This window comes from Microvirga sp. BF8 (genome assembly GCF_059888585.1).
Map to the genome: position 1 here is coordinate 3427501 of NZ_CM187619.1, position 114923 is coordinate 3542423.

Here is a 114923-nt window from a genome sequence, read left to right on the forward strand (position 1 = left end):
ATTCCTTGGGCGCAACCTCTGGGGTGGCTCCGCTTGGCGCTTGGGCTTCGAAGAAGATGGAGGGAACGAGAAAATGAGAGGCTAACCGGCTCGTCTCGCCAGAGAAATATGGGGATCATGCTTAACGTTGCAAGAGCCCGAATGGCGGAGGCCGCGTCCTGCTCGGCCCCGATCGTGACCTAGGGAATTTGGAGGGCGACAGCCCCTTTGAGACTCCGCCTGTCTGAATTGTTTAGTGAATTTCGGTCTCGGCGACAATGGCCTTGGATCAGAACGACATCAACCCGATATGGGCCGTGCTCAAGCGACAGGACTCCGGGATTGTGGGAAAGCCGCGCATGGGAGCGTCCCTATCTGGATCACGATTCTACGGCTGCCGACAAGCTGACGACATGGCCAAACGTTGTGCTACTGAAGGCACTACCATCACCCCGGCTTGGCGCTGGTGATCATCCACCGGATGTCGGACCAGAGGCGGTCGTCTGCTTCTTTGGCATTATTGGTGCGGAACCTGTCGTGCTCGATGACAGGGGACGGTGGTCCACCGGCCGTACGGTTCACGTTTTCGAACAACGCACGCAGTCGAGCCTTCCGCTGTCGGTATGTCTCGTCCTGATAACCCATTGTCTCGACGACAACGGTAGAATGGAGAACGTCAGGCCCTTCCGCGGTCAGGACGAAGTCAGGCAGACATAACTCTCTGGCCTCGCCGTCACCGAGCGGTCCAAGATCAAAGAGCGGCTTCGAGATGTCGACGGTGATGCCGAATTTCTCGGCCAGCCAATTCCGACAGCGAAGGATCTGTTTCAAGGATGCGCGTTCGAGGTCGCTGTCCACCAGGGTGAGGCGGTTCCATGCGACACAGGGATGGGCATATGCTCGAACGATTGTGGCATCTTGCGAAGCAGGCGTCTCCCGCGCGACCACGCCGATCACCAAGTAGGGCGGCCGTCGCGCGATCTCCCCCTCACCAAAAGTCGAAAGGGTGCCGGTCACGTCTATCGGAGGGATGTCCTGCCGCGTCGGCAAAAGCCTTCCACCCTCGATTCCGCTGAAGGTTGAGATAAAGATTCCGTGCGGCCTGCCCCACCCCAATCGTGCTGCTCTCCGGCGACCTTTGTCTTCAGTTCTGCGAATTCATGGAGCGACAAGGCAAGCCATTCATCGAGCGGAGTTCCAGGAGCGATATCCACGTGCGCGGCGGCGGCCCTGATCGCATCGAGTTGGGGATCGAGCTGCCAGCGCGGTCCGTCGCCCATCCCGATCCGATCCAAGCCCGCGAGGGACAGCAACTCACACAGCACCCGAGCCAATCCCGGACGGCTCCTGTTTGTGGTCACGTGACGCGTCTGTCTTGGTTCCTGGCGACGCCTCGCCTCGAAGGGCGGTACGAGCCTGAACGTCAGCTTCCCATCCGCCGATCGGGGAGACCGTCCATAGGACCGAACCATGGAGTGCTGGGATTCCGCATCCCGCTCGAATACGCAGGTTTCCGCATGCTCGGTGCCGTACCCGCGATCCTCCCTCCGAATTCCTCCTTTTGCCAAAGGGAACAGAAGAGGCGGCCGTCCACCGACCTTCGTGCAGTCGCAGGCGATCCAATAATCCTGCAATCTCAACGTGCGGGTGAGATTCTCGCCATCAGGCCGAGCTTCAGGCCGTGCAAACCGCCCGAATGCCTTCCTAAGCGTGTCGACATCCGCCTCAGCGAGGCGTTTCCCGTGCCCGAAGCTCCCCTTCTTGACCTTGAGCATCTGTCCTGTTTCCTGGTGTCTTGCATTTGCGGGATATTCCCTATGGCTGATAGGGGGACAGCACCTTGCCTTGCAATGACAATCCGCAATTCAATCCCGATGGGCAGTTCGGACCTGTCATCCAATGGAGAAGCGGTTGGAGGCTGCTTCTGTCCTTTTTAGGACGCATTCCCGAGGAGGTGGCCGCCTCGTGCGGTCTCGTCTCCCCTGATGGCGACGGATACTGGAGCAGTGGTGACGCAAGGACCACATGGGAATGCAAGGAGATAATCGGCCTGCTGATCTCCTCCGCGGTCGAGGACGGCTTTTGCCCGCCGGATGCCAGAGCGGCGGCCGATGCAATCCCCGACGGCTACATCGAGTCGGAGATCTCATGCGTGGCACTGGAGGACGTCCCCTAAATCAACCGCCCCACGACCATGCGCCGAAACACCTGTAATGACCTGGCCCCGCAGGCGCATGGTGGCCAGCCCCGGGAGCACCTGCTGGGGATTGCCAATGGCATCCAACCCAAGTCGACGATGGGATCGGGTTCCCCTTTCCTCAGGGTGAATTCCGAAGCCTGTCCTCGGTGCCGACCAGCGTGAAGATGTCCGCAAGCGCGTCCAGCGCCGCCACGAGCCACGTATCCCTTGCGGCGTGGTCCAGTTCGTCCGCTGCCTCCGGTGGGCACGTCGACTGAGGCCGGACGGATGAAGCCGTCCTCCTACTACGACCGCGTGGTCGACGTGATGGAGGAGTTGGTGAAGTTCACCCTCCTGACGCGCGACCGCTCGGACTACCTCACCGACCGCTACAGCGAACGCAGGGAGGCGGCGGAGAAGGAAGCCAAGCGGCTGGCCGCCATGGCCATGAGCCACGAGGTCAAGGCAGCCGAGTAGCCGACGATCCTGGACGGCACGGTTCCATCGAACGGTATTGGGTTGCATACAAAGGGAACGGATCAGGGCATTTGGCGTTACCCGGCCGACAGCGGTCAACGCGAACGGCCATGCTTGTTGCCGGGCTGAGTGACTTGCCATATAGTGGGGCCATGATCATGAGCAGCATGTCCATCCATCTCGAGCATGGCTTTACGCCTGACGGACGCTATCACGTCATCACGTCGCCTGACATCGAAGGGTTGCTCGTGATCGGCGACACGCTTGAAGAGGCCGAGCAGGAGGCCCTGATCCTGATCCGGGAAATCCGCCGGATCCAAGGCCACGCGGCCGAGGCGATCAAGACGGTCGAGTTGGAAGAAGTCGCAGCCTAAGTACTGACCTTGATATACTGCGTTGATTTCAAGGAGGTGGAGAGCTTCCTCCTGACGAAGGGGTACGTGCGGCAATATTTGGAGGGCGACAGCCCCCTTGAGACCCCGCCCATTTGAATCCTCTGGTGAATTTCGCTCCGGCGACACCGGCTTTGGACCGGAACGACATTGCCTTGCGATTGACTGGACTTAAGCGACAGGATTCCAGGATTGTGGGGCAGCCGCGGATGGGAGCGTCTCTACCTGGATCACGATTCTACGGCTGCCGACAAGCTGGCGGCATGGCTAAACGTTGTGCCACTGAAGGCACTACCGTTACCCTGGCTTCGCGCTGGTGATTGTCCACCGGATGTCGGACCAAAGGCGGTCGTCTGCATCTTTGGCATGATTGGTGCGGAACCTGTCGTGCTCGATGACAGGGGTCGGTGGTCCGTCAATCGTACGGTTCACGTTCTCGAACAATGCACGCATTCGTGCCTTTCGGTGTCGATATGCTTCGTCCTGATATCCCATCGTCTCGATGATGACGGTGGAGTGACGGACGTCAGTCCCATGTGCGGTCAGGACAAAGTCAGGAAGGCAGATTTCTCTTGCCTCGTCGGCCGTACCCGGTCCTACGTCGAAGAGAGGCTTTTGGACGCTGACTTGAACGCCAAGCTTCCTTGACAGCCATCTCCCGCAACTAAGAATCTGAGCCAGGGTTTCGCGTTCAAGACTGCTGTCGACCAGTGTCAGGTGGTCCCAGTCGACACAGGGATGAGCATAGGCCCTGACGATTGCCGCATCGGGGGACGCCTGGGCTTCCTTTGCCACCAACCCGATTACAAGGTAATATGGGCGACGGGCATTACGTGCCTCTCCGAAGATCGCGAGTGTGCCGGTTACGTCGATTGCGGGGATGTCCCGTCGTGTCGGGAGAAGCGTTCCCTGCCCGATCTCCTTGAATGTCGAAATGAAGATTCCGTGTGGCCTGCACCCGATCCAATCCTGACCCTCAGCGGCGACTCGTGTCTTCAGGTCTGCAAGTTCCTGTAGCGATAGGGCCAGCCATCGGTTGAGTGGCACGCCAGGCGCGATATCGATATGGCCCGCGGCAGACCTGATCGCTTCAAGTTGCGGGCCGAGCTCCCGCCGCGGGTTTTCATTCAAGCCGATATAATCCAAGCCGGCGTCGGCCAGGAGCTCGCACAGCATCCTTGCAAGTCCCGGACGGCTCCTGTTGGTGGTCACGTAACGAGTTTGCCGGGGTTCCTGGCGGCGTCTAGCCTCGAAGGGCGGAGCAAGCCCAAACGCCAGTCTCCCCTCCGGCGACCGGGGAATCCGTCCATAGGACTGAACCAAGGTACGTTGGGATTCCGCATCCCGCATGAACTCACATGTTTCCGCATGCTCGGTCCCGTGCCCACGATCCTCTCTTTGAATTCCACCTCTTGCCAGGGGAAAAAGGAGAGGCCGTCGTTCGCCAACCTTCGTGCAGCCACACCCGATCCAATGCCCCTCCATGCTCAATCTGCGGGTGAGATCCTCCCCATACGGGCGGAATTCCGGTCGCGCAAATCGCCCGAACGCCTTCTTGAGTGTCTCGACATCAGCTTCCGGGAGGCTCGTCCCATGTCCGTAGCTGCCCTTCCTAAGCTTATACATCTGCCCTGAATCCTGGTGTCTTGCGTTCCCGGCGGTTCCCCTACGGCTGGACAGGGAGACACCACTTTGCCTGACAATGACAATCCGCAATTCATTCCGGATGATCAGTTTGGCCCTGCCGTACACTGGAAAAGCGGCTGGATGCTGATGCTGTCGTTTTCAGGCCGCCTGCATCAGGAAGGGGCTGCCCTGTGTGGCTTGGTTTCGCCTGATGGCGACGGCTACTGGAGCCGCGGGAGTCTCAGGACAACCAATGAATGCAAGGAGGCGATCGGTATACTGATCTCGTCCGCAGTGGAAGAAGGCTTCCAGCCGCCCGATGCAACGGCAGCGACGGATGTCATTCCGCCCGGTTTCATCGAGAAGGAAATCTGGGGCATCACCGAGGAGAATTCCTCCGGGTTGCATTGCTGAGAAATCCCGCGTTGAACTCCTTGGCGTTGCCGTCCGCAGCCACGACATCCTGAAGGAGGTCGAGGAAGCCCACGGCGCTGGGAGCTTCCTCAATATCGATCACCCTTGGATCAGGAAGCAGATCAAATGGACTTTCATTCCGACAGCCCAGTCCTGTCGCAGGACCGTCTCGCTGCCGCAGCCCGGTGCCGCTCCGTCAGTGTGGAGCCGGAGGGCTAAGCGCTTTGGGAGCGCAGACCGGCGTTGCTGACCCGGGTCGGTTGGAGCATTCGGACCCGCTCCTTCAGGACATATCCCGCAGCCTCGCCTCGGTTCCGACCAGCGTGAAGACGTCCGCAAGCGCACTCAGCGCCGCCACGAGCCAGCGATCCCTGGCGGCATGGTCCTGCTCGCCTACAGCCTCCGGCGGGCACGTCGAGCGGAGCACGCAGTGCCCCTCGCCGTCCCTCACCATGACGAGACCGGGTAGGCGTTCCGCCAGCACGGGTTCGACGAGACCGGCGATGCGGTAGCGGCGCTGGCTCAGCTTGGCGGAGCAGTCGACCGTCAGGTCGATGGTCTCCCCGAGCCTCAGCAGGGCGGTGACGCGCTTGGTGATCGCGGTGTACCAAAAGCCGCCGTCCGCAGTCGCGATCCGGGGGGTGCGCCAGCGCCGAACCCGCGGGAGTCCTGCCAGCCAGCGCTCCGCCTCCGGCATCGTCCCGAGATCGTCAGCGCGGCCGTCGTCCGGGAACAGGGCATTCACCTCAGCCCGCGACGCCAAGCCCACGGCATCCCGCCCGACCTTCAGGACTTTCACGCCGGCGTCGGTGAGGTGGCGCGCAACCGACCTCGGATGGCACCTAAAGCTGTGGGCCAGGCGATCGGTCGCGACATACCTGGCGCATACCTCGTCCAAGGACTGGGGACAGACTCCGCCGCGCCACAGTTCCTGGCCGACAGTGAGTAAGTGTCCTTCCCTGACCAGCATCCGCACGGTCGCGAGCGACACCCCGAGCCTTCTCGATGCCTCTGAGACGGAAACGCCGGGATCCTGCGGCCTCACCCCGGCCTCGGCCGCATCGAACCTCAGGGCACGGAAGCCACGGCCCCTCCCTCCCCTTCCGGCCGGAATGACCTCCCCCGACATCACGAGGCACGCCAGGACCCCGCTCCTGCATCGCATCGTGGTCGCCTTGCGCTCGAACCCGATCGACGGGACGGTCGGCTTGGCAAATCCGGCGAGGCGCGAGAGCAGCGCGGCGACATCCGGCCTGTGGTAGGCCTTCGAGCGGGAAACCCGGTCGCGTTTCGGCACGCACCGCAGGAGCGATGCCTGCTCCAGCTTTGCAAGGTCAGTGACCCGCAGGCCGAGGGCAAAAGCGGTCTCGCGGGAATCCATCGCGGTGTCGATGGCCGCCCTCGCGGGCTCGACCTCCTCGAGCGTGAAGTACAGGCGCGAGGCCCCTCCCCTCGGGCCCGGCGCCACGTCGTCGAGGCCCGGGATCCGACGCACCGCCCTGGTGCCGATGCCGAGACGCGCCGCGAACTCGGTGAGCGTCAGCTTGCCATCGGGAACCTGGGTGGGTGGCTTGCTCCTGCCGCGCGCCGAGCGGCGGCCATGCCCGTCCACGATGTCGACCATCGTCCCGAGGATGATGGCGGCAAGTGGATCGGGCCGGACCCGGAGCAGGTCGGCGAACCATCCGAAGAGACCTCCGACCGACCGCTCCGCACGTGGCGGAAGGGCTGCCGCCTGCCGATCGGCATGTTCGCCGAGGGACTGATGGAGATCGGACCGCGCGGATGCCAGGGCAGCGTATCCCTTGGCCTGACGGGCCACCAGCACCTCGCGCAGGACCTTCGGCTTGTGTTGCGGCTCGCCCAGCAGCATCGCGCCGAGCGTCCGCACGGTCCACATGACGTCGTCCAGGCGGTGGGGGTCGAGCAGGGGTGCCGGACGGGGCGGGGCACCGGAGAGCCGGCGGACGAGGTGGAGTTCCAGGCCCTCCAGCGGTTGCTCCAGCCGCGGGGACTCGATGGGCAGGTAGCGGCCGTCGTGATCGAAGGCGAGATCGGTCGGGGCCCAGGTGACCCTGCCTGTCGCCGGATCCCCGAGGATCGGGACACCGTGGTACGGGCACGTCATGTAGAACTTGAAGTCCCAGAACACCCGGTGATGAACGCTCTCGTGCAGGCAGGCCGGGCAGTAGCGGCGGTGCCTGATCGACCACGTAAACCTCGTCACCTCCTCGCCGCGCACCTCCGTCCGGTTCCCGATCCTGCGCGCCGTGTTGGCCTCTAGGTCGTCCAGGCGTTCGACCTCCGAATTGGCGGCAATCCGCAGGCACGTCATCGGGGAAAGGTAGCGATCGTTCAGGCCGAACTGGATGCAGAAGGGCGGGACGCTCGGCTGGCCGTTCGCCCGCAGGGCGCGGCGCAGCCAGCCATGCGCCGTCTCGAACTCGAGCGGCTCCGGCGCATAGCGGAAGGCGACCGTCGTCGAGAACTCCTCGCCGTCCGGCCAGAACCCGCCGCGGAGGGGACCGAGGTCGTTCATTTCGGCACCTCACGCCGGCCCACCATGTGATCCTCGAGGCGGTCGACGAAATGCGTGAAGGTGTCGCCGGGCCGCCGGAAATGGACCCCCATGGCGCGGAGGTGCTCATGCCGGATGCACTCGGCGTTCTCACCGAGGGCACGCTCGGCTGCGTCCCGCACGTGCAACCCGGTGAAGGCGGGCGAACCGTTCGACAGGTCGTAGAAGTGGGCGGCCCAGACGGCGAGCCCAGACTTCCGCTTGAATGGCAGCAGCTCATCCAGGTCGTCGAGGTACATGGTGTAGTCGTCGCGGCCGCCGCGATGCCAGTCCATGCCGACGACGACGTGGTTCGCAAGGCGCCCGATGTAGGGATGGCCTGTCTCGATCAGCCTGTGCGTCGCGGCAGACCCGACCAGCAGAATGTTGCAGATTCCTGCGTCGCGGACTGACCGAAGGTTCGTCATCAGGTCGGCTGCATACTTCACGTTCCGGTTGATGACCCAGCCGATGTCATCGATGACCCAAAGCTCGACGCCGAAACGGTCAGCCATCTCCATCGCGAGCCGGGTAAGAAGCCGGATGTTCGGCCTGTCGCTTTGGACGACACCGGTCAATTGCTCGATCGACGCGATCATGACGTGCTTGGCCGACCAGTTCGACGTGCACTCGACGTGAACGACGGGGGTCGTCTTCCGGTCGGACCTGCGGCCGTTCACGTCGGCGGCGTACCGCTCGACGATCCTAGTCTTTCCGGAGCGGAAGTCCCCGACCAGCATCTTCATCTGGCCTTTTCCTACGATCCCCTCGCCGACCGGGTAATGCAGCCTCTCGACGAAGCGGTAGCCTTCCCGGAACGCCGGGTGATCGACGTGCATCGTCTCGACCATCCCGAGCCGTTCGGCCATCGGGATCCGGTCGACGGTCCTCCGGGTCTCTTCCGTGAACCTGGTCGTGTGGAAGGTGCGCGGTGCGCGAAGCCCGATCATTCCGACCACCCCCTTGCCCTCTTCATCGCGGCGATGCGCTCGAGTTCCGCATCGACGTCCTCCTGCGTCGGGACGGACGGCCCGGGGGCGGGAGGCTCTCCCGGCACCCCGCGGTCGATCTCGACCATGCGCCCGTCCTCCCGCCTGTACTGGCGGACCTTGCCCGCCCGCTCCGGATCCGGCGGCCTGTGGATCGGCGACGCATTGGGCGGCAGTGCTTCCGTCTCGGGTACGGACGGCAGGTTGACCATGTCGAGGACATCGGCGCTCGCCGTCGGGCTGTGGGTGCCGCGCGTGATGGTGCTCGCGATGCGCTTTTGCTGCTCGCTCATCTTGATGCGGGTGATGATGCCCTCGATGTCGTGGAGCTTGCGGAGGTCGTCGATCTCCGACGAGAGCTGCGCAGCCGCGCTGTAGTGCTCGGCCAACAGCGCCTTCGCCCTGGCCTCGTCCGCCTCGACCTTGGCCTGACGCTTCAGGAGTTCATGGACATCCTTGGTCAACCCTGTGGCATAACCCGCGTCGGCCGGACAGACCGGCACCTTCAAGGGCTCCTCGAGGAAGTCCGCATGCACCCAGATGGCGCTGAGGTCGTTCGCGTTCCTCAGGCAATCGTATTGCGCGCCCTTGGTGTGCCGCTCGTGGAGCGTGATTTGGGTCAGGTCGGGCGACCAGTAGGTGATGTAGTCGAAGGTCACCCCCTGCCGTTGGATCGTGAGTTGTTTGCGGTCCCCGGTCAGCCTGTCGAAGATCAGCGGGTTCATCATCGGGCGGCGGGGAATCTTGCCGATCTCGCGGTCCCAGATGGCACTGGGCACGCCGACCGAGTTGCGGGTCAGGCCGATGCCCTTCTTGGGCAGGACATTCAGGTTCGTGCAGATGAAGTGCACGATCAGGTAACGGAGTTCCGAGAGCTTCAGCATCGGCGGTTTCCGTGTCTCCTCGTGGAGCTTCCGTTCTTTCACGTTCCCCATGACGGTGCCCGGCACCATGTGTCCGACCTCTTCGTTGACGTAGCGGTTTGCCGCCTCGAGCCCGCCCTTGAGCTGGGGCGATGCCGGGGCGAGTTCGACGATGTCGAAGCCAAGGTGCTTGGCGGCCAGTTCCATGCTGTGTCCGACGAAGTGCGCGGCGCGGTCGACGACGAGGAAGAGGAACTTCCCGTGGAAGCGCCAGTCGAGGCCGGGATAGGCCTCCATGTCCTTCGGCTGCCAGGCATGTCGCAGGGCCTCGACGAAGCTCTCGAACGAGGGGGCGCCAACCGCGAGGGCGAAGCCGAGGATCACGCCCGTCTTCCGGTCACGGATCATGATCAGCCAAGGGCGGCCCAGCGGGATCAGCTTGACGTCGTCGCAGACCTCGCAGTCCATCTGAAGGTCGTCGACCTCCACGGTGTGCAGCGGACATTCCGGAAGCAGACGCCGGATGATCGAGCCGTGGCGCCGGGTTGCGATCTCGGCGTCATATCGGACGTAATCCTTAACGTAATCCGGGATGGCCTTCATCCTCCGCTGCACCGTCCGGAGGTCCGGCAACTGGTCCGGATCGAGTCCATAGAGCCTCCTGCACACCCTCATCAGGAAGCCGAGCGCATGGGTGGCCCGTCCCTTGGGCAGCTTGAGGGCCTTGAACAGGCAGCGCTGCATCAGCTTCTCGACCGCATCGCCGAAGATGCTCGGTTGGGCGAGAGCCGTCGATTTCCGCATGGCTGTCTCGACCGGGTCGTACCACGCGTTCTGGAGGTTCTTGTCGATCTCGCGTAGCACGGTCGACCAGCAAGGGATCTCAACCCCCGTCGGCGCACCCTCGATCGTCGTCATGATGCGCTCGATGGCCGTCCTCGATCGCTTGAACCGGGGATCGAAGTAGCACTTGCGGGCGTACCAAGCCTTCGTCTCCTCCCAGGTCCAGCCCTCCCCGAGTTCCAGCGTCAGGCCCGATAACCTGCCGCGGCCCGCAGCGGTCATCGGGTCGCACGAGAGCGGCCGGATGCCGTTGTTGGCTTCGAGGATCTCCAGCGACGCGTCGGTCTCGTAGAACTTCCGGCCGTTCGTCGCCATCTCGGCGAAGACGATGATCCTGGGGTGGGCGGCATCGCCGGGAAGGATCGACTCGACGGTGCAGATGATCTTCTCCGTCGGGATCCAGGGCTTGCCGCGGACATAGACGTCACCGACCGCGATATCGACTTCCTGTACGGGGCGTGAGGATCCGAACAGGGCGAGCCAGGCAGGATTGTGGACGTTCATGCTTACCCCTCCCCTGCCGGGGGCAGCCACGTGGCGTCCGACAGCCCGTCTCGGTGGTCGAGGCGGATCTCACCGCTCACGGCCATGGCGGAGATGGTCGGGAGAACCCGATCGTACTGACTCTCCCATACGGTGCCCTCGAACCCGGTGGGGAGACGGACCGAGCGGCGGATTTGGCCGATGGTCGTCGGCAGCCCCAGTTGCATGAGGGCGCCGCGGACCGCGATGAGCGCCTCCCGGTCCCGTGTCTCCTTCGAGTGCGCGTACAGCACGACGAGGTTGGAGTAGAGCGGCTCGACCCTGAGCGTCACCTCGTCGACGGCGCCGTAGAGGATCCCGTGATCCTCGAGATAGACCTCCTTCAGCAGTTCGGCGCGCCTCTTCCAGGTGGGTGACGCGAGGACGGAGCGCCTGACGAAATCGAGGACCTGGACGGTGCCGTCCTTACGGAGCACGGCGAAGTCGGGCACGTGTCGGAAGGTGATCACCGATCCGTCCGCCTCGAAGGCATGGAAGGTGATCTCGTGCGGGCGGTCCGCGACAAGGGCGGTGCCCGGGTTCGTCAGCACGTGGATCATCCCGGCCTCCTGGGTGGGATCGTGCGCGAACACGAAGCCCCTTGCGGCGAGCCCCGTCGTCATCTTCGTCCGCGAGGGACCGCGCCGCTTTGGCTTAGGTTCGTCCACAGGCACGTGGCGGTGGCGATCGAGCCCGAAGTTCGCAGGCTCGATGCGGGACGGTCTGGAGGTCGGTCTCCTCATGGCATGGCTCTTTCGTTCCCGCCGACGGTGTCGTGCAGGTTGGTGGAATCCGATGTCGCTTGCGGGCGCCGCTCCGGCTGTGGGTGCGCCGGGTCGGCCTGCCCAGGGCGACGGCTACGGTCGTGAACGCAACGTCGGGCGAGGCACCCGACGCAGGCTCCCGGACGCGTCCGGGCAGGCGGCACGAGTCCTTGGCGAGGCGGGCCGGGAACCGTCCATTCCGACGCGGGACGCGCGGATCGGGATGGCGGGGCTTGTCAGGCGCATGGCAAAATCCTCCCTGGTCCGCGGGCAGGCGCTCGCGGATTCAATCCCTCTGGAAAGGGTCGCTGGTCAGACTCCGAAGGTTTCAGTCCATTCGATCCGGGCTTGCGCGAATCGACCCAACCAGGATGCACGTTTTGGTTCCCGCGTCCGGGACTTTCTCGCAGTCGGCAGGATTCGCGCGAAGTCGCCGTGCGCGGCCAGCCATTCCTTGCGAGTCCTATGGACCAAGTATGGCGACCGGACCGGCGCCGGGCTCGGCGAGGACGGCGGACATGTCCGCCGGGGAGGCTCGCGCATGCAGTCCCAAATGATCGGAAAGCCTCCCCAGGGCGTTCCTGCGCGCGCCCAGCATCGCGCGTGCGCGTCCCAGGCATTCGCTCAAGGTCCGCTCCACCCCAGCCCTGAGCGCGGGATCCGCACGGAGCCGCGTCACTAGCCCGGAGTCATCCCTCGGCGACAGGTACACGAGCCCATCGCCCAGCCCCAACGACACTTCCATGGCGGTCGCGATCACCGTTGCCTGCTGGAGGTCGCTCCCATCGGACCCGCCGCCTCCGTCGCCCCAGGCGCCGAGCACGATCTCCTCTGCGGCGAGCCCCGCCAGAAGCACGGTGATCTCGGCAAGGTAGCCTGCACGCGTGCGCATCGCGCCGGAGCGACAGTAGGCCGTGTGGCCGGCGGTCGACCTCGGCGAGACCTCGCGGTACACACAGACCTCCGTGAGGGTCTGTCCGGTCTCGTCCGCCAGCAGGCAGCCGACGACCGCGTGGCCCGCCTCGTGGATGCAGACGCGCCGGAAATCGGCCTCGGAGAGACGTCGCCTCCGCGGCAGGGCGGCGGTGAGGTCGTGCATCCCGAGATCCCGCCGCTCGCGCCGCGCCATGCGCCGGGCGTCGCGCACCACCTGCTCGATCACCGCACCCGTCGCGCCCTCGAGCCGCTCCGCCGCCTCCGTCAGGTCGGTGCCGGGAAGCGCGCCGCCGAGATGGTGCCGCAGGATGCCCTTGCGTGCCTCCAGGTCGGGCAAGGGAATGACGACGTGCCTGTCGAGGCGGCCGGGACGCCTGATCGCGGCATCGATCTTCTCCGGCAGGTTGGTGGCGCCGACGACGACCACGCCCTCGCGCCCCTCCGCGCCGTCGAGGCACTCGAGGAAGCCGTTGATCACCTCGCGGCTGTATTGCTCGTTGTGCCCGCCGAGCCGCTCCCGGTCGCCGAACGAGTCGAGCTCGTCGACGAACAGGATGCAGGGCGCGTCGGCCTTCGCCTCCTCGAAGGCGCGGCGCATCGCCTTGAGCAGGTCGTCGAGATGGCCCTTGGCCTGCCAGCGCGCGAGCGAGTGCAGGTGGACCGGAACCATGCACGTGGCGGCCAGCGCCCGCGCGAAGATGGTCTTGCCCGTCCCGGGCGGACCGCTGACGAGGATGCTCTTGTCCATGTCGCGCCACTGGACCCGGCCGGACCTATAGTCCGCCATGTCCAGTGCCAGCGACCGTCCCCACTCCGCTGCCTCGCCGAGCCCATGCAGGTCGTCGAGCGTGGGAGCATCTCGGGCGTCATGCACGGAGCGAGACGTGGCCCCGCCCGTCCGGGCCGCCGTCAGCAGGCGGACCGCCTGTCGCAGGCTGCGATCACGCCTGACGATGGCGCCGATCATGGCGAGCGGGACACCGCCTGCCGCCTCCATGAGGTCGGCAGGCGGCGGATGTCCGAGGACGGCCTCGAGCGAGCCCTTGAGTGCACGTGGGTGAACCGGGGCGGGCGTGAGAATTGCGTCGGCGGCGGCGCGGAAGAGCTGCGGGAAGTCGGCCTGGGCCGGGGCGATGGCGAGAAGCCGCGAGCGTGAGGCCAGCCTCTCCCTCAGGTAGGCGACATCCGCCTTCGACCGCTTCCTCCTGCCGCCCTCGAACGTGATCACTTCGTACTCCGGGTCGAGCATGGCGAGACGGGGATCGAAGCCGTCCCGGGCCGTCCTGCGCAGGAGGACTTTCGCGGCCGCGACGAACACCTCGCGATCGTCGTCGTCGGTAACCGCGATGCCGACGATGCCGGGCTGTCCGCGCAGCACATGATGCAGGCCGGCATTTCGCAGGGTGCGGACGAGGAGGCTGCATGCCAGCGTCTTGCCGACGTCGACCGGACGGGGTGCTGTCTCCTTGCGCCTGTCGGGGAGGTTCCGCGCACGGGTCATCGGTCCTCTCCTTTACGTGCGCGGACTGCCGGCTGGGACCACGAACGAGCGGTCCTTCCGGCCGAGGGCGTAGAAGCGGGTGATCGTGCGCGCGTAGCCGAGGGTCGGAGCGAGCACCCACAGGCCCGTGGTGACACCCTGCCTGCCGTCGGCAATGGTCGGGTGGTTGAACATGATCCCCGTCAGGCATGGATCGGGGCGCGTGATTCCCTGCCAGTCGTGAATCGTCGGGCACGAGGCCAGGCGGGCCTTGTCGGGATGACGTCCCCGCCGGATGTCGTCGAGGTCTTGCACGAGGCCGCGCAGCCGATGGATCTCGGCCTCCAGCTCGGGCGCCGGGCCATCGTTCCTGATGATAAATGTCATAAGCATGCTCCGTCGCGTGCGGCACCGAGGAGCGGCGGCCGGCGACTTGCGGTGTTGGTGGATGCGATCGGTTCAGTCGTGGCAGCGGGAGACGCGGGTCTCCGGGCCGATGCGGTGGTCGTCGAGATCCATCTCGACGAAGCGGCGCAGGGCCATGGCGGCAATTGTCCCTATCGGATCACGTCCGTCGCGTATGACCTGCATGCACACGGCGAGCGGCATCGGACCTTGTTCCTCAAGCAACGTCAGGAGACGCACGCGATCCCCGAGCGAGACATGGTGGTTGGCGTAGCGTAGGAGATCGCGGGCATTGTCGAGCCGGAAGCCTTCCGGAAAGTCACTTTCGGCGAGGACTTCGTATCGATGGCCTGATGCGAGGGCCACTTCCGCGAGCAAGGGCGGCAGAGGCGCTTCGCGATTCAGCGGAAGCACGTCGATCAGAGTTGTGCCCGACATTCGGGTGACCGCGAAATCCGGCACGTGCGGACCTTGCGCGTGATGCAGAACCATCGGCAGGCACGACCACGTGATCACGGTTTGATCGACGTCGAGCAGGCATGCGAAATCACGTGCCGCGCGATGCCGGAACATCGGCCGACCCTCGCATCGGGCCGTGCCGCGGGGGCTGAAGGAGAGTGCCGATGCCTCCTCGCGGATGCCGGCCAGGACATTGAGGCCATCGTCGACGCGGATGGCGAAAGGTTGGGAGACTGGCATGGGTACGCTTGTCCCATTGCGGACGGCGGATGCCGTCGCGTGAACCGATAGGGCGGGCTCAGGAAATCAGCGTATCGAGGCTATTCGGATGCCGCACGGCCGCACGGTGCGCGGAGGGCGCAGTCCGGTATCGGCGACGAATGCGGGAGTCTGGGACATAGACATGAACAAATAGGAAACCTGCTCGGCTTGTCAATAGGAAAATTTCGGTTGTTCATGTGGCTGACGATTCCGGGATGACGTGGCTTCACACGCCGTGCAACCCGCGCAACAATCGAATCCGGTCAACAATTTTCTCAATCTCCCAGCGCACGGTCTATGTCCAAAACCATTACCAGCAACCAGATCACCGGGGAGATGGGCGAGACAGCCGTGAAACTCCGGTTTCTCGACATGGGCTTCCAGTTCGACACGCGATCCCGGCTCGAGGCCGGCATCGACGGTATCGCCGAGGTTATGGATTCAGGGCGGCCCTTGGCGCGCATGATCGCTGTGCAGGTCAAGGCGACGGATTCGGGGACGTACCCCTCCGAGGATGAGGTCGGCTTCAGCTACTCGCTCAGAAGCAAGGACCTGGAGTACTGGCGGCCATCGAACCTGCCCGTTATCATCGTCCTCTACCGACGATCCGACGCGTCCCTGTACTGGCAGGCCGTGCCGAGTGGGTTCAATGACGGCGAGCGTCGCCTTCGCTTCGTCAAGGAACGTGACGTCCTCGACCGCAATGCCGTTGACCGCCTTGCCGCTCTCACGGTCCCGAAGAACGGCTTCGGCCATTACGTCCCTCCTCTCGGGGAAGGCGAGGACGCGCTGGTCAACATCCTTCCCGTCATCCTGCCGCCGGAGATGTACGTCGCGTCAACCCCGCACTCCAGTCGACAGGCAGGTGCGATCCTGCTCGATGGCGATGAGCCCGCGCGCTTCGATTGGACGATCCGCGGCGGCACGTTCTGGTCGTTCCACGATCCCAGGACCTCGCCCTGCCGCGAGATCGTCGACGTCGATCAGGTCGAGGCGATCGAGACCGCCTATCTCGCATTCCATGAGGACATTGACGAGCAGAACAACTTCGCCTTCCTCCTGAAAAACGCGCTGCGCCACCAGTTCCGGAAGGACCTCGGCTGGCAGAAGAAGCATGGACTGCTCTACTTCATGGCGCACGAGGCCAACCAGCCGCGGCGCTTCGCTTACGAATCCTCGAAGAAGAAGACCGAGGCCGAGGTCGTCAACGTCTCGCGCGACAAGAAGGACCCGGCGCGGGTCGGGTTCGTCCGCCACCATGCCTTCGTGCCGCGCTTCGAGCTACTTCAGGACCAGTGGTTCCTGGTCGTCAGTCCCTCGTACCACTTCACCACCAACGGCTTCATTCCCCATTCCTTCCCGGACGCACTGCTATCCGGCAAGAAGCGGCTCGACAATAGCGCCTCGCTGCGCGGTCAGGTGATCATGTGGCACCGCTTCCTGACCTGGGCGGAGCCGGCCGACGATCTCTTCGCGCAAGTTAGCGCGATGGAACCGCATCTCAGGTTCGGAGAGCCCCCGCAGGTTGCCCTCGACAGGCGCGTTCCCGAGGACGTCTGGGGGTCGCAGAAGAGAAAGGTGGATGAGGCAGACGCAGACCAGGAAAGGCTGGATCTCTGATGAAGTTCGAGAGCAGGATCTTCGACGAGCCGCAACTGGAGTTCGGCGACAAGTTCCATCATCCGGATCCGCGCCTCGGACTCGTCGAGGCCGGCCCGCTCCAACCCTTCGTCGGAGAAGTGATCAGGATTGGGGTCGTCGGCAGCGCCAAGACAATCGAGGGGACGCAACGGTTCCTCGAGTCATCCGCAGGCGGGTTTGCCGGGATGTCGGATCGCCTCCCCAACCTGCACCCTGCCTTCCCGGGACTCGGCAACCAGAATCCGTTCCGCTGCAAGTTCGAGATCCCCGAGGGTGCGACCGCAGTGCTGTCCCAGGGCAGGATCGACCGGATCACGCGCGAGCCGAACCATGAGAAGTCCCTCGATCTGGCGGTCGAGGAGATCGTCGCGCAGTTGCAGGCACTCGAGGAGGGCAGCAACAGGCCGAACGTCGCAATCGTCGCCCTTCCGGTCGCGCTGATCGAGCGCGTGTGGAATGCGAAGGTCGACTCCCGCGGCACCACGGAGAAGGAAGACAGCGGCGGCTCCGATGCCCCTGATTTTAGGGGCATGCTCAAGGCCAGGTGCATGGGTCTCAGTTTCCCGATCCAGATCATCTGGGAGGACGTGATCGACGACAAGGTCGTGATCCCGCGAAAGGTCAAGGAAAGTAGTTCGCGCAAGATCCAGGACGCGGCAGGAAGGAGCTGGAACCTGTTCTCCACTCTCTACTACAAGGGCAGCGGACGGGTTCCGTGGCGCAAGATGCAGCAGGAGGGTGAATTCACGGCCTGCTACGTCGGTGTCAGCTTCTACCGCGAGGCCGGAGGGCAGCAGCTCTTCACCAGCTCGGCTCAGATGTTCGACGAGCGCGGACGAGGATTCATCCTGAAGGGCAACCGGGCCCATACCGAATCCCGCGGCAGGCATCCCTACATGACCCGCGAGGATGCGCGGGACCTGATCGCCAATGTGCTGGCGGCGTATAAGAACCATCACAAGAACCTCCCGGCCCGCGTTATCGTCCTCAAGACGTCGCGGTTCCGGGAGGAGGAGGCGGACGGCATCCTGGAGGCCCTCGACGAGGCCGGGACGGAACTGCGCGACCTGGTCTGGGTGCAGGAGTCCTACTCCATGAAGATCCTGCGGGACGGCAACTACCCGGTCATGCGCGGCACGTTCATCGAGCTCGGCAGGAACGGGCTGCTCTACACGAACGGCAGCATGCCCTACTACGGCACCTATCCGGGGCTTTACGATCCCAGGCCGCTGCTGCTGTGTCCGCATCCAAGTTCCGACAACCCGGTTTCGAAGATTGCCGAGGAGGTCTTCGCGCTGACCAAGATCAACTGGAACTCGACCCAGATGAACCAGCGGCTCCCGATTCCGATCCGGGCTGCGAGAAAGGTGGGAGAAGTCCTGAAGTACGTTCGCGAGGGCCAAGTCGTAAGTTCGGATTACCGGAAGTACATCTGAGAGAGAGCGCCGATCCGCCGACACGGGCAGGTTATCAAAGGCCACGGAGCGTGGATTGCCTCTAGGTCAAGTGCAACGACAGAAGACATTATGAATGTCCGCTCATCAGGCCATTCCAGAACATTAGCGCACTTCCGCCTCGTGCCATAAGCGGCCCTTCCGTTATGCATGACGCAGCCCTATTGCTGGATGGTAGGCTCCTGACCGTCTTCATGGTCGTTCGAGCGAGAAGGAATCGGGAGCGGTGACTGCGGTCGTACCCATTCATGACCTCTTGGTGCTGAATGGGCTGAAGGCATACATGTTGGCTTGTCGTGCGTGTGATCTCGGTCTCACCGTCAAAACCGCGTCATGTTCGCCGCCGGCGGGTTCGGATGCCTCGCGAGACTCCCCTTGTATTCCCCTCGGCTTTCAGCACCGGCCCGATCACCCACTCGTACATCGCACCGATATTGTACTCCTCTCGCGGATCTGCCTCGATGTTGAAGACCTTGGGGTATCCGTTCATCGGCGCCGCGCTTCCGCCGGTCCCTGCCAGGATGTTCGTGCCGCCCCAACCGCTGCGGCCTGGCGTGACGTCGGCAAAATATGCCCGGAACTGCTTCCACCGCACGGCCAGGAGATCGGGGCCGACGAAGGTCAGCAGATGCTCGCGTCCTCCCGTCGCGCTCGTGCCAAGCAGCAACTGGGTCTGGTCGATGCCGTCGACCGGGCGGTCGTCCGGCACCTTACCGCCTGCCAGGCGTGCGAACGTCGGGAAGAAATCCATGATGGAAACCATTGCCTGGGACGTGCGCGGAGTAATACGCCCGGGCCACCGGATGATCGCGGCCGTGCGGATCGAGCCTTCGCTCACGTCGCCGAGCTCGCCACGGTACGGTCCCGGCGAGCCCATGTCGGGCATGTCCCCGCCGAACTCGCGCACGACCGCGCCCTGGGGGCCGTTGTCCGACGCAAACACGACGATCGTATCGTTCTCGAGGCCCAACTCCCCGAGCGCGTCGAGCATCGTGCCCACGATCGCATCGCCCTCCATCAGGGAGTCGCCGAACTGGCCGATGCGTGATTGGGCCTCGAAGCGCTTTGACGGGAGGTTCGGGAAGTGCGTCCGGGAGATCGGCAGGTAGAGGAAGAACGGCCTGCCGGCCGCTTTCTGCCGCCGCATGAACTCGGTCCCCCGGTCCGCCAGTTCCCAGTCGATCTCCCGCCGCACCTCGGCGGTGTAGGGCTTGACCGCCCGCAACGGCTCGCCCGTCCTGGCCTCGACGATCTGCGGCCCCTCGTCCGGCGGGATGTCGATCGACCTGGTCCGGTGGCCCTGGGAAACCTTCAGGAAGGCGTCCCAGGTCGCCGCCGGCGGAATGCCGTAGAACTCGTCGAAACCCTGGTTCTGCGGCTGGCTGTGGGGCTCGCTCCCCAGATGCCATTTGCCGAAGATCGCCGTGGCATAGCCAGCGTCGCGCAGCATCTCGGCCATGGTGACTTCCTGAGCCGGGAGCGAGATGGCCGTGCCCTCGACCGCGACCAGCGAGAGCCCGGAACGGATGGAGTAGCGCCCGGTCATGAAAGCGGTGCGCGACGGGGTGCAGCCCGGCTCGACCAGGAACTGCGTGAGCCGCAAGCCCTCAGCGGCGAGCCGATCGATGCGCGGGGTCGGAGCGCCGCGCAACTCTCCACCGCCGTAAATCCCGATGTCGCCGTATCCGACATTGTCAGCGAGAAGGAAGAGGATGTTCGGCTTCGGTTGCTGTGCCTGGGCCGTGGCGACGATCAGCGGCTGGGACATGAGAGACAGACCGATCGCGAGCGCGCCCATGACGCGGCACGACGATTGCGACGATTGCTGCATGTTCACGCCTCCACCAGTCCGTTCCGGATCGCGTAGCGGATCAGCGCCGCGGTCGTGTCGAGATTGAGCTTGCGCAGGGCCAGGGCCCGATGGGTCTCGACGGTCTTGGTGCTGATGCTGAGGATGTCCGCGATCTGCTTGTTGGTCTTGCCCTCGGCGATGAGCTGGATGACGGCCTTCTCGCGAGCCGTCAGGGCCGACGCGTCCGCAGTCCCTTTCGACAGGTAGGTTTCGAGCAGGGCCTCGGAGACCTTGCCCGTGAAGAACGGCTTGTGGGCCGCCAGGGCCTCCACCGCCGAGACCAGAAGCGCCTGGGCATCCGACTTGAGCAGGAAGCCGCGGGCACCGGCCTCGAGGACGTCGTGGATCAGGCTGTTGGTGTCGTGCATGGTGTAGATCAGGACTTCGATGCCGGGCACGCGCCCCCGGATCTGACGGGTGGCCTCGACCCCGTTCACCAGCGGCAGGGCATAGTCGAGGACCACGACATCGGGCCGAGTGGCCAGGGCCTGGTCGATGGCCTGCTTGCCGTCCCTGGCCTCGCCGACCACCTCCCAGCCTTCGTGGCCCTCCAGGATGGTCCGGACACCGGAGCGGACCACGTCGTGATCGTCGGCGATCAGGATGCGCGTCATCGCGGGACTTCCTTCGTCGACCCGATGGCCGGCCCTTGACCGGTGTGCCCGGGTCCCGAGGCAGGATACACCTCCGCGCCGCCCGCCCCACCTGCGCGAAACCCTGAATCTGCGGGAGGCAGACCCTGAAAGTTCAGGAGGAGACCTCGTCGTCCGCCTTGGCCCGGCCTGCCCGCCATGGCATCCGCAGGCGTCCGGCCCGTGGCGGCGCCAGGCCAGTCCCGGGGATCGGAACCATCGCGACGACGCAGGTGCCGCTGCGGCCGGTCCGGATCCTCAGGCTGCCGCCGAACTGCTCGAGGCGGGCCCGCATCCCCGCGACGCCGACGCCGAGCCGGACCGTCCCATCCGGCCGGGCCGGATCTACCATGCCATGCCCGTTGTCACGGATGCGGACGACCAGCCGTCCGGACATGATCCGGGCGACGACCGACACGTGCGAGGCATCGGCATGGCGGTGAACGTTGGTGAGGGCCTCCTGCACCACGCGCAGGATCGCTCGCTGGAGCTCCGGCGGCAGGTCGTCGACCTCCTCCGGAATCCGGATCCGGGCGACGAGTCCCGTCCGCCCCGCGAAGCCTTCGGCAAAGTCCCGCAGCGTGGCCTGGAGACCATCCTGCGCCAGGTTCGGCGGGTGCAACAGGTAGGTGAAGATGCGCAATTCACGCAGCGCCTCGGTCAGCAGGCCCGCGACCTCGGCCAGGGACTTGCGGCCCGCCTGGCTCCCCCGGACCTCCGCCTCGAGACCCGACAGCCCCAGGTTCGCCGCCACGAGGTGCTGCGCCGTCGAGTCGTGCAGCTCGCGGGCAATGCGTTGCCGCTCCTCTTCCTGGAGGGCGAGCAGTTGCCCGGACAACTCGCTGACCTGCCTCTTCGCGCCGGTGACCTGATCGGACAAGACCCGGAGCGGCTGTTCGACCTGGCGGGCCGTGAACCAGGCGGCAAACCCCGCGGCGAGCAGGAGGAGAGCCGCCGGTCCGGCCATGCGCCACAGCGCGGCGGTGACGGGTGCATCGAGATCGGCCAGCGGCACCGCCACCACGCTCGTCCAGTTCGTCGCACCCGAACGGCGGAAGGCGGCAAGGACCGGGACCCCACGGTCATCGACGGCCTCGACCGTCCCCGTGATCGTGCTGTCCGATCCGGCGTCGGCGAGCCGGACGGCCAAGGCCGCCGGGGCGGGCAGGTCGGACCCCTTGCGACCGTCCCGGTCGGCGACGATCGGCAGGAGCTTGCGGTCGTAGAGTCCCTTCGCCCAGCTATTCGGCACCACCTGGTCATCTAGGATCGCGCTGAGCCGCGCCTCCGCCAGGATGATGGTGATGTGGCCCCTCATCCCGCCGTCCGGACCGTCGAGCCGGAGGCTGAGGGCCACGATGATGCTGCCCTTCAGGGGAGCCAGCATCCGGCCGGACACGGACCACCTCCGATCGCGGATCCGGGCCAGTTGCTCCTGGTGGTTCGGGAAGTCCACGTGCCGCGGCAGCGGCGACCCGTACGGGCGCAAGGTGTTGGCCACCTGGCGCTCGAGGTCGTTGAGCACCAGCCAGGAGCCTTCCGGAACGGGCGTTTCCTTGAGCTGGCCGTAGAAGGCCTTGATGTCGCCCGAGAGGAGCGCCGGGGATCTGGACAGTCCCTTCAGCAGGTAATTGACCGCGGCGACCTCCTGGTCGAAGCCGAAGGACAGGGCCTTGGCCGCCTCCAGGGCGCGATTCTCGATCGCGTGCCGCTCCTCGGCAGCGCGCGAGAGCAACAGGGCCGCGGCGACGACGCAGGCCGCAACGGTGATGGCCATGAAGGTCAGGGCGATCCGGTGCCGCAGACGGGCCGGCAGGCCCGAGAGCGAGCGCGCTACCAGCGGGACGGTGCCATTGCCCATGACGACGGTTTCCGGCTGCAAAGGGAACGCAACGGGATCAGGGTCGCGACAGGCCCTCGGTCCGATAACCTATGTTAAACCCTGAGGCCCTTCGCTGTCGACCGGGGTCGATCCGGAGCCTGGGCGACTCCAGCGATGCGAACCGAGGGCCTGAATCAGGGTCTGCCTCCATCGATTTCAGGATATTCCCCAATGGACCCTCGGCAGCGAACGGGACGACACTGCCGCAATAAGGGACGGGAGCAACGGTCCCTGCGGTTGTTCGATGCGGACAAGCAGGTGGCTCGTGTGATCAGCCAAGCTCCGACAACCCGTCCGCGATGCGTACCTTCCGGAAAGCCTTGGGCCTTCCCGCCGGCTCGACACGCTGGCCGCGCACACCCTTTCGAGGACCGATGCCATGACCGATGCGGACCTGGTCGAGCGGACGGACGAGACCATCACCATTCTGCCGGACGACAGCGGCATGATCCGGATCCCCGGCGGCACGTTCCGGATGGGGTCGGACCGGCACTATCCCGAGGAGGCGCCGGTCCACCGTGTTACCGTCGACGGCTTCTGGATCGACAGGATGCCGGTCACCAACCGCCAGTTCCGCGACTTCGTCCGCGCGACCGGCTACGTCACGGTCGCGGAAATCGCACCAGACCCGAAGGACTATCCCGACGCCCTGCCGCACATGCTGTTCGCGGGCTCGCTCGTCTTCAGCCCGCCTGACCATCCGGTCGATCTCCATCACTTCAGCCAATGGTGGGCGTTCAAGCCCAGGGTGAACTGGCGGCGGCCCTATGGGCCGGGCTCGTCGATCAAGGGGCTGGACGAGCATCCGGTCGTGCACGTCGCCTATGCCGATGCGGCGGCCTACGCCCGCTGGGCCGGCAAGGATCTGCCGACTGAGGCCGAATGGGAATTCGCGGCGCGCGGCGGGATCAATGGCGCCGAGTTCGCCTGGGGCGATGAATTCACACCGGGCGGATGCCAGATGGCCAACACCTGGCAGGGTGCCTTCCCGTTCCAGAACACGCGCGAGGATGGCTACGAGCGGACGTCGCCTGTCACGGCCTTCCCGCCCAACGGCTATGGCCTCTACGACATGATCGGCAATGTCTGGGAATGGACGAGCGACTTCTACGCGCCGAGGCATCCGGCCGACGCTCCCAAGGCCTGCTGCATTCCCGAGAACCCGCGTGGCGGCCAGGAGGACGAGAGCTACGCTCCCTGCGAGCCCGGGATCCAAATTCCGCGCCGGGTGCTGAAGGGCGGCTCGCACCTGTGCGCGCCCAACTACTGTCGCCGCTACCGTCCCGCAGCGCGTCACCCGCAGCCGGTCGACACCTCGACGAGCCATGTCGGTTTCCGCTGCATCATCCGAGAGAGGAAGATCCCATGAACAGTGATCGTGCATCCTCACAGGCCCCCGGTGGACGCTTCCGCGTCCCGCGCATGCGAGCCAAGGCTGCCCTGATCGGGGCCACGGCCCTGATCTCGGCAGCAATGGCGGCTCCGGCCGTCGCGCAGGCACCGACGCAGAAGCCCAACATCCTGTTCATCATGGGCGATGACATCGGCTGGATGCAGCCCAGCATCTACCACCAGGGCCTCATGGTCGGTGAAACGCCGAACATCGACCGCATTGGCCGTGAGGGTGCGAAGTTCATGACCTACTACGCCGAGCAGAGCTGCACGGCAGGTCGCAACGCCTTCTTCACCGGCATGCATCCGCTTCGGACCGGCATGATCCCGCCGCAACTGCCCGGCAGCCCGTCCTATCTGCGGCCCGGCACTCCGGCTATCGCCAAGTTCCTGTACGACCTCGGCTACAACACCGGTGAGTTCGGCAAGAACCACCTCGGCGACCACACCGACTCGTTGCCGACTGCGCATGGGTTCCAGGAGTTCTGGGGCTACCTCTATCACCTCGACGCCATGCAGGGCGTGAGCTTCCCCGACATCAACAAGACGCCGACCGAGCAGACGGTCGCACCGGTCTGCCGCAGCACGCCGATCCCCGGTCTTCCCCTTGATCCGGCGGCGGTCGATCCCGCGACCACCCCGTGCCTGACGCCGCCGCGGCCAGTGATGTGGTGCAGGTCGTCCGACGGCACCGCGGCGAACCAATCCTGCAAGGATGAGGGGCCGCTGACGCTCGAGCGCTCGAAGGGCGTGGATGAGGAGATCTCCGCCAAGGTCATCGACTTCCTCGACCGCAACGATCCCGAGAAGACCAAGAAGCCGTTCTTCGTCTGGTACAACCCCGCGCGCATGCACGTCACGACCGTTCTGCCGGACAAGTACATGGCGATGGTGGGCGAGCCCGGCGGCAAGGACTGGGGCGTCAATGAAGCCGGCATGAAGCAGATGGACGACAACATCGGCTACGTGCTGAAGAAGCTCGAGGAGATGGGTGAACTCGACAACACGATCGTCGTGTTCACCACCGACAACGGTGCCGAGACGATCACCTTCCCCGACGGTGGCACGACACCCTTCAAGGGCGGCAAGCTGTCAACCTGGGAGGGCGGCATGCGCGCCCCGCTGGTCGTGAGGTGGCCAGGGCACATCCAGCCCGGAACGGTCAAGAACGACATCTTCGCATCCCTCGACTGGTTGCCCACGCTCGTCGACATCGCTGGCGGCGCCAAGGGCAACGAACTCAAGGCCCGGATCGAGAGAGGCGAGTATCCCGGTATCGTCAGGACGACGCTCGATGGCGTCAATCAGCGCGCCTACCTGGAAGGCCAATCGGACAAGTCCGCCCGCGACACCTTCTTCTATTACTCGGGCAAGGACCCGTCCGCGGTGCGCTACAAGAACTGGAAGATTTACTTCGCGATGGTGTCCGATGCGCCGACCGGGTTCCTTGCCGGTGTCCTTCCCTACCACTGGAGCCAGGTGGTCAACATCAAGCGCGATCCCTTCGAGACGTCGATCGGGCAGCAGGCGAAGTCGCTCTTCGGCATGGCCGGCGCCCTCGCAGGACCAGCCACGGCCTACGTCTACGACTGGAACCTCCTGCCGATCGGCCAAGCGCTCTGGCTGAGGGAACTCGAAACCTACCGGAAGTTCCCGCCGATGCAGGATCCCGCGAGCTACAACCTCGAGCAGGTGATGGAGCAGCTCAAGAAGCCGCCAGCGACCCCGGGACAGTGACCCGAGCTGAAGCGAGAACACGCAATAGACCGCCCGAGATCGGCGGGCATCACTCAGACCAGATGCCCGCCGATCGCAAGCCAACAAGAAAACCCTGTGTAGGGGCTTACCTCAATTACATGCAGAGGAATGGAGAGGAGGTCGTCATGAAGAAGTCATTGTCGCTCGTCGTGCTCCCGTTGGCGCTTCTATCGGCCAGCCCAGCTCTGGCCCAGAGCATGTGCGTCATCGCGGGCAATCGGGCCATCATGGGAGCCAATATGGAGGGCGCCTTCGACGTCCAGGCCGGACAGGGGTGCATGTCCGACATCAGCCCGCAAGGCACCCTCGCCAGTTCCGAGATCAGCCAACGGCCGCAGCATGGCACCCTGAGTATGGTCGACAAGGACACATGGACCTACACGCCCGCTCAGGGCTACCGCGGCCCCGATGCCTTCGCGATCACGGCGAAAGGGCAGAGCATTGACGAGAAGCCCGGCACGTCCGTGCTCAGCTACAAGGTGACCGTGAAGTAGCAGCGAACGGTGCGTGAGCCACTCACGCGGCTCCGATGGGAGGTGCCGGGGACACAGGGGCTCGGCGTTCACCGTGTTGTCACATCCTCGCATCGACGACGGTTTGGTGCGGGGAAGCCGACGAAAGCCGACTAGACGAGAGGGAGTTCTCGCCATGTTCAGCAAGCCATTCGCCTGTCTTATCCTGATGATCGGAGGCCTCTGCGCGACAGGAGGTGCGGTGCTCGCGCAGGATGCGCCGGCCAACCCGCAAGTGCCGATCAGGAAGGCCATCGGTCGGGTCACACCCACCGGCCCGGTCCCCTCGCTCGCCGTACTCAACGCGGCCGGGGCGAAGCTCGAGGGCAATAAGCTGACCTTGACCGGCGTGTCGCCGAACTCGATCGTGTTCGCCGACCGGCCCGTGCGGGCAGCGGGGCACGTGGCCACGCAGCAGTTCATCATGCAATGGGACGAGGGCAAGGACAGCTTTGCCAAGGATCCCCCCAACGCCACCGTGTCCGTCCTGGGCGGCGACGGCTCGAAGGTGAGCGACGCCGTCGTCACCCTGAAGGCGCCGAAGCTCGAGGGCGCCAACCTTACCTTCGACGTGGCGGTTCTGGAAGGCAATCTCGCCGGAGCGAGCGGGCCGGCGGCCCTGTTCATCGACGATTTTGGCCGCTACTGGCACGCCCCTGCCTATCATGGCGCCTGGTATGGGCGGTCGGGGGTCTCCAATTACAGTGCGGCCTATGCGGCCGAGAATTCGGCCGTCATCCCGAATGTGTGCGGCTACTACCCGTACTCGCCCTGCGGCAACGAGTAACGGTCCTTGCGCCGGCGCAGGATCTGGTAAGCCATCGAAAGTGCGAGGACTTGAAACATGAAAACCCATTCGAAGCTCGGGTTCGGACTGTCCACCCTGATCGCCTCCGCGATGGCATTCAGTGCGCCAGCGGCGGCGCAGCCGCAGAAACCCAACATCGTCGTGATCATGGCCGATGACATCGGCTTCTGGAACATCAGCGCCTACAACCGCGGCATGATGGGCTACCGCACGCCCAACATCGACCGCATCGCCAACGAGGGCGCGATCTTCACCGATTATTACGGCCAGCAATCCTGCACCGCCGGCCGTGCCGCGTTCATCACCGGGCAGAGCCCGTTGCGGACAGGGCTCCTGAAGGTGGGGCTGCCCGGAGCGAAGGAAGGGCTGTCGGAGAAGGATCCGACGATTGCCGACCTGCTCAAACCGCTCGGCTATGCGACGGGCCAGTTCGGCAAGAACCATCTCGGCGACCGCAACGAGTTCCTGCCGACGGTGCACGGCTTCGACGAGTTCTTCGGCAACCTCTACCATCTCAATGCCGAGGATGAGCCCGAGCATCCGGACTATCCGAAGAACCCTGCCTTCCGGGCGCAGTTCGGCCCACGCGGTGTTTTGAAATGCGTCGCCACGGCCACCGACACGCCTGGCGACGATCCTCGGTTCGGCCCCTGGGGCAAGCAGAAATGCGACGACACCGGTCCGCTCACCAAGAAGCGCATGGAAACCATCGACGAGGAGTTCCTCAACGCCTCGCTCGACTTCGTCGACCGCGCCAATCGCGATCAAAAGCCGTTCTTCCTGTGGTTCAATCCAAGCCGCATGCACATCTGGACCCGGCTCAAGCCCGAGTCGCAGGGCAAGACCGGACTCGGGATCTATCCGGACGGCATGGTGGAACATGACGGACAGGTCGGCCAGCTTCTGAAGAAGCTCGACGATCTCGGCATCGCCGACAACACGGTCGTGATCTACACCACCGACAACGGCGCCGAGACCTTCTCGTGGCCGGATGGCGGCACGACCCCATTCCGTGGCGAGAAGAACACCAACTGGGAAGGCGGCTACCGCGTTCCGGCGATGATCCGATGGCCGGGCCAGGTTCCGGCGCGGACCGAGATCAACGACACCGTCTCCGCCGAGGACTGGGCGACGACGCTGGTGGCAGCGGCCGGCGAGCCGGACATCAGCAACAAGCTCCTGCAAGGTTATGAAGCCGCGGGCAAGACCTTCAAGGTTCACCTGGACGGCTACGACCAACGCGACCTGCTGAGCCGCAAGGGACCGAACAAGCGACGCGAGTTCTTCTACTGGACCGACGACGGCAACCTTGCGGGCCTGCGCTACGACCAGTGGAAGGCGGTCTTCCTGGAGCAGAAGGCGCATGGCTTCGACGTGTGGGCGCAGCCGATGATCGAACTGCGTCTGCCGATGCTGTTCAACCTGCGCTCCGACCCGTTCGAGCGGGCCCAGCATGAGGCTGGCGACTACGTGCGGTGGTTCGTCGAACATGCCTTCGTGCTCGTCCCGGCGCAGGCGCTCGTCGCGCAGCACCTGGCGAGCTTCCAGCAGTTCCCGCCACGCCAGAGGCCCGGCTCCTTCTCGGTCGAGCAGGCGATGGAGAAGCTCAGGAATCCGCCGTCGAGCAACTAGATCCGATGAACGGCCCTTTTGGGCCTGGAGGAGGAAACGGTGATGAGAAGCGTACTGACGTTCCTTGCTCTCGCCTTGTCTGCAACGGCAGCCATCGCCCAGGTCGGACCGCCGACGTCACAGCGAACCTGTGGGGCGAACCGCCAGCTTGTGCTGCGGGACGGCGCCGTCGTCCTCGACACCGGCCCGCAGACCTACGCCCGCTTCGTCAAGAACGGCTCGGAATGCCTCGTCGACCAGTTTCCCGAGCCGGCCTGGGTGCCGAGCTCGAACAATCCGCAATGCTTCATCGGTTACCGCTGCAAGGACGGCTCCGACGACTTCTGACATCGCGGATGCATCGGATCATTGAACGGGAGGCAGACATGCGCTTTCGCCTATCGCAACTTGGTGTCATGGCCCTGGTCGTGGCATGGGTTTCCACGGCAGCGGCCCAGACCGACCCGCTGCCCTCATGGAATGACGGCCCGTCGAAGCAGGCGATCGTCGCCTTCGTCACCGACGTGACCCGCTCCGGTTCCCCGGACTTCGTTCCGGAGCCGGAGCGGATCGCAACGTTCGACAATGACGGCACGCTGTGGATCGAGCAGCCGATCTATGTCCAGTTCGCGTTCGCCCTTGACCGGGTCAAGGCGCTGGCGCCGCAGCATCCCGAATGGAAGGACACGCAGCCCTTCAAGGCGGTGCTCGAAGGAGACATGGCGGCCGTGGCCACCGCCGGCGAGAAAGGAGCGGTCGAGATCATCGCCGCGACGCATGCGGGCATGACGCCGGAGCAGTTCATCGGGTTGGTGAAGACCTGGCTCGCGACCGCGAAGCACCCCCGCTTCGACCGCCGCTACGACGAACTCGTGTACCAGCCCATGCTGGAGGTCCTGGCCTACCTGCGGGCCAACGGCTTCAAGACCTTCATCGTCTCGGGCGGCGGCATCGAGTTCATGCGGGCCTTTGCCGACAAGACCTACGGCATTCCGCCCGATCAAGTCGTGGGCTCGAGCATCGTCACCAAGTTCGAGATGCGCGACGGCAAGCCGACGCTGTTCCGCCTGCCCCAGGTGAACTTCGTCGACGACGGCCCCGGCAAGCCGGTCGGGATCAACCAGCACATCGGCCTCCGGCCGATCGCCGCCTTCGGAAACTCGGACGGCGACCTCCAGATGCTGCAATGGACCACCGAGGCGGGCGGACGCCGCCTGGGTGTCGTGGTGCATCACACCGATGCGGAGCGCGAGTACGCCTACGACCGCCAGTCCAAGGTCGGCCACCTCGACAAGGCGCTCGAGGCCGCGACGTCGGATCGCTGGACCGTGGTCGACATGAAGCGGGACTGGAAGACCATCTTCCCGGCCGGGCAGTAGCGGCAGCGATGGGCTGGGCCGGTGCCGGGAGGATCATTCCCGTTCGAATAGGATCCCGCCCACAGGGCGCAGGCAACCAATGAGGTCATTTCATGGCGTGGCATGGACTTCTCGTCGGGGCATCCGCCGTCGCATTCCTCGTCTGCGGCGGTCACGTGGCTTGGGCACAGGCGACGCCGCCGGAAACCCTCGCAGCGCAACTGCGGTTGCAGGGTCATCGCTGCGATGAACCCGTGACGGCGCAGCGGGACGCCCAGCTTTCGAAACCGGACGAGACCGTGTGGAACCTGAGGTGCGGCAACGCCTCCTACCGGATACGTCTCACGCCGGACATGGCCGCCCGGGTCGAGAAGCTCGATTGATGCGGGATCGACGGCGCCGGCTTACGGCCATGGCCTGGCTGGTCAAGCGGGCGGTGCCTCCGGTCAAGCAAGACCAGTTCGTTCGTATAGCGTGCCCAAGCGTACCTGGCGTCCCTGCCCGAAGCCTGGATGCCGCAAGAGCCCCGTCGGATCGGCTTCGCGTTCGGTGTGGGTTCCAATCAGGGAAATGAACCATGCCCGCGAAACGCCTTGCCTCCAACCTTATCCTCGTCGGCGCTCTGTTGCTCGTGCCAGGCATCGCGCTGGCCCAGGACGTGACGGCCAACCCGCAAGTGCCGATCAGGAAGGCCATCGGCCGGACCACACCGACAGGGCCAGTTCCGTCGCTTGCGGTTCTCAACGCGGCGGGCGCGAAGCTGGAAGGCGGCAAGCTGACCTTGACCGGCGTGTCGCCGAACTCGATCGTGTTCGCCGACCGGCCCGTGCGGGCTGCGGGTCACGTGGTCACCGAGCAGTTCATCATGCAATGGGACGAGGGCAAGGACAACTTTGCCAAGGATCCTCCCAACGCCACCGTGTCCGTCCTGGGCGGCGACGGCTCGAAGGTCAGCGACGCCGTGGTGACGCTGAAGGCGCCGAAGCTCGAGGGCTCCAACCTTACCTTCGACGTTGTGGTGCTGGAAGGCAACCTGGCCGGAGCGAGCGGTCCCGCGGCACTGTTCATCGACCACTTTGGCGGCTTCGGCGGCGGCTTTGGTGGATTCCATGGCGGGTTCGCTGGTGGTCTCGGCGGGTTCCGCGGTGGGGACTTTGATCGCTTCGGTGGTGCGGATCGTCTGGGCGGCGACCGCTTCGGCTATGCACGGGTCGGCGATGTCAACGTCGTGCGCGGCAACTACTGGCATGCCCCCGTCTATCGTGGCGCTTGGTATGGGGCGGGGGCCGGCCTTGCCGCCGGAGCCGCGTTGGGAGCGGCTACGGCGTCCCCCTATTATTACGGATACGGCCAGTGCGGCTATTACCCTTACCCTCCGTGCTACTGATTTGGCCGAGCCCTCGATGGGCGGCGCGGTGCCGCGGACCGATCGCCGCCATGATGTCGACTTGAGGCGAGACCGGAAGGTCATCGGTCCAGTCGCGCCCTGATGGAGGACGCAACGAACTCCGCCCGGGAGGGACGTAATGACGATTGCCCGCCCCACCGTGTTCTGGATCGCGATTACCATCATCGCGCTCGTGATGCTGGTGCTGTTGCATGAGATCCTGCTGCCGTTCGCGATCGGGATGGCGCTTGCCTACCTGCTCGTCCCGGTCGTCGACAGGCTGGAGCGGGTCGGGATCAATCGCGGATTGACTGCCCTGACCCTCATCCTGCTGCTGGCCGTCGTCTTCGTCGGCCTAGTGCTGGTGATGCTCCCCGCCTTCATTGGCGAGTTGCGGTTCTTCATCGATGAGTTCCCTCGCTATGTCACGCGGGTCCAGTCTCTTGCCGCGGACACGAGCCGGCCCTGGCTGCACAAGGTCATGGGCCAGGAACTCCGGATCGAGGAATCGGTCACCCACACGGTGGCTGCGATGGGCAGTGCCTGGCTCGATGACCTCCTCCGCTCGGCCTGGTCGGGCGGGAAGGCCTTGCTCTCCCTCCTCTCGCTTATGGTCGTGGTTCCAATCGTCAGCATCTACCTGCTGGTGGACTGGGACCGGATGATCGCGACGATCGACGGCTGGTTGCCTGCGGGGCAGCGCGAGGACGTCCGGGCCGTTGGGCGGGAGATCCATGACACGGTGGCCGGGTTCGTGCGCGGGCAGATCGTGATCTGCCTGATCCTGGCAGAGTTCTACGCAGGGGCCCTGCGGCTGATCGGGCTCAACCATGCCATCCTGATTGGCCTCACGGCCGGCCTGATCAGCTTTGTCCCCTATCTGGGGCTCGGCGTCGGCTTCGTCGTTGCGGCATGCGTCGCGATCGCCCAGTTCTGGCCTGACTGGACGCCCCTGGCTGTCGTGGCCGGTATCTTCCTGCTCGGCGAAACGATCGCCGATTATGTCCTGTCGCCGCGGATCATCGGCAGCCGCGTCAAGCTCAACCCGGTTTGGTTGATGTTTGCGCTGTTCGCCTTCGGCTATTTGTTTGGCTTCGTGGGCTTGCTCATTGCCATTCCTCTGGCCGCATCGCTCGGTGTCGTCCTGCGGTTCGCGATGAGGAAGGCGCTGGCCGGCCCGGATCTAGGCGCCGCGGCGCCGTTCGCACCTGACGTCGTCCCTCCAAAGGCAGTGACGCCTGGAAGCAGGGAGGTCGGGCGGTCGCCTGAGTAGATTTCTGCCTCGATGCAACGCGAAGCGGTGGCTGCCCGGCCGGGCGCACCGCCCAAAGCATGAGAGGATACTGTCAACACCTAGGCTTCCATGCGGTGCAGCCAGGGACGGGTGCCATGTTGCTTGATGCATGCGCACAGGGTGGTCCGCAGTGGGTCAAGAGAAGGAGATCGGCACAAAGTAAAGAGCGTCCCGCTTACACTGGTAAGCTGACGAAAACCTTAGAACGAATGCTCGGCCGGCTGTTGCTATCGGCAGAGAAGCCCAAGGTTCATTGCGGGGCTTCGCTTCAGGAGCACTGCAATGCAAGACATGACCGCTGACCATCCCTGCCGAACCACCACTCCATGGAACTGGGGTAAGCTGATCGGCCCCAAACCGCCTCTCAAGGCCAAAGAGATCTGGTCCATTCGGGTCAGGCTCCAAGTGGCGCATCGCATCCGGGATTTGGCCCTGTTCAACTTGGCTCTCGACAGCAAGCTGCGCGCCTGTGACCTGGTCGCGCTCCAAGTCGACGATGTGGCCCTCAATGGACGGGTGCGGTCCCGAGCCACTGTCATGCAGAAGAAGACTGGCCGGCCCGTTCAGTTCGAGATCACCGAGCAGACCCGCGAGGCTGTGGCGCGGTGGCTAGAAAACAAGGATCTACACAAGGGCGAGCCGCTGTTCCCAAGCCGGATCAATCGAAAAAGACCCATGACGACGCGCCAGTACGCTCGCCTGCTGGCATCCTGGCTTCGCGCGATCGGCCTTGATCCCCTTGCCTATGGCACACACTCACTTCGGCGTACCAAAGCATCGATGATCTACCGAAGGACCGGCAATCTCCGGGCTGTCCAACTCCTCCTGGGGCACACCAAGATCGAGAGCACCGTTCGGTATCTCGGCATCGATGTAGACGATGCTCTCTTAATTGCAGAGCAGGTTGAGATCTAAACGCCAGAGGCGGCCCGGCAACGAGCCGCCTTAGAGCCCATCATGCCTCACAGCACAACGTCCGGACTTGAGGCTTAAGCAGCCACTAGACAAACGACCGGCCCGTGCCATCACCAGACCTTCGCCAGGGCCGTGACGAGATCGGTGCAGCAACTCAGCCGAAAATGGCTTACGCGAGCTGGTACATGCCGTTGGGCTTGTCTCGGTAGAGCACGGCGGCACAGGCCTGTGGCAGCCCCATTGCTCATAGGCAATCCGGGACGCTAAAGACCAAATTCGGTGCAGGTCAGCTTGAGAGCAGTTTCGCGAGGGCTGCCCGCACCAGCTTGTCCAGTTCCTCAATCCGCTGCGTCTGATCGTGAAGCAAGCCTTCGAGATGCTCGCCGCGAATGCGGTCAAGCTTGTCGTGCAGGGCCATGATCTCAACCTCGGCCTTCAGGTTGACCTCATAATCCAGGCTCGCGGCCAACCTGTCCCTGGTGGCCTGGCGGTTCTGAGACATCAGGATCACAGGGGCTTGAAGCGCGGCGACCATCGACAGGATCAAGTTCAGGAAAATGTAAGGGTACGGATCAAAGCCCCCGCCGAAGCTGGCTAAGGCAAGGCTGTTCACGACAACCCAGGCGATAAGCATCCCCGTGAAGATCGTGATGAAGGTCCAGGAACCGCCAAACCGAGCGACCCGATCCGCCAAGCGCTCACCCAGTGTCTGCTGTTCTGCGAGAACACTGTTCACATCTCGAGCGATGTGCGAATGCTTGGCAATGTGGAGAATTACCCGCTGCTCGCGTTCGGACAATTTCGTCACGCCGCTGTCCAGCAACTGCCGAGCGAGTTGAGTCACCTCGTCCATACGCGCCCTCCGCTGTCATTCTGATCAGAGATTGCAGTCTACCCTAGACATGGGGACTGGAGGAGGCTTGCCGTTCGCGCCCGTGGCGTATCCAAGGTGATCAAGAAAACCTTCTATTGCACCCTGCGACCCGTGCCACTCTTCCAAAGATCGGACGGCGGCTGCCTACTTGCCAGGCGCATCAATCGGACCCCGCCGGGCACATAATCCACGCGAGCTCCAAGAATATCAGAGAAGCATCGTGATCCCATTTTCAAATTCCAATCTCTTGAATTACGCCCAAGTATTGCCTTTCTCTTCGAGATCATCGAATAACTCCCAGTTTGAGGCAATCATATACTTAGGTCAGATAAGCGTGTATACTTCACCAAAGTTAGGAGTGCATCATGATTCAGAGAATCAGATCCTACATTTCTTACGAAAACGAAACGATCCTCGTTGCGGCTCTGGCCTTCCTGTTCTGCGGAGCCGTGATCTTGGGATTCATGTGATGCTTTCCCAGGCGCTGATTTCGCTCCTTCTGATCGCTGGCATTCTCGCCGTCTTCACGCTGGCGCTCCGCTCCCATGGGTGAGAGAACCCTGATCGCGAACGCGGGTCCGTGCAATTTCGCTGGTGTCGCCGGTCGGTTAGGAACGAGACCCTGCACTGGCCGATTGTCCTGTAGACGAGAGGCTCTGCCGACGCGACACGGGTCTTGACAGGCCTAGGAAGGGCAGTGCCCGACAATGAACAAGCGCTCATCAGTCATGCACCGCCGCCTCGCCGCGATCTTCTACGCTGACGTGGCAGGTTACGTGCGCCTGATGAATGCCGATGAGGCCGGAACTCTGGCTCTGCTCAACTCTCGCCGCGAGGTCATGGATCGGCACATCACCCAGTACGGCGGCCGCACGGCCAACACGGCAGGCGACAGTATTCTCGCTGAGTTCCCGAGCGTCGTTGATGCGGTCCAATGTGCGATTGGCATTCAGGAGAGGATCGCTGCGGCTAATGAGGAAACCCCTGAGAAACGCCGGCTGACCTTCCGGATCGGCATTCACGTTAGAGAGGTCATGATCCGCAACGGCGACATGTTTGGTGATGGGGTGAACATTGCAGCCCGCATGGAGAAGCTGGCACAGCCGGGATTGGTCTGCCTCTCAGGAACGGCGTATGACTACGTGTCCAAGGTGCTGCCGCTGGCCTTCGACGACCTTGGGACACAACTGGTGAAAAACCTGGATGCGCCCATCCGGGCGTATTTGGCCCATCCCACGGATCATCCGCTATCTCGGGCGCTGCCACCGGTTCACCGCCGCAGTGAGTTCAACCTGGGGCGACGCTTCCACACCATTCTGAACCACGCGCTGGTGGGTGTGACCAAGCCCGAGGGCCTGACACTGGTCGAGCCTGCGGTGCTGGCCTCCCTCCACGATGCGCCTAACATCGACGAGCGGCGACTGGCCGAGCGGATCGGTATCGACCTCGCCAGTGCCCAGCGGATGGTCCGGCACCTGGAGCTTCTCGGGTTCGTCGCCCGAACATCGGGGAAACACGGACGCGACACGCGTCTCCTCAGCCTCTCGCCAGAAGGACACGAACTCTATGCACGGTTATACCCGGCGATCCTTGCTGCGCGGGATCGGGTGATGGCTGCCCTGTCGGAGCGGGAGCGGGAGACCCTGCAAGACCTCTTGGCGCGCGTGATCAATGCCAATGAACTCACGAGCCATCGCCGCTCGGGCTGATCCTTGCGAGACCACGCGGCTGAACAGAGGGGCATCCCTCAGAGCGCTATGACGGATTGCTCCAGTGTGCTGTGATAGCCCGAGCTCTCGGGGAGATATCCCATGGCCTTTGTCATGTTTCAGTATGACCGCCCGACCGACTCGCATCGCTGGAACGATTATAACCAGCGGGTCCGGGACTGGATTGCCGAGCTTCTGCAAATCCCGGGTGCGGTGTCCTTCATGGCCTATCGCACTGCTGACGGAGCCAGCCCCGACACGATCACCCTGCTCGAGTTCCAAACTGTGGAGGATGCTCGCAAGGCGCACGCATCCGAGCAGATGCAGAGAGTTCTCGAAGGTCTCCGGTCAGTCGGCGTGGCGGCCAAGATTCTGCTGGTGGAGCGCTCGCCATTCACGCCCGAGCCATTTCACACGTGAGACCAGAGCCGCGTGGGAGGCTAGTGAGCCGACGAAGAGTCAACCAACGGCGCAATATGCGCCGTCAGCCGGAGCACCGAGAATTGGAATCCGACCCAAAATCCGCCGACACCGACCAGGGAAGAGCCGAAGCGGAAATCAATACTGTTCAGCATCGCGGCGGCCCATTCGTGGCAGCGGTCGAGGCCACCCGCATGCCGATGGTGGTGACTGATCCCGGCATTGACGGGAATCCCATTGTCTATGTGAACCAATCCTTCATCGACCTTTTCGGCTATACCCGTGAGGAGGTTCTGGGCCGGAACTATTTCTTTCTGACTGGTCCTGACACCGGCCCTGAGGCCGAGAGGCTCATCCGGGCTGCCATGCAAGCCGACGAACCTCTCACCCTTGAGGTGGCGCTTCGCGCCAAAGATGGCCGCGAGGTCTGGGCGGCACAGTTCGTCAGCCCCGTCCATGATGAGCAAGGCCGCGTTATCCAGCACTTCGCGTCGTTTTGGGACATCACCCGCCGCGTCAAAGCCGAGCGTCGCACCCAGCGCCTGAACGCGGTTCTGGAGACAAGGGTCAAGGAGCGGACCCAAACGCTCCAGAATGAAGTCGACCGCAGGCGGACTCTGGAAGCGATTTTGACAGAAAGCATCCGCGAGAAGGATCAGCTTCTGAGCCAAAGGAGCGTGTTGCTGCATGAGGTCAACCATCGGGCCAAGAACAGCATCGCCATGGCAATCTCAATGCTGCGCCTTCAGATCGGGCGACAGGACAATCTCGCGGTCTCAGAGGCGTTGGAGAATGCCATCCAGCGCCTGGATCATCTCGCCCGTATTCACGAGCTTCTCTACCGGCAGGACAGCAACGACGTGCAGGCAGTTGATATGGCAGGCTACCTGACGGAGCTATGCCGGAACTTCGGCCATCTCCGGAGCCCGCGGGATCAGCGCATAGACCTCACGAGCGACGCCGATGAGATCACGTTGGATGTTGATCGCGCCATCAACGTGGCGTTGATCGCGGGGGAGGCAATCACCAACGCGCTCAAGCACGCCTTCCCCGACAAGCGGCGCGGCACCATTCGGGTTGGGCTGCACCGCCAGGGAGAGGATGTACTCCTCTTCATTGAGGACAACGGCGTGGGTCTTCCTGCCACACGGCGCACAGGGTCATTGGGCATGCGCCTGATCGAAGGTATGGCTCGTAGTCTTAACGGCACCCTGGCGATTGAGGGGAATCGGAGGACGCGGATTCAAGTGCGGTTTCCGCTCACGTCTGAGCGCAGCGATCCTGCTGGCTAGGTCAGCGGCCACACGAACAGGATGAGCGGCACCCCGATTAGGATGACAATGGCGGAGAGCGGCAACCCCAGTTTCCAGTAGTCGCCGAAGCGATAGCCGCCCGGCCCCATCACGAGTGTGTTGCACTGGTGTCCTATGGGCGTGAGGAAGTCGCAGGCTGCACCGACCGCAATCGCCATGAGAAAGGCGTCAGGTTTATAGCCAAGTTGTCCGGCAAAAGTCACCGCGATGGGAGCCATCACCAGCACCGTGGCCGCATTGTTCAGGAACGGCGTCACGGCCATGGCCGCCATCATGATCAGCGCGAGCGCTCCATAGGATGGCAAGGTGCTGGCAAGCAGCGAGAGCCATCCGGCCACGAGATCGGCACCACCGGTCGTACGGATCCCGTCGCTGACCGGGATCAGCGCCCCGAGCATCACCAGAATGGGCCAATCGATCGCTTCGTAAGCCTCCCGGAGCGAGAGTGCCCCGAGCAGGACCGTCAGGGCGGCGGCGGTGAAGAAGGCGGTGGCGACGGGCAGCACGCCAAAGGCCGTGAGCCCCATGGCGCTCGCCAGGACCACCACCGGGACGAGACCCTGCCGGACATTGCCCAGGCGGATTTCGCGCTCGGCCAGCGGCAGACAGCCGAGTTCCTTCAGCTTGTCCGGAAGCCGGGTGAGATCGCCCTTCAGCACGAGAACGTCGCCGGTCTGCAAGGTGATGTCGCGCAGGCGCTCGGTGAATCGCTCGCCGCTGCGACTGACGGCCAGGAGATTGATATTGAAGCGCTCGTGCAACGCCATGCGTTTAGCCGTCTGACCGATCAGCGCCGAGCTCGGCCCAACGACGGCCTCGATTCCTCCGATCTCTTCGCCTGCCCCCTTGCCTCGCGTGGGCCGGTCGTCCCCTTCGAGCTCCAGGTGAGCGCGGGCGACCGCCCGCTCAAGCGCTTCCGGATCGCCCTCAAGGAGAACAATATCGCCCTTGCGAAGGACAGCATCCGGCAGGGGTGCCATGTGCTCGGTTTTGTTCCGAACGATCCCAGTGACCAGGACCTCGTTGTCACATGCGTTTGCCAAGTCGCTGACCGTCTTCCCGATCATCGGCGAATTCGCCGCAACGCGCGCTTCCGTCATGTAGTCGGTGAGGTTGATTGCCTCGTCCATGGTCCCCGCGGCTTTGCGACCGCCGGGCAGAAGCCGGTAGCCGAAGGCGAGGAACGCCACGCCGGCCGCCGCAAGGCCGAGACCGACGGGGGCGAAATCGAACATGCCGAAAGGCTGCCCCGTCAGGTCCTCACGCACGCGAGAGACGATGATGTTGGGTGACGTGCCGACAAGGGTGATCAGACCGCCGAGCAGAGACCCGAAGGCCATTGGCATGAGAAAGCACGAGGGGGAGGCATTGGAGCGACGCGCCATTTGGAATGCCACCGGGATCATCATCGCGAGCGCGCCGATGTTTTTGACAAAGGCGGACAGGATCGTGACCGCTGCCACAAGAACGACAATCTGGCTCTGCACCGAGGTGATGTAAGGCGAGACCCGATGGAGGGCCGCCTCCATCACGCCAGAGCGTGCGACGGCGGCGCTGACGACGAGCGCACTCGCGACAATGATGACAATATCGTCACCAAAGCCGGAGAAAGCCGCCTTATGGGGGACAACGCCGGTGAACACCGCAGCCAGGAGCGCCAGAACAGCGACAAGGTCGTAGCGCAGCCGCCCCCAAACGAACAGAGCCATCATTCCGGCCAGTATGGCGAAGGCGAAGGTCTGGTCCTGCGTCATCGTTCTGCCTTAGACCGCGCTGCGGAGAAGGAGCCCGCGCGAGTTCCTGATCCGTCCTGCTGTCATGTTTACACCGTGCAGGGTCTCGAATCTCATCTGACCGATGCCGACGCCACAATCCCTTCGTGATCGCCTATCACCGCTCATGGAGCTTTGTCCTACAACATCTGTCGACTTTGAATCCGCCCGAGGAACTCAGATTCCTCAAAGAAAGAATGTACAAGCATGGTCAATCTCAGCAGAAGAGTGCTCCCTTTCAACCCGGGGGTTCCTGCCGCTGCCCTGTTCTCCTTCACCGATAGTTTCAGCGGCGACGCCATCGGTGCCCCTGTTGGCGCTCTCAGGGCAGTCCTGCTGCCTCTGCTGGTTGGCACCGTGTTCGCGGCGGGCCGCGGGGCCAAGAGGCGTCGTGTTGGAGCAGCGAGGTGCTTCCGAACCTGATATTCTGCCGAAACCGGATCAGGAAGCGATGGCTCCGATGAATGAACAGGCAGAGGATTGGCGTTCCAGCGTCGGCGAGAAGGCGGCCCGCTGCGAGCCGTCGGACGATCGGGCCCGCGCCCGTGAGCTTGGCCGGGGACGCGATGCCAACACCCCCGGGGAGATCCCGGCGCGGGGCTGGAAGGACATCCTCTGGCGCATGGTGCGGTCGGTCCCGGAGAACCGGATCCTGTCCACGTCAGGTGGGGTCGCATTCTTTGCACTGCTGGCGGTGTTCCCGGCCGTCGCCACAATCGTGTCGCTCTACGGGCTCTTTGCCGATACCAGCGCAATCAGGGGTCACCTGTCGCTTCTCGCCGGCATTCTGCCCGGCGGCGTGCTGGAACTCATTGGCGAGCAGATCGGCCTGATCATCGCCCAGGACAGCGACACGCTCAGCCTTGCCTTCGTGGTGGGTTTTCTGGTGGCGCTCTGGAGCGCGAACTCGGGCGTTGCGGCCCTTTTCGATGCGCTCAATGTAGTTTATGGCGAGAAGGAGAAGCGCAGCTTGCTGCGCTTCTACGCCACGACGTTCCTGCTCACGCTCGGTATGGTTGGCGTTGTTATCCTGGCCATCGGCGCGGTGGTCGTGGCGCCTGTCGTTTTCACCTTCATGGGCTTCGCGACCCCGGCCGGCCGGCTCTTGAGCATTCTGCGTTGGCCTGCCCTGTTCGTTGTCGTCTTTGCCTGGCTGGCCGTCATCTACCGCTACGGCCCAAGCCGCCAAGATGCCAAATGGCGTTGGGTGACCTGGGGCAGCGCTATGGCGGCCGTGCTCTGGCTAGCGGCGTCGATGCTGTTCTCCTGGTACGTCGCCAACTTCGACAGCTACAACAAAACCTATGGCTCGCTTGGCGCTGGCGTAGGCTTCATGATCTGGATCTGGCTGTCGGTGGTAATTGTCCTGCTCGGCGCCGCCCTCAACGCCGAGATGGAACACCAGACTGCCAAAGACAGCACGGAAGGCCCATCCAAGCCGCTCGGATCTCGCGGAGCCAACATGGCGGATCACGTCGGCCAATCACATGTCTGACCCGATCGCCGTAACATCGCGTCCGGAGACACCGCTCATCCTCAGGACCGGCAAACACAGCCGGAGGCGGGAGGATCCCACTTGCGCTATCAGGATCATGATGCCCCGGTCTCGCGCCTCACTCGGTTCAGATGGCGGAAGCAACCTGACTGCGGCTGACGGCGGCAGAGCCATCTGCGTCTCGAACCACGTCAGAATTCATCGGGAGAGCCGAGGCGAGGTGCAGTCTCTCCCGTGAGAAGACCACCAGCGACGTTGAGTTCACGATGCTGGCCCAGAAGGTCTGAATTCCTTGTCGGATCTCCTGCGAGTTCACGAGGCCTTCTTGGCAGGCTTATCGGGCTTTTCGGTCCCGCCACCCTGCTTTCGTGACCGATCGCCAGACGAAGGAGCGCCTCCCTCGTTGTCCCATTGTGAGATGCCATTGTTGGGCTTGCGCTTAGGAGGGCTTGGGGGAGTTTTCGTGGTCATTGGAATATCGCCTTCTAAAGGAATGTCCTTTGCCGAACTCTCTTCGTCTGGTGGTCGATTAGCGAGGCTCCGATGGTGCTCGGGTCACCTGGAAACCTTGTTCAGAAAGCGCGGTTAAGATTGCTCTTGCGAGATCCACCCTCTCCTCGGTCGATATGACAGCTCCGGGCTGATTGGGAGCCTTCTGCGCGTGCTGGAGGGCAAATTGGATGGCGTTGACGATGATAGAGAGCACCATGTCTTGGTCCTTCATATCAACCTCCAAGGCTGCCCTGAGAGTAACACCAGCGATCTCCCCCCTGTTCCGGAAAACCGCATCTCCAGACCAGGAACGCTGAAGTTGAAGCCAAGGTCAGGGAAAGGTCCGCCGTTCAGACAATGGGAGCGCCTGATGTCGACAGCGAACGCTGTGCTCTCAGACCTCAGTCGGGCAGTTTGATGCTGTCGTCTCCGTAGCCTCGCCTTCCGTTGAGCTGCGGTCGTGGTTGCACGGCGGGAGCTGGGGCAGGCGCCAACGCACCCCAAAACTTGCGGATGATGGATTTCGTCAAACTGAGGATGTCCTGTATCATGTCTCGCTCACTTTCCTTCGTGAAGCCACGGCTCGGCTACGTCATGCCTCCACGGCAGCTTGGGCAGGCTCCTGCCCGAACCAGACGGAAACCGGAGAGGAGCCTTAACGGCCACGAGCGCGGGCGCCCAGGTCCTCGCGGAGTTCGTGCTCACGCACGATCCGGTCGTAGGACTGATCTGCGCTTCTGATCGCGTATTGCGGTTCGTCGCGCGGATCATCGAGCCTGACGATCTCATAGCCGCCTTTCCAGACCTCGGGCCGGCCGTCCTCCGCGTAAGAGACGGCCTGTCCCACAGCAAAACGGTGCAGACCCCGGGCGGGCGTTGATGGGCTCTCCTCCGGGTGCTCGGCCAGCATGAGAGGCGCTGGGCGCGGTTCTTTACCGGCAGCCTTAGCCGGAACAGGTCTGGGTGAATAGGTCACCGGCTGCGCAATCTCTATCGGCACTGTCCAATCGAGCAGCGTGCGGCCACCATCGTCCATCACACGCAGAGCATCGGTCCGCACTGGCCAGCGTCTCATCCCGGCGGGGCTCCGGGCGAATGCCAAAGCGGCGGCACCATCGGCAGCAGTAATAGGCAGAGTTCCGATGACCTCGGGAACACCGCGTCGAAACCGTTTGAACTGGATCAGGAATCTCATGGCGACCTCCTCGATGCAGAGTTGCCTCAATGAACGCCCTCGGCCAAGCTCAACCGAAGCTGCAATGCCCGTGTGGCGGCGAGTGTCTGCGGTATACGGACATGCACGTAGATCCTTAGTAATTAGTAAGATATGGAACTCTGTCGCCTGAATAAACAGGGCCACAAGGCGAAATAAAAACCAAATAAGCTACTTGTTTGTGTTATGCTGATTTGTGAGAATGCGTAGACTTCTGATTAATTCGCCCCAAGAAAACCCTATGCAGACCCCAGAGTGGCTGAGGCCTGGACTCCACGGCGCCGCCTGTGCGCTGCCGCTCTTGCACCGTCGGGTTCTCCTGGGGCGGTTGGGTGACTAACGGAACCGTCCGCACGATAGCCTCTGATCAGTGAAAAACCGCTGTGGTCACGGCTTTGTCCCTGATCTGCGTCGATCAGTCAAAGCGCGATCCCCAGCTTGCCGAGCGCATTGCTGCAATCAAGGCGCCTTGTCCTGGAGCAGAGGCGATATGGTCTTGAAGAACGGGGGCCGACGATGCCAGGCACCACGGAAGGCGCGAGCCAGGTTGCCAAAGATTGCACCGAGAAGATCGCGGCTTAGGAGCAACTCATGCGTACGACACGAAAAACCATTAGTTTCGATCACCCGTTCTCACTGATGGCTGTTGATGGCTTACAGCCCGCCGGCGCATACACGATCGACATTGACGAGGAACTGATCGAGGGACTGTCGTTCCTGGCCTACCGGCGAGTTGCGACCACCATTTACCTGCCACTTCGTCAAGGGAACCACGCCTCGGTGCAGGCGGTCAGGGTCGATCCTCGGGAGTTGACAGCAGCTCACGAAGAGCCGCCCACTGGAGGCGGAGATCAGCCGGCTCTGTGGTGAACGGCCTCGCCGATTGAACCCTCATCAGCAGCCGCGAGCACCAATGCATCCGCTGGTGAGTAGCTGAGGTCATGCAAATATCAATAGCTGAGGACTCGCAGCACGGCTTGGCTTGTTTACTTCCAGGAAGAAAACGAATGAAGGAAACGCAAATGGAGCCGAGCACCAATTTCACCGAGGACCAAGTAAGACAGCGCGCCTTCGAGCTTTGGAAGAAACGCGGTTGCCCAGAAGGTTACGCGGCGGAGTTTTGGCGTCAAGCCGAGCGTGAGCTGAAGGGTGAAGGAAGCGCTAGCGACATCAGTAAAAGCGTCAGCGCCAATGCTGCTTCCGCGAAGAGCGGCTCCGGATCGGACGGCCCAGGCTAGAGATCGATTTCAGAGCCATGCAGACTGGCGATGACAGGCGGTTCTGGCGGGAAAGACCGCTGCCGCAAAGTCGGCTGACGATGCCTCGATCAAAGTGAAGCCTTCCAACTTCAGCACGTTCACGCCGACTGATCGCACGCACGGATCGATCCTATTCCGATCGACGGCACATTCGATCGAGCCGGAGCATTGCTCGGCGGGCGGGTGCGCGCTGAACGTCGTCGGGCTCGCACCTTGGGAATAGCTTTTCTAGCAAGGGTCGACGAAACCGGGTATGGTCCACTGTGGACACAGGGACATGCTCACGCTCCGGAAGGGAGAACGGCCATGGTTCCCGTCTCAACGCCACCGCAGCGCCCCCCGTTGGCACCCGTCCAGGATGATCAGCCGCCGGAGCCGCATGCCGTGCCGATGGAGACCTCCGACGAGGCAGAGATGCCGCTGCCATCCAATCCGCAGACGTTCTATCTCGGTGGACTTTTCGCGTTGGCCTTCCTGGCGGCGCTCTACGTGGCAAGCGCGATCATCCTCCCTGTCGTGCTCGCCTTCGTGTTGAAGCTGCTTTTGCAGCCCGCTGTGCGTCTCCTGGAGCGTATGCATTTCCCCCGGGCCGTTGGAGCGCTCGTAGCCATCCTGCTGGTGACCGGAACGATCGTGGGTGCTGTAACGGCCTTGTCAATCCCCGCCGCGACTTGGGCGGAACGGTTGCCGCAGGGCATACCGCGCCTCGAAGCCCACCTGGTGGTTCTCAAGGGGCCGATCCAAGCGTTGCAACAAGTTATCGAGCAGACCGAGCAGGCCGCCAACGCTTCCGGATCAAAGGGGGCCACCATTGCGGTTCGCCGCGATCTTGGCCTGACAAATGCATTGTTCGCCGGAACGCGGTCCATCCTCGATGGCCTGTTTACGACCATTCTGGTGCTCTACTTTCTATTGGTATCGGGCGATCTCTTCCTTCGACGCATCGTCGAAATCCTGCCGAAGTTCAGCGACAAGCGGCAAGCTGTCGACATCTCCCAGCAGATCGAGGAAGACATATCCGCCTATCTCGTGACGATCACGGCCATGAATGCGGCGGTGGGAGTCGCAACCGCGACCGTGATGTATCTTTGCGGGCTGGGAGATCCTCTCTTGTGGGGGGCCACAGCCTTCCTGCTCAACTATATTCCGATCTTGGGGCCGCTGTTTGGGATCGGCATCTTTCTTCTCGCCGGAATGCTGAGCTTCGACAGCTTATGGTGGGCCCTGCTGCCGCCGGCCCTCTATCTCGGCATTCACCTCGTCGAGGGCGAAACTCTGACACCCATGCTGCTGGCGCGGCGCTTCACGTTAAACCCCGTGCTGGTGATCTTGTCGCTGGTGTTCTGGTTCTGGATGTGGGGCGTGCCCGGCGCGATCTTGGCCGTTCCGATGCTGGCGATCCTGAAGATCGTCTGTGATCGGGTGCGCCCGCTGAAGGTCCTGGGACACTTCCTCGAGGGATCCGAGACTTCGGCACGTTAGAATGACCATCATGGTGCTGGCGTCATCCGACAGGTTGACCGAATGAGACATTTGCCGCGGCGGGCTCTCTTGTCATCCGGGCTTTGGGCCCGTCTCTAAGCAGGGAGCCGCAGCCGTACTTGGGTGTTGGTGGAACGAGCGCAGCATCTCGCGACTGGCATCGGGCTCACAAGCCGCTGCGTGCCATACCCCTCAACGGCTTACAGCGGCACTTTTGGGTCGGCCGGTTGTGGAAACCACATACGCTGAGGCGATCCCCACTCATCCGCGTAAACGGGGCCCAGCCATGCCGAAGGCTCTCGATGCTGATTATCGCACGAACTGGCTCCCGGCCGGCCTGGAAGCAGAGCACTTTTCGGCCCTTAAGCCTTATCTCGACCTCGTCGAACTGGAGCAGGGTGAGGTGCTCTTTGAACCCGGCGGTCCTATCCGCTAGGCCCACTTTCCGCACACGGTCGTCGTGTCGCTGGTGAGCGTCATGCAGGGAGGCAATGGCTGGGTGTCGACCCGCGCCTACAGCGAATGCTTTCCCGATCTGTCTGTCCTGTATGCGACGGGCTATGCGGTGCAAATGCAGCCTGTCACTGGAGGGATCATCATTGCGAGGCCTTACAGGATGGCTCAGGTGATCGGCGCCCCGGAAACATAGGCAGCCTGAGGAGTAAGCCCTTATGGAACAGGGAGGGAGCCCCCCCGGCGTTGACAGTTATTGTCCGCAAGCGCTGAAGCGTCCATGCCCCGTTTCTTCTTTCACTTCCATGACCAGAACGGCTTCAAACAGGACGAGGAAGGGCAGGACCTGCCCGATGTGCATGCAGCCCACGCGGAAGCTCTGAAAACGGCAATCGAGGCCGCGATTACAACGATGACGAGCGTCAGGTTCAGTGGATCATTGATCCAGGGGAGGCGAGATTTATCGAACATCTTGTCCTCCTTTGCCGCAGTGTCTGGGAATGCTTGACCGTTCATTCTCGGGTGCCCGCTTCGAAGAGGAGGAGGCACTCGGCGATGAGCAGAACCGAGACGACCGCTGGCCTAACATTGTTCTGCCCCTTGACTGAACCATGTCGAATATTTTGAGTAAATAATCCTTATGTCGACTTCATTTATTATTTCTCAGCATGATATATTGTCTAAATCGTAGATATAAGAATTATATTTACTTGGTATTTATTTTCTAGATCACCTGCAATTGCAGCGCGCACCCACCATATTAATTTGAGATAAACTTTGTGCCTACTTCGCGGTGGCCAAGGTTCTTATATGAGAGGGGGAAGTTCCCCATGTGCCCGAACAGCCGCTTCATGTTCGATCTTCAGCACTATCGAACGCACGACGGCCCCGGACTGACGCTTCACGCCCTGTCGATGATGCAAGCCATGTGGGGTCGATTGACGGCGCTAGAGGTGTCGGGGATCCGGACCCCATCGGAACTCATCGAGAAAGTCGAAGAGAGCTACAGTCTCTCCCGCGAGCAGGCGACCAGAGAGGTCGAGTTCTGGGCCCTGGATAAGCAGCTTTGAGCTGGTCGCTGTATGACGAGACCAGCCCCAATTCATGGAGGCTATGATGTTTGGCTTTAGAGGCGGCGAAAGCAACGAAACAGTAACTCGCAAGACAGGCTACCGCGATGATGCGAAACGCCAGTGGAGTTGCCTGACGACCTTGGACCTGTCGCAGATCAAGAACGAGGAGCAACTCGTTGCGATGGTAAAAGTGCGCTACGGCCTGCCCTATGAGACGGCCAAGGCTGACGTCGCGCGCTGGATGGCAGGCAAGCAGTTCTGATCAGTTTCTCGAACCTGGAGCGGGGCCTAGCCTCACTCCAGGCTCACAGGTGTGGAGATCCGTTGATGTCGACCGAATTTTATGTCGTCAAGCACCATGGGGCTTGGCGCATTCGCGTGAATGGCAAGCACCATGGCGAATACGACTCCCGCTTTGCCGCCATCAACGCCGCAGCGGCGGAAGCCCACGCTGTTGGTGCGGGAGCAAAAGTCTTCAGCACGGGGATTGTGAGTCAGTATAGCCGTGAATGGTCGGCAAGAGAGAGCTAGGCCAGGGGCTTGCTGCCCCAGCACCATTGAGCCCGAAAGGAGCATCGCATGAGCGAGAGAATAAGCCGTCTTTGCGATGAGCTTCGCATCAAGCTCCACGGCCTGGACCGCCGGCTTGAATCCTTAAAGTCAAACGGCGCCGCAAGCTTCAATCACTCACAGGATGCTCTTGAGAGCCAACTCGACCGTGTCGAGCAACGCATCTACGACCATCGCGCTACCGTTGAGGCGGCCAATGCCAAGGCAAAGACGTGGGTTGCGGAAAAGAAGTCCGGATTGCATGCTCTTCACATTTTACAGAATGAACGTGACAAGGCTTATCTGCTCAATGCTCAGGCTGATGAGGCAGAGACCTACGCAGAAGCTGCCTTCGAGTTGGCGGCGGCTGCGGCGGATGAAGCCATATTGGCGGTCTTGCAAGCCCTTCTCGCGCGCAATAAAGCTGATCAGGCTGCTTTCCCAGAGATGGATGCACCCCGCTGAAAATCACTCCTCTGTAATAGATCAGGCAATTTGGTGAGCATTCCTTATCATTTTTGTCGTGTCATCTGCGGCCTGTCACGGTCGACCTCCTTGGGAGGGTCGGCGAGGTGGGGAAGGCAGACACATGAGACCTTCTCGGTGATCCTTGATCCCGCTCAGATCCCTGGAACGACAGTGACCGCCACACTGGTATCTATTTAGTCCTTGTCGAGCTCATCTGGGATGCAACCATGTCCTGCCATTGTTCGAAGCCTTCGACGGCGGTCGGCAACCAGGTCTTGATCATCGTCTCTGGGTCCATCGCTTTCAGGTTCACCGACAGGCGCTCCTGCATCTCTCTCATCAAGTGCTCCTGCATGGGCTGCACATCCGGCAAACCGAAGAAGGCGCGTGCTTCTTCTGGTGTGCAATCGATGTTCACCGTGACCTTCATTTGAAGTCTCCTGTCGGAGGTCAGCCCTTTGGCCGACGTGGATCTCCATGACAACGGCGATCAACAGGGCTGGTTCGGAGTGGCCGCCCATGATCCGGTTCATGCCCTTGTCCGCGCCCTTGAGGCCGCGAACCCCAAGCGACTGACAAGGCCGTTTCGTGGCACCAGTAGGCGTCATGCAGGGTGAACGCCTCGTTTTCAAGCCAGGGAGCACTGGTCCGTTCTCCTCAGGAGAAAGCAGCGCGCCACCGCGGAAACCGGATTCTCTATGGGAAGCAAGGTGGCTGTCACGGAACGTGATCTGATGATTTGGTGAAGTCCCTGACATCGGCATTCCTGTTCCGGTTACGGGCACACGGGTCGTGGTCGAGGGCAACGACCCGTGTGCAAGGTAAGGCGTTGCTTTCGTGATCTTACTTGCGGCTGGAGGCGATTGCCGGCCGTGTCTTGCCGGAACGATGGTTCTCGTCGGAGTGCGTGACCTCGATCTCGTCCCGCCGAACGGTGTCCCGCACAGTCTCGATCCGTCGAGTACGCTCTCGGCGCACGACGACCTCTTCCCGCACCTTCACGCTCTTCCCAACCACAGGCCTCTCGGACGTCTCGATCATCTCGATCGTGAGCTCGGTCAGGCTCTCTCCGGTCACGGCATCGGTGACCGGTCTGCGCCTTTCCACGATGACTTTCTCATCATAAAGCGATACCTGCTGCTGAACCGGCGTTTCTACGACAATGCGGCGCACTGTAGTCGTGCCGCTGGTCACCGTGTGCTTGCCCACGACGAGGGTCTCTTCGGCCAGCGGGATGACCTCCTCCGCCTGCGTCGACAGTTGCCCAGCGGTGGGTCGCGCCACGGCACGGCCCAGCGGAGCCGTCCAGAGGTTGAACATCGAATCCCAGAGGACCGAGCCGGTGCTCATGGGCGCGGTCGCGACCCGCTGCGCGGCCTCTGCCGTCGTCCGGATCATCTGCGCGGCACTCTCAGCGGCGGCCTCGCCTGTCCGTGCGACGGCGTCTGCGGTCTGCCGGACGGTCGCGCGGGCCTCCTGCTCGCGCTCGGCCTCATCCTCCTGGTCAGCAAGACGCCTTGCTTCCTGCTCACGCTCGAGCCTTGCCTCGATCCGGCGCTGTTCAGCCTCCGCCAACCGGGCTTCCTCGATCTCGGTCTTCTCGGCCTCAATGCGATCGACGATAGCCTGGGCTTCCTCGTCGCTCAGTGCCTCCAGGGTGGCCGGCAGCAGCTCGTTCTTCCCGTCACGTACACTCTGCTGATGGATCTTGCGCAACTCGGCAACCTTAGTAGCGAACTCCTCGCTGTCTTTGGGGGTGGCCTCAATCTCATCGAGCAGAATTCGGGTTTGCTTGTTGTCGGCGAGCGCTTCGGACACAAGGCCCTTGGTGGCCTTGTGTTTCCTGAGCACCGGGAACAGGTGCTCTTCTTCGAGCCTGGCGAGCAGCTCCAATTCCGCCTTGAGTTCCGCGAACAGCCTCTCGCGCGTCTTAACCGCGCCGTCCGAGGTATCCATGAGCTTGGCGAAAAGTTCGTTGGCCTTGGCCGGGCTGGTCTGAAGCAGTTGTCTGATGGTCGTCATGTCGTCCTCATGAAAGATTGGAGCCAGACGCAATACTGAGTGGAATCTGTTGCCCGATCCGCTTGTTACGAACGGTGCCGGAAGAGCGAAGCAATGGCTCCCCGAAGCGAGCGGAGTTTGGGATTGGTTAGCCTTTGGAGAGCGACGACGCAGATACTAGGAAGACAATCTCGCAACAGCGAAGGAATTTGCTGCATCGCAACATGGCAACGCCTTTAGGACCCCACAGTTCCTGAGCAACGGGCAGTTTCCTTTGGCGTGCCGGACAGCGCTAAGCCGGGCAACGGAGCGAAACGGCTGTATAGGCGTTGTCGCACTGGGCCGGGCCGCTGCAACCGAGCTGACGGCGGCCCGGGAACTCACAACAATGTCAGACCTGAAGCCCACGCTCGCTGAGCGGGACCTCCTTCCCCCCGTCGCGCCGTCCGCAGGCCTCGGCGTCGTCGGCATGATCGCTCTCGTCATCGCGGCTCTGTATGTCGGGCGCGAGGTCTTCGTTCCGGTCGCGCTCGCCATACTCTTGAGCTTTGTGCTGGCTCCGCTCATCAGGCTGTTGCAGAAGGCTGACGTGCCACGGGCGCTGGCGGTTGTCGGCGTCGTCCTGGTTGCCTTTGCGGGTATCACGGCGCTTGCCACCGTCATGGCGACGCAGGTCACCCAGCTCGCCGGGGACCTGCCGCGCTACCAGGCCACCATGCGCGAGAAGGTGCAGTCCCTGCGCGGCTCCGCTGCCGGCAGCAGCGCCCTCGAGCGGGCCGCGGATGTGTTGCAGGACCTGGGCAAGGAACTCGACAGGCCGCAGGCCGGGACATCCTTGCCGGCCAATCCGCTGACGCCCAGCACCGTGCCTGCCACCGAGACGAAGCCCATCCCGGTGGAAGTGCGCCAGCCCGATCCGGGCGCCCTGCAAACCCTCGGCGCCTTCATCACCCCGCTCATCCACCCCGCCGCGACCACCGGGATCGTGATCATCTTCGTGATCTTCATCCTGCTGCAACGGGAGGACCTGAGGAACCGTCTGATCCGCCTGGCCGGTTCGCACGACCTCCAGAAGACCACCGCCGCCCTCGACGATGCCGCCAGTCGTCTGAGCAAGCTGTTCCTGACGCAACTGGCCCTGAATGCCGCCTTTGGCGTGGTGATCGGCAGCGGCCTGTACGTCATTGGCGTGCCGAGCCCCGTGCTGTGGGGCATCCTCGCGGCGATCCTGCGCTTTGTCCCCTACATCGGCGCGTTCATCTCCGCCGCCTTCCCACTGGCCCTGGCGGCGGCCGTTGATCCTGGCTGGTCGATGCTGCTGATGACCGCAGCCCTGTTCATCGTTATGGAGCCGCTCGCCGGCCACGTGGTCGAGCCCCTCGTCTACGGCCATAGCACGGGTCTGTCTCCCGTGGCGGTCGTTGTCGCGGCGACGTTCTGGACCTGGCTCTGGGGACCGATCGGGCTGGTGCTGGCAACGCCGCTGACGGTGTGCTTGGTCGTGCTCGGCCGGCACGTGGAGCGGCTCGAGTTCCTCGACGTCATGCTCGGCGACCGCCCGGCCCTCTCGCCGCCGGAGATCTTCTACCAACGCATGCTGGCCGGTGATCCGGCGGAGGCAGCCGACGTCGCGGAGGAGTTCCTGAAGGAGCGCTCGCTCTCCGTGTACTACGACGAAGTGGCGTTGGCGGGCCTGCGGCTCGCCCGCGCCGACGCACAGCGTGGCGTTCTCGACGAGCCCCGCTTGGAGCGGATGAGGGCAACGGTCGAGGAATTGGTGGACGATCTCTCCGACCATCCCGACCAGAAGCCGAAATCCGGCCGCACCGACGATCCGGAGGCGGTCGCCGCCGTTGAGGCCAGCGAGGACGAGGGCGGCAGGACCGACCTTCCGACTCTGGCGCCGGAGGAGCTCAATCCGCGCTTCCGGGGTGAGACACCGATCCTGTGCATTGCCGGCCAGAGCGCGGTCGACGAGGCGACCGCCCTGATCCTGGCGCAGCTCCTGACGAAGCATGGGCTTCACGCTCGGGTGGAAAGCGCAGCCTCGCTGTCGATCCAGGCCGTTGCGAGGATCGACGATGCCGGTATCGCCATGGTGTGCCTGTCCTATCTCGATGCTGGTAGCCCGGCACACATGCGCTACGCGGTGCGTCGCCTTCGCCGCAAGATGCCGCAGGCGCAAATCCTGCTGGGGTGCTGGGTCGAGGGAATGGACGCCGCGGCTGCTGTGGCCCTGCGGGAGGCGGTCCGGGCGGATCTCGTTGCTACAAGCCTGCGGGAGGCGATGGCCTTGTGCCTGGAGGTGGCCAGGACAGAGGCGACCCAGGGCTTGAACGGATCTATCGCGGTCAGCGCCGCTTGACTCGGTCCCAGCCGGATAACATGTCGAATGGGAGCAACTGCACGGCCACGCGTCTGGCTTCAGATGGCCCTTGTCATGAGCGATCCTTGAATTCTGCACCAGCGAGCTCCGCTCCCGCGTCCTTCTTCCACGGTTGAAAACACCCCAGCCTGGTGCAGCCAATGGACGATGACCCAGTGCCCCCCTAACGGACGCTCCCATCCCGCCGAGTTCCCTTCCCTCACCGACGCCATCCAGACCCATCTCGGGCGCGAGCTGCGCTCTCTACGGCGATCCCGACGCAGGAAAGATGCCCCGGAGCTTGGCCCAGCTTCTCACTCGCGTGGCTCAGGTCATCCGGGCCCACACGGAGGCGGTGGATCACGCCTTCGTAGCCAATCTCATCGGCAGCCTGAAGTCGCTGCGGGCCCACGCGATCTCCCTCACCCATGATATGCATCAAGCTGAGGATCTCGTGCAAAAGACTGTTCTGAAGGCGATCAACAAGCAAGAGGAGTTCGAGGCTGGCACGAATCTCCAGGCTTGGCGCTTCACCACCCTGCGCAACCTGTTCTTCTCCGGCCGCCGTACGAAGCAGCGCGAGGTGGAGGACACGGATGGAACTCATGCGGCAACGATGATCACCATCCCAGACCAGGAGGCTCACGGTCCAGGATCTGCATAAGGCGCTTGCCAAGCTGCCCCGCGAGCAGCGCGAGGCCCTGCTGCTCATCGTTGGGGAGGGCCAAGGAAAGGGTCGAATCCCTTGGGACCAAGGTCGGGACGATCAAGAGCCGGTCAACCGGGCGAGGACCCGCCTGGCCGAACTGATGGGGCTCGTCCGCGACGATAGCATTGCTTGGTCGCACGGCGCACCGGCGTAGGCTTACCAGATGGCGGATGCGGAAACACAAGCCCGATCCTTGGGACGTGCGAACCTGACATGTCCCCGCTGTCGGCGGCACAGGATGCCGATGTCCTCGATATGTCCTTCAGCGCAGGCTCGGAATATCCGCTCGGGGTCAACCTGGGAAATTTGCTGTCCGTCAGGTATGTCTGGTGTTCCCTGCCAGAGCTGACTTTCGGTTCGATCCCAAAACCTACCATCGCAGACGTTCAGTCCGTCTTGGGTCACTTGCCGGATCTTCAGTGGACTTTCGAAGGTGGTGAAGCCAGGTGATGACCATGTCAGACACAGGAAGATCATTGATGACATTCGAGTCCGGCGGACCCAAGCCGACATTGACCCAGGTCCAGATCATCCAATCGCTTGCCGAGGCCCTGGCCTGGTTCGAGAAGGAACTGACGTGGGGTGTGGCTCCGGCCGAACTGAACCATCTCACGGGCCGGATCGGGGAACTCTATGCCGCGATGATCACCCGTGGACAGATGGCCCTCGAGACCAACCAGCGGGGATATGATGTCGTGTCGGCATCGAACGAGCGGATTTCGGTCAAGACGATCACGAGCTCAAACCAGGTATCCTTCAATGCAGCGACATTCGACCTCGTCGATCGGGTGATGATCCTTCGGGTCAATGTCGACGACGAGAACGGCATATCGGTCGAAGAATTGCTTGACGAGTCCGCCGAGACGGCAAAGGACAGAATGCGCCCAGGCGATGGAAAATACGTCTACCCTGTTGCGCAAGGCAGGCGGCGGGAGAAACGTCCCGCCGAGGAACTTCGGGTGACGGCCCGGGCAAGGTATTCGGACATCGAGATCGTCCGCTACGAGAATGGCGTCATCCGCATCCTGCAAGACGGCGTCGTCCAACCAGTGGTCGTCAAGGACGTTCTTCGCCCCATTGCCGCCGAGGTCGGCGTCGACTTGTCGAACTCCCGGGGGGAAACGAAGACCACCCACGTCCTCGGCGCCGATGTGATTCGTGCCCTCAACCTGCGCAGCAGTCGTTCCGGTACCTAGGGTCGCTCACTGCGTCACTAGCCTGCCCCTACCAGCGGGAGGTCCGTCGCCTGGGTCGAAATTGTCTTCCATCGCTTACTCCTGCTCTGCGGCAGGCTGTTCGAGGCCCTGCGGTTGGCCCGCTAGTGCCATGGTGGATGTTCACCCTCGAAGGCAACGTTTGCGCGCGATGCCGACTAACGACCCCACGGACCGGTGTTGCGATTGAATTCCGATCCCGCATTTATGTGCCGGCCCCTTGATGCTTGTCAGATGACGCTGCAAGCGCTATCTCTTCATCTGGAACCGATAGCCAGGGCTGCAAGCGACCCAAAAGGCGGTGAACTCGATTTCGAATCGACACCTGAACGGCAACCATCTCAGCCGGCGCAGGGTGATCATAAAGCGCTTGCGACCACCCCCAAGACGCCAGGATTGAATGGATATGCCATGTCTCTCCATAAGGATTGCGCAGATCACCTGCGCTCACACTACCGCTCCCTGACCGGGAACAAACTGAAGTCCACCCACGCGCATGAGCTCGTGGCCGCCTTTTTCGGGTACGGAACGCTTGCCGCGCTTCAAACGGAAACGAAATTTCCGCTGACGGATCTTCGAGAAGCCGCGTTCCTGATCCCGGATCTGGCCCGGATGGATCAACGGGTTCAAGAGATCAAGAACTTGCCCGCTGATCTGCCTACTGTGGACCAGCTCGCGTCCGAGATCTGTGACTGCCTTGTCTCGCAAGGTCACTTCACTGGCAGGATCTGGAGGTCCCGGGATCTGCGAGACGATGTCAATGGCTACGTCCAGGACGATCCGCTGATAATCGAGGATGCCCTGTCGGGGGAGATCGCTACGACAAACGCCTATTTCGATGAGCTCTACATCGATGAATACGGCTTCGAAGCGAACGACGAGGGTCTCATGGTCACTCTGTCTGGCTCCCTAAACGGGGAGCAGGACGAAGACCGTGCGTTCCACGGCAACAAGATCCTGTTCACGACGGTGATGACGTTCGAGCTGGTGGCCGGGCGCATCGCCTACAGGGAACCGGAACTCGACACCGGTGGCGCGGTCGACGACTCCGACTATTACGATCCTGAGCCGGAGCCGGCCTCCTGAATGGGTAGGCTGGACACCTCAGGCTTGATGCCCCACTGCTTAGCTGCGGCCAAGAGCACGCGGCTGCTGGGATCGCTGGGGCCACGTCTCTGTCTCTCGACGGGACGCTGGCCCCTTTGACCGAGCATTAGGTAGCCCAGAGCTCTTTGGTGCCAAGCCAGTTTTCCCAAGCGCGATCCCGTGGCAGCGGCCACAATGCTTCACATTTGGCCCAATATCTAGCGGATCGGGTTGGCCAAGAGGCCAATTGTGCGGTGATGCCCAAGGCCCTAAAAGGGCAAACCCCAGGAAGGCGAATGGCCTGGCCTGGGGTTCTAAAGCTCACCACGAGCGCATAACCGATTTAGGTCGGACAGAGGCGGCAGGGGCCTGCTGGGTGTTAAGTTGGAGTGACGATGGCCGAGAGTCAAGTCCCTTTTGCCTATGATGAGGCAACGTTTCGACAGCTATCCGGCACTCTCACGACCCAACGCCTCGGGACATACCTCAAACGGGCATCGTTCGATCATGCATGGGCCATGGACTTCTACCTGTGGAACGCCCGACTCTCCAAGGCACTCCAGTTCCCCATCCATGTGGCCGAGGTTACCTTGCGAAACGCCGTCAGCGAACACCTGAGACTGGTGGCTGGCGTAGAGGATTGGGCATTCGACAGGCCGTTCCTCGGAGCCCTCGCGCGGGGGAATCCTGAGGCTCTGGCTTCAATCGACAAGGCCAAGGAAAGGCTGCTGCGCGAGCCTGCTCGGGCAAACGGTGGCACGTTGACGACGGATGACATCATCGCGAAGCTGTCCTTCGAGTTCTGGGTTGCGATGCTCGACGGTCGTTACGAGGTCGAATGGCAACGGTCCGTCCGAACGGTGTTTCGAAACCTCGCACCACATGAAAGCCGGAAGACCCTACGGGCGATCGCCATCGAGGTCAGCCACCTCAGGAACCGCATTGCCCACCATGAGCCGATCCTAAATTGGAGCAATCTCGAGGACCGGCATTCGGAGATGATCGGCCTGATCCGGCGGCGTTGCTTGGTCACTGCCAAATGGGTTCGGGATCATTCGACGTTCCCTCGCGTATGGCAGGAGCCGCCGAAATCCCAGCGCCGACCCGGAGGACAGCTTATCCTCGGTATGGCTCACAAGCCTGTGCCCGTGCTGAGCCCCTCAAGCACCGTCGCCGAGGCCATCCAGGCCATGGGTGGGGGCAGGCGGGGCTTTGGAATCATCCGCCTTTCCGGGGCAACTGCCCTCCTCACTGCCGGTGATCTCGTCAGATGGATTCGGGCTTCGATCGAGGCGGGACTGGTCGATGTCGAGACCCCTACCCTCGGCTCCCTGGATCAAGAGGTATTCAGCACTAAGCTCGCGTTTGTGGGTCGGGATGCGACGACCGGAGAGACACTTGCGCTGTTCCATCCCAAGGACACACCCGGGAGGATGAAACCTGGGGCCGTCGTCGTCACGACAACCGGCGACGAGGCCGGCGATCCGCTGGGAATCGTGTTCAGGCCTGATGTCCGTCAGGGGGCATGAGTCCCGGACCTCACTCCCAGATTTCGCGAAGACCGCTTCCGCCGCCGCTCGCGCTTCGAGGTTCCGATCCGTTCATGGCCGTGCGTGGCATCACGGACGCCACAATCGCTATTGGCGAAACCTTCAGTACGGTGATTCGCGCCCCGAACTTGCCCACGAATGAGTCTCAAAACCTGTCGTTTTGTCTCAAGGGGGCTGTCGTCTTGCAGAATTGGAGCGGGCGATGGGAATCGAACCCACGACATTCAGCTTGGGAAGCTGACGTTCTACCTCTGAACTACACCCGCGTTGGCCGCACCACGAACCGTTTCGGCTCCTCGCGACGGGGCGAACTTAGCAAAGAGGCGCGGCTTCTGTCCATCGACTTCTCGCTGGGCAGAGGCATATCCCACCGGTCCGTTCCTCGCGGAGCAGGCCGCCGGCGGGAGTTCCTGAATAAGCCTTGATCTTGATCCTCTGATCGCCCTCGGCGTCATGGTCGCCACTGCGACGACCGATGCGGCTTACGTGTTCTTCAATGCGGCAGTCGTGGCCCGGCACCGCATCCGGGCGGCGAACTGGAGCGGGATCTGGTATCTGCTCTCCGCCTTCGCCGTCATCAGTTACATGGAGCACGTGGTCTATGTGGTCTTCGCCGCTTTGGGATCCTGGTTCGGCGCCTTCCTCTCCGTGACATGGCTGGCACGGCCGCCCCGCCCTGGTCGTTGAGACAGCCGCTGCGTCTCAGCGAAAGTGCTTGGAGAGCTTGAGGCCCTGGGCCTGGTAGTTGGATCCTGCACCCGAGCCGTAAAGAATCTTCGGCCGCTCGGCCATGCGCTCGTAAACGAGGCGGCCGACGATCTGTCCGTCCTCCAGAATGAAGGGGACGTCGCGGGAGCGAACCTCGAGCACGGCCCGCGCTCCCTCTCCGCCCGCACCTGCATGCCCGAAGCCGGGATCGAAGAAACCTGCGTAATGGACCCGGAACTCGCCGACGAGGGGATCGAAGGGCACCATCTCGGCCGCATAGTCGGGCGGCACGTGCACGGCCTCCTTCGAGGCGAGAATATAAAACTGGCCCGGATCGAGGATCAGGGTGCGGCTGGCCTCCGCATACAACGGCTCCCAGAAGTCCGCGATCCGGCACGAGCCGGGCTTGTCCACGTCAACGAGCCCGGTATGGCGCTTGGCCCGATACCCGATGAGCCTGTCCGGCCCGAAACCGGCAAGATCGACGCTGACCGCGACGCCATCCTGGATCGAGGGCTCGGTTGAAGTCACGATCCTTTCCCGCGCATGGAGCGCATGAAGCTCGGCATCGCTGAGGCGCACCTCGCCTTTGCGGAGACGCAACTGCGACAGCCGCGTCCCCGTCCGTACCAGGACAGGGAAGGTCCGGGGCGAGATCTCCGCATAAAGCGGGCCTTGGTAACCGGCGCCGATCGTATCGAATTCCTGGCTCCGGTCGGTGATCACCCGCGTGAAAACGTCGATGCGACCCGTCGAGCTCTTCGGGTTGGCCGCAGCCGAAACGTCCGGCGGGAGAGCGAGCGCCTCCTGCAGTTCCGCGATATAGACGCTGCCGGTCTCCAGAATGGCTCCCGGGCCGAGGTCGATCTCGTGGAAGCTCAACTGTGTCAGGCGGTCGCGAACCGTGTGGTTCTTGCCCGGGAGGAAGCTCGCTCGCACCCGGTAGGCACGGCGCCCGAGCCTCAGGTCGAGGCTCGCCGGCTGCACCTGATCCGGGGCAAACGGAGCGTCGGTCCGGATGCCCCCTTCGCTCGCGAGGCGCCTGATGGCATCGGCCGACTGTATCCCGTCACGCAACGCAACCATATCTTTCCGACGGGCCCCGGCCCACTCCCCTGCTGAAACGCGGCTCTATCTCTAAGGGATGCGGTGGAATTCTCAAGGCACCTCCTCGTCCTCGAAGACGCGCCACGCCAGGACCACCCGCGCCAAGGCACTCATGAAAGTGAGGCCGGCAAAGGCATATGCGAGAAGAGGAAACCATGTCGGCTTCAGAATCATGAACAGAAAGAACAGAATGGTTTCCGTTCCTTCCATCAGCCCGGTCGTGAAATAGATGGACTTGATCCCGCGGAGCTTGTCCTCGAGGCCCCGCTTGGCCGCAATCGCGGCAAAGGCCAGGAAGCTTGCCCCATTCACATAGAACGAGAGCAGCAGGACGGCTGCCGGAATGGCAAAGATATCGGGCTCGCGCAGGGCGAAGGCGAGCGGAATGGCTCCATAAACGGCGAAATCGAACACGATATCGATGAATCCGCCGCGATCGGTCTGTCTGGTCGCCCGGGCCACCGCGCCGTCGAGGCCGTCGAAGAGACGGTTGAGGGCGAAGAGAACGAAAGCGGCTCCATCCGCCCTTAACCCGATCGCCAGCGCGGCCGCGAGGCCGAGCACGAGCGAAAGGCCAGTCAACGCATCCGCCGAAATATTCCTGGCGGCCAGCCTGGCACCCGCCCGGTCCAAGGGCGGACCAACGATCCGGCGCATCCATCCGTCGAGCATGACCGTTCCCTCCCGCTCCCGTCGATTGACGAGGGCCGTGGGCGGACTTACCACGTCCCAAGCGCCGCCTTCCACTCGGCACCGGCGCGTATTTCGAGGGAGATCGATGTACAAGGCTGTAACACGCGGCATCAGCGTCACCGTGACGCCCCGCTACATGCCCGAGGAATCGTCGCCGTCCGACAACCGCTATTTCTTCGCCTACACGGTGGAGATCATCAATACGGGCCTCGAGCGCGTACAACTCCGCGCCCGGTACTGGAAGATCATCGACGGCCACGGCCAAACGCAGGAAGTTCGCGGCGCCGGCGTCGTCGGCGAGCAGCCTGTCCTCGGGCCAGGCGAAAGCTACAGCTACACGAGCGGCTGCCCCCTGACGACGCCGAGCGGCACCATGCAGGGTTCCTATGTCATGGAAACCAGCAGCGGCGAAACGTTTAATGCGGAAATCCCAGCCTTCTCCCTCGACAGTCCTCACACGAAACGCGTCGTTCATTAAGGATCACTATGCTCCCCCAAGGCCAGCGGCTGACGCCGCTCGAAATGCTCGCGAAACTTGTCTCGTTCGACACAGAGAGTTCAAAATCGAACCTGCCGCTGATCGCCTTCGTCGAGAGCTACCTGAAAAGTTGGGATGTCCCCTACATCCGGGTGCCGAATGCGAGCGGCGACAAGGCGGCGATCTATGCAACTGTCGGGCCGCAGGACCGGGGCGGCGTCGTCCTCTCTGGCCATACGGACGTTGTGCCCGTCACGGGCCAGGCCTGGACATCGGATCCGTTTGTTCTGCGTGTCGAGAACGGCCGCGCCTATGGCCGCGGCGCAGTCGACATGAAGGCTTTCGATGCCCTTGCTCTTGCACTCATCCCGGATTTCCAGGCCGCCGACCTGAAAACCCCGATCAACATCATGCTGTCCTACGACGAGGAGACGACGTGCCTCGGAGTCGTCGACACGATCCGTCGCATGGGCCATGAACTGCCGCTGCCAAAGGCCGCCCTCATCGGCGAGCCGACGCTCATGGAGGTGGTCGACGCCCACAAAAGCGTCGTGACGTTCATCACCAAGGTCCACGGTTTCGAGGCCCATTCCTCGAAGCCCTATCTAGGCGCGAGTGCCGTCATGGCCGCGGCCGAGTTGATCAGCGAACTCAACCGGATCGCCGACGAGATGATGGAGCGTGGCGATCCGGGCGGGCGTTTCGACCCCCCTTACACGACGGTGCATGTCGGAGTGGTGACCGGAGGCACCGCCCGTAACATCCTGGCCAAGGAATGCAGCTTCCAATGGGAATTCCGCGGCCTGCCGAGCCTCGATCCGCAGGAAATTCCGCAGCGCCTCGACCGCTTCGCCAAGGATGTCGTTCTGAAGCGCATGAACCGCTTCGGCGAATTCGGGCGCATCGACACCCAGCTCGAGGTGGCCGTTCCCGGCCTGGCACCCGATCCCGGCTCCGCCGCGGAGACTCTCGCGTTGCGTCTGGTGGGCAGGAACCGGACGCAGACTGTTCCCTTTGGCACCGAAGCGGGACATTTCCAGGCCGCGGGGATTCCGACCGTCGTCTGCGGGCCCGGGTCGATCGATCAGGCCCATCAGCCCGACGAATACATCACCCTCGAGCAGTTGGAGGCTGGCGAGGCGTTCATGCGTCGCCTTGCGACCATCTGCGCCGAGAGCTGAACGGGCGCGATCGGCTTGCAATTCCGCGCGGCTGCAAGCCGATCCCGCTGTCCGGCGAGCCCTAGCTCTCCGCCTTGGCGATCTCGGCCTCCACATCGGCAGGATCGAGATCGTAGAAGCGCGAGCAGAACTCGCAGGTAATGCCGATGCGGCCGTTATCGCCGACCATGTCGCGGCGATCCTCTGGCGAGAAGCGCCGCATCATCGACATGATCCGGCCTTCGGAGCAGCGACATTCCTCATGCAGGCCCTGCCCCTCGAAGACGCGCACGCCGCGCTCGTGGAAAAGGCGGTAGAGCAGCCGCTCGCTCGAGACGGCGGGGTCGACGAGTTCATGATCCTCGACCGTCTCCACGAGAGCCTTCGCCTCCACCCAGGCGTCATCCTCGCCTGGATCGACCAAGTCGTTCGCGGGATGTCCCTCCGGGATATCGCCAGGGGAAAGATCGACCTGACGCATCCTCTCGGGCGAACTGGGGAGGAACTGGATCATCACTCCGCCGGCCCGGTAGGTATGCCGCCCGTTTTCGAACTGCTCCGCAACGGCCAGTCGGACACGGGTCGGGATCTGCTCCGACTGTCGGAAATACTGGTGCGCCGCCTCCTCGAACCCCTGCCCTTCCAGAGCCACGACGCCCTGATAGCGGTTGCGGTCGGAGCCCCTGTCGATCGTCATGGCGAGAAGGCCGGAGCCGAGGAGGTCGCCGGTCCGCGCCCCGGAGGGGCCCAGGGCATCGAGCTTCTCCTGGTCGAAGCGCGCTGTCGCGCGCAGGCGGTCGGGCGCGTCGAAATCCACCACGATCATCTCGATCGGGCCATCCGTCTTGGTCTGGAGCTGGAAGCGCCCCTCGAACTTCAGGGCGGACCCGAGCATCACCGTCAAGGCCGCCGCCTCGCCAAGGACGCGCGCGACCACGTCCGGATATCCATGACGCGTGATGATCGTATCGATGGAATGCCCGAGGCGCACCACACGCCCGCGCACGTCGAGAGGTTCGACCGCGAACGGCAAAACGACGTCGTCGGCGCCTTCGAAGGGGGCCGCCGTCATTCGCCGGCTGCTCCCAGGCACCAGGCCAGAATGCCCTTCTGCGCATGGAGTCGGTTTTCAGCCTCGTCGAAAACCACGGATTGCTGTCCGTCCATGACCTCGTCGGTTACCTCCTCCCCGCGATGGGCGGGCAGGCAGTGCATGAAGATGGCGTCCCGGCTGGCCACGCTCATGAGCTTCCGGTTGACCTGATAAGGCTTCAGGAGGTTCTGGCGCCGGAACTCATCTTCGTCGCCCATGGACACCCAGCAATCCGTGACAATCGCATCCGCTCCTTCGGCGGCTTCGAAAGCATCGGTTGTCACCACGATCTCCGCTCCTTCCTTCCTGGCCCATGTCAAAAGCTCAGGACGGGGCGCAAGTTCCGGTGGAGAGGCGATGCGCAGCTTGAAATCGAGACGTGCCGCCGCATGCACCCAGGAAGCGAGCACGTTGTTGGAATCCCCCGACCAGGTGATCGTCCGGCCTTCGATCGGGCCGCGATGCTCCTCGAAGGTCATGACATCCGCCATGATCTGGCAGGGGTGGGTCATCTTCGTGAGGCCGTTGATGACCGGGATCGAAGCGTTCTGCGCCAGTTCCGTCACCATGGCGTGGTCAAGGGTGCGGATCATGATGGCGTCCACGTAGCGTGACAGGACGCGGGCCGTGTCGGCTATGGTCTCGCCGCGGCCGAGCTGCATCTCCTTCCCGGTCAGCATCAGGGTTTCGCCGCCAAGCTCGCGCATGCCCACGTCGAAGGAGACTCGGGTACGGGTGGAGGGCTTGTCGAACACCATGGCCAGGACCTTGCCCTCGAGGGGCCGTTCCTCGGCCCGCTCTCCCCGGCGGCGCTTGGCCTTGATGGCTGAGCCGATGGCAAGGACGTGACGGATCTCGGCGCCGGACATGTCGCTGAGATCGAGAAAGTGACGGGTCTTCATACGGTGGCTCCCTGCCGTGCAACGGTCTTCAGCTCGGCTTCGATGGCCGCGCAGGCGGAGTCGAGGCGGTTCATGGCTTCGGCGATGTCCCCTTCCGTGATGATCAGGGGTGGCAGCAGGCGGGTGACGTTGTCACCGGCGCCGATCAGGATGATCTTTTGCCCGCGGGCCGCGGCGATGAACTCCGTGTTGGGCACATGGGTCCGCAGGCCCATCATCAGGCCCTGCCCACGCACTTCGGCGATCACGCCGGGATGACGGTCCATCAACTCGGCAAGGCGCTGCTTCATGAGCAGACCCATCCGTTCGACACGCTCCAGGAAACCGGGCTCGAGAATAACGTCGAGCACGGCATTCCCAACGGCCATGGCCAGAGGATTGCCGCCGAAGGTGGTTCCATGGGTCCCGAGCGTCATGCCCTGGGCGGCCTCGGCGGTGGCGAGGCAGGCTCCCATCGGAAAGCCGCCACCGATGCCCTTGGCAACCGCCATGATATCAGGCGTCACCCCGGTCCATTCATAGGCGAAAAGCTTGCCCGTGCGCCCGACGCCAGTCTGAATCTCGTCGAAGATCAGCAGCAGGCCGTGCTCATCGGCCAGGTCCCTGAGGGCGCGCAGGAAGGCATTGGGGACCAGACGGATACCGCCCTCTCCCTGGATAGGCTCGATCAGCAGGGCGGCCGTTTCAGGACCGATCGTGGCCTTCAGGGCATCGAGGTCGCCGAAGGGTACCTGATCGAACCCTTCCACCTTTGGCCCGAAGCCTTCGAGATACTTGGCCTGCCCGCCAGCGGCGATGGTGGCGAGGGTGCGGCCGTGGAAAGCGCCCTCGAAGGTGATGATGCGGAACCGCTCCGGATGACCCTTGGCGGAATGATATTTCCTGGCCATCTTGATGGCCGCCTCATTGGCCTCGGCCCCGGAATTGGAAAAGAAAACCACGTCGGCGAAGGTGTTCTCGACCAGCCGGCGGGCAAGGCGCTCGCCCTCGGGGATCTGGAAAAGGTTTGATGTGTGCCAAAGCTTGGCTGCCTGGTCGGTGAGGGCCTTGACCAGATGAGGATGGGCATGGCCCAGGGCATTCACCGCGATGCCGGCGCCGAAATCGAGATATCGCTCGCCGTCTCGGCCGAAAAGCCAGGGTCCTTCCCCTCTTTCGAAGGATATATCGGCGCGTGCATAGGTCGGCAACAATGGCGACGTCACGGGATCGTTCTCCGCTCGGAAGGCCCAGAGACCGCACCATATGGTCGCACCTGGGCCGGAAAAAGAAAGCGCCGCCCCAGCAGGGACGGCACCGTCAGGATTCTAATGAGACCGGAGACCCTGTCAATTCAAGAGAAATGAACTCATTCATCACGCGGCCCCGCCAGCTGAAAATGAGTTCCCTGGGGAAAACGACAGGGTCTGTCCGGGGACTCTTGCGCCAGAGTCCACCGATCTAGTAACTTCGAAGCCGTCGATTACGCATTCGAGCGACGGCTTTCACCTTCAGGAGAGACCCTCACAACGCGGCCGGACCTTCTATTCTGTCCGCGAAGCATGAGGGATTCGACCCTGACGAGAGCCGCCCCGATGGAGGCCATATAAAAATGATAGATGCGGGCGCAACCTGGACCGATGAGAGGGTCGAGCTCCTGAAGAAGCTCTGGGCCGATGGCTTGAGCGCGAGCCAGATCGCGACCGAGCTTGGCAACGTGACCCGCAACGCGGTGATCGGGAAGGTGCATCGCCTCGGCCTCTCCGGTCGGGCCAAGGACAAGGCAACCCCTTCCGCCTCGCAGCGCCCCCGCAAGGCAGCCCGCGCGCCCAGCCCGCCCGCCGCCTTTGCGCCGCAAAACCGGAACAATGTGGTCTTGGCGCCCATTCCCCGTCCGCCGGTAGCGGTGGAGGAACCTGAGACAATGGCTGAGGACGACGTGGCGATCCCGATGTCGGAACGCGTAACCATCATGGATCTGCGTGAATCCATGTGCCGGTGGCCCATGGGCGATCCGACGAAGCCGGAGTTCCGCTTCTGCGGCGCGCGCTCGGTGACCGGCCTGCCCTATTGCGCGCACCATGCCCGGGTTGCCTATCAGCCGGTGGCAGACCGCAAGCGCGAGCGCAAGCTGGCGCGGGCGTGAACGTCGCGACCGACGCAACTGTCAAGGCAGGCCTCGCGCCTGCCTTTTTTGTTGGAGCCCGGGCCTATTCGTCCCGGGCGAAGGTTTCATCGAAGGAGTAGCCGGTGCCGCGGACAGTCCGGATCGGATCGGGCCTGTGCGGAAGATTGAGAGCCTTGCGCAACCGGCCCACATGCACATCGACGGTCCGTTCGTCGATATAGACATCATGTCCCCAGACAGCGTTGAGCAGATGCTCGCGGGTGAAAACCCGTCCGGGGCGCGTCATCAGGAATTCAAGGAGCCGAAATTCCGTGGGTCCGAGATGAAGTTCCTTGCCACTGCGCCGCACGCGATGGGTCTCACGGTCGAGCTCCATGTCTCCCGCAGTGAGAAGCGTTGCAATATGCGTCGGCTTCGTACGGCGCAGGAGCGCACGGACGCGTGCAAGGAGTTCCGGAACCGAGAAGGGCTTGACGATATAGTCATCGGCGCCGGTCGCGAGGCCGCGGATCCGATCGCCTTCCTCGCCACGCGCCGTGAGCATGATGATGGGCATCCGCTCGGTTTCCGGCTTGATGCGGATGCGCCGGCAGAGCTCGATCCCTGACAATCCGGGGAGCATCCAGTCGAGAAGCACGAGATCCGGCACCTGCTCGCGCAGGCGGATTTCCGCCTCGTCACCCCGCCCGACGCAATCCACGTCGTAGCCCTCCGCCTCGAGGTTGTAGCGAAGAAGAAGGGTCAGCGGCTCCTCATCCTCGACGATCAGAACGCGCGGTCCCATGTCTCAAGCTCCCGCCGGGGTCACGTCGATCGAGCGGTCATTCTTGGGGCGGTCGATCGCGAGGGTCTCGCCGGTCACCAGGTAATGAACCGTCTCGGCGATGTTGGTCGTATGATCTCCAATGCGCTCGATGTTCTTGGCGCAGAACAGGAGGTGGGTACAAAACGAGATATTGCGTGGATCTTCCATCATATAGGTGAGGAGTTCTCGAAAGAGTGACGTGTAAAGCGCGTCGATCGCTCCGTCTCGCTGCCAGACATCAAGCGCCTTCGCCGTGTCCTGCTGCGCATAGGCATCGAGCACGTCCTTGAGCTGGCCGAGGACGAGATCTGTCATGTGCTGCACGCCCACGACAATCTTGTGAGCCCTGAACGGCCCTCCGATGGCGAGGGCCCTTTTGGCGATATTCTTTGCAAGGTCGCCGATGCGTTCAACATCACCCGAGACGCGGATGGCGGAGATAGTCTCGCGCAGATCGACCGCGAGAGGCTGTCGGCGGGCGATGGTGAGAATCGCGTTCTCCTCCACTTCGCGCTGGAGAAGATCGAGGCGGCTGTCGGACGAGATGACCGTCTGTGCGAGCGGGAGGTCGCTTCGCACCAACGCGGCAATGGCATCGACAAGCATCTTTTCTGCAATGCCGCCCATCTCCGAAATCCGGCGCCGAAGGCTCTGCAGGTCATTGTCGTAGGAGCTGACGATATGCTCCGGCATGGAAGGATCTCCTTGCAGCGCTTCGATCAGCCGAAGCGGCCCGTGATATAATCCTGGGTCTGTTTCTTGTTGGGGGTCATGAACATCTTGCTCGTCGGCCCGAACTCTATGAGTTCGCCGAGATACATGAAGGCGGTGTATTGGGAGATGCGCGCCGCCTGCTGCATGTTGTGCGTGACGATCACGATGGTGAACTCTTCTCGGAGCTGCTCGATGAGCTCCTCGATCTTGCCCGTGGAGATCGGATCGAGCGCGGAGGTCGGCTCGTCCAGCAGGATGACCTCGGGCTGCTGCGCAACGGTGCGCGCGATGCAGAGACGCTGCTGCTGCCCTCCGGAAAGGCCCATCCCCGATTGACGCAGCTTATCCTTGACCTCGTCCCAGAGAGCGGCCTTGCGGAGAGCCTGCTCGACACGGTTGTCGAGCTCGGACCTCGAAAGCTTCTCGTAGAGGCGGATGCCGAAGGCGATGTTGTCGTAGATCGACATGGGGAATGGCGTCGGCTTCTGGAACACCATGCCTACGCGAGCGCGCAGCTCGTTCACGTCAATGGACGGCGACAGCACATTCTTCCCATCGAGGATGATCTCTCCCTGAGCGCGCTGATCGGGATAGAGGCTGTAGATGCGGTTAAACGTCCGAAGCAGGGTCGACTTGCCGCAGCCGGAGGGGCCGATCAGGGCCGTGACCTGACGGTCGTAGAAGTCGAGGGACACGCCCTTGAGACTGCGGGTGTCCCCATAGAAGAAGTCGAGATTTCTGACCGATATGCGGACGGGGACGCGGATGTCGGGAGCGGCGGCATGACCGACGGCGCTGCCTGCGGAAACGGCGATCGAAGTCATCGGACATGATCCTTCTTCAACAGCAGGCGCGCCGTCACCGATAGCGCCAGAATGGAGAGCGTGATGATGAGGGCTCCGGCCCATGCCAGAGAGCGCCAGTTCTCATAGGGGGCGAGAGCGAACTGGTAGATCATGACGGGCAGGTTGGAGACGCCGCCCATCAGGTTCGGCTTGAACCAGAAATTGTTGTTGAGGGCTGTAAAGAGAAGGGGCGCCGTCTCACCCGCGATGCGCGCGGTGGCCAGCAGGATGCCGGTCACCATGCCCGCCTTCGCGGCCCGCCAGCTGATGTGGACGATCACGGTCGACATCGGCGCCCCCAGTGCAGCCCCGGCCTCGCGAAGAGAACCGGGTACGAGGCGCAGCATGTCCTCGGTGGTGCGCACGATCACGGGAATAGCGATGATGGCGAGCGCCACGCCTCCGGCCCACCCGGAATACCCTCCGAGCGGCGGCACCATAAGCGTGTAAACGAAGAGGCCGATGAGGATGCTCGGTGCGGCAAGCAAAATATCGTTCACGAAGCGGATCACCTCCGCGAGGGCCGAACCCTTGCCGTATTCAGCAAGATAAGTCCCCGCCAGCACGCCGATCGGGGTGGCCACCGCGATTCCGAGCAAGGTGAGAATGAAGCTGCCCACGATGGCATTGGCGATGCCTCCACCCTCGGTTCCCGGCCCTGGTGTCACCTGGGTGAACACATCGACCGACAGGGCGCTGCCCCCCTCATAGATGAGCATCAGCAGGATCCAGCCGAGAACGAAGGCGCCGAGGGCCGTGAAGGCGGCGCACACAATCTTGAGGGTCCGGTCTGCAATGTGTCGGCTCCGCCTGACGCGGCGCCCCGCGGGAGCGGTTGCCATGGTCGTCGCTCTTGAGACCTCGCTCATCGTCGCGCCCTTTACTGCGTCCGCACCCGCGCGATCAGAAGACGCGCAAGAACGAGGACGGTGAATGTTACGAGGAAAAGGATGCAGCCGAGGGCCAGGAGGGCGTTGAGATGCAGATCAGCCGCCTCGTTGAATTCATTGGCGATCCGCGACGCGATGGTCGAGCTGGGGTCGAAGATGGAAAGTGAAAGCCGGTTGGCGTTTCCAATCACGAAAGTGACCGCCATGGTCTCGCCCAGGGCGCGCCCGAGACCGAGCATGACCGCGCCGATGATGCTGACGCCGGCCTGCGGCAACAGCACATGACGGACCACTTCCCAGGTCGTGCAGCCGATCCCGTAAGCGCTTTCGCGCAGGATCGTCGGGATCTGGTCGAGAATATCGCGGGTGATCGACGCGATGAACGGGATGATCATGATCGCCAGGATGATCCCGGCTGTCAGAAGGCCGACCCCGGAGGGAACCCGCGCATACAGCACCGTCCCGAGAATGGGCATGCCCTCGACGAGCGACGAGACGGGAACCTGGACGTATTTGGCGAAAAACGGAGCGAAGACGAAAAGCCCCCACATTCCGTAAATGATGCTCGGAACCGCAGCGAGAAGTTCCACCGTGGTCGAGACCGGCCGCTTGAGCCAGGGCGGGCAGAGCTGGGTCAGGAAAACTGCGATGCCGATCGAAATCGGCACACCGATCACCAGGGCAATGAGCGCCGAGGTCAGCGTTCCGGCGATCGCCACCCAGGCTCCGAAGTCTTCCTTGCCTACATTCCAGGCGCTCGACGTCACGAAACCGAAACCGAACTGCCGGAAGGCGGGCCAGCCGCCATACACCATGGAACCGAGAATTCCGATCAGAACGATCAGGACGAGCAGGGCCGATGCGAGGCTGGCCCAGCGGAACAGAGCGTCGAAATTCGACTTCGGGGCACGGCGGATCGTCTGCATGGTCGTAAGGGAAATCCGTTCAGACAAGGCAACCATCCGCCGTACTCCGTTTTCAAGAGAGTGTCAGCCGGTTACTGCTTGAAGAGAGACTGGCCGGCCTTGTCCTTTATTTCCTTCGCCCAGGCGGTCTCGACCAGCTTGACCACATTGTCCGGAAGCGGCACGTAGTCGAGGTCGCTCGCGAGCTTGTCGCCCTTTGTGAAGGCCCAGTTGAAGAACTTGAGCACTTCCGCGGTCTGCTCGGGCTTCTCCGGGGCCTTATAGACCAGGATGAACGTCGGAGCGGTGATCGGCCAAGCCTCGTCGCCGGGCTGGTTGGTCAGCGAAATGCCGAAGCCCGGAGCCGCCGTCCAGTCCGCATTCGCAGCAGCAGCCTGGAACGCCTTGTCCTCCGGTGCCGGATACTTTCCGGCCTGGTTCTGCAGGAGCGCGTAGGGAATGTTGTTCTGCTTTGCGTAGGCGTATTCCACGTAGCCGATCGAGTTCGGAACCTGTTTGACCGTCGCGGCAATACCCTCGTTCCCCTTGCCGCCCTGGCCAACGGGCCAGCTCACGGTCGTGTTGGCCCCGAGATCGGCCTTCCAGGCCGCGGAGACCTGCGACAGGTAGGTGGTGAAGACGTTGGTGGTGCCGGAGGAGTCCGACCGATAGACAGGCGTGATCACCGCGTCGGGCAACTTGACGCCCTCGTTCAGCTTCGCGATCCTGGCGTCGTTCCACTTGGTGATCTTGCCCTGGAAGACGTCGGCGAGGACCTCGCCCGTCAGCTTCAGCTGGCCCGCATTGACGCCAGCGATATTGACCACTGGAACGACCCCGCCCATCACGGTCGGGAACTGCAGAAGACCGAGCTTTTCGAGATCTGCGCCCTTCATCGGGGCATCGGTTGCGCCGAAATCGACGGTCTTGGCCTGGATCTGCTTGATGCCGCCGCCAGAGCCGATGGATTGATAGTTGAGTCCGTTTCCAGTCTCTTTCTTGTAGGCCTCGGCCCATTTGGCATAGACGGGGAACGGGAACGTCGCGCCCGCGCCGGTGATATCGGCGGCGGCCGCCGGCGTCGCGAGGCTAGCAGCGGCAAGGCCGGCCGCAAAGGCGAAGGACAGGAACTTCACGAGACATCTCCATGTTCTTACAGGCGCGGCTGTTTGCATCGAGCAAATCGGGGCCGCGCCGGACAGCTATGGCACCCTCGTTACGCGTCTAAGACAGTTGGATGACACTACCGTGACAACGCCCCGGACTCCCCTTGGATGCACGCTGACCCCGAGGCACAGGCGGTTCAGGGGAGTTGAAGGTTCAGGATCCGTCCTAAATACAGGCATTGTGGCTGAAGCGGCTCGGATCTGAGATGGTGCGTCGCTTCAATTCGGCTTGGGGTGAAACGGAGGGCTCGGCACTGCAAACCTTTCCTGCCGGGGGAGGCGAAACAGGCGCCTTGATCCGGGCTTTCGACTGGTCACAGACGAGCCTCGGCCCCATTCCGTTCTGGCCCCAGAGCCTCAGGACCGCTCTGGACCTCATCTTGCGATCGCCGGTCCCCATGGTGATGCTCTGGGGCCCCGACGGCATCATGCTTTACAATGATGCCTATTCCGTCTTTGCAGCGGGCCGTCATCCGCAGGCGCTCGGCGCCCCGGTCCTCGAGGGATGGCCCGAGGTGGCTGACTTCAACCGCAGGGTGATGGAGGCCGGGCTCCAGGGCGAGACCCTGTCCTTTCAGGATCAGCATCTGGTCCTGTACCGCAACGGCGCCCCCGAAGATGTCTGGATGGACCTGAACTACAGTCCCATCCTTGACGAAAGCGATCGCCCTGCGGGTGTGCTCGCCGTCGTCGTGGAGACGACCAAGCGGATCCAGGCGCTGCGTGACCTCGAACGGCGGGACGAGCAGCTCCGTCTTGCGCAGGCGGCAGGCGGCATCGGCATGTTCGACATCGATATCGCGACGGATCTGATGACCGTGACGCCGGAATTCTGCCGGATCTACGGTGTCCCCCTGGCCGATATGCTCCCCTCTGCCACGATCGAGCGCCTCGTTGTCCCGGAGGACAAGCATGTCATGTCCAACCTCGCGGCACGGGCGCGAGGAGACGTCAATCTGGCCGTGGAATACCGTATCGTCCGGCCCGACACGGGAGAATTGCGGTGGATCGGCCGCAAAGCCAAGCTGATCTACGACGATGCCGGGCATCCGCTACGCTTCGTCGGCGCCGTCCAGGACGTTACGGATCGCAAGGAGGCCGAGGAAGCCCTCCGCATCAGCCAAGAGCGCCTGCGATACGCCCTGGATGCCGCCGGCATGGTCGGGACCTGGGACTGGCACCTTCCCTCCGATACCCTCTATGCGGATGCCAAGTTCGCCGAGATGTTCTCCGTCGACCCGGACCTCGCAACCCGGGGCGCCGCCCGAACCCACTTCCAGAGCCATATCCACCCAGACGACGTGGAGCGCGTGGCGCAAGCGACCCGGCATGCCATTGCAACGGGCGAGAAGTATTCTCAGGAATATCGTCTTATTCTGCGCGATGGGTCATTGCGATGGGTCATTGCCCAGGGCGAGTGCCTTTACGACGAAGATGGCACACCGCTGCGCTTCCCTGGAGCCGTCGTAGATGTCACCGACACGAAGCGCGCGGAGGAGGCGCTGCGCGAAAGCGAGGCCCGGTTCCGCCTGATGGCCGACAGCGCCCCTGCGCTGATCTGGGCGACGGACGCGGCAGGCGAGCTGATCTTCGTCAACAAGCGATATCAAAAGGAACTTGGCCTGACCCTCGAGAACATTCGCCAGGGCGAATGGCGAAAGGTCGTCTACGAGGCGGATGCCGCTCCGTTTCGGGACCGTTTCATGAGGGCCCAGGCGGCTCGCTCGCCTTTCCAGACAGAAGTGCGGGTCTGGGACAGGCACGGGCAGCTGCGCTGGCTGCGCTGCGAGAGCGTTCCTCGACGCGACAGCATGGGTCAGTTTCTGGGTTATGTGGGATGCAATGTCGACATTACCGAAGCGCGTCTCGCCGCGGATGCGCTCGAGGCCCAGGTCGAGCAGCGGACGAGGGAGCTCAACTCGATCTGGCGTGTCTCGCGGGACCTCTTCTGCATCTGTGGCTTCGACGGCCTCTATCAGAGCGTGAACCCTGCCTGGACCGAGGCTTTGGGCTACTCGCCTCAGGAACTCGTCGGGCGCTCATGCCTCGATCTCGTCCATCCCGACGATGTCGGACGGGCGAAGGAGGAATTCGACCGTCTCAAGCACAGCAGCGTCGTGGAAACGGACCTGCGCATTCGCGCATGGGATGGGACCTATCGCTGGTACAACTGGACCAGCATTGCGGAAGGCGACATCTTTTATGCGGCGGGACGCGACATCACCGCCCGGAAGGAACTGGAGGAGCAGCTTCGGCAAAGCCAGAAGATGGAGGCCATCGGACAGCTCACTGGCGGCATCGCACACGATTTCAACAATCTTCTGACAGGCATCATCGGCTCGCTCGATATGCTCCAGATCCGTATCGATCAGGGCCGTCTTGAAAATGCTGCACGCTATATCCGCGCGGCAACCGCTTCGGCCAACAAGGCCGCATCCCTGACCCACCGCCTGCTGGCCTTCGCCCGTCGCCAGCCGCTCGATCCACGGCTCGTCGATGTCAACCGCCTCGTCGGTTCAATGGAAGATCTGCTTCGTCGCAGCACCGGTGAAACCATCCGCCTCGACCTGGCGACGGCACCGGGGCTGTGGCTGACGCGCTGCGACCCCAATCAGCTTGAGAACGCCCTTCTCAATCTGGTTATCAATGCCCGCGATGCCATGCCGGACGGCGGTACGCTCACCATCGAGACGGCGAACAAGGAGATTGCCGGCGCGGGATCGGCCGTGCAGCATGAGATTTCCCCAGGATCCTATGTGACGCTTCGCGTCGCGGACACTGGTGTGGGCATGCCGCCTGAGGTCATGGCGCGGGCTTTCGACCCTTTTTTCACGACGAAGCCGCTAGGCCAGGGAACGGGGCTCGGCCTGTCGATGATCTATGGCTTTGCCAAGCAGTCCGAGGGTCATGTCAGGATCGTATCGGAAGTGGGGAAAGGAACGAGCGTCGTGATCTACCTGCCGCGTCATGACGGCAAGGTTCCGGAAGAGGCTTTGCCGATCCAGGGCGAGGTTGAATTACGCACCGGTGCCGGGGAAGTCGTCCTCGTCGTGGAGGATGATCCAATCGTGCGCAGCCTCGTGGTCGATGTCCTCAGCGGGCTGGGATATGAAGCTCTGGAGGCCCATGACGGTCCGGCGGGACTGCGATTGCTGGAGACCGACCGGCACCTCGATCTCCTTGTGACCGATGTCGGCCTTCCCGGCTTGAACGGGCGTCAGCTCGCGGACGCGGCGCGGGCGCGGCGACCCGACCTCCAGATCCTGTTCATCACAGGCTACGCGGAAAATGCCGCCCTGGCTTCCGGCTTCCTCGACCCTGGCATGGAAATGATCACCAAGCCGTTTGCCATCGACAACCTGGCCAAGCGAATCCGCGAAATGATCGAGCGTCGAGCCGGCGACGGCAATCCGGCCGGGCGGCAAGCGACGTGAGTTCGTGGAACCGTCTCCGGCTTGGCGAGGACGTCGGACCGACCCCGAAACGGGGATCGATCGGCTACCCATTCCTAGAGTGGCGCATCGCTTGTCACGGAACGCCGGGCCCATTTTCGCTGACGCGGACTTCCGGTTCCGCGGGATGCGCTATTCGCAGGCCGGCAGGGTTACCGTGAAGCGGGCGCCATGCCCGAGCTCGCTTGCAATATCCAGGCGTCCCCGATGCCGGTTGACGATATGCTTGACGATCGCGAGCCCTAGCCCGGTGCCGCCTTTTTCACGGCTCTCTGCCACATCCACGCGATAGAACCGCTCTGTCAGGCGCGGCAGGTGCTCAGGGGCGATGCCGGGTCCATAATCCTGGACGCTCAAAACGGCCTGCACCTTTCCGTCGGGCGACACCATCCGGGTGAGTTCGACATCGACCTTGCCGCCCTTCTCACCGTATTTCACGGCGTTCGAAATCAGGTTCTCGAGCACCCGCAGGATTTCGTCCCGGTCTCCGTAGACCGCCAGGCCCTGCTCCGGCAGATGTGCGTGGATGACCGCGCCACGATCCTTCGCGAGGGGAGAGAGCGTCTCAATCATATGTGCCGTGAGTGACTTGAGATCCACGGGCTCGGTCGGCGGCACGTGAACACGCATCTCGATTCGCGAAAGGGAAAGGAGATCGTCGATCAGGCGTTTCATGCGCTGTGCCTGCTCGCGCATGATCTCGAGAAAGCGCTCGCGCGCCACCGGATCATCCCGGGCGGGCCCCTGCAGGGTTTCCACGAAGCCGAGCAGGGACGCGAGTGGCGTCCGCAGCTCGTGACTGGCATTGGCGACGAAGTCAGCGCGCATGGCCTCGAGACGGCGGGTGGACGTGAGGTCGCGGAAGAAGAGCACGACACCGGAACGATCGCCGAGATCCGACGGGTTGCCGAGAAGCAGTCCGACATGCACCTCGAAAGTCCGCTCGGTCGGCACCCGCTCCGAATACTCGACCCTGAGGGGCCCGCCTTGGTTCAGAACCTCATCAATGCCGTCCAGCACGTCGGGGCTCCGCAGGGCGAAGGAGAGAGGGTGGTTGATCTTCAGGCCCGGGAAAAGAGCCCGCGCGGCCTCGTTGGCCTCGACCACCAGAGATCTCTGATCGACCAGAATGACGGGATCGGGAATATGGGCGAGAACGGCCTCCGCGACGCTCGAGCGTCGAGCCTCTTTCGCCTGGAGGCGCTCGCGGCTGCGCTGCGTCCGGGACTGCCCCCCGGCCAGGGTGGCGACGATCACCGCGACGGCGGCGATGGCGAGAAGCCACAGGTCTCCATGCCCCCGGGCCGCCGCAACAACCAGCATCGCGAGACCGACGATCAGTGCCCCGATCAAGGCAGCCCTGCGCTCGGGCCCCGGGCCCCGGGAGGCGGCCTCCCTGGTCGTGACGGTTTCGCTCATGATCAACTCGATGGACCGGCGCCTGCTCCTTAAGGGAAAAGTCCGGGAAAGTCATCCGGAGGCGGCTTACGCTTCCGGAACAGGAGCCTCATCCTCGTCGGGCGTGAACTTGTCGCGCATCGAGCGGATGCGATTGCGGATCTCGTAGGCGCCAAGGAGAGCCAGCGCGATCACGAACGGCACGAGGTAGTAGCACAGGCGATAAAGGAGAAGGGCACCGAGCACGGGCTCGCGGGGATAGCTCGACAGCGCCAGCAGGATCGTGGCCTCGAAAACGCCCAGCCCGCCGGGGGCGTGGCTTGCGACGCCCAGCATGACGGCGAAGATGTAGATGGCCACGAAGGTCTCGAAGCCGATGTTGTGTCCGCCCGGCAAGAGTATGAAGAGGACCGCGGCACCGGCGCAGACATCCACGGCTCCGATCAGCATCTGAGCCGTGGTGAGGCGGAACCCTGGCAAATCGAGGCGCCAGCCCTGGATCCTGACTGCCCGCCTCTTGAGGGAGACCCAGACGAGATAGGCCACGACAAGGATCGCGGCGACGAGCCCGACGAGCTGATTGATCCAGATATTGGTGTAGACGAGGCTGGCGACCTCATCGGCTTGGCGGATCATGCTCGAGGCCAGGACCAGCGCCATGCCGAGCCAGAAGGTGACACCTGCGATCACCGTCAGGCTTGCCACCCGCCCGGCACTGATCCCCCGCGAGGAATAGATCCAATACCGAACCGTTCCTGCCGTCAGCAGGGGAAAGCCCAGGGTAAAGCTGACGGCATAGCTCGTGAATGAGGCCAGGGCCGTCGTTCTGTAGGGAATCTGCAGCTTGAGCTGCCGCAGGGCGATTGCATCGTAGCACGTGAGAAGGCTGTAGCTGAGGGTCGTGAACAGGATGGCGAGGCCGATCTGACGAAGGCTTGCCGCCGTGAAGGCGGATTTCAGCTCGTTGACATCGATCCCCGATACGATGTGCCAGAGGACGACGAGCGACGCTCCGAACAACAGCAGGCTTCCGGCCATCCCGATCCACGCGAAGCGGCGGGATCGCCTTTCCTTCGGGTGGAGGGCCTCGGCAGATGCGATCTCCGGAGGGGGAGCCGGAATGGGTCTCATGTCATTCATGAAAGTGCAGAACTTGCCTTAGGGTCAGTATCTCGGGCGTTCGAAGGCAGCCCTGCATCTAAGGGCTTCCGGCTTGAACCGCCAGAGGCGCGGAATGCTTAAACCTATCCGGACTGCGCCGCCGCTCTTTGTGTCACAGAAGTCACAGGTAAAGCATGATTCGAGTTGTCAGGCTCAAAAAGGCCTACAACAATGGCCACACTAGGGTACCGCGCCGGAATGGCACAAATGCTAGGGGATCTGGGTGGCATCGAAGGACAGCGACGATCAGCTCATGCTTTTGGCGGAACGTTTGCCTCAGCTCGTCTGGTTTACCGGCCCGGAAGGATACCATGACTACTTCAACCAGCGCTGGTACAACCTGACAGGAACAACCGCCGAGCAATGTCGTGGGGAAGGATGGAAGAGCGCCGTCCATCCAGCCGACCGGTCCCATGTGGACGAGAGGTGGCGCCAAGCCCTTGCCTCTGGGAAGCTCTACGAGGCGGAATACCGCCTCAGGAAGGCTGACGGAACATATTGCTGGATGCTCAGCCGCGGCCTTGCCCATCGGGATTCCGACGGCAAGATTACCCGGTGGTTCGGCACCTGCACCAACATCGACGCCCAGAAGAAAGCCGAAAGCGCCCTCGCTCTGCTGGAGGAGCAGCACCGCCTCGCCCTGGAATCCGCCAATCTCGGCACTTGGAGTCTCGACCCGACCACCAGGATTGCGGTTTTCGACGCGACCACATGTGCGCTGCTGCAGCTCCCGCCGGAGCGCGGCAAGGGGATGCCTTTGGACGATCTCTTCGCGATCGTCCACCCGGATGATCGCGCGACCGTGGAAAAACGCATCGCGGAGGCGGCGGATCCGACGGCAGACGGTTCATACGAACTCGAATACCGGATCATGCCACCGGGCGGCGGCATCCGCTGGATCCGCGCCCGCGGCAAGGCCTTCTTCGCCGAGGAGGGAGGACATCGGAAAGCAGTCCGCGTGTCGGGGGTCATCAACGACAATACTCGCCAGCATGCTCTGGAAGAAGCGCAGCAACTCCTGACCCGGGAGTTGAATCATCGGGTGAAGAATCTTTTCGCCATCGCGAATGGCATGGTGTCTCTGACAGCGCGGTCGGCCAAGGATACCAAGGACATGGCCGCCAGCCTGCGCGGCCGTCTCAGCGCTCTTTCCCGGGCGCATGAGCTGGTGCAGCCTCCTTCGACCGCCGAGCAATTCAGCGGAGCCGAAATTCCCCTCGGTCAGTTGATCGGAGCCGTGCTGGCCCCCTACAAGGACACCCACAAGGACATTGTCGTGGAGGGACCGGACGTCCGGGTCGGCGCTCAGACGACAACCGGACTTGCCCTTGTCCTCCACGAGCTGGCGACCAATGCGGCCAAGCACGGCTGCCTCTCGAGTCCCGAAGGACGACTCCTCATCTGCTGGACCGTCGGACCGGACAAGGTGGACCTGGACTGGACCGAGACCAATGGCCCACCTATCGAAGCACCCCCCACCTTCGAGGGTTTCGGCACCCAGCTGACCCAGAGAAGCATTGCCGGCCAGCTTGGAGGCACCCTTGACCGGGAATGGCGACACGAAGGCCTCTGTGTGCATATGACCCTTCCCCTCGATCGTCTGGCTGGTTGAGTCGGTTCCCCTGTCCCCGGATTTACACACATGACGCTCCATCGCCGGATCCTGGTTCTGGGTGGCGCCCGCTCGGGCAAGAGCCATACGGCTCTCGCCCTTGCTGAAAAGGCAGACGCGACCCGCGTCTTCATTGCGACCGCCCAGGCCTTCGACGACGAGATGCGGGAACGCATCCACCGCCACCGGGACGAGCGCAGCGACGACTGGCAGACCTGCGAAGCACCACTCGAACTCGCAGACGCCATCGCCAGATGGGCTGCTCCGGACCGGGTCGTGCTCGTCGACTGCCTGACCCTCTGGCTGTCCAACGTCCTGCTCGAGGGACGCGACGGAGTTTCGGAAACGGAACGCCTTGCCTCCGCCATTCGGGCCACCTGCGGCCCGGTCATCCTGGTGTCGAATGAGGTGGGATGCGGGATCGTGCCGGCAACACCGCTCGGCCGCGATTTTCGCGACGAGCAGGGACGGCTCAATCGGCGCATGGCGGAGATCTGCGATGCGGTGATCTTCGTCGCTGCCGGCTGTCCGCTTCTCCTGAAACCGGTTCCGGAGCTCGACCTGTGCCTCGGATGAGCACACAGCCGCCTTCCGTCATGATCCAGGGCACCGGATCGAATGTCGGCAAATCCCTCCTGGTCGCCGGCCTGTGCCGGCTCTTCGCGCAGCGCGGCCTTCGGGTGAGGCCGTTCAAGCCGCAGAACATGTCGAACAACGCAGCGGCAGTGGATGGCGGGGAGATCGGACGTGCGCAGGCGTTGCAAGCGCGCGCGGCCAAGGCTCCGGCGAGCGTTCACATGAATCCGGTTCTCCTGAAGCCGGAAACGGACAAGCGCTCACAGGTCATCGTCCAGGGAAAGCGCTACGGCCATCTCGACGCTCACGCCTTCCGTCAACGCGATCGTCTTCTGCCGATCGTCCTCGACAGCTTCGATCGGCTGGGCCGCGACGCGGACCTCATCGTCGTCGAGGGAGCGGGAAGCCCGGCGGAAACCAATCTGCGCACGGGCGACATTGCGAATATGGGCTTTGCCGCTGCCGCCCGGGTGCCTGTCCTGCTGGCCGGAGATATCGATCGGGGCGGCGTCATCGCAAGCCTCGTTGGGACGCACGCGGTTCTGGATCGTGAGGATCGCAGCCTTGTCCGCGGTTTTCTCATCAACAAGTTCCGCGGCGATACGCACCTCTTCGACGAAGGCCTGTCCACCATTGCCGCGATGACCCGATGGCCGTCGCTCGGTGTCGTGCCATGGTTCGACGACGCGCATAAACTGCCGGCGGAGGACGCGCTCGACATCGTCTGCAGGGCAACGTCCGATGCGGTTCTCAAGATTGCCGTCCCCATCCTGCCGCGGATTGCGAACTTCGACGATCTCGATCCTTTGAAGCTCGAGCCCTCCGTCAGTCTGACGATGGTTGCTCCCGGCACGCCGCTCCCGGCCGACGCCGATCTCATCATCATTCCCGGTTCCAAGGCGACCGTCGCGGACCTGGCCTTCTTTCGCGCGCAAGGGTGGGATATCGACCTTGCATCCCATCTGCGACAGCGTCGGAAGGTGATTGGACTGTGCGGCGGATACCAGATGCTGGGGCGCGTGATCAGCGACCCGGAGGGCCTCGAGGGCCCGGCGGGCTCCGTTGCCGGGCTCGGGTGTCTCGACGTCGAGACGGTCCTGACGTCAGAGAAGACCGTCCGCCCTGTCCTCGCTCGCCATGAGCCGAGCGGTTTCGATGTCCCGGCCTACGAGATCCATCTCGGACGGACGACGGGCCCGGATACCCTCTCTGCGCCCTTCTCCATCGCCGGCGCGCCGGACGGGGCGGTCTCGAAAGACGGCCTTGTCGTCGGCACCTATCTGCACGGACTCTTCGCGGCCGATGCCTTCAGAAAGGCCCTTCTGAAAGGTATTCACCCATTCGCTGCGGACGGGACGGTGAGCTACGAGGCGGAGGTGGAGCGCACCCTCGACGACCTGGCCGCCCATCTCGAGGTCCATCTCGATGCCGATCGCATCCTCGCCATCGCGCGGGATGGCGTCTGATCAGCGGACCTTTTCGCGGATCTCCGAAGCGAGGGCATCAATGAGCGCGGGGGTCGAGGGACCGCCGCAGATGGTCAGCCGACCAGGAACGGCGAGGCGCCGTGCCGGCGGCACGGCCTGTGCGAGCGCTGGATGGCCCAGAAGCGCCGAACCATTGTCCACGCTCTTGCCCGCATCGTCGTCCATCAGCAGGTAGTCGGGCGGTGTCTCGACAATGGTCTCCAGCCGCGCGACGCCGCCACGGCCAAGGCCCAGCGCCTCCTGCTGAAGCGCGAAACCCATGTGTCGCAGCAATTCTCCGACCAGGGAATCCGAGGCCGGCACCCATCCACGTCGGTAATAGGTGAGGATGCTGCGCCCGCCCCGGACAAGTGCACCGGCACGGGCAAGCGCCGCATCGATATCCGCAATCAGCGCATCGCCCCGCTCGGGATGGCCGAGACGGCGCGCAACCACCCTGATCTGCTCTCGCCCGCCCTCCAGGTCGTGCCACGGGTCGAGGGCCAGCACCTCCAGCCCCTGCCGACGCAGCAGAGCGGTGCGGCTCTGCTGGTCGAAGGAGCCGGCGAGAACAAGATCGGCACCACTGAACAGGACGGCCTCTCCCCTGCCTTCGTTCGCCGGCAGGGAGGAAGCTTCGCGCCACAGGAAGGAAATCGAAGGATCGCGGGCCAACGGACTCACCGATGCGATCTGGTTCCGGTCCGCGAGGGCGAGGAGGAGCTGATCGGTGCAAAGATTTAGCGATACCACCCGTTGCGGCGTCTGTGCCGCAGCGCCGTTGCCCCCAGCGCCCATGGCGAGGCTGATGAAAAAAATCCATCGGGAAATCCGCCTGAGGCAGAGTTGCGGCATGAGAGGCAACCGACTAAGAGGGATGGAGACGTTGGTCCTCGAGTGATCGAGGTGAAACGGGAACACGGTGCGGATTTTCCAATGCCGTGGCTGCCCCCGCAACTGTAAGCGGCGAGCGGCGGTCCTACATGCCACTGAATCTGCGGGCTCTACAAGCTCGAGATGATTTGGGAAGGCGGACCGCTCGCGACGACCCGCAAGCCAGGAGACCGGCCTGCGTCTGAACGTCAACCCAGATGCCCGCCGGTGGGGTGGGCAGGAGGTCTCCATGCTGATGTCTTCGCGCTGCCTTCTGGCGGCGTCCGTTTCCGTTTGTGCCCTCGCCTCCAGCGCGGCCCATGCCCAAACCGTTACCCAGCCGATTCTCGTCCCTGACATCGTTATCACCGCGACACGATCGCCCCAGGCGATCAGCCGCGCGGGCAGTTCCATCTCGGTCATTTCCGGCGAGGAAATCGCCAAGGAATCGCCCAAGAGCATCGCCAATGTGCTGCGCCGCGTGCCAGGTGTCACGGTCACGGAAACGGGCGGCCCGGGTGGAACCACGTCTGTCCGGATCCGCGGCGCGGAGGCGCGACACACCCTCGTCCTGATCGATGGTATCCGGGTCAACGATCCCTCGTCCGGCGCGGGCGAATTCGATTTCGCCAATCTCGAATCGGTCGATATCGAGCGCATCGAAGTCCTGCGCGGGCCGCAATCAGCCCTTTACGGATCGGACGCCATGGGCGGTGTCATCAACGTTATCACTCGCAAGGGCAAGGCGCCGCGGGCGATGATCAGCGCCGAAGGCGGCTCATACGGGACGAAGGCCGGACGCGCCGCGATCTCCGGTTCGTCCGGCGCGGTCAACTATGCCTTTTCCGCCACGGGCTTCGATACGGCGGGATTCTCGCGCTACGGCTATCGCATCGGTCGCATCGAGCGCCTGCGCGCATGGCCGCTCGAGGCGGATTCGGCCGAACGCCTCGGCGCCTCGGCACGTGTCGGCATCGATCTGTCACCGGATGCGCAACTGGAGTTCGGCGGTTACACGAGCTACAATGGCGCACAATATGATGCCGGCTTCGGCGCCGCGCCCGACACGGCCTCGCAATCACAGCAGCGTCTGTTCGAAGGCCACACACGCCTCACGTTCAACACGTTCGACGGCATTCTTCGCAATTCCTTCCTCGTATCGGGCAATCGGACGAACCGCCACTATCGCGACGTGAGCTATTTCGGGTCACCTCCGATCACGAGTTGGTCCAACTCGGGCTTCGAGGGCGACCGCGCCTCCGCGGAGTATCAGGGAGACCTGAAGCTTGGAACCTTCGGACTGCTCACATTCGGTGCCAAGCTGGAGCGGGAACGCTTCGTCGCGACAGCACGCGATGTGCTGCCTTTCGCGAGCGCCCCGCACGAGACGAACGATGCATCACGCGACACGCGCTCGCTCTATGCACTCCATCAGATCAGTCTGTTCGAGAACCTGCACCTGTCTTTCGGCGGGCGGCTCGATGCCTCCGACGACGGCAACCGTTTCGGAACCTGGCGTGCGACGGCTGCCTACGAAATTCCGAACTCCGGCGCAACGCTGCGCGCCAGCCTTGGCACCGGTGCGAAGGCACCCAGTCTCTTCCAGCTGTATGACCCGACCTATGGAAGCGCCGATCTCCGCCCCGAGCATTCGATCGGCGCAGATATCGGCCTTGATCAGCGCCTTCTCGATGACCGCCTGACCCTTTCGGCTACATTCTTCGCCAATCGCTTCCGGGACCTCATCGATTTCGTGTTCGATCCGGGCAGTTGTCCGCCGAGCAATCCATTCGGATGCTATCTGAACGTGGCACGGGCGCGCACGTCGGGCGTGGAACTATCCGCGGATATCGATATCGTGCCGTCGCTTCTGCGTGCCAAGGCGGTCTATACCCACACGGATGCCTTCGACCTCGCGACCCATTTGCGGCTGGCACGGCGGCCGCAGGATGAGGGGCGGATCGGCCTTGTCGTGACACCGATGGCCGGGCTTTCCATAGAGCCGTCCGTCGTCTTCGTCGGCAGGCGGTTCTCCACGACGGGCGAGCAGGACGAACTCGCTCCCTATGCACGCCTCGACGTCTATGCCGATTACAAGATCACTGAGACGTTCAGCATGTATGCGCGCATCGAGAATCTGACCGATGCCCGCTATCAGGACATCTATAATTACGGCACGGCCGGACGCTCCTTCTATGCCGGGCTCCGGGCAACCTGGTAAGCCGCGCCCCACGTTTTGACCGGCAGCGGGCGGGCCATTGGCGGCCCGCTGCCGCAACCGGGGCGCAAGACGCCGGGTCGAGGACCAGGCCGACACAGGCTGCGGGCCGAACCAGGGGTTTCACTTCGCTGGCTAGAAAGTCCTTCGCGGGCTGAGCAGCCTCGCAGGAACCAGACGCCGGATGCACAAGCGCTTACAGCGGATTTCTGCCCCCACTGGTATTGCGAAGCAAAATGCCGCTTACCTTTAGAAAAAGTAACGATAACTAAAGAATTACGGATTCCCTCTCCATTCAAAGGGCGACCTCCGGTCGCAGGGGGAAATATATTGGAACCGGCAAGGTCAAGCTGACCTATTCTTGACATATCAGGAGGTCACGAAGAGCGCGTTCCAATCATAAACAACCGCAAACCCGCCTTACGGCGACGCGGTATTTCTTTGGGGGCTTCCTGCATGACTGTCGACCTGACAGCGTCTCATGACGCTTGCCAGCCACTCGGCTTTTGCGATTCCGATGGGCCGGTCCACTGGCTCACCCCACGCGGCACAGCACAAAAGGGGGACAGGCCCCCGCTGCTTCGCTCTCTTCTTCGCCTTACCTCGAGCCTTGGCCTCGGGGCCTGCCTGACCGTTGCGACCGCTTCGGCTGCCATCGCGCCGGCTGCCGCTGCCGGGAAGGACACGCTCTCGGCCCCGGAGCCAAAGGTGACGCTTCCACCTGTTGCTTCGATCAATCTTGGCGATGTGGAGAACACTGGCGCCATTCGCATCGCGCCCCTCGACACCACACGGGCCGATCTGTCAGGCGTAACCGCGTCCCGAGCGACTCCCTCTCAGGATGCAGATCCACTGGCATCCATCGTTCCGGCAGAGCCCGCCGATACGCGCGACGCGAGGGCGCGGATCATTTCCTCCATGCCTTTGTCCCCGGCCCCGGAGGCGACAATCCGGAACGACATGGAGCAGAATGCGGTCAGTGCCCTGGATCATGTCACGTTCGACACCATGCGCGTCCCGCGCTGGATCGTCGATACGATCCTCCGCGCTTCCGAAGAAACCGGAGTCGATCCGGTTTACATGATGGCCCTGGCTGACAAGGAATCGAGCTTCCTGCCGGCGAACAAGGCGTCGACCTCCTCGGCCGAAGGGCTGTTCCAGTTCGTGACGAATACGTGGCTGGAGGTCGTCCGCGCCTTCGGGGCCAGATATGGCTTCAATGCGGAGGCTCAGGCGATCCAGATGGTGGACGGCCAGCTGACCGTGCCGACAGAAGCCATGCGCGAGCATATCCTGGGCCTTCGCCGCAACCCCTATGTGTCGGCGTTGATGGCAGCGGAGATGCTCAAGCGCGACCGCGCCAAGATCGAGAGCAAGCTCGGACGCACGATCACGCGGTCGGAATTCTATCTGTCGCACTTCTTCGGCGTAGACAGTGCCAGCAAGTTCATCACACTGCTTGACGACAAGCCGAAACAGAGCGCCACGCGTGTCTTCCCAGCCGCTGCCAAGGCCAATCGCTCCCTGTTCTTCGTGAAGTCGGGACGCAAGACGCGGCAGCTATCGGTCGCGGAGGTCTACGACAAGATCGACGAGATGATCGACAAGCGTCTCAACCGATATGAAGACGTGTCGACGACGGTCGCGAGTTCCGAATTCGATCTCTGATCCGGTTCGATTCCGGATCGGGAGAGGCGCCGTCGCTATGGAGATGTCGGCGCCTCGTCGGAGACCGGCTGTTCTGCGGTCTCGGCCGTATCGCCGCGCGGCGCCATGACGGCGGTCGGGGAACTCGTCGGAGTCACGTCGACGAAGCCTCCCATGGCGGGCTCGCGCTTCTGCTGGCGGATGCGCACGATGACGAAAACCGTCAGGACCAGGCAAACGGCGGCGGAATAGATGAACAATCCCCCTGGGCCGAGAGAGGCCATCGCCATCGCTCCGAAGAGCGGACCGATCGTCACGCCTACGGCCCAGGAAAACAGAAGCGTTCCGATGGTGGAGACGATGTGCTCGGGTTCGATGATGTCGCAGGCATGGGCGACGCAGACGGAATAGATGCACAGCGCGAAGCCGCCCCAAGCCGCAAACGCCCAGAGGATCAAGCTCCCGGCTCCGTTCATGCTTGCAAGCAGGATGACCACCGAGACGACGCTGGTACCGGCTGCCAGGCCGGCGATCACATAGCGGCGGTCGAAGCGGTCCGACAGCCAACCCAGGGGCCATTGCAGCAGAAGGCTCCCGGCCTGCAATGCGAAAAGCAGGGCAGCCGCCTTGCCCTGGTTCAAGCCGATACTGGTGCCGAAGACGGGCGTAATGGCGATGACGGGTCCATTGACCAATCCTACGATGAACGAGCCGACCACAGCGGACGGGGCTGCGGAGAACAGACTCTTGACCCGAATGCGGACGCTGCTCGGTGCCGGCGGTTCCTGGGTGGTCGTCGCCGCAATGGGAATAAGCGACAGCGACATCAACGCGCTCACCACCATGAAAAGCCCATCGGAGCGAATATCGCCGAGGGCGATTCCCAGCGGCGACAGCATCAGGGCAATCTTCGTGCAGATCATGTAGATCGACAGGATGCGTCCACGGTGGCTTGAGGTCGCGCGGGCGCTGATCCAGCCGTCCGTCGCCGTAAACACGCAGGCAAAGGTCACGCCGGTCAAACCCCTGAGCATGACCCAGGCGAGCGTGGTGTTGGCCTGCGTCATGGCCAGGATGACGACGGTGGCGATTGCGGCGAGACTCGCGAAGGCGCGGATATAGCCGACATGGCGAATGAAGGCGGGCGCGAGAAAGCAGCCCGACGAAAAGCCGAGGCCATAGGCAGCCGCCACGATTCCGATGGAGGAAACGGACAGGCCCGCCGCCTGCATCCGCAGTGGCATCAAAGCCTGGAGCAGTCCGTTTCCGGTCTGCAGCAATGTGGTCGCAGCCGTTATCGTCCAGATGAGGGAAAGGGAGGAGTTCACAATGAAAAGCGGCCGCGATGAAGGCGCGAAGGCGCGGGATACCCGCTAGAAGACTCCAGCGCTCCGAAGAGATCAAGAGTCCTTATCGTATGCCGCCATGTGTTTACGGGAAGTTTCGACGCGCCGCGCCATTGCCGCATCCTTGCCGCTCAGGACGGCCTCTGCGCGCCTCGCGCACCCTTCTGAAAGCTCGCGAAAAGGTAGAATCCGTTGAAACGGACACCTGTCGCCGCGGCCTTGTCATCGAAGCCAAGGGGTCTCTGGCGACGAGGCTCGACCTTTCCCGCGAATTCCCATTGCGGCGCGATCAGGAAGCGCGGCACGGAGCGCTCCTCAGGCACGGCGCAGGACAGTCCGTCGGGTCCGGTATTCCGAAACAGGTTGTAAGCGTACATGCCGATCCTCCTCAGCGTTTCTTCGGCTCGAATCGTCATACTTACGTATGAGAACCATGCTGGGACACCTGGGCGGGAATGTGTCTTTGTTGCGCCCGGGCAGGGGCGGCAGGAGTGGCGATTGGGAGTGGCGGCGATAGGTCGTCATTTGTTAGGCTTGCAGTCTAGCTCGGTCCCTGCCGGGGACGAAGGGCGTCAGAGGGAGTACTACAGATGACGGCACACGCATCCAGATGGCACAGCCTCGCAGCGCTCGGTCTCATGGCGCTGGGGCCGATGATGACGCCCTCCTTCGCCCAGCCCCTGGCTCCGTCCCCCGAGGCTCCGACCGGGCGAGCCGCAAAGTCGATCGCGACGGCGACCAAGGACATGGTGGCTGCGGCGAATCCGCTGGCCGCGCAGGCGGGGCGGGAGATCCTGGCCGCAGGCGGCAGCGCCGTCGACGCAGCGATCGCCGTCCAGCTTGTGCTCAATCTCGTCGAACCGCAGAGTTCGGGGATTGGCGGCGGTGCCTTCATGGTCTTCTGGGACGGGAAGACGGTAACCACCCTCGATGGGCGCGAGACCGCGCCTGCGGCGGCGAAGCCCGAGCGCTTCCTCGGTCCTGACGGCAAGCCGATGAAATTCTACGATGCGGTGGTCGGTGGACGCTCGGTCGGGGTTCCCGGGACCCTGCGGCTGCTGGAGACCGCCCACGGGCGCTGGGGCAAGCTGCCATGGCAGCAGGTGATCGACCCTGCGATCCGGCTGGCGGAGGATGGATTTTCCATTTCCCCACGCCTGAACGGCCTTCTCTCCCAGGAAAAGTACCTTCAGAACGACCCGGTGGCCCGCGCCTATTTCTATGATGCCGACGGCAAGCCGAAGGCGGTCGGAACGGTTCTCAAGAACCCGGCCTTTGCCAAGACTCTCCGCCTCGTTGCCGACAAGGGTGCGGATGCGCTCTACACGGGTGAAGTCGCCGAGGACATCGTGGCGACCGTGACGGCTCACCCAACCAATCCGGGCGATATGACCCTTGACGATCTGAAGGCCTACAAGGTCGTCGAGCGGGAGGCGGTCTGCGGCCGGTACCGGGCCTACAAGATCTGCGGCATGGGACCGCCAAGCTCCGGCGCAATCGCCGTCCAGCAGATCCTGGGAATCCTCGAGACCCGGGATATGGCGTCCCTGAAGCCCGGTCCCGAGGCGGTGCACTGGATTGCCGAGGCGGGCCGCCTCGCCTTTGCGGACCGGGCTCTCTACGTCGCCGATCCCGCCTTTGTGACAGTGCCGGTGAAGGGTCTCGTCGACCCGGGCTACCTCAGGAGCCGCGCGGCCCTGATCGACGAGAACAAATCCATGGGCAAGGCCAAGCCGGGTGAACCTCCCTTCCGGAAAACCTTTCTCTGGGGGCCATCCGAGGGCATCGAATTCGGCACAAGCCACATGTCGATCGTCGACCGGGATGGCAACGCCGTGTCCATGACAACGACCATCGAGGACGGTTTCGGTTCACGCCTGATGACGAAGAGCGGCTTCCTGCTCAACAACGAACTGACCGACTTCTCCTTCGCCACGGTCGAGGACGGCAAGCCTGTCGCAAACCGGGTCGAGGCGGGAAAGCGCCCCCGCAGTTCCATGGCGCCGACCATGGTGTTCGACAAGGACGACAAGCTCTATGCCGTAGTCGGGTCTCCCGGCGGAAGCCTGATCATCAATTACGTCGCGAAGGCCCTTGTCGCGCTGCTGGACTGGCAGCTCGATCCCCAGGTCGCCGCCGACCTCCCCAATGTGGGCAGCCGCAACGGTCCGACGGAGCTCGAAGCGGGAACCGAAGCGGAAGGCTGGAAAGCCGGCCTCGAGGCCAAAGGTCACGAGGTCAAGCTCATCGACCAGAATTCGGGCATCCATGCCATCGTCTCGACGCCGGCAGGCCTGGTCGGAGGCGCGGACAGCCGACGCGAGGGCGTTGCCATCGGCAACAACTGAGGGCCCGTGGTACACGGTTTCTGTCATCGACCATGAATGCGACATCCATCGAAGGGACACCATGAAGCGCTTTTTAGTGACAGGGGGGGCGGGCTTCATCGGCTCCGCAGTCGTCCGCACCCTCATCCGGGAGACGCCGCACGACGTGCTCGTGGTCGACAAGCTGACCTATGCGGGCAACCTGGATTCCCTGAAGCCCGTCGCCAACAACCCGCGCTACCGGTTCGAGAAGGCCGATATCGCCGACGCGGAGCGGCTGCGCACCATCATCGAAGCCTTCCAGCCCGATGTGATCATGCATCTCGCCGCCGAGAGCCATGTGGACCGCTCCATCGACGGTCCGGGCGACTTCATCCAGACCAACATCGTCGGGACCTATGCCCTGCTCCAGGCGGCCCTCGACTACTGGCGCGGGCTGCCCGGCGCGCGGCAGGCGGGCTTTCGCTTCCACCACATCTCGACCGACGAGGTCTTCGGTTCGCTGGGCGAGGACGGCTTCTTTCACGAGGACTATCCTTATCAGCCGACGTCGCCCTACTCCGCCTCGAAGGCGGCATCCGACCATCTCGTGCGGGCCTGGCACCATACCTATGGCCTGCCGACTCTGGTGACCAACTGCTCCAACAATTACGGGCCCTATCATTTCCCCGAGAAGCTGATCCCGCTGATCATCCTCAATGCCCTCGAGGGCAAGCCCCTGCCGGTATACGGCAAAGGCGAGAACATCCGCGACTGGCTGTTCGTGGACGACCACGCCCGAGCCCTGATCCTGGCCGCCGAGAGAGCCGCGCCCGGCTCGACCTATGCCATTGGCGGCCACAACGAGCGCCGCAACATCGATGTGGTGCGCGGGATCTGCGCCCTGGTCGATGAACTGTCGCCGAGCAAATCCATCGGCCCGCGCGAGGCGCTGATCAGCTTCGTGAGCGACCGGCCCGGCCACGACCTGCGCTATGCCATCGACGCTGCGAAAATCGAGCGCGATCTCGGCTGGCGCCCGGTGGAAACCTTTGAAAGCGGGCTCCGCAAGACAGTGGAATGGTATCTCTCCAATCGCGAATGGTGGGAGCGGGTGCGTTCAGGGATCTATCGGGGCGAGCGGCTTGGTCTCGCAACAGGGTCGTGAGAAGGAGAGACCACTCCAAATCCAGGTTCCCGCGACGGAGATGACACTGGACAAATTCGTTTCGAGAGACGATTGTTCTTTTTAGAGAACAATCCTGAACTTTGAGCGATGACCGATCCAGATCCCTCCGCCTGTCACCTTGAGACCCGCCTCGTCCACGAGGGCCAGCATCGAACGCCCTATGGAGAGACCTCGGAGGCCCTCTTCCTGACCCAGGGCTTCATCTATGAGGACGCCGAGACCGCCGAGCGGCGCTTCCGCAATGAGGAGCAGGGCTACAGCTATACGCGCTACTCCAATCCGACCACGACCGTGTTCGAGGAGCGGATGGCCGCTCTGGAAGGCGCAGAAGCGGCCCAGGCGACGGCAACCGGCATGGCGGCGGTCACGGCGGCGGTGATGGGCCAGGTCGCGGCCGGCGACCACGTGGTGGCGGCCCGCGCCCTCTTCGGGTCCTGCCGCTGGATCGTCGAAGACCTCCTGCCCCGCTTCGGCGTCGGCTGCACCCTTGTCGACGGGCCCGACCTCGATGCCTGGCGCAGGGCCGTGCGGCCGGAAACCAAAGCCTTCCTGCTGGAGACACCCTCCAATCCCAGCCTGGAGATCATCGATATCGCCGGCGTCGCCGCCATCGCCCACGAGGCCGGCGCGACGCTGACCGTCGACAATGTCTTTGCCACGCCCCTGTTTCAGAAGCCGCTGGCACTGGGCGCCGATTGCGTCGTCTACTCCGCCACCAAGCACATCGACGGGCAGGGCCGATGCCTGGGCGGGGTCATCCTCGGCTCGGCCGAGTTCATCGAGACGAAGGTCCTGCAGTTCCTGCGCATGACCGGCCCGTCGATCTCGCCGTTCAATGCCTGGGTTCTGTTGAAGGGCTTGGAGACACTGCCGCTGCGGGTCGAGCGCCAGACGCAGGTTGCGGGCTTTCTCGCCGATGCCCTTCACGATCACGGCAAGGTCCGGCGCCTGACCTATCCCGGCCGTCCCGACCATCCCCAGGCCGAGCTGATCAAACGCCAGATGAGCGGCGGCTCGACAATGATCGCCCTCGACGTGACGGGCGGCAAGGCGGGCGCGTTCCGCTTCATGAATGCGCTCAAGCTGATCCGCATTTCCAACAATCTCGGCGATGCGAAGAGCCTCGTCACCCATCCGGCGACGACCACGCATCAGCGTTTCACCCCCGAACTCAGGGCGGAGATGGGCATCACGGAGGGGTTGGTGCGCCTGTCCGTCGGACTCGAGCATCGCGACGACCTTCTCGCGGACCTCGCCCAGGCCCTGGACAAGGTCTGAACGCCTGAGCAAGTTCCGCTCCAGGCGGCGTTCATCCTCTTGCCACAGTTCAGCCTAACCTTCTCCATTCCACAGGATCGGAGGAGACGACATGAACGCAAACGAACGCAGTTGGACACTCGAAGATTCCTGCACGCTCGTATCCCTCGCCAAGGAAGGCATGCCCGTTTCCGTCATCAGCCTGAAGCTGAAACGTTCGCTCGCCGATGTCCTGGCCAAGCTCAACGATCTCGGCCTTGCGCCTCCCGTCGAGGCATGACGGGCAGAAGTTCCCTCTCCGCATAACAAGGAAGGCGACTGATCCGTTCAGTTGCCCATCCTTCCCTTCGTCGGGTTGCAGCATGGATCTGCAACGCAGCGGCCGCGCCATGCCACCTCGCGCCTGACGCACTGCCGCTGCAGGACAGTCTCACGCATGCCCCGCGACCTTCACTGCCTCAGTCGATCCCGTCGCCGGTCTTCTTAGCGCCGGGCAGGAACGGAGACCGTCCGGCATGCGTTGGCGTCGGTCTTCAACGCCACATCGGAGAGAGCCTATGAACAAGGTCAAACGCTTGTCCCTTGTCTTGGCGGGATGTCTTTTCACCGGAACGCTGGCCGGAAGCGTTTCCGCACAACCCCGCATGGACAGGGATTGGGACGGGCGCGACTGGCAGGATGGAGATCGTGGCTGGGACAGAGGGCGGGATTGGGAGCGCGGTCCCCGCTGGCGCGAACGCGACTGCTACTATGAGCATCGGCGTGAACGAAACCGATTCGGCGATGTCGTCGTCCGGCGTTACCGCGTCTGCGAAGACTGACAGTACAGGCCCCAAAAGAGGATTCTTCTTTCGGAGCCTGTCCGATGCTCGCTCCTTGTCCTTCAGCGTGTGCGGGTCACTGGGACGTCGGCGCGGAAGGCGCTGAAGATGACGATGATCCCGGAGCGCGGGGCTGCGATTGCACCCGGTCGAACATCCGCAGGGCGGAATCCACGCAGGCTTGCGTCGATTCCCGATCGCCGCACACGACGCGAAGCTGCGTATCGCCACTGCGCACAAAGAATCGCGCATTGCGACCCGGGCCGTCATCGTCACGATCATCATGCATGGCACGTCTGCTCATATGATCTCCGTACCGATCCCACCTGTCGTAACCATCACTCCAACGTCCGCGTGAGTCATCGTCGCGATCTCGAGACGAGGTTTGGCTCAGCGCGGGCGTTCCAAGGAGAGCCAGTCCGGCTGCAATTATGAGGACCTTCCGCATATGGATCTCCGTCAAGCGACGCCACGGAGAATGCGCGCGAACATTCCTTTCAGGCGGCGTCTCGAGTAAGGGCGCTCGGGTGAACCGGGAGATGGGGTCTAGGTTCCACACGGCAGATCTTCGGACGCGAAACCGTCGCAGTGAGGCCACGACGGAATCGCTCGTGGAACGGGCTCGAGACCCGCTCCGCCCGGTGGGCTCCCCGCGCCCCTCAAAGTTGCTCGAGGGTCGGCATGTCCTTTCCGTACCAGTTCTTCTGCAGGAGCCTACGCGCCTCGTCGGCAGCCGTGGCATCGCCCTGAGCCTCGGCAGCACGGAGCAACCCGGCAGCCGCCCATCCGCTGTTGGGCGATCGCTGCAGAGCGGCGCGGAAGGCCGCCTCCGCCTCCTTCGGCTTTCCCTGGGCGATCAGCGCCGCGCCGAGCGACTGGTGCACCGGATAGTACCAGAAGGGCGGCTCCATGTAGGGCAGACGGTCCTGGATCTCAGCTGCCTCGCTGAACAGCGCGGCAGCCATGGCATGGTCGCCTGCATGTTGCGCAATGCGCGCCTCGATCACGCGCGTCGAGATCGTGAGGATGTCGGCTCCCGGCACACCGGCATCGGACAGGGCCGCGATGTCCGGCGTCTGGCCCAGGCGATCGATGGCGGCCACTTCCGCCCTTGCATCGTCGGCTCGCCCGAGACGGGCCAGCGCCACGCCGCGAGCGTAATGCCATGCGGCCTGCACGAATGGGAAATCGCCTTCGGGCGCCTTGAGCGCCAGCACTTCGTCCGGCGCCGCAAAGAGTGCATGGGCATTGAAGGGTGCCGCTGCGATGGGCTGGGTCCACGGAACATCGCGCTTGGTGCGGTCGGACACGATGCCGGCAAGTTTCTGGGCGCCGTCCACCGCCGTGCCGCCATCGCCTCCCATGAGAGCCGAGACCATGACGAAATGGACGTTGTGGGCATAGTATCCCTCCGAGTACAGAAGGCTTGCGCCACCCTGCCCCAGCATCGACTCGTCTGCTGCCACTGCACGCACATTTGCGTCGAGGCTGTCACGCCAGCGGCCCAACCGGTACCAGATATGGCTCGGCATATGCACAAGATGCCCTGCACCGGGCATCAAGGCTTCGAGCCGGGCGGCATGGGGGGCTGCCCGTTCCGGATGATCAGAGGCCTCGACTGCATGGATGTAGAGATGGATGGCGCCCGGATGATCGGGCTTGGCCTGCAACGGCCCGAGCGGCCGCGTTCCGAGAACGGCCTCGATGAGAGCGACCATGCGCTCCGTCTGGCCTTTCGGCGTCTTTCCGCCATCCGCCCAGTAGTCCCAAGGGCTGAGATTCATGAGCGCATCCGCCGTCAGCAGCGCCACATGGGGATCTTGAGGGAAGCGGGCCTGCACGGCTTCCATGGCATCCGCGTAGGCTTGGTCCAACGCCTTGCGGTCGGCGTTCGGATCCTGCGAATGCCGTTGCGACAGAGCCTCGACCAGCGCCGCCTGCATCTCGCCCGCGCCCTGCGTCAATCGCCGCGCCTGATCGAGCACCGCCAAAGCCCGCGCGTTCGCATCCGGCTCCATGGGATAGTTGATGTGCGGGCCGAGAACCCAGGCTTCGCCCCACAGACACATGGTGCAGTTCGGGTCGATTTCCTGGCTGGCCCGGAAGGCGCGGGCGGCCTCCGCGTGATTGAAGCCCCAGCCGAGGCGGTAGCCCTGGTCGAAATAGGCGCGAGCCTCGGGATTGTCGGTGTCAGCGATGGGCCATGAAAGAGCGCCCAGATCGTTTCGGAGAATGGGCCTCGTCTTGGATCTCGGCGCCGCCGCTCCGCGCGGCAGGTCGCGGGCATAGGTTCCAAGTTCCGTTCGCGCCGGCCTGGCCTGGGTATCGATCTGGGACTGCAGTTGCGCCATTGTCGCCCTGTGACCTGGGCCATGCTGTCCTTTTTGCAGGGCATGGAGCAGCCGCACTCTCGGGCTGTCGTGGCTGCCGAGGGGGCAGGCGAGCGCAGTGCCGCCCGCAAGCGTCGCGACGACGGCAGCCGCAGAAAGGAGGGTTTTTCTTGGAGAAAGGTGGACGTGCCGGGTGCGTTGGGTCGTCATGAGCAAGCTTCCCGAATTCGAGGAACGGATGAGCGGCCTGCCCAAACGATGGACGCCGCCCTGTGCTGTCACGGCTGCATGCGGCAACGGCTTGCTCTTGCCTGGCGCACGGCCGGGGGGGCCATGCGCGTCATGTCCGATCGTAGAAGCTCAGCTATTCCGGTGTTTCCGAGGGAATCAGGCGCCATCCCGGCATGGGGCCGCGGCGAGCGTGCTGAGGGAGTTTCACCATGGTCCCCTGCCGGGCCTCTCGGCCTCGAGGACCAGAGGCGATGGAACCCCGCATGGCATGAGGTCGCCAGCCCGTGGTGCAGCCTGTGGCAGGCAAGCAGTGAGGTGACGTTTCCACACATCGAGCACCTCTGCGGCGCTTCGTCCCGACGGAGCAACGCTATCCGGCCAGGACGCTCAAGCAGACCATTGCCGCCGTCATCAGCGGAAATGCAACGACAAATCTCACGAGCGCCGTCGTGAGCGACGGAGCACGACCTTCGGAGGATACAAGAGAAACGGAATGGGCCATAGGACCTCTCCCATCGCTGGCGATGGTCGAGAACCAACGTAGTGTTGGCGGATGGACGTGAATGTGCGGCCGAACACCCGCCGAGCGCAGGGTGATCCGCGTCTCAGCACGTGCCGATGTCGGCCATGTCCCATCGACGGACCGAAGGCTGCTGCCCTCATGCAGCCGCGCAATGCGAGGCCCATGACATGCGAAGGCCGAGGGTCACCTCAAGCGCCGGACCATTCGTCGGGCGCATGGCTAAGGTCTTTGAGGCAGCTTCTGCACACAAGGGCTCGAAGACGTCGCGGATGTCACTGGCGGCCTGCCGCCTTCAGGATCAACGAAGCGATGATGTCGGGCTGCGAGATGAGCGAGAGATGGCTTGCCTTCACTTCGATCGTCTCCGCGCCCATCCGCTTCGCCATGAAGCGCTGCAGGTCCGGATTGATCGTCCGGTCCTCGGTCGAGACGGCATAAAAGCTCGGTTTCGATCGCCATGCCGCCTGCTTCGTCCGGCCAGTCACCAAGGCCTTGTGAAACGGCTCCTGCACGGCGTAGAGCACCTTCGCCCGCTGCTCGGGCAGGTCCCCCGCGAAGTCGTGCAGGAACGCCGCCTCGTTGAGCCGACCCTCATCGCCGTCATACACGATGCCTGCCGTCGCGGGAGGCGTCGGATACTGCATCGCCAGGGCTGCGTAGTCCTCGCCAGCATCTGGCGCCCGCGCAGCGACGTAGACGAGCGCCGAAATCTTTGGATCGACACCTGCTTCTGTGACGATCATGCCGGCGAAGGAATGTCCCACCAATACGGTTGGTCCCACCTGTCGTGCGAGCACGCGCTGAGTCGCCCCAACAGCCTCGTCGAGCGTCGTCAGAGGGTTTTGGACGGATGTGACGTCGAGTCCTGCCGCCTGTAAGCGCGGAATCACCTCCGCCCAGCACGAGCCGTCAGCGAACAGCCCATGTACCAGCACCACGTTTTTCGCTGCTGTAACAGGATCTGCTGCTCGTGCAGGGTTCCACCGGAGCGGCGTCGTTGCGCCAACGGCCACGAGCATTCGGAGGAAAGTTCGGCGATCCATGGAGGGCTCCCAGGCATCGACATGCTGCGACGACCGCCGGATCGGCAGCGGCGCGTTAGGCCCCAATGCCTACGTTTCCAGATCATTATGACGATTGTGGGCCTCGCCCCGACGGTGGAGCGGCGTCGTCTGTACGAAACCGGAGAGGCGGACGCTCCGTTCGATCCATGAGCCGAGTGTCACTCGCAGGACATGTCGGAGGCGGCGACAAAGCAGCTTCGTGGCGACATGCCGGGTTATCGGGAAGCAACCGGCTCGACTTTGACCGCCGTGGTGCCATCGACCCAAGCCGCATCCTGAATGCCGACTTCGAGTCGGGCCCGGAGCCAGGACCTGTAAGTCATAAACGCGCTGGCTTGCTGAAACCTTTGGCGCTCCCTAGGGGACTCGAACCCCTGTTTTCGCCGTGAGAGGGCGACGTCCTAGACCGCTAGACGAAGGGAGCTAGCAAGGTGAAGGCCGCTCGTATAACGACCTCAGGGAAACCCTTCAAGTCCTTTTGCTGGAAAAATGCGAAAAGGCCACGTCGATGAGGATGCAGTGAGCGGCGAAACGCAGAAAGAATGGATCCTGGAGGCCGAAGCCCCCGCAGAGCGGCTCGACCGGGTGCTGGCGCGGCTTGCCGGCGAGTTGTCGCGGAGTCGTCTGCAGGCGCTCATCCGCGATGGACAGGTGGACATCGATGGCGTGCCGGCCCTCGACCCGAGTCGCAAGGTTGCCGGCGGAGCCCGGATCAGCCTCCTGGTTCCGGCGCCGGTCGCGCCCGAGCCCCAGGGCGAGACGATGGCGCTGGCCATCGTCTACGAGGACGACGATCTGATCGTCATCGACAAGCCGGCCGGACTGGTGGTCCACCCGGCGGCGGGCCATGAATCGGGGACACTGGTCAACGCGCTCATCGCCCATTGCGGCGACAGCCTCTCCGGCATCGGCGGCGTCAAGCGGCCGGGCATCGTTCACCGTCTCGACAAGGATACGTCGGGCCTCCTCGTCGTCGCCAAGAACGACAGGGCCCATCAGGGTCTCGCTGCGCAGTTCGCCGATCACGGCCGTACGGGCCTGCTGGAACGCGCCTACCTCGCCATCGTCTGGGGCGTTCCGTCCCGGCAGCACGGAACGGTGGAGGCGGCGCTGGCGCGCAGTGTTCACAATCGCGAGAAAATTGCCGTCGTCTCCGACGAGCGCGGGCGCTCCGCCATCACACATTTCGAGTTGCTCGAGCCCCTGCCCGCCTCCGCTCCGGTGGCAAGCCTCGTGCGCTGCATCCTCGAGACGGGGCGAACCCACCAGATCCGGGTGCACATGGCCCATCTCGGCCATCCGCTCCTGGGCGATTCCCTCTATGGTTCGGGCTTCAAGACCAAGGCCAACCGCCTGTCGGCGCCGCAGCAGGCCGTCCTGCATGCCCTGGGACGGCAGGCCCTCCACGCGGCCGTCCTCGGCTTCGAGCATCCCCGAACCGGCGAGTTCCTTCGCTTCGAGAGCCCGCTTCCGGCCGACATGGAGGCGCTTCTCACAGCCCTGCGTGGATGACGGACGAGCGGCAATGCGTCGCAAAAATCTGCCAAGCCGGCACCCTTGCGGATTCCGCGCGTTGTTCCGTCCTGAAGCCTGACGCCTCTGTTCTGACAAGGTTCGACCGTTTATATAGAATGTGGCGGCCGGCCACCGATGGGGGCCGCCTCAGGCTTGCCTCATCTCAAGAGGGGGCCAAGAGAGGAGATCGATATGGCTGCAGCGCTTCCAGTGCTTGCCAATGAAGGGGGCCTTTCGCGCTATCTCGACGAAATTCGTCGGTTCCCCATGCTCGAGCCGCATGAGGAATACATGCTTGCCAAAAGCTGGCGGGAGCATGGCGATCGCGAAGCCGCTCACAAGCTCGTCACATCCCACCTGCGTCTCGTGGCGAAGATCGCCATGGGCTATCGCGGCTACGGCCTGCCGATCAGCGAGGTCGTGTCGGAAGGGAATGTCGGCCTGATGCAGGCCGTCAAGCGGTTCGAGCCCGAGAAAGGCTTTCGCCTCGCCACATATGCCATGTGGTGGATCAAAGCCGCGATTCAAGAATACATCCTGCGTTCCTGGTCCCTCGTGAAGATGGGAACCACAGCGAACCAGAAGAAGCTGTTCTTCAACCTGCGCAAGGCCAAGGGCCGCATTTCGGCTCTCGACGAAGGCGACCTGCGCCCCGACCAGGTGAAGCAGATCGCCACCCAGCTCGGCGTGAATGAGCAGGACGTGGTGGAGATGAACCGCCGCCTCGGCGGCGACGCCTCGCTCAACGCGCCCCTGCGGGAGGAAGGCGAAGGCGAATGGCAGGACTGGCTCGTGGACAGCGGAGAAAGCCAGGAGCAGATGCTCGTGCAGGAGGAAGAAGGGCAGAACCGCCTTTCGGCCCTGCGCAGTGCCCTGTCCGTCCTGAACCCGCGCGAGCGCCGCATTTTCGAGGCAAGGCGCCTCTCCGACGATCCGATCACGCTCGAAGAGCTTTCGACCGAATTCGGTGTCTCCCGCGAGCGCGTCCGGCAGATCGAGGTGCGCGCCTTCGAGAAGGTTCAGGAGGCGGTCAAGAAGAACCTGGCCAAGATCGAGACGGCGGAAGAGGCGCATTGACGCCCCCCGCCTGAGGGAAAGCCGCGGTCACCGCGGCTTTTTTATTGCCATTGGCTGAAGGCGCTGTTGATGATCTGTGCGCCGGAAGAGCCCTTCTCGAAGCTGAGAATGGCCCGCTGTCCCGACGCCATGCGGACCGGCAGGTCGATCCAGTTGCGGCGGACGAACAGCTCCGTATTGCGCTCCACATCGCCGGACAGGTTCGACAGGCCGATCAGGAAGAGATTTTCGCGCACCGGCACCGGCAGGCCGGCAACCGGGGTTCCGCGGGCGGCTTCCTCGTCCTTGAACTGCAGCAAGCCCACGTCCCTGATCACGCGCCCGCTGTCTCCGGCGCGGGTGGTGAAGGAGATCTCGACCGTATGGGACGCGGGGAGCGTCGCATCGAGATTGCGGCGCAGCACCATCTTCATGGTCAGGCCGGCATCCGGGATGTCGATATTGGCCGTGACAGCCCGCTGCAGCGGCTGCCCCTGGCCGGGATTGATATCCTCCAGGCGCCAGACGACGCGGCCCGTCTGCGCCTTGGGAGTCTGGGGAGTGGTAGGGTCTTCCTCATAGAGGACGGCACGCTGCGCGACGCCGATCTCCTGGCGAGCCTGCGAGGGCGCGGGAGCGGGCGCAGACGGAGCGCCGACGCGATCGTTGTTTTTGCCCGCCTCCGCTGGGGCCGGCGGCGACGTTCCCTCCGCGACCGGCACCTGGGGCGTCAGGTCTTCAGGCTTGTCCCGCCACAGGAAGGCAGCCCCCGCGATCGCGGCGATGACCAGGGCGAGGCCGGCGCCGAGAACGATCGTTCGCCCCCGCTTGTTGCTCTGCATGGCGGGATGAGGGCGGCTTTCAACCCGCGGCCGCGCGGCGGTGTCCGGCCCAGCGTCCAATTCCTCGGATGCGTCTTCCTGCGGAAAAGCCGCGGGAGCCGACAGCGGCACGACGGGCTGGGGCTCGGGCCGACGCGGGGCCTCGTCGGGGATCGTCGTAGCCGGAGCCTTGAGCCCGAAATCGAAGTCCTTGGAGGAAAAGTCGGCTTCCACGCGGACGATAGCGTCATCGAGGGAGCGGCTTTCCTTCTGGATATCCGCCTCCGACAGGGGCGGATCGAGGGAACGCAGCTGGGTCACGAGGGCGGAGCGCGCGCGCTCGTAAACGGCGCGCCGCATTTCGGGCGTCTGGTCGGATAAGCCTTCGACGGCTCGGGCAATCAGTGGGTAATAATCTGCCATTTGCCCTTCGGAATGGCCCGGAGCGCGCCCGCCGTCAACCCTCAAAGGGGTTCTTCATGAGGATTGTGTCGTCGCGCTCCGGCGAGGTGGACAGCACAGCCACCGGCGCTCCGATCAATTCCTCGACGCGGCGAACATACTTGATCGCCTGCGCCGGCAGATCCGCCCAGGATCGTGCTCCAGCGGTCGATCCGCTCCAGCCTTCCATTTCCTCGTAGACCGGCTCGACCCGCGCCTGCGCGCCCTGGCTCGCAGGGAAATAGTCGATGGTCTCGCCATCGAGACGATAGCCGACGCCGATCTTGATCGTGTCGAAACCGTCGAGAATGTCGAGCTTGGTGAGCGCGATGCCGTCGATGCCCGAGGTCTGCACGGTCTGACGCACCAGGGTCGCGTCGAACCATCCACAGCGGCGCTTGCGGCCCGTGACGACGCCGAATTCCTTGCCCTTCTGGCCGATCAGCTCTCCGGTCGCGTCGAAAAGCTCGGTCGGGAACGGCCCCTCGCCGACGCGGGTCGTATAGGCCTTGGCGATGCCAAGGACGTAGCCGACCGCACCCGGTCCGAGACCCGAGCCGGTGGCGGCCTGCCCCGCCACGGTATTCGACGAGGTGACGAAGGGATACGTTCCATGGTCCACATCGAGCAGCGCCCCCTGGGCGCCTTCGAACAGAATGCGCTTGCCGGCCCGGCGCTCCTCGTCGAGAAGGCGCCAGACGGCATCCATGTAGGGAAGAACCTTGGCGGCGACCGAGGAGAGCTCGTCATAGATCGCCTTGGCCTCGAATTCGGGAAGGCCGAAACCGCGGCGCAGCGCGTTATGATGGGCGAGCAGGCGGTCGATCTTCTCCGGCAGGGAGCCGAGATCAGCAAGGTCCATGAGGCGGATGGCCCGACGGCCGGCCTTGTCCTCGTAGGCCGGACCGATGCCGCGCTTGGTCGTCCCGATCTTGGTGCCCGCACTGCCGCTCTCGCGCAGGGCGTCGAGCTCGCGGTGGATGGAGAGGATCAGCGTGGCGTTCTCCGCGATGCGAAGGTTCTCTCGGGTGATCGCGACTCCTTGCTCCGCCAAGCGTTCCACCTCGGCGGCGAGGGCATGCGGGTCGAGCACGACGCCGTTGCCGATGACGGAGAGCTTGTTGGGACGCACGACGCCGGAAGGCAGGAGCGAAAGCTTGTAGACCTTGTCGCCGATCACGAGGGTATGGCCGGCATTGTGACCGCCCTGGAACCGCACGACGACGTCGGCCTGTTCGGACAGCCAATCGACGATCTTGCCCTTGCCCTCGTCGCCCCACTGGGCGCCCACGACAACCACGTTCGCCATCGCTTAAAGCCTCACATGAAAAAACCCTGGCGCAAGGCCAGGGTTTGGGGTGGAAAAACCTTGCAAACTCTCATGGTGGATCGGGCGCGCGAGGTCAAGATGGAATACGCCGCCTCATTCATCCTCACCCTGCGGCAAGGTCTGCCGGCCGCTCTCAGGCCCGCCCGCGGGCGCTCTTCCCCGGCTTGATCCGGTGCTCGATGAAATTGCGGATTTCCCGGGTGCGCCGCTCGGGATCGAGGATTTCGGCATCGAGGCCATGCCGCCATGCGAGATCGAATCGCTTGGGGTCCGCGTGCAGGTCCTCGAGGTCCGTCACGTAGGCGAGCACATCCGCCTCCGTCCGGCAGAAGCCTTCGTCGATCAGAATCCGGGTGCGTCGCCCCAGGATAACGGCCAGTTCTCCGAGGCTGAACTCGGGGTGGTACTGCACACCCCAGAAGGTGCCGTCGTTCACCGTGATCTCGGCGGCCTGAACGACGGAGACCGCATTGGAGGCCAGGATCGTGCAGCCGCTCGGCGGTGTCGTGACCATGTCGAGGTGGATCGCGGGCGCATCATATGCCGCCGGTCTCCCCTCGAGCAGAGGATGCGCGCCTCCGGCCCCGGTCCGCATCAGCCGCCGTGCGAAGCCGACCTCACGGCCGGAGGGATTGCGCCGGACGTCGCCCTCCGCCGCAACAGCCGCGACCTGGAGCCCCCAGCAGGACCCGAAGCTCGGCGTGCCGGAGGCGTAGATCGACCGCATGAGATCGATCTGGCGCAGAATGTCAGGGGTGCGGTCGTAAATGCTGAGATGGGAGCCCGTCAGCACGATGCCGTCATAGGATTCGAGACCAGCGGGGTCGGGAAGATTGGCGCCCTCGTCGGCAGGAAAGGCCAGGTCGCAGATGGCACCCGGCTCGATCTCCTGCAGAACGGCAGCATAGGATTCCGAGGGCATGAGTCCAAAGGTTTCCCGATGGGCCTGCCTTGCACCCTGCGTATTGCCCTCGACGACCAGAAATCTTAAGGCCATGACCTGTTCAAGCCTCCCTTTGGCGCCGGTTTACCCGAACGGCGTGCGGCGGCAAGCGCTCGAGGTCCTGGTGCCATGAAAATCCTGCATTCCCTCTGGCGGGGAACCTTCGGACAGGCCTATCTCCTGCTCGCCGCCACCGCCCTATTCTGGGGCGGCAACGCCATCGCCGGACGGCTGGCGGTCGGTGAGATTTCGCCCATGGCCCTGACCTGCCTGCGCTGGGTGGTAGTGGTCTGCGTCCTGGTGCCCCTGCTTGGTTCGAAGCTCGTCGCCGAATGGTCCATGCTCCGGCGAAGCTGGCTCTTCATCGTAGTCATGGGCACGTTTGGATTCACGGCCTTCAACGCCCTGTTCTATGGCGCCGCCCATTACACTACCGCCGTCAATCTAACGATCTTCCAGGGCGCGATCCCGGTTCTCGTGCTTCTCGGCACGGTGGTCGTCTTCGGCGCGAGGATCCGGGCCCTGCAGATCCTCGGCATGATCGTGACCATGGCGGGCGTAGTCATCGTCTCGGTCAAGGCGGACCTTCAGATCCTGCGGACGCTCGGCCTCAATATCGGCGACGTGTGGACGCTGATCGCCTGCGTCTTCTACGCGGGATACACCCTCGGCCTGCGGCGGCGCCCGGCGATTTCGGGACTGGTATTCTTCACTGCTCTCGCCATCGTGGCCCTTCTGAGCTCCCTGCCCCTCCTCGCCCTCGAGATCGCCCATGGTACAGTGCAGTGGCCGACCTTCAAGGGGTGGCTGGTGCTGGTCTATGTCGGCCTGATGCCCTCGCTCGTCGCCCAGATCTTCTTCATGCGCGGTGTCGAGCTGATCGGGCCCGCGCGGGCGGGCCTGTTCGTGAACCTAGTGCCGGTCTTCGGCGCGCTGCTCGCCGTCATCCTGCTCGGCGAGCCGTTTGCCTATTATCACGCCCTCGGCCTGGTCCTGGTGCTCGGCGGCATCTGGCTGGCGGAGCGACGGGCTTAAGCACGAGCATTGTCATTCCGGGACGGCCCTCTTTGGGTCAGGCCCAACCCGAAGGACCACGCGAAGCGGGAAATCCGTGGCCGCTCACGGTTCAAAACCGACGATTGCGGCAGTCGCTGCTCTTATCCTGAACTGATGGAGATGATCGGTTCCGGGCTCGGCTTTTGCGGCCCCGGAATGACAGGAGGTGATACCCTCACGCGTCATTCCGGGACAGCGCGCCGCGCTGGGCCCGGAACCCATAAACACGACGGTTCGGCAGAGACAATTGCGGCAGCCGCTGCGCCTTCCCATCAAGTCCGGTGGCCATGGATTCCGGGCTCACGCCGAAGGCGCGAGCGCGGAATGACGGTACGTTGTTCAGAACCGCACGGAGCGAGCGCGCTTCACCTGCGGAATCTCCTCGATCTTGCGCAGGAGTTCGTCACTCACGGGCTGATCGACCGAGACGAAGCAGATGGCGTCGCCGCCGGGCTTGTCGCGGCCGAGGGCGAAGGTCGCGACATTGACGCCGGATTCGCCGAGCAGGGTGCCGAAGCGACCGATGAAGCCTGGCTTGTCGTCGTTGCGCACATAGATCATGTGCGGCGCGAACTCGGCATCGACCGCAATGTCGCGAATCTCGGTGACGCGCGGCTTGCCGTCCTGGAACACGGTGCCGCCGGCATGGCGCGAGGTATCCTCGGCGACGACCACGATGCGGATGAAGCTCTCGTAATCGCGTGCCACGGTCTCGCGCTTGACCTCCTCCACCGTGATGCCGCGTTCGCGGGCGACCACGGGGGCCGAGACCATGTTGATATCCTGGAGGAAGGGACGCAGCACGCCGGTGACGGCAGCCGAGGTGAGCGCGCGGGTGTTCATTTCCGCCACGTCGCCTTCATACTCGATGCGGATGCCCTTGATCGGCGCTTCGGTCAGCTGGCCGAGGAACGAACCGAGCTTCTCCGCCAACGCCACGAACGGCTTCAGGCGCGGCGCTTCCTCCGCCGTGATCGAGGGGAAGTTCACCGCGTTCTGGATCGCGCCCTGGAGCAGGTAGTCTGACATCTGCTCGGCCACCTGGAGCGCAACGTTCTCCTGCGCCTCGGTGGTCGCTGCGCCCAGATGCGGCGTGCAGACCACATTCGGATGGCCGAAGAGCGGATTGGCGGTCGCCGGCTCCTCCGTGAACACGTCGAAGGCCGCGCCCGCCACATGGCCGGAATCGAGCGCCGCGCGCAGGGCCGTCTCGTCGACAAGGCCGCCGCGGGCGCAGTTGATGATACGGACACCCTTCTTCGTCTTGGCGATGTTCTCTGCCGAGAGGATGTTCTTCGTCTTCTCCGTCATCGGCACATGAAGCGTGATGATGTCGGCACGGCGCAGGAGCTCGTCGAGCTCCACCTTCTCGACGCCGAGTTCGACGGCACGCTCCGGCGACAGGAAAGGATCGTAGGCGATCACGCGCATGCGCAGGCCGATGCCGCGCTCGGCGACGATGGAGCCGATGTTGCCGCATCCAATGATGCCGAGCACCTTGCCGGTCAGCTCGACGCCCATGAAGCGGTTCTTCTCCCACTTACCGGCCTGAGTCGACGCATCGGCCTGCGGGATCTGGCGCGCAAGCGCGAACATCATGGCGATGGCGTGCTCGGCAGTGGTGATCGAATTGCCGAAGGGCGTGTTCATTACGATGATGCCCTTCGCCGTGGCGGCGGGGATCTCGACATTGTCGACGCCGATGCCGGCGCGGCCGATTACCTTCAGGTTCTTCGCCTGTTCGAGGATCTTGGCCGTGACCTTGGTGGCGGAGCGGATCGCAAGGCCGTCATACTCGCCGATCACGGCGGCGAGCTTGTCCTTGTCCTTGCCGAGATCCGGCTGGAAGTCCACGTCGATGCCGCGATCCTTGAAGATCTGCACGGCAGCGGGCGAAAGGGCGTCGGAAATGAGTACGCGGGGTTTGAGCATGGGATTGCACCGATCACGTCGTCCTGGCCAAGCGCAGCGCCTGCCGGAATCGTTGAAACGAGTTGAGCTGGTTCGGGCGCTCCCGGATTGCAGCCTTGCTGCATCCGGGATGACGCATTGAGATCACGCCGCTTTCGCGAGCTTCGCCTTTTCCTGCGCGAAAGCCCAGTCGAGCCATGGCGTCAGGGCCTGGAGGTCGGAGGCTTCCACCGTCGCGCCGCACCAGATGCGAAGACCGGGAGGCGCATCGCGATAGGCGCCGATATCGAAGGCGACGCCCTCCTTGTCGAGGATGGCGGCAATGCCCTTGGCGACCTGGGCCACGGCCTCAGGTCCTTTCGCGACGACGTCCGGGTCGGAGATCACGAGGCAGACGCTGGTGTTGGACGCCGTCGCCGGGACCTTGGCGAGGTTGGCGATCCACGGGGTCTTCGCAACCCAGTCGAGGATGACTTTCGCATTGGCATCGGCCTTGGCGAGGAGCCCGTTAAGGCCGCCGACGCTTTGCGCCCATTCCAGCGCGTCGATATAGTCCTCCACGCAGAGCATGGACGGGGTGTTGATGGTCTCACCCTCGAAGATACCCTCGATGAGCTTGCCGCCCTTGGTCATGCGGAAGATCTTCGGCAGCGGCCAAGCGGGCTTGTAGGTCTCGAGCCGCTCGACCGCGCGGGGCGAGAGGATGAGCATGCCGTGGGCTGCCTCGCCGCCGAGCACCTTCTGCCAGGAGAAGGTGACGACATCGAGCTTGGCGAAATCGAGCTTCTGCGCGAAGGCCGCCGATGTGGCGTCGCAGATGGTCAGGCCTTCGCGATCCGCCGCGATCCAGTCCGCATTCGGAACGCGCACTCCGGAGGTGGTGCCGTTCCAGGTGAAGACCACGTCGCGTGTCTTGGTGTCGACCCCGGAGAGATCGGGAAGCTCGCCGTAGGGCGCGGTGATGACGCGCGCATCCGCAAGCTTCAGCTGCTTGACCACGTCCGTGACCCAGCCCTCGCCGAAGCTCTCCCAGGCCAGCATGTCGACCGGACGAGCACCGAGTATCGACCACAGGGCCATCTCGACCGCGCCGGTATCGGACGCCGGGACGATGCCGATGCGGTAATCCGCCGGGACCTCCAGCACCTCGCGGGTGAGATCGATGGCGCGCTTCAGGCGCGCCTTGCCGAGCTTGGCCCGATGCGAGCGGCCGAGGCTGTCGGTCTTGAGATTTTGGAGAGACCATCCGGGGCGCTTCGCGCAGGGGCCGGACGAAAAGAAAGGCGCGCGCGGGCGCGCATTGGGCAGGTCTGTCATGTCATTCCATCCTTACAGATGGGCGCCCCTCGTTGGGGAGAGGTGTCCCGCCGACGGGTATGACGGAGTGTGATATTCCGGTCAAGACAAATCGGCGACTTTCGCCCCGATCGCCGGCACGGCCCCGGGTGAGTGCAGCCCGGCCATGCAGCGCCGGACATCGTCGGTCAGTGCTTCCCTGCGAGGCCGAAGCCGTGGCGTCCTCCAGGCACGATCCGCCACATGCCGACTGCATCAATCGGCAATGCCTTAGCCGTCGTCTTGACCCAGTCGCACATGGGATAGCCACAGAGGAGGTGTTTAGGTCCCGCATTCATTTCTGATGTATCCTGTCGCCGTTCCTGATCGACTGGCGGCCGCTCGACGCCCTTCGCAGGACCTTGCCTGACCTCAACCGTCGCCCCAATGACCTTCGATCAGCTCAGCCAAGAGGGTGGTGTCCGTTTCGACCTCCTTGCCGCGTGCATCCCATCGGGAACACTCGAGTGAAGAAATTGGTGCGGCAGGACGGACCTGATGCGCCCCTTGCAGTTCGTCGACGCAAAGTTCCGCACGCTCATATTGAGATCTTCCTTGGTGAGCCCTCCAGCAAGCGCGACGTCGCGAGAAGGCCCTGATACCTGATTCAAGCCCGCAGCCTCCCTCGCTGCTCCATCCGGCCATCGACCGCCATCCGGACGGGCTGCCGCAATGCGAGGCTGGGCGGGATTGAACCGTGATAAAGCGCGTCGGACGCGCAGCATCGGACATTCGGGTTGAACGCTCGCAAGGGCAGAGCGAGCCGCCGGCAGCTCCCGACTTTGCAGAGGTGAGAAAGGCATCAAACAATGTCCAGCACTCCAAAATACGCTTGAACTCTAGAACATAACATGAACATTGTCAAGCTTGCTTCGTCGCTGGCCCGAAGCGGGAGGGGCGAAGATGGCCTTTCGAGGAGCATGCCAGATTACGAAATCGTAATACAAAATCTCGTGTGGCCTGCGGTATGCTGGCTCAAACTGGCATATATTGTGCTAGGAACTCCTACATAAAAACGTTCAAGGAGCGAGCATGCGTGTGTCACGTCAGCTCGCCGTCATTGCCGTGCTGGGGGCAGCGGGGTATGGCGGCTGGTATGCCTATCAAGGCGGCCACCTCGCCAGAACCCCCGTGATCGGCTCCTATTTCGCGAAAGCGGGGGCACCGACGGCGCGTTCGGGAGGCGGAGGACGAGGCGGTCTCTCGGGACCGCCTACGGTCGAGGTCGATACCGTGAAGACGGGCAGGATCGTCGAGACCCGCGAGTCCGTCGGCACCGTGCGTGCTTACGAATCCATCACGGTGACCGCGAAAATTGCAGGCGTGATCAGCGACATCGGCTTCGAGGAAGGCCAGAAGGTCAAGGCCGGCGACACCCTCATCCAGCTCGACGCCGCCGAGCGCAAGGCGGAGATAGAGCAGGCGGTCGCCGAGGCCAACCGCGCCGTCGCGCTGCGCAACGAGGTCGTGATTAAACTCGAGCGCGCGCAGGCGCTGAACCGGACGGGCGCCGGCACCGGCGCCCAGGTCGAGGACCTGACCGCGCAGGTGAAGTCCCTGGAAGGGGCCCTCGCCTCCGCCCAGGCGCAGCGCAAGGCGGCCGAAGCCCGCCTCGAGGACCTGACGATCCGCGCGCCGTTCGCGGGCCGTGTCGGAACCCGCGCGGTCTCGCTGGGGGCCTATATCTCGCCTGGCACCCGCGTCACCTCCCTCGATGACCTGTCCCGTGTGCGACTCGACTTTGCCGTGCCGGAGAACCTCCTCGGCCGCCTCAAGCCCGGTCAGACAGTGAACGCCACCTCGGCAGCCTACAAGGGCCGGGTCTTCAAGGGCACGGTCTCGACCATCGATACCCGTGTCGACCAGACCACCCGTACAGTCCGGCTGACGGCCGAATTCGACAATCCGGACGAGGCCCTCAAGCCCGGCATGTTCCTCTCCGTGGCCCTCGAGGTAACGGTCAAGGACGATGCCGTCGTCGTGCCCGAAGAGGCCATCGTCAGCGAGGGCCTGCGCCAGATCGTCTATCCAGTGAAGGACGGCAAGGTGGAGCGCCGCGTCATCAGGCTTGGCCAGCGCCAGGGCGGCAAGGCCGAAGTGGTGGAAGGGCTGAGCGCCGGCGAGACCATCGTCGTGCTGGGCGTACAGAGGGTGCGTCCCGGCGCCGAGGTCATTGCCCGCCCTCTCGGTTCCGGCAAGCCGGTCGAGCAGCCGCCCGCCGCGACCCGGGAGCAGCCCTCCCGCAGCTCGCTGAACCTTCCGCAGGCCATCGGCAGCGCCGTCGCAGCCGAGCGCCCCTGATCTCTCGCTCCCGCTTCGGCGGGAGTGCTTTTTGCCAACAGGCTCAAGAGCTGACGCGACATGCAGGTTTCCGACCTCTTCATCCGCCGCCCCGTCTTCGCCATCGTGGTCAGCATGCTGCTGATCGTCGGCGGGCTTGCCTCGCTCATGAACCTGCCGGTGCGTGAATACCCGAGTGTCGACAAACCCATCGTTTCGGTCTCGACGATCTATCGCGGCGCCTCGAACGAGGTCATCGAGAGCCGTGTGACCGAAGTGATCGAAGGGGCTGTTGCCGGCATCGAGGGCATCAGCCAGATCCGTTCGCAGAGCCGCAACGACCGCTCCTCTGTGTCCATCGAATTCGACGTGGCGCGCGATCCCGAAGCCGCCACTTCCGATGTGCGCGACGCTGTGTTCCGCGTGGTCGGACGCCTGCCCGATGGCGCCGAACAGCCGGTCATCCGCAAGGTCGACGACGATGCGTCCGCGATCATGTGGATCAGCGTCACGTCTTCGACCTTTGACGCGCTCGAGCTCAGCGATTTCCTGAAACGGGTCTACGTGGACCGGCTCTCCACCGTTCCCGGCGTCGCCAACGTCTATATCGCCGGCGAGCGGCGCTATGCGATGCGCATCTGGATCGACCGCTCCGCCCTTGCTGCCCGGGGACTTACGGCGCAGGACATCGAAACCGCGATCAAGCGCCAGAACGTCGAACTGCCGGGAGGACGCATCGAATCCGCACAGCGCGAATTCACGGTGAAGACGGATTCCCGCCTTGCGACTCCCGAGGAGTTCGAGCAGGTCATCGTCTCGAACAAGAACGGTTATCTCGTGCGGCTCGGCGAGGTCGCGCGCGTCGAGGTCGGCGCAGAGGATACGCGCTTCGAATTCTATGAAAGCGGCCGCACGGCGATGGGGCTCGGAATCGTGCGCCAGTCGACCGCCAACACCCTTTCGGTCGCCGACAGCGTGCGCGCCGAACTGGAGGAGCTGAAGAGCTCCCTCCCCCCCGAAACCACCGCCGCAGTTTCCTATGACGAGAGCCGCTTCATCAGCGCCTCCATCAACGGCGTGCTCCATACTCTGGTCGAGGGTCTGGTGCTCGTCATCCTGGTGATCCTGCTGTTCCTGCGCGACTGGCGCTCCACCATCGTGGCCATGGTGGCGATTCCCGTCTCCATCATTGCGGCCTTCATGGTCATGAGCTTTTTCAACGCGTCGGTGAATGTGCTGACGCTGCTCGCCATCGTGCTTGCCATCGGCATCGTGGTGGACGACGCCATCGTCGAGATCGAGAACGTCCACCGCCGTATCGAGGAGGGTCAGCCGCCGCTGCTCGCCTCGTTCGACGGCGCCCGTGAAATCGGCTTCGCGGTGATCGCCACCACGGCGACGCTGATGGCCGTGTTCGTGCCTCTCGCCTTCATGACAGGCAATACGGGCAAGCTCTTCCGCGAATTCGCGATCACGCTCGCCGCGTCGATCTTCTTCTCCGGTGTCGTGGCGAGGACCCTGACGCCGATGCTCTGCTCCAAGCTGATGGTGCCGGCCCATGGTCGCATCCAGCTCATGACGGAGCCTTTCTTCACCGGCATGAACAACGTCTACCGGCGCCTGCTGTCCCGGGCGCTGAGAGCCCCGCTCGTCATCCTGGCGATGGGCATTGCCGTGTCCTTTTCCGCCTACGGCCTTTTTCAGATGGTGCCCAAGGAATTCGCACCGACCGAAGACCGCGGCGCAATCATCATCCGCATCAATGCGCCGGAGGGCGCAAGTCTCGACTATACCCGCGACCGGGTGAAGGAGGTGGAACGCGAGCTGCTGCCCTATCAGGAGAAGGGCATCATCGCCTCCATCACCAGTCAGGTGGCGCCCGGCTATGCGCGCCCGTCGCCCGTGAACGAGGGCATCATCATCGTCCGGCTGGCACCCTGGGACCAGCGCTCGTTCAAGCAACAGACCCTGACGCAGGAGCTTGCCACCAAGGTCTCCAACTTCCCCGGCGCTCGCGCCTTCCCCGTCAATCCGGGCTCGCTCGGCCAGCGCGGCACCGCGCAGCCGATCCAGTTCGTGCTCGGCGGACCGGACTACAACACCTTGCGCGGATGGCGCGATATCGTGATTCAGAAGGCCCAGGAGACCGGCCTCTTCTTCAACATGGATTCCGACTACAAGGAATCGCAGCCCGACATCCGTGTGCAGATCGACCGGGCCCGCGCCGCCGATCTCGGCGTGTCGGTGGAGGATATCGGGAGGACGCTCGAACTGGTGTTCGGCGAGACCGAGATTTCGACCTTCGTCAGCAGGGGCGAGGAGTATCCAGTGATCATCCGCGGTCGCCCGGAAGACCGCGCCACCCCGAACGACCTGACCAATACGTTCATTCGTGCGGCGAATGGCGACCTCGTCCCCCTCTCCTCCTTCGTGGCGCTGTCCGAGTCAGCCGCGCCGCAGACTCTCAACCGTTTCGACCGCCTGCGGTCGATCACGATCCAGTCGGCGCTGCGGCCGGGGGTCTCCATCGGCGAGGGCCTCGAGACCCTCGAGCAGATCGTACACGCCAACCTGCCGGCGGAGGCCCGCATCGGCTATACCGGCGTGTCGAAGGATTTCCGGGATTCGTCCAACGCCATCTACGTGACGTTCAGCATGGCGCTGCTCGTGGTCTTCCTGGTCCTGGCGGCGCAGTTCGAGAGCTGGATCAACCCGGTGATCATCATGCTGACCGTGCCGCTGGCCGTGACGGGCGGTCTTGCCGCCCTCGTGCTCACGGGCCAGTCGCTCAATATCTACAGCCAGATCGGCATGATCCTGCTGATCGGTCTGATGACGAAGAACGGCATCCTGATCGTCGAGTTCTCGAACCAGCTGCGCGAGCGCGGCTATTCCGTGCGCGATGCGGTGATCGAGGCCTCCGTGCTCCGCCTGCGCCCGATCCTGATGACCTCGATCGCCATGATCGGCGCCGGCGTTCCGCTCGCCCTGTCGACGGGGGCCGGCGCGGAATCGCGCAACGCCATCGGTTCCGTCATCGTCGGTGGCGTGACACTGTCCACGCTGCTCACAGTCCTGGTCGTACCCTCCCTCTACCTGCTCATCGGCGGCTACACCAAGCCCGCGACCTATGTGAGCGACCTGATCGAGAAGCTGCGCGAGCAGACGGGCATGCGCCCGCATGGGGAAGATCTCGGACCGAAGGACCATCGGCCGCCCCCGCATCCGGCGGAGTGAAGAGGGCTGGGCCTCCCCGGATGGCCAGGGCGTGCAATCACTCGAACATGTAGCGCGCACCGATGCGAAGCTCGTGTGCGCCAACGCTCCGGGCGCGGATCGGCGGCTCGCCGCTGTCCGCGAAGCCGGTCCGGGCCCAGCCGAGATGGCTGTAGCGATAGGCGAGATCGAGCTTGAGGCGATCCGTCAGGTCGAATGCGATGCCGCCCGTGAGCGCCCATGCGAGACCTGTCTTGGCGTGCGACGCGAGTGGAACCGCGTCGGCCGGAAAGAGGCGCTGGGCATCCTCGAACCGGTTCAGGCTGACGCCGACGCCTGCCCCCAGATAGGGCGTCACGCCGCTCCACAGGGGCAGGTCGAAATAGGCGTTGAGGAGAACGGTCGTAGCCTGGAACTCCGCCCGGTCGAAGGCGAGGCTCGACGCGCCGAAGCGGCGGCCTTCATAATGCCCCCCAAAACGGTGGTCGATGGTCAGGTCCGTGCGCAGCCAGGGCGCCCATTGGTAGCCGATGCCCGCGCTGATGCCCGTATCCCGGTCGAACCGGGCCTTGGAGAGAGGCGGCGTCGCCGCCGTTCCCAGATCGCGCCCGTGGCGCAGCACCGGCTCGTCGATGCCGATATCGCCGCGCAGGTACCAGCCGGCGCTGACGGGATCGTCGGAATGGTCCAGGACAGGCGCTGGCGGAAGGTCGGCGGCACGGGCCATCGATCCGGCGAGGCTCAGGGCCAGGCTTGCCAGGGCGAGAAACGTCTGACGCAATCGGGATCTCCGCAATGAATCGTTCAGCACCGGCCGCGCGGGCGTGACCAAGCCGAGGGCTGTAACGCTAAAGCGGAGAGGTTAAGCGCCGCTTAACCTTAACGGATGGTGTGCGACCACCCATGCTGACGTTTCAAGACAGACAATTGCCGCGGCCGCTGCATTCCATCCTGAGCTGACAGAACTTATGGCTTCCGGGCGCCGCTGCGCGGCCCGGAAGAGCAATGGTTGCGTCCGGGTATGACAGGGGGCAGCCTTCAGGCAGCGCCCTTGACGGGGGCTTCGGCGAGAGTTTGCGATGCCACGCGGGTGACGGCATCCGCCACCTCGTCCACGACCCTGTTGACGAGATCGCTGTCGTCGCCCTCGGCCATGACGCGGATGACAGGTTCCGTCCCGGAGGGGCGGATCACCAGTCGTCCTTTCGCCCCGAGACGCTCGCGTCCGGCCTCGATCGCCTTGACGACGGAATCGGCCTGCAGGGGCTGGCCGGACTTGTAACGCACATTCTTGAGCACCTGTGGCAGGGGCTCGAAGCAGTGACATACCTCCGAAACCGGGCGATCGAGCCGCTTCACCACAGCAAGCAGCTGAAGCGCCGCGATGAGGCCGTCGCCGGTGGTGGTGTAGTCCGACATGATGATGTGGCCGGATTGCTCGCCGCCGAGATTGAAGCCGTGGGCGCGCATGTGCTCGAGCACGTAACGGTCGCCGACCGCCGTGCGAACGAGGTTGAGCCCAAGACCGCCGAGATAGCGCTCGAGACCGAGATTGGACATGATCGTGGCAACGATGCCGCCCTGGGAGAGACGACCGTCCTCCTTCCAGGAGCGGGCGACCACGGCCATGAGCTGGTCGCCATCAACCTTGTGGCCCTTCTCGTCGACGATCAGGACGCGGTCTGCGTCTCCATCGAGGGCGATGCCGACATCGGCGCGCAGTTCGCGCACCTTGTGAATGAGGGCATCGGGGGCGGTGGAACCCACCTCGTGGTTGATGTTGAAGCCATTGGGCTCAACGCCGATCGACATGACCTCGGCGCCCAGCTCCCACAGGGCCTCGGGAGCGACCTTGTAGCCGGCGCCGTTGGCGCAATCGATCACGACGCGCATGCCTTCGAGATCCAGCTGGCGCGGCAGGGTACGCTTGGCGAACTCGATATAGCGCGCATCCGCGCTCTCGATACGTTTGGCGCGGCCGAGCAGGGCTGAGCCCGCGAGGCGGAAAGACAGGTCGGAATCGATCAGGCTTTCGATCTCGCGCTCGACCTCGTCGTTGAGCTTGAACCCGTCGGGACCGAAGAGCTTGATGCCGTTGTCCTCGTAGGGATTGTGCGAAGCGGAGATCATGACGCCGAGATCGCAGCGCATGGACCGGGTCAGCATGGCGACGGCAGGGGTCGGCATCGGTCCCAGAAGCAGGACATCCATACCCACGGAGGTGAAGCCGGCCACCAGGGCGTTCTCGATCATGTAGCCGGACAGGCGGGTGTCCTTGCCGATGATGACCCGGTGGCGGTATTCGCCGCGCTGGAACATCAGCCCGGCCGCCTGCCCCACCTTGAGGGCGAGGTCCGGTGTGATGACACCATTGGCGCGGCCGCGGATGCCGTCGGTTCCAAAGTATTTGCGCACGTGCTGCTTCTCCGCCTTCTGTAGCGCCAATCCGCGCCTCGGTCTTCTCAAAGCAACCTCCCTGAATCGGGTCAAGGCTTTAGCGCCCAAACGGCCATCACAAGTGATGAGCAATTGTTACAATGCAGAAGAGAGGCAATCCCGTTTCATTCTTAAACTTAATGAATTCACAAAAAAACGCCCGCTCGAGGCGGGCGCTTCGTTCTTTAGGGGTGCTTCCGAAAGGTCATGCCTGCGGCTGGGGCTCCATCCCTCCACCGCTCTCCTTCGGACGCCCGCGACCTGCGGTCGGAACCGCGGAGCCGCGGCTCGAGGACATCGTATCGCCTGTATCGCGGATCGGCGGCTGGCCATCGAGGAGATTGTGGATCTCATCGCCCGACAGGGTCTCGTACTCGAGCAGGCCCTTGGCGAGCGCCTCG

At 63.6% G+C, this 114923-nt stretch carries 99 protein-coding genes, 2 tRNA genes, 2 pseudogenes and 1 riboswitch (1 of these 104 running past the window's edge); of the genes and pseudogenes, 56 read left to right on the top strand and 47 right to left on the bottom strand.

Features of this window, described 5'->3' with window-relative positions; genetic code table 11:
- Positions 1-426 precede the first annotated feature (426 nt).
- Complete coding sequence (locus tag AC522E_RS16230; protein WP_500747289.1) at positions 427-996, bottom strand: hypothetical protein; 570 nt, start codon at positions 994-996, stop codon at positions 427-429.
- 2 nt (positions 997-998) lie between these two features.
- Positions 999-1754, bottom strand: coding sequence for a DUF8534 domain-containing protein (locus tag AC522E_RS16235; protein ID WP_500747290.1), 756 nt, complete (start codon positions 1752-1754; stop codon positions 999-1001).
- Positions 1755-2434: 680 nt separating this feature from the next.
- Here AC522E_RS16235 and AC522E_RS16240 point away from each other — a divergent pair.
- Positions 2435-2635 (top strand): annotated as a pseudogene (locus AC522E_RS16240) (hypothetical protein); the annotation flags it as partial.
- 158 nt (positions 2636-2793) lie between these two features.
- Positions 2794-3009: a hypothetical protein gene (locus tag AC522E_RS16245; RefSeq protein ID WP_500747291.1), complete on the top strand. Its 216-nt coding sequence runs from the start codon at positions 2794-2796 to the stop codon at positions 3007-3009.
- Positions 3010-3324: 315 nt separating this feature from the next.
- Here AC522E_RS16245 and AC522E_RS16250 read toward each other — a convergent pair whose 3' ends face one another.
- Positions 3325-4653 carry a DUF8535 domain-containing protein gene (locus tag AC522E_RS16250; RefSeq protein WP_500747292.1) on the bottom strand — a complete coding sequence of 443 codons (1329 nt, stop codon included), beginning with the start codon at positions 4651-4653 and terminating at the stop codon, positions 3325-3327.
- 66 nt (positions 4654-4719) lie between these two features.
- On the opposite strand from AC522E_RS16250, the gene AC522E_RS16255 reads away from it, so the two are divergent.
- A complete protein-coding gene (locus AC522E_RS16255) occupies positions 4720-5067 on the top strand; it encodes a hypothetical protein (RefSeq protein WP_500747293.1) in 348 nt (115 codons plus the stop codon).
- Between the two features lie 283 nt (positions 5068-5350).
- Here the strand turns inward: AC522E_RS16255 and AC522E_RS16260 are convergent, their stop codons facing one another.
- The 7 genes from AC522E_RS16260 to AC522E_RS16290 form a co-directional block, all read right to left on the bottom strand.
- Entirely contained in the window at positions 5351-7606 is a 2256-nt protein-coding gene (locus tag AC522E_RS16260) for a TniQ family protein (protein ID WP_500747294.1), read from the bottom strand.
- Positions 7603-8574 (bottom strand): TniB family NTP-binding protein, encoded by a 972-nt coding sequence (locus AC522E_RS16265; RefSeq protein ID WP_500747295.1) that lies wholly within the window; start codon positions 8572-8574, stop codon positions 7603-7605. Before AC522E_RS16265 ends, AC522E_RS16260 begins: the two co-directional genes overlap by 4 nt.
- Positions 8571-10823 (bottom strand): TnsB C-terminal domain-containing protein, encoded by a 2253-nt coding sequence (locus AC522E_RS16270; RefSeq protein ID WP_500747296.1) that lies wholly within the window; start codon positions 10821-10823, stop codon positions 8571-8573. Before AC522E_RS16270 ends, AC522E_RS16265 begins: the two co-directional genes overlap by 4 nt.
- A 2-nt stretch (positions 10824-10825) precedes the next feature.
- Entirely contained in the window at positions 10826-11584 is a 759-nt protein-coding gene (locus AC522E_RS16275; RefSeq protein WP_500747297.1) for a hypothetical protein, read from the bottom strand.
- Positions 11585-12068: 484 nt separating this feature from the next.
- Positions 12069-14042, bottom strand: a complete 1974-nt coding sequence (locus AC522E_RS16280; protein WP_500747298.1) for an AAA family ATPase — start codon at positions 14040-14042, stop codon at positions 12069-12071.
- Between the two features lie 12 nt (positions 14043-14054).
- The gene (locus AC522E_RS16285) at positions 14055-14408 is read right to left on the bottom strand and encodes a hypothetical protein (RefSeq protein WP_500747299.1); all 354 of its coding nucleotides are present in this window, start codon (positions 14406-14408) and stop codon (positions 14055-14057) included.
- 72 nt (positions 14409-14480) lie between these two features.
- Positions 14481-15125: a hypothetical protein gene (locus tag AC522E_RS16290; protein WP_500747300.1), complete on the bottom strand. Its 645-nt coding sequence runs from the start codon at positions 15123-15125 to the stop codon at positions 14481-14483.
- A gap of 318 nt (positions 15126-15443) precedes the next feature.
- Between AC522E_RS16290 and AC522E_RS16295 the strand changes: the two genes are divergently transcribed.
- On the top strand, positions 15444-16766 hold the full coding sequence (locus AC522E_RS16295) for a DUF4365 domain-containing protein (protein WP_500747301.1): 1323 nt from the start codon (positions 15444-15446) through the stop codon (positions 16764-16766).
- Complete coding sequence (locus AC522E_RS16300; protein ID WP_500747302.1) at positions 16766-18223, top strand: argonaute/piwi family protein; 1458 nt, start codon at positions 16766-16768, stop codon at positions 18221-18223. Before AC522E_RS16295 ends, AC522E_RS16300 begins: the two co-directional genes overlap by 1 nt.
- A gap of 349 nt (positions 18224-18572) precedes the next feature.
- On the opposite strand, the gene AC522E_RS16305 is transcribed toward AC522E_RS16300, so the two are convergent.
- From AC522E_RS16305 to AC522E_RS16315, 3 genes are all read right to left on the bottom strand, one after another.
- The gene (locus tag AC522E_RS16305; RefSeq protein WP_500747303.1) at positions 18573-20072 is read right to left on the bottom strand and encodes a sulfatase-like hydrolase/transferase; all 1500 of its coding nucleotides are present in this window, start codon (positions 20070-20072) and stop codon (positions 18573-18575) included.
- A 2-nt stretch (positions 20073-20074) separates the two neighbouring features.
- Positions 20075-20707, bottom strand: a complete 633-nt coding sequence (locus AC522E_RS16310) for a response regulator (RefSeq protein ID WP_500747304.1) — start codon at positions 20705-20707, stop codon at positions 20075-20077.
- 133 nt (positions 20708-20840) lie between these two features.
- The gene (locus tag AC522E_RS16315) at positions 20841-22586 is read right to left on the bottom strand and encodes a histidine kinase (protein ID WP_500747305.1); all 1746 of its coding nucleotides are present in this window, start codon (positions 22584-22586) and stop codon (positions 20841-20843) included.
- Positions 22587-23052: 466 nt separating this feature from the next.
- Here AC522E_RS16315 and AC522E_RS16320 point away from each other — a divergent pair, with 466 nt between their 5' ends.
- The 11 genes from AC522E_RS16320 (at position 23053) to AC522E_RS16370 (ending at position 33642) form a co-directional block, all read left to right on the top strand.
- Positions 23053-23976: a formylglycine-generating enzyme family protein gene (locus tag AC522E_RS16320; protein WP_500750729.1), complete on the top strand. Its 924-nt coding sequence runs from the start codon at positions 23053-23055 to the stop codon at positions 23974-23976.
- A gap of 104 nt (positions 23977-24080) precedes the next feature.
- Positions 24081-25736: an arylsulfatase gene (locus AC522E_RS16325; RefSeq protein ID WP_500750731.1), complete on the top strand. Its 1656-nt coding sequence runs from the start codon at positions 24081-24083 to the stop codon at positions 25734-25736.
- Between the two features lie 146 nt (positions 25737-25882).
- Positions 25883-26251: an Ig-like domain-containing protein gene (locus tag AC522E_RS16330; protein WP_500747306.1), complete on the top strand. Its 369-nt coding sequence runs from the start codon at positions 25883-25885 to the stop codon at positions 26249-26251.
- A 154-nt stretch (positions 26252-26405) separates the two neighbouring features.
- A complete protein-coding gene (locus tag AC522E_RS16335; RefSeq protein ID WP_500747307.1) occupies positions 26406-27056 on the top strand; it encodes a hypothetical protein in 651 nt (216 codons plus the stop codon).
- Positions 27057-27113: 57 nt separating this feature from the next.
- Positions 27114-28709, top strand: coding sequence for an arylsulfatase (locus tag AC522E_RS16340; RefSeq protein ID WP_500747308.1), 1596 nt, complete (start codon positions 27114-27116; stop codon positions 28707-28709).
- A gap of 42 nt (positions 28710-28751) precedes the next feature.
- Positions 28752-29036, top strand: coding sequence for a hypothetical protein (locus tag AC522E_RS16345; protein WP_500747309.1), 285 nt, complete (start codon positions 28752-28754; stop codon positions 29034-29036).
- Positions 29037-29104: 68 nt separating this feature from the next.
- On the top strand, positions 29105-30067 hold the full coding sequence (locus AC522E_RS16350; protein ID WP_500747310.1) for an HAD family hydrolase: 963 nt from the start codon (positions 29105-29107) through the stop codon (positions 30065-30067).
- Between the two features lie 92 nt (positions 30068-30159).
- Positions 30160-30429 carry a hypothetical protein gene (locus AC522E_RS16355; RefSeq protein WP_500747311.1) on the top strand — a complete coding sequence of 90 codons (270 nt, stop codon included), beginning with the start codon at positions 30160-30162 and terminating at the stop codon, positions 30427-30429.
- Between the two features lie 194 nt (positions 30430-30623).
- Positions 30624-31433: a hypothetical protein gene (locus AC522E_RS16360; protein ID WP_500747312.1), complete on the top strand. Its 810-nt coding sequence runs from the start codon at positions 30624-30626 to the stop codon at positions 31431-31433.
- A gap of 139 nt (positions 31434-31572) precedes the next feature.
- On the top strand, positions 31573-32706 hold the full coding sequence (locus AC522E_RS16365; RefSeq protein ID WP_500747313.1) for an AI-2E family transporter: 1134 nt from the start codon (positions 31573-31575) through the stop codon (positions 32704-32706).
- A 303-nt stretch (positions 32707-33009) separates the two neighbouring features.
- A complete protein-coding gene (locus tag AC522E_RS16370; protein ID WP_500747314.1) occupies positions 33010-33642 on the top strand; it encodes a tyrosine-type recombinase/integrase in 633 nt (210 codons plus the stop codon).
- A gap of 286 nt (positions 33643-33928) precedes the next feature.
- On the opposite strand, the gene AC522E_RS16375 is transcribed toward AC522E_RS16370, so the two are convergent.
- Positions 33929-34495: a DUF1003 domain-containing protein gene (locus AC522E_RS16375; RefSeq protein WP_500747315.1), complete on the bottom strand. Its 567-nt coding sequence runs from the start codon at positions 34493-34495 to the stop codon at positions 33929-33931.
- A 728-nt stretch (positions 34496-35223) separates the two neighbouring features.
- On the opposite strand from AC522E_RS16375, the gene AC522E_RS16380 reads away from it, so the two are divergent.
- From AC522E_RS16380 to AC522E_RS16395, 4 genes and pseudogenes are all read left to right on the top strand, one after another.
- On the top strand, positions 35224-36225 hold the full coding sequence (locus tag AC522E_RS16380; protein ID WP_500747316.1) for an adenylate/guanylate cyclase domain-containing protein: 1002 nt from the start codon (positions 35224-35226) through the stop codon (positions 36223-36225).
- A 102-nt stretch (positions 36226-36327) separates the two neighbouring features.
- Complete coding sequence (locus AC522E_RS16385; protein WP_227384458.1) at positions 36328-36645, top strand: DUF1330 domain-containing protein; 318 nt, start codon at positions 36328-36330, stop codon at positions 36643-36645.
- 200 nt (positions 36646-36845) lie between these two features.
- Positions 36846-37118, top strand: a pseudogene (locus tag AC522E_RS16390) (PAS domain-containing protein); the annotation flags it as partial.
- A 207-nt stretch (positions 37119-37325) separates the two neighbouring features.
- On the top strand, positions 37326-37937 hold the full coding sequence (locus AC522E_RS16395) for a sensor histidine kinase (RefSeq protein WP_500750732.1): 612 nt from the start codon (positions 37326-37328) through the stop codon (positions 37935-37937).
- Here the strand turns inward: AC522E_RS16395 and AC522E_RS16400 are convergent.
- Positions 37934-39712: an SLC13 family permease gene (locus AC522E_RS16400; RefSeq protein WP_500747317.1), complete on the bottom strand. Its 1779-nt coding sequence runs from the start codon at positions 39710-39712 to the stop codon at positions 37934-37936. The two genes, AC522E_RS16395 and AC522E_RS16400, sit on opposite strands and share 4 nt — an antisense overlap.
- A 469-nt stretch (positions 39713-40181) precedes the next feature.
- Between AC522E_RS16400 and AC522E_RS16405 the strand changes: the two genes are divergently transcribed.
- The gene (locus AC522E_RS16405; protein ID WP_227384781.1) at positions 40182-41225 is read left to right on the top strand and encodes a YihY/virulence factor BrkB family protein; all 1044 of its coding nucleotides are present in this window, start codon (positions 40182-40184) and stop codon (positions 41223-41225) included.
- A 529-nt stretch (positions 41226-41754) separates the two neighbouring features.
- Here AC522E_RS16405 and AC522E_RS16410 read toward each other — a convergent pair.
- Both AC522E_RS16410 and AC522E_RS16415 read right to left on the bottom strand, forming a co-directional pair.
- The gene (locus AC522E_RS16410; protein ID WP_500747318.1) at positions 41755-41949 is read right to left on the bottom strand and encodes a hypothetical protein; all 195 of its coding nucleotides are present in this window, start codon (positions 41947-41949) and stop codon (positions 41755-41757) included.
- Between the two features lie 423 nt (positions 41950-42372).
- Positions 42373-42912, bottom strand: a complete 540-nt coding sequence (locus tag AC522E_RS16415; protein ID WP_500747319.1) for a hypothetical protein — start codon at positions 42910-42912, stop codon at positions 42373-42375.
- A gap of 609 nt (positions 42913-43521) precedes the next feature.
- Here AC522E_RS16415 and AC522E_RS16420 point away from each other — a divergent pair.
- The 10 genes from AC522E_RS16420 to AC522E_RS16465 all read left to right on the top strand — a co-directional run bounded on the left by AC522E_RS16420 (position 43522) and on the right by AC522E_RS16465 (position 48211).
- Positions 43522-43800, top strand: a complete 279-nt coding sequence (locus AC522E_RS16420; RefSeq protein WP_500747320.1) for a hypothetical protein — start codon at positions 43522-43524, stop codon at positions 43798-43800.
- 137 nt (positions 43801-43937) lie between these two features.
- Positions 43938-44168, top strand: a complete 231-nt coding sequence (locus AC522E_RS16425; protein WP_500747321.1) for a DUF2934 domain-containing protein — start codon at positions 43938-43940, stop codon at positions 44166-44168.
- A 327-nt stretch (positions 44169-44495) separates the two neighbouring features.
- Entirely contained in the window at positions 44496-45671 is a 1176-nt protein-coding gene (locus tag AC522E_RS16430; RefSeq protein WP_500747322.1) for an AI-2E family transporter, read from the top strand.
- 286 nt (positions 45672-45957) lie between these two features.
- Positions 45958-46107, top strand: coding sequence for a hypothetical protein (locus tag AC522E_RS16435; protein WP_500747323.1), 150 nt, complete (start codon positions 45958-45960; stop codon positions 46105-46107).
- Between the two features lie 42 nt (positions 46108-46149).
- Positions 46150-46320: a hypothetical protein gene (locus AC522E_RS16440; RefSeq protein WP_500747324.1), complete on the top strand. Its 171-nt coding sequence runs from the start codon at positions 46150-46152 to the stop codon at positions 46318-46320.
- Between the two features lie 84 nt (positions 46321-46404).
- Positions 46405-46632 (top strand): DUF6894 family protein, encoded by a 228-nt coding sequence (locus AC522E_RS16445; protein ID WP_500747325.1) that lies wholly within the window; start codon positions 46405-46407, stop codon positions 46630-46632.
- 322 nt (positions 46633-46954) lie between these two features.
- Positions 46955-47194: a CsbD family protein gene (locus AC522E_RS16450; RefSeq protein ID WP_500747326.1), complete on the top strand. Its 240-nt coding sequence runs from the start codon at positions 46955-46957 to the stop codon at positions 47192-47194.
- A gap of 43 nt (positions 47195-47237) precedes the next feature.
- Positions 47238-47459 (top strand): CsbD family protein, encoded by a 222-nt coding sequence (locus tag AC522E_RS16455; protein ID WP_500747327.1) that lies wholly within the window; start codon positions 47238-47240, stop codon positions 47457-47459.
- Positions 47460-47524: 65 nt separating this feature from the next.
- Positions 47525-47728 (top strand): hypothetical protein, encoded by a 204-nt coding sequence (locus AC522E_RS16460; protein ID WP_500747328.1) that lies wholly within the window; start codon positions 47525-47527, stop codon positions 47726-47728.
- 48 nt (positions 47729-47776) lie between these two features.
- Positions 47777-48211: a hypothetical protein gene (locus AC522E_RS16465; RefSeq protein WP_500747329.1), complete on the top strand. Its 435-nt coding sequence runs from the start codon at positions 47777-47779 to the stop codon at positions 48209-48211.
- A gap of 193 nt (positions 48212-48404) precedes the next feature.
- Here AC522E_RS16465 and AC522E_RS16470 read toward each other — a convergent pair whose 3' ends face one another.
- Both AC522E_RS16470 and AC522E_RS16475 read right to left on the bottom strand, forming a co-directional pair.
- Positions 48405-48644, bottom strand: coding sequence for a DUF6489 family protein (locus tag AC522E_RS16470; RefSeq protein ID WP_500747330.1), 240 nt, complete (start codon positions 48642-48644; stop codon positions 48405-48407).
- A 413-nt stretch (positions 48645-49057) separates the two neighbouring features.
- Positions 49058-50236 carry a YsnF/AvaK domain-containing protein gene (locus AC522E_RS16475; protein ID WP_227384473.1) on the bottom strand — a complete coding sequence of 393 codons (1179 nt, stop codon included), beginning with the start codon at positions 50234-50236 and terminating at the stop codon, positions 49058-49060.
- A gap of 367 nt (positions 50237-50603) precedes the next feature.
- On the opposite strand from AC522E_RS16475, the gene AC522E_RS16480 reads away from it, so the two are divergent.
- From AC522E_RS16480 to AC522E_RS16500, 5 genes are all read left to right on the top strand, one after another.
- Positions 50604-52580, top strand: a complete 1977-nt coding sequence (locus AC522E_RS16480) for an AI-2E family transporter (RefSeq protein ID WP_500747331.1) — start codon at positions 50604-50606, stop codon at positions 52578-52580.
- Between the two features lie 289 nt (positions 52581-52869).
- Complete coding sequence (locus tag AC522E_RS16485) at positions 52870-53244, top strand: sigma factor (RefSeq protein WP_500747332.1); 375 nt, start codon at positions 52870-52872, stop codon at positions 53242-53244.
- A gap of 524 nt (positions 53245-53768) precedes the next feature.
- Positions 53769-54485, top strand: coding sequence for a DUF6998 domain-containing protein (locus tag AC522E_RS16490; protein WP_500747333.1), 717 nt, complete (start codon positions 53769-53771; stop codon positions 54483-54485).
- Between the two features lie 252 nt (positions 54486-54737).
- Positions 54738-55589 (top strand): hypothetical protein, encoded by an 852-nt coding sequence (locus tag AC522E_RS16495; RefSeq protein WP_500747334.1) that lies wholly within the window; start codon positions 54738-54740, stop codon positions 55587-55589.
- 395 nt (positions 55590-55984) lie between these two features.
- Positions 55985-57118 carry a hypothetical protein gene (locus tag AC522E_RS16500; RefSeq protein WP_500747335.1) on the top strand — a complete coding sequence of 378 codons (1134 nt, stop codon included), beginning with the start codon at positions 55985-55987 and terminating at the stop codon, positions 57116-57118.
- 212 nt (positions 57119-57330) lie between these two features.
- On the opposite strand, the gene AC522E_RS16505 is transcribed toward AC522E_RS16500, so the two are convergent.
- Positions 57331-57405, bottom strand: a tRNA-Gly gene (locus AC522E_RS16505).
- A 187-nt stretch (positions 57406-57592) separates the two neighbouring features.
- On the opposite strand from AC522E_RS16505, the gene AC522E_RS16510 reads away from it, so the two are divergent.
- Positions 57593-57826, top strand: coding sequence for a hypothetical protein (locus AC522E_RS16510; RefSeq protein ID WP_500747336.1), 234 nt, complete (start codon positions 57593-57595; stop codon positions 57824-57826).
- A gap of 15 nt (positions 57827-57841) precedes the next feature.
- On the opposite strand, the gene AC522E_RS16515 is transcribed toward AC522E_RS16510, so the two are convergent.
- Both AC522E_RS16515 and AC522E_RS16520 read right to left on the bottom strand, forming a co-directional pair.
- Positions 57842-58933, bottom strand: coding sequence for a 2'-deoxycytidine 5'-triphosphate deaminase (locus AC522E_RS16515; RefSeq protein WP_500747337.1), 1092 nt, complete (start codon positions 58931-58933; stop codon positions 57842-57844).
- A gap of 72 nt (positions 58934-59005) precedes the next feature.
- A complete protein-coding gene (locus AC522E_RS16520) occupies positions 59006-59626 on the bottom strand; it encodes a CDP-alcohol phosphatidyltransferase family protein (protein ID WP_500747338.1) in 621 nt (206 codons plus the stop codon).
- A 106-nt stretch (positions 59627-59732) separates the two neighbouring features.
- Here AC522E_RS16520 and apaG point away from each other — a divergent pair, with 106 nt between their 5' ends.
- Together apaG and argE are read left to right on the top strand one after the other, a co-directional pair.
- Positions 59733-60125 (top strand): Co2+/Mg2+ efflux facilitator ApaG/CorD, encoded by a 393-nt coding sequence (gene apaG / locus AC522E_RS16525; RefSeq protein ID WP_500747339.1) that lies wholly within the window; start codon positions 59733-59735, stop codon positions 60123-60125.
- An 8-nt stretch (positions 60126-60133) separates the two neighbouring features.
- Positions 60134-61306: an acetylornithine deacetylase gene (gene argE / locus AC522E_RS16530; RefSeq protein WP_500747340.1), complete on the top strand. Its 1173-nt coding sequence runs from the start codon at positions 60134-60136 to the stop codon at positions 61304-61306.
- Between the two features lie 61 nt (positions 61307-61367).
- On the opposite strand, the gene AC522E_RS16535 is transcribed toward argE, so the two are convergent.
- Genes AC522E_RS16535 through AC522E_RS16545 form a run of 3 tightly spaced genes read right to left on the bottom strand, consistent with a single transcriptional unit; the run spans position 61368 to position 64485 of the window.
- The gene (locus AC522E_RS16535; protein ID WP_500747341.1) at positions 61368-62357 is read right to left on the bottom strand and encodes an Hsp33 family molecular chaperone; all 990 of its coding nucleotides are present in this window, start codon (positions 62355-62357) and stop codon (positions 61368-61370) included.
- Positions 62354-63280, bottom strand: coding sequence for an ornithine carbamoyltransferase (gene argF / locus AC522E_RS16540; protein WP_500747342.1), 927 nt, complete (start codon positions 63278-63280; stop codon positions 62354-62356). Before argF ends, AC522E_RS16535 begins: the two co-directional genes overlap by 4 nt.
- The gene (locus tag AC522E_RS16545; RefSeq protein ID WP_500747343.1) at positions 63277-64485 is read right to left on the bottom strand and encodes an aspartate aminotransferase family protein; all 1209 of its coding nucleotides are present in this window, start codon (positions 64483-64485) and stop codon (positions 63277-63279) included. The genes argF and AC522E_RS16545 overlap by 4 nt, the downstream gene beginning before the upstream one ends.
- A gap of 386 nt (positions 64486-64871) precedes the next feature.
- Between AC522E_RS16545 and AC522E_RS16550 the strand changes: the two genes are divergently transcribed.
- Positions 64872-65405: a GcrA family cell cycle regulator gene (locus AC522E_RS16550; RefSeq protein ID WP_500747344.1), complete on the top strand. Its 534-nt coding sequence runs from the start codon at positions 64872-64874 to the stop codon at positions 65403-65405.
- A 64-nt stretch (positions 65406-65469) separates the two neighbouring features.
- Here the strand turns inward: AC522E_RS16550 and phoB are convergent, their stop codons facing one another.
- The 6 genes from phoB to pstS are packed head-to-tail and all read right to left on the bottom strand — an operon-like array spanning position 65470 to position 70721.
- Positions 65470-66171: a phosphate regulon transcriptional regulator PhoB gene (gene phoB / locus AC522E_RS16555; protein WP_500747345.1), complete on the bottom strand. Its 702-nt coding sequence runs from the start codon at positions 66169-66171 to the stop codon at positions 65470-65472.
- Between the two features lie 3 nt (positions 66172-66174).
- A complete protein-coding gene (gene phoU, locus AC522E_RS16560) occupies positions 66175-66885 on the bottom strand; it encodes a phosphate signaling complex protein PhoU (protein WP_500747346.1) in 711 nt (236 codons plus the stop codon).
- Positions 66886-66911: 26 nt separating this feature from the next.
- On the bottom strand, positions 66912-67730 hold the full coding sequence (pstB, locus tag AC522E_RS16565; protein WP_500747347.1) for a phosphate ABC transporter ATP-binding protein PstB: 819 nt from the start codon (positions 67728-67730) through the stop codon (positions 66912-66914).
- Positions 67727-68593 (bottom strand): phosphate ABC transporter permease PstA, encoded by an 867-nt coding sequence (gene pstA, locus AC522E_RS16570; protein ID WP_500747348.1) that lies wholly within the window; start codon positions 68591-68593, stop codon positions 67727-67729. The genes pstB and pstA overlap by 4 nt, the downstream gene beginning before the upstream one ends.
- Positions 68594-68631: 38 nt before the next feature.
- Positions 68632-69603: a phosphate ABC transporter permease subunit PstC gene (gene pstC / locus AC522E_RS16575; protein ID WP_500747349.1), complete on the bottom strand. Its 972-nt coding sequence runs from the start codon at positions 69601-69603 to the stop codon at positions 68632-68634.
- A gap of 35 nt (positions 69604-69638) precedes the next feature.
- The gene (pstS, locus tag AC522E_RS16580) at positions 69639-70721 is read right to left on the bottom strand and encodes a phosphate ABC transporter substrate-binding protein PstS (protein WP_500747350.1); all 1083 of its coding nucleotides are present in this window, start codon (positions 70719-70721) and stop codon (positions 69639-69641) included.
- A gap of 197 nt (positions 70722-70918) precedes the next feature.
- Between pstS and AC522E_RS16585 the strand changes: the two genes are divergently transcribed.
- On the top strand, positions 70919-74146 hold the full coding sequence (locus tag AC522E_RS16585; RefSeq protein ID WP_500747351.1) for a PAS domain-containing hybrid sensor histidine kinase/response regulator family protein: 3228 nt from the start codon (positions 70919-70921) through the stop codon (positions 74144-74146).
- 150 nt (positions 74147-74296) lie between these two features.
- On the opposite strand, the gene AC522E_RS16590 is transcribed toward AC522E_RS16585, so the two are convergent.
- Together AC522E_RS16590 and AC522E_RS16595 are read right to left on the bottom strand one after the other, a co-directional pair.
- Entirely contained in the window at positions 74297-75487 is a 1191-nt protein-coding gene (locus AC522E_RS16590; protein ID WP_500750734.1) for an ATP-binding protein, read from the bottom strand.
- 162 nt (positions 75488-75649) lie between these two features.
- Positions 75650-76702, bottom strand: coding sequence for a lysylphosphatidylglycerol synthase domain-containing protein (locus tag AC522E_RS16595; protein ID WP_500747352.1), 1053 nt, complete (start codon positions 76700-76702; stop codon positions 75650-75652).
- Positions 76703-76946: 244 nt separating this feature from the next.
- Between AC522E_RS16595 and AC522E_RS16600 the strand changes: the two genes are divergently transcribed.
- Genes AC522E_RS16600 through AC522E_RS16610 form a run of 3 tightly spaced genes read left to right on the top strand, consistent with a single transcriptional unit; the run spans position 76947 to position 80377 of the window.
- Positions 76947-78335 carry a PAS domain-containing protein gene (locus AC522E_RS16600; RefSeq protein ID WP_500747353.1) on the top strand — a complete coding sequence of 463 codons (1389 nt, stop codon included), beginning with the start codon at positions 76947-76949 and terminating at the stop codon, positions 78333-78335.
- A gap of 30 nt (positions 78336-78365) precedes the next feature.
- Entirely contained in the window at positions 78366-78911 is a 546-nt protein-coding gene (gene cobU / locus AC522E_RS16605; RefSeq protein WP_500747354.1) for a bifunctional adenosylcobinamide kinase/adenosylcobinamide-phosphate guanylyltransferase, read from the top strand.
- Complete coding sequence (locus AC522E_RS16610) at positions 78908-80377, top strand: cobyric acid synthase (protein ID WP_500747355.1); 1470 nt, start codon at positions 78908-78910, stop codon at positions 80375-80377. Before cobU ends, AC522E_RS16610 begins: the two co-directional genes overlap by 4 nt.
- Here AC522E_RS16610 and AC522E_RS16615 read toward each other — a convergent pair whose 3' ends face one another.
- The gene (locus tag AC522E_RS16615; protein ID WP_500747356.1) at positions 80378-81232 is read right to left on the bottom strand and encodes an ABC transporter substrate-binding protein; all 855 of its coding nucleotides are present in this window, start codon (positions 81230-81232) and stop codon (positions 80378-80380) included. It abuts the gene before it with no gap.
- A 15-nt stretch (positions 81233-81247) separates the two neighbouring features.
- A riboswitch (cobalamin riboswitch) is annotated at positions 81248-81464 on the top strand.
- A 36-nt stretch (positions 81465-81500) separates the two neighbouring features.
- Between AC522E_RS16615 and AC522E_RS16620 the strand changes: the two genes are divergently transcribed.
- Positions 81501-83471: a TonB-dependent receptor plug domain-containing protein gene (locus AC522E_RS16620; RefSeq protein ID WP_500747357.1), complete on the top strand. Its 1971-nt coding sequence runs from the start codon at positions 81501-81503 to the stop codon at positions 83469-83471.
- A gap of 705 nt (positions 83472-84176) precedes the next feature.
- Positions 84177-85136, top strand: a complete 960-nt coding sequence (locus AC522E_RS16625) for a transglycosylase SLT domain-containing protein (protein ID WP_500747358.1) — start codon at positions 84177-84179, stop codon at positions 85134-85136.
- Positions 85137-85171: 35 nt separating this feature from the next.
- Here the strand turns inward: AC522E_RS16625 and AC522E_RS16630 are convergent, their stop codons facing one another.
- Both AC522E_RS16630 and AC522E_RS16635 read right to left on the bottom strand, forming a co-directional pair.
- Positions 85172-86443 carry an MFS transporter gene (locus tag AC522E_RS16630; protein WP_500747359.1) on the bottom strand — a complete coding sequence of 424 codons (1272 nt, stop codon included), beginning with the start codon at positions 86441-86443 and terminating at the stop codon, positions 85172-85174.
- Between the two features lie 149 nt (positions 86444-86592).
- Complete coding sequence (locus AC522E_RS16635; protein ID WP_500747360.1) at positions 86593-86838, bottom strand: hypothetical protein; 246 nt, start codon at positions 86836-86838, stop codon at positions 86593-86595.
- A 213-nt stretch (positions 86839-87051) separates the two neighbouring features.
- On the opposite strand from AC522E_RS16635, the gene ggt reads away from it, so the two are divergent.
- The 5 genes from ggt (at position 87052) to AC522E_RS16660 (ending at position 92034) form a co-directional block, all read left to right on the top strand.
- Entirely contained in the window at positions 87052-88809 is a 1758-nt protein-coding gene (gene ggt, locus AC522E_RS16640; protein WP_500747361.1) for a gamma-glutamyltransferase, read from the top strand.
- Positions 88810-88870: 61 nt separating this feature from the next.
- The gene (gene rfbB, locus AC522E_RS16645; RefSeq protein ID WP_500747362.1) at positions 88871-89935 is read left to right on the top strand and encodes a dTDP-glucose 4,6-dehydratase; all 1065 of its coding nucleotides are present in this window, start codon (positions 88871-88873) and stop codon (positions 89933-89935) included.
- 108 nt (positions 89936-90043) lie between these two features.
- A complete protein-coding gene (gene metZ / locus AC522E_RS16650; RefSeq protein WP_500747363.1) occupies positions 90044-91234 on the top strand; it encodes an O-succinylhomoserine sulfhydrylase in 1191 nt (396 codons plus the stop codon).
- 91 nt (positions 91235-91325) lie between these two features.
- A complete protein-coding gene (locus tag AC522E_RS16655; protein WP_500747364.1) occupies positions 91326-91493 on the top strand; it encodes a hypothetical protein in 168 nt (55 codons plus the stop codon).
- A 277-nt stretch (positions 91494-91770) separates the two neighbouring features.
- Positions 91771-92034: a hypothetical protein gene (locus AC522E_RS16660; protein ID WP_500747365.1), complete on the top strand. Its 264-nt coding sequence runs from the start codon at positions 91771-91773 to the stop codon at positions 92032-92034.
- A 659-nt stretch (positions 92035-92693) separates the two neighbouring features.
- Here AC522E_RS16660 and AC522E_RS16665 read toward each other — a convergent pair.
- The 3 genes from AC522E_RS16665 to AC522E_RS16675 form a co-directional block, all read right to left on the bottom strand.
- Positions 92694-94574, bottom strand: coding sequence for a hypothetical protein (locus tag AC522E_RS16665; protein ID WP_500747366.1), 1881 nt, complete (start codon positions 94572-94574; stop codon positions 92694-92696).
- Between the two features lie 816 nt (positions 94575-95390).
- Positions 95391-96161, bottom strand: a complete 771-nt coding sequence (locus AC522E_RS16670) for an alpha/beta fold hydrolase (RefSeq protein WP_500747367.1) — start codon at positions 96159-96161, stop codon at positions 95391-95393.
- Positions 96162-96530: 369 nt separating this feature from the next.
- Positions 96531-96606: transfer RNA gene (locus AC522E_RS16675), tRNA-Glu, on the bottom strand.
- 65 nt (positions 96607-96671) lie between these two features.
- Here AC522E_RS16675 and AC522E_RS16680 point away from each other — a divergent pair.
- Both AC522E_RS16680 and rpoH read left to right on the top strand, forming a co-directional pair.
- Positions 96672-97694, top strand: coding sequence for an RluA family pseudouridine synthase (locus AC522E_RS16680; RefSeq protein ID WP_500747368.1), 1023 nt, complete (start codon positions 96672-96674; stop codon positions 97692-97694).
- Between the two features lie 195 nt (positions 97695-97889).
- Complete coding sequence (gene rpoH / locus AC522E_RS16685) at positions 97890-98774, top strand: RNA polymerase sigma factor RpoH (RefSeq protein ID WP_500747369.1); 885 nt, start codon at positions 97890-97892, stop codon at positions 98772-98774.
- Between the two features lie 41 nt (positions 98775-98815).
- On the opposite strand, the gene AC522E_RS16690 is transcribed toward rpoH, so the two are convergent.
- From AC522E_RS16690 to AC522E_RS16700, 3 genes are all read right to left on the bottom strand, one after another.
- Positions 98816-99997, bottom strand: coding sequence for a histidine kinase (locus tag AC522E_RS16690; protein WP_500747370.1), 1182 nt, complete (start codon positions 99995-99997; stop codon positions 98816-98818).
- A gap of 34 nt (positions 99998-100031) precedes the next feature.
- Positions 100032-101324, bottom strand: a complete 1293-nt coding sequence (locus AC522E_RS16695) for an adenylosuccinate synthase (RefSeq protein WP_500747371.1) — start codon at positions 101322-101324, stop codon at positions 100032-100034.
- 154 nt (positions 101325-101478) lie between these two features.
- Complete coding sequence (locus AC522E_RS16700) at positions 101479-102342, bottom strand: type 1 glutamine amidotransferase (protein WP_500747372.1); 864 nt, start codon at positions 102340-102342, stop codon at positions 101479-101481.
- Between the two features lie 75 nt (positions 102343-102417).
- On the opposite strand from AC522E_RS16700, the gene AC522E_RS16705 reads away from it, so the two are divergent.
- Positions 102418-103323 carry a DMT family transporter gene (locus tag AC522E_RS16705; protein ID WP_500747373.1) on the top strand — a complete coding sequence of 302 codons (906 nt, stop codon included), beginning with the start codon at positions 102418-102420 and terminating at the stop codon, positions 103321-103323.
- A 360-nt stretch (positions 103324-103683) separates the two neighbouring features.
- Here AC522E_RS16705 and serA read toward each other — a convergent pair whose 3' ends face one another.
- The gene (gene serA, locus AC522E_RS16710) at positions 103684-105276 is read right to left on the bottom strand and encodes a phosphoglycerate dehydrogenase (protein ID WP_500747374.1); all 1593 of its coding nucleotides are present in this window, start codon (positions 105274-105276) and stop codon (positions 103684-103686) included.
- A gap of 123 nt (positions 105277-105399) precedes the next feature.
- On the bottom strand, positions 105400-106572 hold the full coding sequence (locus AC522E_RS16715) for a phosphoserine transaminase (RefSeq protein ID WP_500747375.1): 1173 nt from the start codon (positions 106570-106572) through the stop codon (positions 105400-105402).
- Between the two features lie 1050 nt (positions 106573-107622).
- Here AC522E_RS16715 and AC522E_RS16720 point away from each other — a divergent pair.
- Both AC522E_RS16720 and AC522E_RS16725 read left to right on the top strand, forming a co-directional pair.
- Positions 107623-108891 carry an efflux RND transporter periplasmic adaptor subunit gene (locus tag AC522E_RS16720; protein WP_500747376.1) on the top strand — a complete coding sequence of 423 codons (1269 nt, stop codon included), beginning with the start codon at positions 107623-107625 and terminating at the stop codon, positions 108889-108891.
- 60 nt (positions 108892-108951) lie between these two features.
- A complete protein-coding gene (locus tag AC522E_RS16725; RefSeq protein WP_500747377.1) occupies positions 108952-112107 on the top strand; it encodes an efflux RND transporter permease subunit in 3156 nt (1051 codons plus the stop codon).
- A 37-nt stretch (positions 112108-112144) separates the two neighbouring features.
- Here the strand turns inward: AC522E_RS16725 and AC522E_RS16730 are convergent, their stop codons facing one another.
- From AC522E_RS16730 to ftsH, 3 genes are all read right to left on the bottom strand, one after another.
- Positions 112145-112867: an outer membrane protein gene (locus AC522E_RS16730; RefSeq protein ID WP_500747378.1), complete on the bottom strand. Its 723-nt coding sequence runs from the start codon at positions 112865-112867 to the stop codon at positions 112145-112147.
- Positions 112868-113124: 257 nt separating this feature from the next.
- A complete protein-coding gene (glmM, locus tag AC522E_RS16735; protein ID WP_500747379.1) occupies positions 113125-114501 on the bottom strand; it encodes a phosphoglucosamine mutase in 1377 nt (458 codons plus the stop codon).
- Positions 114502-114727: 226 nt separating this feature from the next.
- Positions 114728-114923: the final stretch of an ATP-dependent zinc metalloprotease FtsH gene (gene ftsH / locus AC522E_RS16740; protein WP_500747380.1), read on the bottom strand. It continues 1724 nt past the right edge of the window; the window shows 196 of its 1920 coding nt (coding positions 1725-1920); its start codon lies off the right edge, out of view — the gene reads right to left on this strand; its stop codon occupies positions 114728-114730.

Excerpts from the sequence above, each read along its gene's own strand:
- AC522E_RS16655 (WP_500747364.1), top strand. The coding sequence starts at position 91,326 with ATGAACGCAAACGAACGCAGTTGGACACTCGAAGATTCCTGCACGCTC.
- argF (WP_500747342.1), bottom strand. The coding sequence starts at position 63,280 with ATGAAGACCCGTCACTTTCTCGATCTCAGCGACATGTCCGGCGCCGAG.
- AC522E_RS16235 (WP_500747290.1), bottom strand. The coding sequence starts at position 1,754 with ATGCTCAAGGTCAAGAAGGGGAGCTTCGGGCACGGGAAACGCCTCGCT.
- cobU (WP_500747354.1), top strand. The coding sequence starts at position 78,366 with ATGACGCTCCATCGCCGGATCCTGGTTCTGGGTGGCGCCCGCTCGGGC.
- rfbB (WP_500747362.1), top strand. The coding sequence starts at position 88,871 with ATGAAGCGCTTTTTAGTGACAGGGGGGGCGGGCTTCATCGGCTCCGCA.
- AC522E_RS16665 (WP_500747366.1), bottom strand. The coding sequence starts at position 94,574 with ATGACGACCCAACGCACCCGGCACGTCCACCTTTCTCCAAGAAAAACC.
- AC522E_RS16305 (WP_500747303.1), bottom strand. The coding sequence starts at position 20,072 with ATGCAGCAATCGTCGCAATCGTCGTGCCGCGTCATGGGCGCGCTCGCG.
- AC522E_RS16695 (WP_500747371.1), bottom strand. The coding sequence starts at position 101,324 with ATGGCGAACGTGGTTGTCGTGGGCGCCCAGTGGGGCGACGAGGGCAAG.
- AC522E_RS16550 (WP_500747344.1), top strand. The coding sequence starts at position 64,872 with ATGATAGATGCGGGCGCAACCTGGACCGATGAGAGGGTCGAGCTCCTG.
- AC522E_RS16480 (WP_500747331.1), top strand. The coding sequence starts at position 50,604 with ATGTCAGACCTGAAGCCCACGCTCGCTGAGCGGGACCTCCTTCCCCCC.
- AC522E_RS16275 (WP_500747297.1), bottom strand. The coding sequence starts at position 11,584 with ATGAGGAGACCGACCTCCAGACCGTCCCGCATCGAGCCTGCGAACTTC.
- AC522E_RS16590 (WP_500750734.1), bottom strand. The coding sequence starts at position 75,487 with ATGCTGGTTGTTGCGGCGGCCCGGGGGCATGGAGACCTGTGGCTTCTC.
- apaG (WP_500747339.1), top strand. The coding sequence starts at position 59,733 with ATGTACAAGGCTGTAACACGCGGCATCAGCGTCACCGTGACGCCCCGC.
- AC522E_RS16325 (WP_500750731.1), top strand. The coding sequence starts at position 24,081 with ATGGCGGCTCCGGCCGTCGCGCAGGCACCGACGCAGAAGCCCAACATC.
- AC522E_RS16510 (WP_500747336.1), top strand. The coding sequence starts at position 57,593 with ATGGTCGCCACTGCGACGACCGATGCGGCTTACGTGTTCTTCAATGCG.
- AC522E_RS16265 (WP_500747295.1), bottom strand. The coding sequence starts at position 8,574 with ATGATCGGGCTTCGCGCACCGCGCACCTTCCACACGACCAGGTTCACG.
- pstB (WP_500747347.1), bottom strand. The coding sequence starts at position 67,730 with ATGACTTCGATCGCCGTTTCCGCAGGCAGCGCCGTCGGTCATGCCGCC.
- AC522E_RS16535 (WP_500747341.1), bottom strand. The coding sequence starts at position 62,357 with ATGACGGCGGCCCCCTTCGAAGGCGCCGACGACGTCGTTTTGCCGTTC.
- AC522E_RS16250 (WP_500747292.1), bottom strand. The coding sequence starts at position 4,653 with ATGTATAAGCTTAGGAAGGGCAGCTACGGACATGGGACGAGCCTCCCG.
- AC522E_RS16420 (WP_500747320.1), top strand. The coding sequence starts at position 43,522 with ATGCGTACGACACGAAAAACCATTAGTTTCGATCACCCGTTCTCACTG.
- AC522E_RS16350 (WP_500747310.1), top strand. The coding sequence starts at position 29,105 with ATGGCCCTGGTCGTGGCATGGGTTTCCACGGCAGCGGCCCAGACCGAC.
- AC522E_RS16400 (WP_500747317.1), bottom strand. The coding sequence starts at position 39,712 with ATGACGCAGGACCAGACCTTCGCCTTCGCCATACTGGCCGGAATGATG.
- AC522E_RS16415 (WP_500747319.1), bottom strand. The coding sequence starts at position 42,912 with ATGAGATTCCTGATCCAGTTCAAACGGTTTCGACGCGGTGTTCCCGAG.
- AC522E_RS16455 (WP_500747327.1), top strand. The coding sequence starts at position 47,238 with ATGATGTTTGGCTTTAGAGGCGGCGAAAGCAACGAAACAGTAACTCGC.
- AC522E_RS16330 (WP_500747306.1), top strand. The coding sequence starts at position 25,883 with ATGAAGAAGTCATTGTCGCTCGTCGTGCTCCCGTTGGCGCTTCTATCG.
- pstC (WP_500747349.1), bottom strand. The coding sequence starts at position 69,603 with ATGGTTGCCTTGTCTGAACGGATTTCCCTTACGACCATGCAGACGATC.
- AC522E_RS16585 (WP_500747351.1), top strand. The coding sequence starts at position 70,919 with ATGGTGCGTCGCTTCAATTCGGCTTGGGGTGAAACGGAGGGCTCGGCA.
- AC522E_RS16520 (WP_500747338.1), bottom strand. The coding sequence starts at position 59,626 with ATGCTCGACGGATGGATGCGCCGGATCGTTGGTCCGCCCTTGGACCGG.
- AC522E_RS16450 (WP_500747326.1), top strand. The coding sequence starts at position 46,955 with ATGTGCCCGAACAGCCGCTTCATGTTCGATCTTCAGCACTATCGAACG.
- AC522E_RS16355 (WP_500747311.1), top strand. The coding sequence starts at position 30,160 with ATGGCGTGGCATGGACTTCTCGTCGGGGCATCCGCCGTCGCATTCCTC.
- AC522E_RS16335 (WP_500747307.1), top strand. The coding sequence starts at position 26,406 with ATGTTCAGCAAGCCATTCGCCTGTCTTATCCTGATGATCGGAGGCCTC.
- AC522E_RS16320 (WP_500750729.1), top strand. The coding sequence starts at position 23,053 with ATGATCCGGATCCCCGGCGGCACGTTCCGGATGGGGTCGGACCGGCAC.
- AC522E_RS16315 (WP_500747305.1), bottom strand. The coding sequence starts at position 22,586 with ATGGGCAATGGCACCGTCCCGCTGGTAGCGCGCTCGCTCTCGGGCCTG.
- AC522E_RS16670 (WP_500747367.1), bottom strand. The coding sequence starts at position 96,161 with ATGGATCGCCGAACTTTCCTCCGAATGCTCGTGGCCGTTGGCGCAACG.
- AC522E_RS16285 (WP_500747299.1), bottom strand. The coding sequence starts at position 14,408 with ATGACATTTATCATCAGGAACGATGGCCCGGCGCCCGAGCTGGAGGCC.
- AC522E_RS16690 (WP_500747370.1), bottom strand. The coding sequence starts at position 99,997 with ATGGCAGATTATTACCCACTGATTGCCCGAGCCGTCGAAGGCTTATCC.
- AC522E_RS16595 (WP_500747352.1), bottom strand. The coding sequence starts at position 76,702 with ATGAATGACATGAGACCCATTCCGGCTCCCCCTCCGGAGATCGCATCT.
- rpoH (WP_500747369.1), top strand. The coding sequence starts at position 97,890 with ATGGCTGCAGCGCTTCCAGTGCTTGCCAATGAAGGGGGCCTTTCGCGC.
- AC522E_RS16365 (WP_500747313.1), top strand. The coding sequence starts at position 31,573 with ATGACGATTGCCCGCCCCACCGTGTTCTGGATCGCGATTACCATCATC.
- AC522E_RS16345 (WP_500747309.1), top strand. The coding sequence starts at position 28,752 with ATGAGAAGCGTACTGACGTTCCTTGCTCTCGCCTTGTCTGCAACGGCA.
- AC522E_RS16490 (WP_500747333.1), top strand. The coding sequence starts at position 53,769 with ATGACATTCGAGTCCGGCGGACCCAAGCCGACATTGACCCAGGTCCAG.
- AC522E_RS16440 (WP_500747324.1), top strand. The coding sequence starts at position 46,150 with ATGCAGGGAGGCAATGGCTGGGTGTCGACCCGCGCCTACAGCGAATGC.
- phoU (WP_500747346.1), bottom strand. The coding sequence starts at position 66,885 with ATGCCGGAGCATATCGTCAGCTCCTACGACAATGACCTGCAGAGCCTT.
- AC522E_RS16615 (WP_500747356.1), bottom strand. The coding sequence starts at position 81,232 with ATGCCGCAACTCTGCCTCAGGCGGATTTCCCGATGGATTTTTTTCATC.
- AC522E_RS16620 (WP_500747357.1), top strand. The coding sequence starts at position 81,501 with ATGCTGATGTCTTCGCGCTGCCTTCTGGCGGCGTCCGTTTCCGTTTGT.
- AC522E_RS16270 (WP_500747296.1), bottom strand. The coding sequence starts at position 10,823 with ATGAACGTCCACAATCCTGCCTGGCTCGCCCTGTTCGGATCCTCACGC.
- AC522E_RS16715 (WP_500747375.1), bottom strand. The coding sequence starts at position 106,572 with ATGACAGACCTGCCCAATGCGCGCCCGCGCGCGCCTTTCTTTTCGTCC.
- serA (WP_500747374.1), bottom strand. The coding sequence starts at position 105,276 with ATGCTCAAACCCCGCGTACTCATTTCCGACGCCCTTTCGCCCGCTGCC.
- AC522E_RS16485 (WP_500747332.1), top strand. The coding sequence starts at position 52,870 with ATGCCCCGGAGCTTGGCCCAGCTTCTCACTCGCGTGGCTCAGGTCATC.
- AC522E_RS16375 (WP_500747315.1), bottom strand. The coding sequence starts at position 34,495 with ATGGACGAGGTGACTCAACTCGCTCGGCAGTTGCTGGACAGCGGCGTG.
- AC522E_RS16495 (WP_500747334.1), top strand. The coding sequence starts at position 54,738 with ATGACGCTGCAAGCGCTATCTCTTCATCTGGAACCGATAGCCAGGGCT.
- AC522E_RS16610 (WP_500747355.1), top strand. The coding sequence starts at position 78,908 with ATGAGCACACAGCCGCCTTCCGTCATGATCCAGGGCACCGGATCGAAT.
- AC522E_RS16405 (WP_227384781.1), top strand. The coding sequence starts at position 40,182 with ATGGCTCCGATGAATGAACAGGCAGAGGATTGGCGTTCCAGCGTCGGC.
- ggt (WP_500747361.1), top strand. The coding sequence starts at position 87,052 with ATGACGGCACACGCATCCAGATGGCACAGCCTCGCAGCGCTCGGTCTC.
- AC522E_RS16410 (WP_500747318.1), bottom strand. The coding sequence starts at position 41,949 with ATGAAGGACCAAGACATGGTGCTCTCTATCATCGTCAACGCCATCCAA.
- metZ (WP_500747363.1), top strand. The coding sequence starts at position 90,044 with ATGACCGATCCAGATCCCTCCGCCTGTCACCTTGAGACCCGCCTCGTC.
- phoB (WP_500747345.1), bottom strand. The coding sequence starts at position 66,171 with ATGGGACCGCGCGTTCTGATCGTCGAGGATGAGGAGCCGCTGACCCTT.
- AC522E_RS16465 (WP_500747329.1), top strand. The coding sequence starts at position 47,777 with ATGAGCGAGAGAATAAGCCGTCTTTGCGATGAGCTTCGCATCAAGCTC.
- AC522E_RS16435 (WP_500747323.1), top strand. The coding sequence starts at position 45,958 with ATGCCGAAGGCTCTCGATGCTGATTATCGCACGAACTGGCTCCCGGCC.
- AC522E_RS16460 (WP_500747328.1), top strand. The coding sequence starts at position 47,525 with ATGTCGACCGAATTTTATGTCGTCAAGCACCATGGGGCTTGGCGCATT.
- AC522E_RS16430 (WP_500747322.1), top strand. The coding sequence starts at position 44,496 with ATGGTTCCCGTCTCAACGCCACCGCAGCGCCCCCCGTTGGCACCCGTC.
- AC522E_RS16705 (WP_500747373.1), top strand. The coding sequence starts at position 102,418 with ATGAAAATCCTGCATTCCCTCTGGCGGGGAACCTTCGGACAGGCCTAT.
- AC522E_RS16280 (WP_500747298.1), bottom strand. The coding sequence starts at position 14,042 with ATGACCCGTGCGCGGAACCTCCCCGACAGGCGCAAGGAGACAGCACCC.
- AC522E_RS16245 (WP_500747291.1), top strand. The coding sequence starts at position 2,794 with ATGAGCAGCATGTCCATCCATCTCGAGCATGGCTTTACGCCTGACGGA.
- AC522E_RS16310 (WP_500747304.1), bottom strand. The coding sequence starts at position 20,707 with ATGACGCGCATCCTGATCGCCGACGATCACGACGTGGTCCGCTCCGGT.
- AC522E_RS16445 (WP_500747325.1), top strand. The coding sequence starts at position 46,405 with ATGCCCCGTTTCTTCTTTCACTTCCATGACCAGAACGGCTTCAAACAG.
- AC522E_RS16370 (WP_500747314.1), top strand. The coding sequence starts at position 33,010 with ATGCAAGACATGACCGCTGACCATCCCTGCCGAACCACCACTCCATGG.
- AC522E_RS16725 (WP_500747377.1), top strand. The coding sequence starts at position 108,952 with ATGCAGGTTTCCGACCTCTTCATCCGCCGCCCCGTCTTCGCCATCGTG.
- pstS (WP_500747350.1), bottom strand. The coding sequence starts at position 70,721 with ATGCAAACAGCCGCGCCTGTAAGAACATGGAGATGTCTCGTGAAGTTC.
- AC522E_RS16470 (WP_500747330.1), bottom strand. The coding sequence starts at position 48,644 with ATGAAGGTCACGGTGAACATCGATTGCACACCAGAAGAAGCACGCGCC.
- AC522E_RS16660 (WP_500747365.1), top strand. The coding sequence starts at position 91,771 with ATGAACAAGGTCAAACGCTTGTCCCTTGTCTTGGCGGGATGTCTTTTC.
- AC522E_RS16700 (WP_500747372.1), bottom strand. The coding sequence starts at position 102,342 with ATGGCCTTAAGATTTCTGGTCGTCGAGGGCAATACGCAGGGTGCAAGG.
- pstA (WP_500747348.1), bottom strand. The coding sequence starts at position 68,593 with ATGGCAACCGCTCCCGCGGGGCGCCGCGTCAGGCGGAGCCGACACATT.
- AC522E_RS16300 (WP_500747302.1), top strand. The coding sequence starts at position 16,766 with ATGAAGTTCGAGAGCAGGATCTTCGACGAGCCGCAACTGGAGTTCGGC.
- AC522E_RS16295 (WP_500747301.1), top strand. The coding sequence starts at position 15,444 with ATGTCCAAAACCATTACCAGCAACCAGATCACCGGGGAGATGGGCGAG.
- AC522E_RS16720 (WP_500747376.1), top strand. The coding sequence starts at position 107,623 with ATGCGTGTGTCACGTCAGCTCGCCGTCATTGCCGTGCTGGGGGCAGCG.
- argE (WP_500747340.1), top strand. The coding sequence starts at position 60,134 with ATGCTCCCCCAAGGCCAGCGGCTGACGCCGCTCGAAATGCTCGCGAAA.
- AC522E_RS16425 (WP_500747321.1), top strand. The coding sequence starts at position 43,938 with ATGAAGGAAACGCAAATGGAGCCGAGCACCAATTTCACCGAGGACCAA.
- AC522E_RS16385 (WP_227384458.1), top strand. The coding sequence starts at position 36,328 with ATGGCCTTTGTCATGTTTCAGTATGACCGCCCGACCGACTCGCATCGC.
- AC522E_RS16680 (WP_500747368.1), top strand. The coding sequence starts at position 96,672 with ATGCGAAAAGGCCACGTCGATGAGGATGCAGTGAGCGGCGAAACGCAG.
- AC522E_RS16500 (WP_500747335.1), top strand. The coding sequence starts at position 55,985 with ATGGCCGAGAGTCAAGTCCCTTTTGCCTATGATGAGGCAACGTTTCGA.
- AC522E_RS16260 (WP_500747294.1), bottom strand. The coding sequence starts at position 7,606 with ATGAACGACCTCGGTCCCCTCCGCGGCGGGTTCTGGCCGGACGGCGAG.
- AC522E_RS16635 (WP_500747360.1), bottom strand. The coding sequence starts at position 86,838 with ATGTACGCTTACAACCTGTTTCGGAATACCGGACCCGACGGACTGTCC.
- AC522E_RS16475 (WP_227384473.1), bottom strand. The coding sequence starts at position 50,236 with ATGACGACCATCAGACAACTGCTTCAGACCAGCCCGGCCAAGGCCAAC.
- AC522E_RS16340 (WP_500747308.1), top strand. The coding sequence starts at position 27,114 with ATGAAAACCCATTCGAAGCTCGGGTTCGGACTGTCCACCCTGATCGCC.
- AC522E_RS16515 (WP_500747337.1), bottom strand. The coding sequence starts at position 58,933 with ATGGTTGCGTTGCGTGACGGGATACAGTCGGCCGATGCCATCAGGCGC.
- AC522E_RS16290 (WP_500747300.1), bottom strand. The coding sequence starts at position 15,125 with ATGCCAGTCTCCCAACCTTTCGCCATCCGCGTCGACGATGGCCTCAAT.
- AC522E_RS16380 (WP_500747316.1), top strand. The coding sequence starts at position 35,224 with ATGAACAAGCGCTCATCAGTCATGCACCGCCGCCTCGCCGCGATCTTC.
- AC522E_RS16360 (WP_500747312.1), top strand. The coding sequence starts at position 30,624 with ATGCCCGCGAAACGCCTTGCCTCCAACCTTATCCTCGTCGGCGCTCTG.